The following is a 113,772-nucleotide window of genomic DNA, read 5'->3' as shown; positions in this document are numbered from 1 at the left end:
GCGTGGCCATCGGCCCGTACGTCGCGGACATGGCCAGCCGCATGAGGCCGAGCATCAGGAAGATGAGGACCGTGTTGCGCGTCCCCATCACCGTGAACTGCGGCACCGCGAGCAGGGCCACGGCGACCAGCCCCACGATCACCACGCGGCGCCCGCCGACCCTGTCCCCGAGCCACGAGATGACGAGGGTGGCGACGAGCTCGACGAACGCGGCGAAGCTGAGCCCGTTGAGCACCACCGGCTCCTCGACGCCGACGCCGGCGCCGGTCGCGTACGCGAGCAGGAAGGTCGTCGCGATGTAGTAGCCGCCGATGGCCACGGGAAGCGCCCCGATGCCGAGCAGCACGGGCCGCCACGACGACCGCAGCACGGCCCTGATCGGAAGCTCCGCGGCGGCCGCGGGCGCGCTCTCGCGCCGCTGCCTGACCTGCTCGAAGACCGGCGACTCCTCGACCCGCAACCGGATGAACATGCCGACGAGCACCAGCACCGCCGAGACGAGGAACGGCACCCGCCAGGCCCACTCGCGCAGGGCCTCGTCGCCGAGCGAGGTCATCAGGCTGAACGCCCCGGTCGCGAGCAGGGCGCCCGCGGAGTTGCCGAGCTGGGCGAACGAGCCGTAGAAGGTCTTCTTCCCCTCCGGGGCGTGCTCCACCGCCATCAGCGCGGCCCCGCCCCACTCGCCGCCCACGGCGAGACCCTGGACGAACCGCAGCAGCACCAGCAACGCGGGAGCGGCCGCTCCGACGGAGGCGTAGGTGGGCAGCAGTCCGACGGCGAAGGTGGCCACGCCCATCATCAGCAGCGTGACGACCAGAGCCGACTTGCGGCCCAGCCGGTCGCCGAAGTGACCGAAGACCACGCCGCCCAGAGGACGCGCGAAGAACCCGACGGCGTACGTCGCGAACGCCGCCATGACGCCGACCAGCGGATCGGTGGACGCAGGGAAGAAGACGTTCCCGAAGACGAGGGCGGCGGCGGTCGCGTAGACGTAGAAGTCGTACCACTCGATCGTGGTGCCGATGAAGGCCGCGAACGCGGCCCGGCGGGGAGTTCGTCGGTCCATGAGGTCCTCCGGTGGGTTGGGGGTTGGAGAGACCGTAAGACCAGGTCAGACGCGAGCACTGTGGGCGATGTGCACTATCGTCGGGGCTTTCTCGGGCGAAGCGCACAGGAGAGGTCATGCCGCTCACCGTCGCCGACGTGCTGGCCATGCCCATGCTGGAGATCACCCTGATCGCGGGCCGCGACGGGCTGGGCAACCACGTCAGGTGGGCCCACGTGACCGAACTGGCCGATCCCGTGCCCTGGCTGCGCGGCGGCGAACTGGTCATGACGGTCGGGCTCGGGCTGCCCGCGTCCGCGCGAGGCCGCGCCGAGTACGTCGAGCGGCTGAGCGGGGCACGCTGCGCCGCCCTGGCCTTCGCGCTGGACGAGCACCTGACCGAGATACCGCCCGAGATCGTCGAGGCCGCCGCCCGGCTCGGGCTGCCCCTGCTCGAGGTCACCGGCAGGACGCCGTTCATCGCCGTGGCGGAGGCCGTGGCCCGCTGGCACGCCGACGAGCGGGTCCGCGGCGAGCGGCGGGCGGCGGCGGCGCAGGAGGCGATGGCCCGCGCCGCGCTGCGGCACGGCTCGCTCGGCATCCTCCGCGCGCTCGCCGAGCACACCGACTGCGAGACCCTCCTGCTCGATCCGCGGGGACGGCCCCGGGTGTCCCATCCCGAGGGAGCCCGGCCGTGGCACGCGGAGGCGGCGGAGGCGGTCGGCCAGCTCACCGGGCCCCGCGGCTCCATGGTGATCGACAAGGGCGACCGGGTCCTCCAGGTGCAGAGCCTCGGCTTCACCGGGCCGCCCCGCGGCTGGCTCGCCCTCCACGGCGCGACGACCGAGTGGCACACCAGGATCCTGGCCAACCAGGCGGCGAGCCTGCTGGCGATCGAACTGGTGGGGCTGCACCGGGCCCGCGCCCGCGCGCACGCACAGCGCGCCGCCGTGCTGAGCGCCGTGCTCGACGGTGCCGTCCACCACGGTGCCGTCCACCACGGTGCCGTCCCCAACAGCGCCGCCCATCGTGCCGCCGCCGGCGCGGATCCGGCGGCACCGCTGTTCGCGGCCGACCGGCTCGCCGAGATCTGCCCCATGCCGCCCCCGCCGTACGAGGTGATCGTGGCCGTGGCCCGCGTGGAGGGCGAGGCCCCGGCGCTGGCCGATCCCGCGCTGGACGCGCTGAGCGACATCATGGGAGACCCGGCCGCCGAGGAGACGGTCTTCGTCTGCCCGCGCGCCGGCGGGCTGCTCCTGGTGGTGCCGCAGACCGATCCCCGGCTCGGTCCCGCCCTGGTCGAACGGCTGGGCGCGCTCACCGGCCTGGACATCTCCGCGGGAGCGTGCGGTGCGCGGGACATCGGCGAGATCGCGTCGGCCGTACGGCATGCGACGGCCCTGGCGGGCGGCGAGGGGTACACGCACGTCGACGACCTCGAGCCGTGGGCGCTGCTGCGCGACGCCCTGGACCCCGAGGGCGTGGCCCGCTTCGCCGACGTGGTGCTCAAGCCGCTGCGGGAGCACGATCTGCGGCACGGCGGCGCCCTCGTCTCCTCCGTCCGGGCCTTCCTCGACTGCGGCGCGAGCGTCGAGGCCGCGGCGAGGCGTCTCGGCGTCCACAGGAACACCATGCGGGCCCGCCTGCAGACGGCCGAGCGCGTCTGCGGGCGCGACCTCGGCAAGGCGCGCGACCGCCTGGAGCTGTGGCTCGCCCTGTCCCTGGACGAGTTCGTCCCGCCGGGGCGCAGGAACTGAGCCGGGCGCCCGGCGCGGCGTCCCGGCCCGTCGGGGACGAGCCGGCGAGGCGGCACTAGGCTTGACCCAAACGGACCCCCGAACGGGCGGACCTCCCCGAATCGGCGGGCCCTCATTCGAATTGGAGGAACATCGTGGCGCGCGTCATCGTCGACGTCATGCTCAAGCCGGAGATCCTCGACCCGCAGGGCCAGGCGATCGCCCGGGCGCTGCCGCGACTCGGCTTCTCCGGGGTCTCCGGGGTTCGGCAGGGCAAGCGGTTCGAGTTGGAGCTGGACGGCCCGGCCGACGAGGCCGCGCTTTCGGACGTCCGAAAGATGGCCGAAACCCTGCTCGCGAACACGGTCATCGAGGACTTCACGATCCGCGTCGAGGGGTGAAGTGACGCATTTCACACCACTGTTCCCGCAGCTTGTCCACCCCTAATCAGGCATCGGTCCGTCTCGAACCCACCTATCCAGTGCGTCCTGAATAACGGGGGCGTGATTTTGCGGTTAGCCCTGATTCATCGGGGAAGCCTACCTTGGTGACCTTCGACACCGGGGAGGGGTCCGGTGGATATTGAGTTCTCACTGGCGATGCCGCGGGACGCGATCGGCATTCCGATGGTCCGCAGAGTGGTGGGAGACGCGCTGCGGTCTCTAGGGGTGACCGAAGAGTGCGTGTCCGACATACTCCTGGCCACGTCCGAGGCGTGCGCCAACGCGGTGCGACACGGTGGTCCCGCCAACCGCTACGAGGTCATGGCCACCATAGGCAACGGCCGCTGCGAGTTGCGCGTCGCCGACGAAGGCGAGGGGCTGCACATGATCCCCCGCCAGTATCCGCCGGCGGAGACCGAGAACGGCCGGGGCATCCTGATCATGCGCGCCGTCGTGGACGATCTCTCGTTCGACATCACTCCCGGGCGCGGCACGACCGTGCGCCTGTCCAAGGAACTCGACTGGGACGAGGACGCCATCGCCCACCACCTCACTCTCGACCGTCATCTCGCCGGGGTCTGAGAACCGCGCTCCGCACCGCGCCGGGCTCGGGGAACCCGGCGTGACGGGTGATCGGAAGTGGGCCTCCGCAGGGGGAGCCGATTTGGCGGCTCCGATACCCTGAGGTGTACCGCCACAGACCGCCGTCCGGCCAGATGACGGTGGCGACCGGCTTGGCGGGGATCCTTGGAGGGAAAACTGTCATGAGCGCTGCCCGGGTGGGCGTCGTCACCTTCCCCGGAACACTCGACGACCAGGACGCCGCGCGAGCGGTACGGCTGGCCGGAGCGGAGGCGGTGCCCCTGTGGCACGCCGATCACGACCTCAAGGGAGTCGACGCCGTCTTCCTGCCCGGCGGGTTCTCCTACGGCGACTATCTTCGCTGCGGGGCGATCTCCCGGTTCTCCCCTCTCATGACCGAGCTGATCCCGGCCGCCCAGGCCGGGCTGCCCGTGCTCGGCACCTGCAACGGCTTCCAGATCCTCTGCGAGGCGCACCTGCTGCCGGGCGCGCTGACCCGCAACGAGGGTCTCCACTACATCTGCCGCGACCAGCGCATCCGCGTGGAGAGCACGCGTACGGCGTGGACGGCGGACTTCGCTGACGGCCAGGAGATCGTGCTGCCGATCAAGCACGGCGAGGGCCGTTACGTGGCCGACGCGGACACGCTGGCGGCGCTGGAGAGCGAGGGCCGGGTGGTCTTCCGCTACGCGGGCGGCAACCCGAACGGCTCGCTCAACGACATCGCCGGGATCACCAACGAGGCCGGGAACATCGTCGGCCTCATGCCCCACCCCGAGCACGCGGTCGAGGACCTGACCGGCGCGCCGAGCGTGGACGGCCGCCACTTCTTCACCTCCATCCTGAAGCGGCTGGTGAACGCATGACCGGGAGCGAACCCGACGCAGTGAGCGGAGTGGCGGGTCGAGGAACGAGGGACGCCGCGGAGCGAACGAGGAGCGGTGAGCGACCGATGAACCCCGACAGTGTGCGGCGCGCCCAGGAGACGCCGGACGAGCGCCAGCCGTACGCCGAGCTGGGCATGAAGGAGGACGAGTACCAGCGCGTACGCGACATCCTCGGCCGCCGCCCGACCGGCTCCGAGCTGGCGATCTACTCGGTCATGTGGAGCGAGCACTGCTCCTACAAGTCGTCCAAGGTGCACCTGCGGCAGTTCGGGACCAAGGCGCCCAAGTCGGAGGCCCTGCTCGTCGGCATGGGCGAGAACGCCGGCGTGGTCGACATCGGCGACGGCTGGGCCGCCACCTTCAAGATCGAGTCGCACAACCACCCGTCGTACGTCGAGCCGCACCAGGGCGCCGCGACCGGCGTCGGCGGCATCGTGCGCGACATCATGTCGATGGGCGCCCGGCCGGTCGCGGTCATGGACGCGCTGCGCTTCGGCGGGGCCGACCAGCCCGACACGCGCCGCGTGCTGCCCGGGGTCGTCGAGGGCATCAGCCACTACGGCAACTGCCTCGGCCTGCCCAACATCGGCGGCGAGGTCGTCTTCGACCCCTGCTACATCGGCAACCCGCTGGTCAACGCCCTGTGCGTCGGCCTGCTGCGCAAGGACCAGATCAAGCTCGCCACCGCGCCCGGTCCCGGCAACAAGGTCGTGCTGTTCGGTGCCAGGACCGGCGCGGACGGCATCGGCGGCGCGTCGGTGCTGGCGTCGGCCACCTTCGAGGACGAGTCGCAGGCCAAGCGGCCCGCCGTACAGGTCGGCGACCCGTTCATGGAGAAGCTGCTGATCGAGTGCTGCCTGGAGCTCTACCAGGCGGACGTGGTCGTCGGCATCCAGGACCTCGGCGCGGCCGGGGTGTCCTGCGCCACGACGGAGCTGGCGGCCAAGGGCACCGGCGGCATGGAGGTGAACCTCAACCTCGTCCCGCTGCGCGACCCCACGCTGCGGCCCGAGGAGATCCTCATGAGCGAGTCGCAGGAGCGCATGATGGCGGTCGTCACACCCGACGACATCCCCGCCTTCATGGCGATCTGCGACAAGTGGGACGTGCCGGCGACCGTGATCGGCGAGGTCACCGACACCGGCAGGCTCGTCATGACGTGGGACGGCGAGGTCATCGTCGACATCCCGCCGGGCACGGCCGCCGACGAGGGCCCGGTCTACGAGCGCCCGTTCCACGAGCCCGCCGGGCAGGCGGAGCTCAACGCCGACGGTCCCGAGCGCCTGCCGAGGCCAGAGGACCTGCGGGAGACCCTGCTCACCCTGCTCGGCTCGCCCAACCTCGGGTCCAAGGAATGGGTGACCTCCCAGTACGACCGGTATGTCCGGGGCAACACGGTCCTGGCCCAGCCCGCCGACGCCGGCATGCTGCGCATCTCCGAGGTCATGCCGGGCGCGCAGGAGACCACCCGGGGCATCGCGCTCGCCACCGACGGCAACGGCCGCTACGCGAAGCTCGATCCGTACACGGGGGCCCAGCTCGCGCTGGCGGAGGCGTACCGCAACGTGGCGGTGACCGGCGCGAAGCCGCTCGCCGTCACCAACTGCCTCAACTTCGGCTCGCCGGAGGACCCCGAGGTCATGTGGCAGTTCTCCGAGGCCGTACGCGGGCTCGCCGACGCCTGCCGGACCCTGGGCGTGCCGGTGACCGGCGGCAACGTGTCGTTCTACAACCAGACGGGCTCGACCGCGATCAACCCGACGCCGGTGGTCGGCGTGCTCGGCGTGATCGACGACGTGGCCCAGCGGGTCAGGTCCGGCTTCACGGCTCCGGGCCTGCGGGTCCTCCTGCTGGGCGAGACCCGCGAGGAGTTCGGCGGCTCGGAGTGGGCGCACGTCGTCCACGGCCACCTGGGCGGGCTTCCCCCCCAAGCCGATCTGGAGGCCGAGCGCGGCCTGGCGGCGGTGCTGACCGAGGCGGCGGCCCGCGGGCTGCTGGAGGGCTCCCACGACCTGTCCGACGGCGGCCTCGCCGTCGCGCTGGCGGAGTCGTGCCTGGCCCAGGGCGTCGGCTGCACGGTGACCCTGCCGGGCGAGGACGCCTTCGTCGAGTTGTTCAGCGAGTCGGCCGCGCGGGCGCTGGTGTGCGTGCGGCCCGAGGCGTTCGACGCCTTCGCCGACCTGTGCGCCCGCCACGAGGTCCCCTGCTCAGGGCTCGGCCTCACCGGCGGTGCCGCGCTCACGGTCGAGGGCGTCCTCGACGTCCCGGTCGAGGAGCTTCGCGAGGTGCACGCGTCCGCGCTCCCGCGCGTCTTCGGCTGATTCCGATCGAGTGAAAGGGCCCTTCCGGACGGACCGTCCGGAAGGGCCTCTTGCCTTCTGTATGGCGTCAGACGGCGTTGACGTGGCAGGTGGCGGTCATGGTCGTGGACGGGTCGCTCTCGGAGGTGGCCGTGAGCTTCACCGTGGCGTGACGGCTGCCGCCCGCGGACTGCTGGGCGAAGACGGTGACGGTCTGCTTGCCGCCGAAGTCGACGGCCGCGAGGGCGTTGGGCGTGATCGTGGTCCAGCCGTTCCCTTCGACCTCGGCCTTCAACCGGTAGACGTCACTGTTCAGGTACGCGCTGACGTCCTCGGGGTGCTGCCCCTGAGCTGAGGCGGCCTTGCCGGTGTTGAACAGCGGGAAGCTGCACATCGACACGCCCTTCTGGGCGGCGGGGACGCCGGCGCCCGGCAGCAGCTTCACGCCCCGCTTCTGCGGGCCCGCGCCGTCGAGGGACTTGATCGCCACCGTGTACGACAGGGTCCCCTTGGCGTCGCGCTGCACGTCTGTGACGTAGAAGTGCAGACGGTTGACCTGGTCCACGTACTCGTACTGGCTGCCCGAGTCGGTGCCCGCGTGGAAGAGGGCGTCGGCGAGCTGCCGGTAGTCGCCGATCGTGATCGGGACCTTGGTGCCGTCGGGCAGCACGTAGTCGGTCATGTTGATGTCCTGCGGATTGGCGTCGATCACCCACTCGAACGGCGCCCGGTCCTGGTTCTTGGTCTTGGCCAGGAGCACGCCGGAGTCGGGGGTGAAGGAGTCGCTGCCGATCCGGTCGACGACCTCCACGGTGTAGTTGTCGTAGCTGCCGCCGTCGCAGAGCGGGTCGGTGCGCTGGCTGCACGACCCGGTGGACTTGTCACCGGTGTCGAAGGAGACGTTGACGCCGGTCAGCCGGCCCTTGCCCGGCTGGACCTCGCGTGCGGTCACCTTGGCGACCACCAGGCCGGAGTCGCGGAGCGCCTCGCGCGACAGGCGCAGGACGTTGTCCTCGTCGACCATGCCCAGCTTGATCTTGTTGCGCAGCATGTGCTGGGCGCCCATCGACGCGCCCGCCGTGGGCGGGATCAGCCAGCGGCTGTGCGGGCCGCCGGGGCCGTTGAAGCTGCCGCGGCTGAGCATCTCCCAGATGCCGGTGTAGGCCCGGACCGGCGGGTTGCCGTACGGGTTGTTGTAGTTGTCCAGGACGCCCAGGATGTGGCTGAACTCGTGGGCGAAGACCCCCTGGCCGGAGCTTTCGGCCTGAACGGAGTCGACGCCGATGTTCGCGTTGGGCCAGAACGTCGAGCCGGCGGCCCAGGACGTCCAGTCCACATAGCGGGTCCTGGACCAGTTGGGCAGGTTCGGGTCCGGCGGCCCGAAGTCGTCGGTGACGTCCTCCTTGGTGGGGAACTTCATCATGCCGAACTCCTGCCAGGTCGACGACTCGTCCTGACCGGCGCTCAGATAGAAGACGAAGTCGAACTGGGAGGTGACGTCCTGTCCGACGTCGGCGAGCCAGGCGGCCTTGCCGTCCGCGCGCAGGTTCCTGGTGCAGTTGTCCCCCGCCGGGCAGGCGTCACGCTGGTACTCCATCGCGTACTCGTGCGACTTGCCCGGCATGGTGTAGGGGCCGAAGGCGGTGAGGTCGACGCCGTACCTGCCGCCGGAGTCCTCCATCCAATACTCGTGCAGGGTGTGGCCCTTGTTGAGCTGGTTGGGGGTGTTGAGGAAGTCCTGGTAGAACTTGGCGACCTGGCCACGGGGGATGTCGTGGGCCTGGGAGCTGGGGTTGCCGAAGACGGTCGAGTTCTGCGGCTGGGTGACCACGAACGGCTGGTTGGGATAGTCCACCAGCACCAGCGCGCCCTTGAAGGTGCGCGTCGAACCCTTCACGGCGGGGTTCGCCCAGTCGGTGCCCGGGATCTTCTTGTAGTCCGCCCACGTCATGTGGTCGGGGTTCTTCCAGTTCTGCGGGTCGATCGGCGCGACGACCCGGGACGCGCGGCCGCGCAGTGCCTGAGCCTCGTCCGGCTCGTCGCGCTGCCAGGGCTGGATCTGGGGCCAGTGGTCACGACGCCAGGGGTGATCGGGGTCTCCGCCGGGGGCCGCGGAGGCGGGAGCCGCCGTAAGCGCGAGCGGGGCGAGCGCAATGGCCGCCACTATGCCCGGGAACAGCGTTTTTGAGAGTTTCACGAATTATGACGCTATAGAGACTATTGACGCAGATCATCGGTCACTTGTAGGGAAGACCAACGGGCCCTTCTCCTACAGATGTCGAAGCGTCCAGGTGGAGGCCGAGTGGTGGATCTGCAGCGAATCGTGGACGACCTCGCCCTTCGGCTCGAAAGACCCCTGCTGCTCGAGGACGGCCGCCAGCGCGTCGTCGCCTACAGCGAGCAGGACGGACCGATGGACGACGTCCGCCGCCACTCGATCCTGCGCCGCCACACCACCCCCGACGTGCGCGACTTCCTGCGCGCCGCGGGCATCCACGAGGCGACCAAGCCACTGCGCACACCCGGCGCCCCGGAGCTGGGGCTGCTGCCGCGGGTCTGCGTCCCCGTACGGCACGACGGCCTGCCGCTCGGCTTCCTCTGGTTCATCGACGCGGCCCCGGCCATGACCGAGCCGGAGATCGCGGTCGCGGCGGAGGCCACGCCCGCCCTTGCCCTGACCCTGTTCCACGAGAGCCTGGCCTCCGAGCTCGCCTCGCGCCGCGAACTGGAGGCCGTCACCGGGCTGCTGCTCCGCGAGCCCGACGCCGACAGGACCCTGATCGAGGCGGGCGCGTTCCCTCGTGGCGTGCCCGTGACCGTGGCGGTCGCCAGGCCCGTTCAGGGCGGGGCCGACGAGACCCTGCGGCTGACGATGGAACGCGGGCTGCTGGCCCTGCGGCGGCGCCTGGCCGGGCACCATCCCCTGCACCTGGTGCGCTACGACCACGCCGTACTGCTCACCGCGGGCACCCGCGTCTTTTCCGAGGAGATGCACGCGGCTCTCGGGACGCCGGTCCTGGTCGGGATCGGCTCGCCGCGCCCCTCGCTCTCCCTCGCGGCGGAGTCGTACGAGGAGGCGTTGCACGCCGCCGAGGTCGTCGCGAAGGTGCCGGAGTTCGGGCGCTCGGCGGAGTGGGACCGCCTCGGCGTCTACCGCATGCTGTCCGGAGTGCCGCACGGCAACCTCCATCCGGGGCTGGCACGGCTGCTGGACGAGGCCCAGCACCGGCCGCTGCTGGAGACCCTGGAGATCTACCTCGACCTCGCCGGCAACGCCCAGGCCGTCTCCCGCCGGCTCCGCCTGCACCGTACGTCGCTCTACTATCGCCTCCGCCGGGTCGAGGAGCTGGCGGAGACCGACCTCAGGGACGGCGCGGAGCGGCTGAGCCTGCATCTCAGCCTCAAACTCGCCCGCCTCTCCGGCCGCTACCGCCCATCCCCCCTCCCCGTCGAGACCGAAAGCACCGGCCAATGACGTAAGAGACTCGACACGTTCTGTTCCTGGCCGTCTGGACCCGAGGAGGGTCCCCGCCTCAGCGCCGGGGAGGCACCGGTTTGCGGGCGACGAGATACGCCTGGGCGGTCCGCTCGAACTCGCGGCGCTCGGTCTTCAGCTGCGCGACCACCGGCAGTCCCGCCTCGGCCAGCATCGTCGCCGCACGGTCCGGCGACAGGCGGTGGAAGTCGAGCGCGACCTGCCGGCCGAACACCTCCGCCGCGTGGAAGGGCTCGTCACCGACCTGGAAGGCGAGCAACAGATGTCCTCCCGGAGCGAGCACCCGGTGGAACTCGGCCAGCGCCGCCGGCTGCCCCTCGGGCGGGGTGTGAATGATCGAGTACCACGCGACGACGCCGCCGAGGGCCTCGTCGGCGATGTCCAGGGCAGCCATCGCCCCCTCCTCGAACCGCAGGTCCGGATGCTCGCGCCGGGCCACCGCGATCATGCCCGGCGACAGATCGACGCCGAAGACGTCCAGGCCGAGCGCGTGCAGGTGCGCCGTGATCCGGCCGGGCCCGCAGCCGACGTCGGCCACCGGCCCGGGAACGCCCGACGCCCGCACGATCTCGGCGTACGCGGCGAGCATCGCGCGCTCGAACGGCTTCTCGTCCAGCTGGTGCCGGAGGCGATCGGCGTAGTCCGCGGCGACGGCGTCGTAGGCCGCCCGGGCGACCCGCAGGTAGGAGGGCTCGGTCATGATCGGACACCTTAGGCCCCGGAACCGGCGACGGCCCCCGAAACCGACGAAGGCCCTTCCGGTAACCCCTCCGGAAGGGCCTTCGCAGTGCCGTACGCCAACGCCTCGTCGCGTACGGCAAGCAGGTGCGGTGCGTCCGGCGGAGCCCCCACGGACTCCACCGGCACGCTCCGGCAGACTTACGAGATCTTCGTGCAGACGGCGTAAACGGTTCCGCTACCGCCGTTGCCGTTGCCCGTCAGCTCGACGGTCCAGCCGTTGCCGCTCATGTAGCTGCCCGTGACGGTCTTGCTTGAGCTGATCTTGTAGCCGCCGCCGGTAACCCTCTCGTCCGCAGCGCAGGTGGCGGTCCCGCTGCTTCCGGAGATGAACTGGCTCGACATCCGCGAGCTCAGGGCGGGGGCGTCGCCGCCGCTGCCGCCCTGGCCCTTGAGCCACTTGAGGAAGTCGGCCTCGTCCTTCGAGGAGCAGGCGCTCTTCTTCCAGATCTCGCAGGCGCTCTTGCCGTCCTCGCCGTCCTTGCCCGGCAGGCCGCGATCGCCCTTCTCGCCGGGCAGGCCGCGCGGACCGGTGTCACCCGCGGCGCCGGCGGGACCGCGGTCGCCCTTTTCGCCCTGCGGACCGGCGGGACCACGGTCGCCTTCCTTGCCCTGCGGACCGGCGGGACCGCGGTCGCCCTCCTTGCCCGGAGCGCCGTCCTTGCCGTCCTTGCCCGGGGCGCCGGTGTCGCCCTTCGGGCCCTGCGGACCGGCGGGACCGCGCAGGCCCTGCGGGCCGCGCAGACCGCGGGGGCCCTGCTCCCCGGTGTCGCCCTTCGCACCGGTGCCGCCGATGCCCACCGGACCCTGCGGACCGGTCTTGTTCCACGACACCTTCGTCTCGGTCGGCTTACACGTCGTCGTGGCGTTGACCAGGCGCATATACCGCGTGCTCTTGTTCACACACGCGTAGAAGGCGGCGTCACTCGCCGACGAAGCGGTGGCCGCACCACCCAGAACCAGGACCGATCCAGCCAGAGCACCAGCCGTCATCAGGCCGATCGTGCGTCCGCCCGGCAACTTGATAGCCACGGGACTTCCCTCTCTAAGGCACGCGAAGTGCGCGGAATACAAAAGTTACGCACGTGATTCACGCGCCGAGGGATATGCGGGTTGTCATGCCAAACATCACGTATGCGTATCTCCGCTATCCGTAAGCCCGGACGGTCAAGAACGTTCCAAACGGGTGTCGGCCGATTCGGCACCGCGCCCGGTGAGCGGGTTCCGCGACAATTCAGACGTACGGCGCACGTCAGAATCGACGGCATGGCCGACACCCCCCCCCCCCAGAGCCCGGCTCAGCCGACCATGCGAAGGCCCTCCGGTACGCCTGGAGGGTCTGCTCCGTCACCGGGCTCGGTCTCGTCCTCATCGGGCTCAGCTCCAGCACGCTCAACGTCGCCCTTCCCGCGGTCGTACGGCACTTCGACGCCGGACCGCTGGCGTCGAGCTGGATCCTGCTCGCGCACCTGCTGATCAGCACCGCGACGCTGGTGTTCTTCGGCCGCGTCGCGGACCTGCTCGGCAGGCGGGAGGTCTACCTCGTCGGGTTCGCCCTGTTCACGGGCGCGTCACTGCTCGCCGGGATCGCGCCGGACGTCGGCGTGCTGATCGCCCTGCGGGCGCTTCAGGGGCTCGGCGCGGCCATGATCCTGGCCAACGGCACGGTGATCGTCACCGCCGCCTTCCCGCCCGACCGGCTCAGCCAGGGGATGGGCGTCTACATGGCCACGCTCTCGGTGGCCCAGCTCGCCGGGCCGACGCTCGGCGGCCTGATCGCGGACACGCTCGGCTGGCGGTGGATCTTCTGGATCAACGTCCCGGCGGGGGTGGTCGCGCTCGTCTGGGGCGCGGCCGTGCTGCGGAAGGTCCCGGCAGGCCCCCGGCAGTCCGTGGACGCGCTGGGCAACCTGATCGTGTTCGCCGCGCTGTCGGCCGTTCTGATCGCCATCAGCCAGGGCGAGCCGTTGTCCGGCGTGGCCGCCGCCGCGCTCGTCCCCGCGCTGCTCGCGGTGGAGCGCCGGGCGCGCAACCCGGTGCTGAACCTCACGTTGTTCGGCGGACGCATGCTCCTGTGCGCCAATCTGGCGTCGTTCGCCAACGCGCTCGCGCGCTCGTCGCTGATCCTGCTCGCCGGGCTCTACTTCCAGGCCGCACGCGGGGCCGACGCGCTGGCCGCCGGCGTGGGCGTGCTGCCGGTCCCTGTGGGCATGACCATCGCCTCTCCCCTGTCGGGCGCGCTGGGCCGCAGGATGAGCCCGTACGCGCTGTCGGTGGGCGGGTGCGTGCTCACGGCGTCGGGGCTGCTCGTCCTCACGGTCTCGGCCGGTCAGGCCGCGCCCTACTGGATGATCGGGATCGGGCTCTTCGTGTGCGGCTGCGGCAGCGGCGCCTTCCTGACCGGCAACACGACGCAGGTCATGAGCGCGCTGCCGGAGGAGAGCCGCGGAGTGGTGAACGGCTTCCGCCTGATGGTCATGAACGTCGGCGTCGTGCTCAGCGTGGCGACGACGCTGAGCGTGCTGACCGCCTCGGTCGCGCCCGCGCTGCGCGACCAGGTCTACGCGGGGACGCTGTCACAGCTGTCCCCGGTCGCGCTGCGGCAGCTCATGACCGGGTTTCGCACCACCTATCTCGTATTGTTCTGCGTCGCGCTGCTCGGCGTCCTCTTCGCGGCCATGGCCTCGACCCCGGACATCAGGAGATCCACGCCGAAGGCGTAGTACGCCTCCGCGTCGGGCTCCTCCTCCATCGTCTTGGCGTACTCCAGGATGCGCGGGAACTCGTCAGCCGGAAGCCGCTCCAGGGTCAGCCGCTTCTGCCGGCGCCACTCGGCCGCCTCCTCCGGCGTCATGACGCGTGGGCACCCCGGCTCGTCGTCCACCAGGGCCATCGCGCCGTGCAGCAGGTATGAGGAGATGAAGTAGCCCTCGTCCAGCCGGAACCCGGCCTGAGCCAGCAGGTCCAGCGCGGCGTTGGTCGCCCGGCTGAAGCTCGGCACGTCCTCCTTCAGGACCATCCCGAGCAGACCGGGCATGTACCGGTGCCGCCGCATCACCCGGATCAGCGCCTCGACCATGGCCCGCAGCCGGTCCTGCCACGGCGCGGCGGGGTCGAACTCGGGCGTGACCTCCGCGAGCAGGTGGTCGGCGACGCAGACGAGCAACTGGTCCTTGTTCTTGACGTGCCAGTAGAGAGCCATCGGCGTCACCCCGAGCTCCTGGGCGAGCCGTCGAACCGTGACCGACTCCAGGCTCTCGGCGTCGGCCAGCTCAACGGCCTTCTCGACCAGACTCAGGCGGCTCAGCCGCTCCGCGTTCGCCATGGCCCGCAGCCTCCCTACCTTCTCGGCACTTGACAACTATACGCCGTACAAGGTCTCCTATGCACCGTACATGTACGCCGTACATGTACCTCGTACAAGAGGAGGACGCATGTCCGGACGGTGGTGGGCGCTCGTCGCGGTGTCCCTCGCGACTTTCATGACCTACCTGGACAACAACGTGGTCAACGTGGCACTGCCGACGATCCAGCGGGACCTCGCGCTGACGATCTCCGGCCTGGAGTGGATCGTGAGCGCGTACATCCTGGTGTTCGCGGGCCTGCTGCTCGCGGGCGGTCGCCTGGCTGACGTCTTCGGCCCCAGGACGGCGTTCTTCGGCGGCCTGGCGGTCTTCACGCTCGCGTCGGTGGCGGCGGGCCTCGCCGGGAGCCAGGAGACGCTGATCGCCGCGCGGGCGGTGCAGGGGCTCGGCGCGGCGCTGGTGACACCGTCGACGCTGGCCCTGCTGCCACGGATCTTCCCCGATCCGCGCGAGCGGGCGACGGCCGTCGGCATCTGGAGCGCGGTCGGCGCCCTGGCCCTCGCGATCGGTCCGCTCACCGGCGGGTTCCTCAGCGAGAACGCCGACTGGGGCTGGATCTTCCTGATCAACCTGCCGATCGGCGTGGTCGCGGCCGTGATCGGCCTGCGTTCGATCAGGGTCGAGCGGGCCTCGTCCGGGCGGGCGTCCCTCGACCTGCCGGGTCTGGCCACCTCCGCCGTGGCGCTGTTCGCCCTCACCTACGCGCTCATCGAGGGCGAGTCGCGTGGGTGGACCTCGGCGCCGATCCTCGGGGCGTTCGCGGTCTTCGCGGTGGCCGCCGTCGTGTTCCTGCTCGTCGAGTCCCGTACGGCGCAGCCGATGATCGACCTCACGCTGTTCCGTGAGCGGGTCTTCAGCGGCGGCCTGCTGTCGATGGGCCTGTGGTCGTTCGGCGTCTTCGGCATCTACTTCTTCACCGCGCTCTACCTCCAGAGCGCGCTCGGGTTCTCCCCCACGGCCGCGGGCGCGGGCTTCGTACCCATGGCGCTGCTCATGGCCGTGATCGCGAGCGTCTCACCGCGGATCGCCGAGCGCTTCGGCAGCGCGGGCACGGTCGCCGTCGGTCTCGGCCTGATGGCGGTGGCCATCGGCGGGCTGTCGAGCGCGGGTGAGGGCTCCCACTACGGCGACCTGCTCCCCTGGTTCCTGCTGTACGGCGCGGGTGCCGGCCTGCTCGTCCCGCTGACCAACGTGGTGCTGAACGCGATGCCCCCCGCGAGGGCGGGCGTGGCCTCGGGCGTGCTCAACGTCTCCCGCGAGGTCTTCGGCCTGCTCGGCATCACGATCCTCGGCGCGATCCTCAGCGCCAGGCAGAGCGCGGTCGGCGGCGCTCCGCTGCACTCCTTCCTGGAGGCGTACCGGTTCACGCTGCTGATCGCGGCCGCGATCGTGCTGGTCGGCGTGCCGGTCAGCGTCTACTCCCTGCGCCGCACCCGGGCCACCTCCGCATCCGCCGAGCCCAGCGCACCCGCCGTGGCCGAGCCGGTCGCCTGACTCCCGGGTTCGTTCAGGGCAGCAGGGTGCCCACCCGCTTGACGGTGCGGATCACCGGGGCGGTCTCCACCTCGCGCACTCCGTCCAGCGTCGCCACCCGCTCCGTCAGGTAGTGGTAGAGGGCCTGGGTGTCCCGGCAGGTCACTCCTGCCATGAGGTTGGTCGGGCCGGTGGTGGCGGCCACCACGTCGGCCTCGGCGTGCCCGGCCATGGCCGCGCCGACCGCGGTCAGCGCCCGGGGCTCGACCTTCATCCACAACCATGCCTCCGCGTGATGGCCGAGCGCCCGGGCGGGGATCTCGACGTCGAAGCGCAGCGCGCCGCCCGCGCGCAGCTGCTCCAGCCGGCGGCGGGCCGTGGTCTGCGAGCACCCGGCCGCCGCCGCCAGCTCGCCGAAGCCGGCCCGGCCGTCCCGGGCCAGCACCCGCAGCAGGGCACGGTCCTCTCCGCCGAGGGTGATCTCGTGCTCGTCCATGTGATCCGGGCGCAGGCGCGCGGCCTGCTCGTCCGAGAGCACGGCCGCCCGGCTGCGCCATCCGGCGAACATGTGCAGCGTCGCGTGTGCCGACATCGACACCACGCGCGGAGTCCTGGGGAGCTTCTTCAGCAGCAGGTCGTCCCCATCTCCGCCGGACTGGACCCCGCAGGCGATCTCGGTGCCGCCGGACAGCAGGCGCACCCACACGGTGTCCTCGCGCCGGGCCAGCGCCTCGGCCACCGGCCCGGCGGCGTCCGGCGTGCACACCAGGCGGACCGCCCAGGAGGTCTGCCCGAAGCGGGTGCCGTCGAGCATGCCGACCACCCGCAGGAGCCCTTGAGAGCGCAGCCTGCGGTAGCGGCGGGCGATGGTGTGCTCGGAGGTGCCGACGACCTCGGCGATCTGCCGGAAGGAAGCCCGGCCGTCGATCTGGAGCGCGTGCACGAGAGCACGATCGAGGTCATCCAGGACGCCGCTTTCCGCCATATTTCATAATCCCATGCGATTTTCCGCCACCCCTACGCCTCCGACCTGCGCGAGCTGCCGGTCGCCGGTGATCGTGGGCGCATGAGCACTTACCTGGTTTTCGGCGCCACGGGAAACGTGGTCGCGCGACATCACCGGTGCCCCGGCCACGCCGCTGACGGCGTGGGCCGCCGAGCACGCGGCCGGCTTCGGCGGTGAGCCGCGATGAGAGTGATCGTCATCGGAGCCGGTCTCGGCGGCCTGGCCCTGGCCAACGGACTGCGCGGGACCGGAATCGACGTGGCCGTCTACGAACGCGACGCCTCGCCCGTGATCCGCGGGCAGGGATACCGTCTCCATCTCGGCGACCCGGGCATCGACGCGCTGGCCTCCGTGCTCGCGCCCGAGCGCTGGGCCGCGTTCCTGGCCGCCGCCCACACGCCCACGCCGCGGTTCGTCCGTCTCGATCCGGCACTGCGGGTGCTGGAGGAGCACGATTTCGGCGGCCGGCACCTGTCGGTCGACCGGCAGGAGTTGCGTGACACCCTGCTGGCCGACGTGAAGGGGCTGGTCACCTACGGCAAGCGCCTCACCGCCTTCCACACGGAGGCCGGGCAGGTGACCGCGTGTTTCGACGACGGCACCACGGCCGTCGGTGATGTGCTGGTGGGCGCCGACGGCGTCGGCTCCGCCGTCCGCCGGCAGCACCTGCCGCACGCCCGCGTCGTCGGCACCGGCCTCACCCAGCTCTACGGCAAGATCCCGAGGGAGTCGGCCGAGGACCTGGACCACGTGTTCAGCGCGGTCACCGGGCCCCGCCACCGTGTGGTGGGCATCGCCCTCACCCGCGACTACGCCACCTTCTCCTTCAGCGCCCGCACCGAGGACCTGCCGCCGGAGCCGCACGTGCTCAGATCCCTCGTCACGGAGATGACGTACGGCTGGCATCCCCGCATCCGGCGGATGCTCACCGAGTGGCACGACGTCTTTCCGCTCGCATTGCGCACCAGCGTTCCGATCGCCCCCTGGGACACCACCCGCGTCACGCTGCTCGGCGACGCGGCCCACGCGATGAGCCCGGCGGGGGGAGCCGGGGCCAATCTCGCCCTCCGGGATGCCGCGAGCCTGGCCGCCGCTCTCGCCGGTGGCCGTCCCCTGATCCCGGAACTGCGTTCGTACGAGCGCGAGATGATCGACTCCGGCTTCGCCGCGGTCCGCGCCTCCGCCGCCAACGGCGCCCGGATCCTCGGCCAGGACCCGCTCCCGATCTGAGTCCCTGAAGGTTCTATTCCTTGATCACGTTGTCGCTTTCCCGCGAGTTCGAGCGGAGGCGGCATCCGGGACAATGGGCCGGTGCCGGCACGCAGACTCGGCCCAGGGAAGATCAGAGAGGCGCTCGACGCCCAGCTCGCCGATCTCGGACGGCCGCCGTTCGACGGTCCCGAGAGCGCGGCCGGCGACGCGTGCGCGCTGGCCGTGCTCGACGCCTACGAGGCCGGGCTCACGCCGCTGAGGGCCGCCGCCCGCGCCGCCGTACGGCACCTGCTGGAGGACCTGGCCGCGCGGGCGCCGGGACGGTCGGTGGAGGTGCGGGTCCCCCCGCACGCCGCGGTGCAGTGCGTGGAGGGGCCCCGGCACACGCGGGGCACCCCGCCCAACGTCATCGAGACCGACCCTCGCACCTGGCTCGAACTGGCCACCGGCCGGCTGTCGTGGGCCGACGCCACCGCCGCCGGGAAGATCGCGGCCAGCGGCTCCCGGGCCGACCTGTCCGCGCTGCTGCCGCTCTGGTGAGCCCCGCCCGGGTCACTGGAACCCGGAGAGCTTGTTCTGCACGCAGCGCTGCGCGTCCTCCTGTGTGGGGTAGACCCGGCGGTCGAAGCACTCGCCGACATGCCTGGTCTTGAACCAGTTGTAGAGCGCCACGCTCATGATCAGGGCGAGCAGCAGGGTCAGTGTGCTCAGCACCACTCCTCCGGCCGCCCTGCCCCGGTTGGAGTTCCTGGCGATCGCCACGATGCCGATGACGAGCCCGACGATCGCCACGAGCGTGCCGACGCCGCAGACCAGCAGCAGGACGATCGAGCAGATCCCGAGCACCAGCGCGGCCGTCCCGAGCCCGCCGCCCGGTTGGGGTCCCCAGGGCCCACCGGGAGGTCCGCCAGGTCCCGGGGGCGGCGGCAGCGGCCCTCCGTACGGCGGCTGCCCGTAGGGAGGCTGTCCATAAGGAGGCGGGCCATGGGGCGGGCCTCCGTAGGGGGGCTGACCATAGGGCGGGCCTGCGGGTCCTCCCGCCGGCGGCTCCCGCTCCTCCGGGTTCCCCGGGCCGTACGGCTCCCGCGGGCGCCCGGGGTCGTCGGGTGTCGCCACGTTCATCCCTCCCGTACCGGTTCTGGGCCATTTCCGATTCTTAGGGCCTGTCCGAAAGCCCAGGCTGCCCCGAATTCCGCGTGTGAGCAGGGGCGACACGGCAAAGGGCGGGTGATGGTTCCGGCGCCTGACGGGCATGCCCGGGTTTGAGCAGCGCCAATGCCCAAATAGACTCAAGTACGTGTTGAAGGGCGACGGCCGGCTGGGCCATGACCTCGACCCCCAGGACCGCGCTCCGAAGGACGCCTGTGGCGTCTTCGGCGTATGGGCGCCCGGGGAGGACGTCTCCAAACTCACCTACTACGGCCTCTACGCGCTGCAGCACCGCGGACAGGAGTCCGCGGGCATCGCGGTCAGCGAGGGCAACCGCATCCTCGTCTACAAGGACATGGGCCTGGTGGCCCAGGTCTTCGACGAGTCGATCCTCGGCACCCTTCGGGGGCACCTGTCCATCGGACACTGCCGTTACTCCACCACCGGATCGAGCGTCTGGGAGAACGCGCAGCCCACGCTGAACTCCAGCGACGGCAAGGGGCTGGCGCTCGCCCACAACGGCAACCTGATCAACACCGCCCACCTCGCAGAACGGCTCGCGCCGGGCTCGACCCGGGCGACGACCGACACCGAGGTGCTCACCGCTCTCCTGGCGCAGGACTCCTCGCGCCCGGTCGAGGACGTGGCGGCCGAGCTGCTCCCGGAGGTCAAGGGCGCCTACTCGCTCGTCTGGATGAACGAGACGACGCTGTTCGCCGCCCGCGACCCGCAGGGCATCCGCCCGCTCGTGCTGGGCCGGCTGGAGCGCGGCTGGGTGGTCGCGTCCGAGACCGCCGCCCTCGACATCGTCGGCGCGTCGTTCATCCGCGAGATCGAGCCCGGCGAGCTGCTGACCATCGACGAGCGCGGGGTCCGCTCGCGGCGCTTCGCGTCGGCCGAGCCCAAGGGCTGCCTGTTCGAGTACGTCTACCTCGCCCGCCCCGACACCACGATCGCCGGGCGCGGCGTGCAGTCCACCCGGGTCGAGGTCGGCCGCGTGCTGGCCCGCGAACACCCGGTGGACGCCGACCTCGTGATCCCCACGCCCGAGTCCGGCACCCCCGCCGCCATCGGCTACGCCGAGCAGAGCGGCATCCCGTACGGCCAGGGCCTGGTGAAGAACTCCTACGTCGGCCGGACGTTCATCCAGCCGTCGCAGACCATCCGCCAGCTCGGCATCCGCCTCAAGCTCAACCCGCTGCGCGAGGTCATCGAGGGCAAGCGCCTGGTGGTCGTGGACGACTCGATCGTCCGCGGCAACACCCAGCGGGCCATCGTGAAGATGCTGCGCGAGGCCGGGGCCACCGAGGTCCACGTGCGGATCTCCTCGCCCCCGGTCGCCTGGCCGTGCTTCTACGGCATCGACTTCGCCACCCGCGCGGAGCTGATCGCCGGATCTCTGTCGGTCGAGGAGATCCGCTCCTCGCTCGGCGCCGACTCCCTCGGGTACATCTCCCTGGAGGGGCTCACCCGGGCGACGACGCTGCCGGCCGACCGGCTCTGCCGCGCGTGCTTCACCGGTGAGTACCCCATTCCGATCGAGGACGACAGGGTGGGCAAGTTCGTGCTGGAGGCTCAGCGATGACGAGCTACGCCGACGCCGGCGTCGACATCGAGGCCGGCGACCGCGCGGTCGAGCTGATGAAGTCGCGGGTGGCGCGCTCCCGGCGCCCGGAGGTCGTGGACGACGCCAGCGGCTTCGCCGGGCTCTTCGACGCCTCGGCGTTCCTGCGCTACCGCAGGCCGCTGCTGGCCACGTCAACCGACGGCGTGGGCACCAAGGTGATGCTGGCCCAGCAGCTCGGCAAGCACGACACGATCGGCATCGACCTCGTCGGCATGGTCGTGGACGACCTCGTGGTCTGCGGGGCCGAGCCGCTGTTCATGACCGACTACATCGCGTGCGGCAAGGTCGTGCCCGAGCGGATCGCCGACATCGTGGGCGGCGTGGCCGAGGGGTGCCGGCTCGCGGGCTGCGCGCTGGTCGGCGGGGAGACCGCCGAGCACCCCGGCGCGATGGGCCCCGACGAGTACGACCTCGCGGGCGCCGGCACCGGGGTCGTCGAGGCGGACGAGATGCTCGGCCCCGACCGGGTCGTGCCGGGGGACGTGGTGCTCGGGCTGGCCTCCAGCGGTGTCCACTCCAACGGCTACTCGCTGGTCAGGCACGTGATCAAGACCGCCGGGCTGGGCCTGGAGCAGGAGCTGCCCGAGCTGGGCCGTACGCTCGGCGAGGAACTGCTTGAGCCCACGCGCATCTACTCGCTCGACTGCCTGGCGCTCATCCGGGAGACCGAGGTGCACGCCCTGGCCCACATCACCGGCGGCGGGCTGGCGGCCAACCTGGCCAGGTCACTGCCCGGCACGGTGGACGCCATTCTCGACCGGAACTCCTGGACCCCGCCCGCGATCTTCGAGGTGCTGGCCGGGCGCGGCGGCGTGCCCCAGGAGGAGATGGACAAGACGTTCAACCTCGGCGTGGGCATGTGCGCGATCGTTCCGGCCGCGGAGGCCGACAAGGCGCTCGCGCTGCTGACCGGTCGGGGCCTGCCCGCCTGGGTGCTGGGCGAGGTCGTCGCGGGCGAGGGACGGGCCCGTTTCCGTCAGTGATGTCCCCGGGCCGCCCGGCCCGACGAACGGTCGCCGGATGGAGGTCGTGGCGGGACGGCCGCGACTGATCGGCCGGCGGCCGGCGCACCGGCACCAAGGGTCAGGGGCGGTCACGTCGTTGCGACCCGCGTGTCCGGGCGCTGACGTCCGGAGGATGTCCGCGGCCTCGTGCGATCCGTCACATTCGGGAGGCGCGGCCACGGCGGACTCTTCCGGGTCCGCCGCTGGAAGCAGAGAAGGCACCCGAGCATCGCACCGTGACGGCGACCACGACGGCCCGGTATGGGCGACTCGACGATGAGAAGGCACGCCGATTACGCCGACCGGCCATGACCGTGTCCGGCCACAAATGCGGCCGACCACAACACCGCGCGGCCGGCCGGCTCTCACCCAGCACCCGTCTCCGTAGCGGAGGCGAGGGGCTCGCGGGAGAGCGACTCGCGGACAGAGAGAGAACCCGGCGGGAACATCCCCGCCGGGTCACTCACCTGGCGATCAGAACCGGGTCAACGCCGCCCACGGCGATCGTCGTCGCCGTCGTCGTCGTCGACGGCCGCGTAATCGGCGTAGCGATCAGCCAACTCGTCGTAAGGGTCATGCTCGTCACTGTGGCCGGAATCGTCGGCGTCCACGACTCCGAGCTCCGCGCGCAGGCGCTCAAGATCCGTACCGCCGCTGTTGTACTTCAGCTGACGGGCGACCTTGACCTGCTTGGCCTTGGCTCGGCCGCGCCCCATTGGCTCGACCCCCTCATGCGGGGCCGTGCCCGACCCCTCGTCACTAACGCACCGCGCACCGACGCCACCTGACTTCAGGCGTCAGTCTCTCGTTCGCCTATTACCGTACCTGGTTTGTGCGCCGCTCGGTACGTCGTACGAGCGGCGGCGGTCAGCGCCGGAGCCAAATACCCCTTAGCCGACCGATTTCTGACATTCTCCGCTCTGCCAGCCTATCCGCTGCGACGGCGGGAGGGACGCCTTCCTCCTCGGCCGAGCGGAAGATTCTCAAGGTCGTGTCGAAGATCTTCGCCGCCCGGGCGCGGGCCCGGTCCATGTCGAAGCCCTCGATCTCGTCGGCCACCTGGATGACCCCGCCGGAGTTCACGACGTAGTCCGGGGCGTACAGGATGCCCCGCTCGGCGAGCTGCTTCTCGACACCGGGATGGGCGAGCTGGTTGTTGGCCCCACCACATACGATCTTCGCCTTGAGCCGGGGGACGGTCTCGTCGTCCAGCGCGCCGCCGAGGGCGCAGGGCGCGTACACGTCGATGTCGGAGGCCGCGAGGGTGGCGGCGTCGGGCACGGCCTCGACGGCGGGGTGGCGCCGCCGCACCCGCTCGACGGCCTGCTCGTCGACGTCGCAGATCACGACCTCGGCCCCGTCCTCGATCAGGTGGTCGACGAGTCGGCGGCCGACCTTGCCGACCCCCTCGACCCCGACCCGCCTGCCGCTCAGGGAGGACGCGCCGTACACGTGGTCGGCGGCGGCCCGCATGCCCTGGAACACACCGAAGGCGGTGAGGATGGAGGAGTCTCCGGCGCCGCCGTGCGCCTGGGTGCGGCCGGTGACGTAGGAGCACTCGCGCGCCACGACGTCCATGTCCTCGCTGTAGGTGCCCACGTCGCAGGCCGTGTAGTAGCGGCCGCCGAGCGACTGGACGAACCTGCCGTAGGCCCGCAGCAGCGCCTCGCTCTTGTCGGCCGCGGGGTCGCCGATGATGACGGCCTTGGCGCCGCCGTGGTCGAGGCCGGCCAGCGCGTTCTTGTACGCCATGGCCCGGGAGAGGTTGAGCACGTCGGCGAGTGCGGCCTGCTCGCTCTGGTAGGGGTAGAACCGGGTGCCGCCGAGCCCCGGTCCGAGCGCGGTGCTGTAGATCGCGATGATGGCGTACAGGCCGCTACGCTCGTCGGAGCAGAAGACGACCTGTTCGTGTCGCACCGGCTGGGCGGGGTTCGTGTCGCCGCCGGAGCTGGAATCCTTGTGGGACAGCCCGAAAACGTCGGTCACGGTGGTGACTCCTGATCGTGTACGCCGCCTCGTTGCGGCGATCGGCCTTCAGCTTATCCGATGCACCCGCGAAACGATCATGAAAAGCCGGGACGGTGCTGCACATGCGTCCCGCGACGTGGCACGATTCTGGTGTGCTCCCCTACGCCGCCTATCTCCGTGTGTACGAGCCGCTGACCGCTTTCGCCCCGCAGGATCAGGCTCGGTGGGTCCGGTACGCCGAATCGCGCGACCGGCCGCGCCGGGCGGGCGCGCTCGAGGTCGAACACGGCGAGGCGGTCCGCCGCCTGCTGTCGGTTCCGCCGCTGCCGGCGCCCGAGCGGGAGAGCCCCAACGCCTACCTGCGCCGGGTGGAGGAGACGCTGTACGTCTGCCCCTGGCAGAGCAGGCTGCGGTCGTGGCTGGCGTTCGCGTCGTTCCGCGGGAGCGTCCCCGTCAAGCTCGCCTCCCGGTTCGTGCCCCAGGCCATCGCGGAGCAGACCGCCGACGACTTCGACCGGTTCAAGCGGGGAGAGCAGTCCCTGCGCACCCACATCCGCACGAGCACGTGGCATGTGCCGATCGCGTGGTTCGCGCCGTTCGACTCTGCCGAGCGCTGGCTCGTGCTGGGCTCGGAGCAGCCGGCCGAGGCGGGCGCGCAGACCACCGCCGCGCCGCCCAGGAACATGCTGTACGTCACCTCGATGGCGCAGGCCCGGCGCCGGGTGGCGCGCGCGCTGGTGGTGATCCGCAGGCACGTGGGACAGGTGGCGGCCCTCACCGAGGTCGAGGAGGTGGGCCGCTGGCTGGAGGAGTTCCACCCCCACTCGCTGGTGGAGCTCGACTACGGCGGCCTCGTCCACCTGATGGACGACCGGACCCTCCAGGGCGACCAGTCCGTCGCCGAGGTGGCGACCGCCCTCGCGGGTTTGGACAACGGTCAGGAAGAACTTGCCTTCGCGATGTATCAGCGGGTGATTCTCCGCTGGAGGTCGATCCGGGCCCTGGAATCGGCAAACTGACGGTCATGAACATGTCCTGACCTGCCGATTCAGGTCATGACATAGTCGATCTCACATCTACGAACTGAGTAGTTTGCCGTTTTCACTGCGATACCACGAAACGTGTCGCTAGAATCACCGAGCGTGACATCAACCCGTGGTCGAGACGTTGTGCCCAGAGGGCTCGCCAATCGCACTACGTGGCTGTATGGTCACATCGGGTGATGCCGTAAATGGTCCTAGAAACCGCACGTTTTTGGATCATTGAAGGACATCCGTGACAGTGCCGCGACCGACAAGATTTGCCCGAACGCAGCGGTGTCCAGAGTGGTGCATCGCAAGGCGGAGGAGGAGCCGACACAGTGCTGTCGGCGACGACTCCTGGCGCGCGGAAGGTCCGAGCCTGCGAGGAGCTCTCGCGGGCGAGGCGGACGACGCCGCTCCGGCCGACGCGACGGGGCAGGGCTTGGCGGAAGGGGCACTTGCGCCAGACAAGTCGCAGGATCGCTGCCGGCGGTCCACACGGAGGAGAGGCCGCACAAATGTCAGCTCGTACACCCGAGGCCGAGCCACTGCTCACCCCGGCGGAGGTCGCCACGATGTTCCGCGTCGACCCCAAGACCGTCACCCGGTGGGCGAAGGCGGGCAAGTTGACGTCCATCCGCACCCTCGGCGGTCACCGGCGGTACCGGGAGACCGAGGTCCGGGCACTGCTCGCGGGGATTCCGCAGCAGCGGTCCGAGTAGGACGTGGCCGTCACGCCACGGGGGAACGACGGCGCGCTCGCGTCGGGGATGTGAGCGCGTCCACCACGCTCCCGTGACCGCTACGGGTCATGGGAGGGGATCTGGGGTCGGCGCCGCCCGCCCGGCGCCTCCCCGCGTACACGGTCCGTCCGCCCCCGGCGGTTCCCCTCGTCTTCCCATGCGTACGGCCCTGGCACTCGCGCCTCGGGACGTCTCACGAACGCGGTGAGAGTTCAGGGAACGGCCTCACGGTTCGCGGCCGCCGGGTTCTCAGATGCCCGCTTCTCAGATGCCGGGTTCTCAGACGCCCGGTGCACGGGCAGCAGGGTCTCCAGCAGCACCCGCACCCCGGGATCGTGCTCGCTCGCCGCCCGCAGGAGCGCGACCATCTGGTCCACCAGGAGGCGCTCCAGCTCGGCCCGCTCCATGTCGCGGTGCTCCAGCCAGTCGAGGCCGGCCGTCTCCACCGAGGCGACCCACGACCTCAGCGTGACGCGCAACGCCGGACCGGGCGCGTCGACCCCCATCTGATGAACGATCATGCGCAGCATGCGCTGCCGCACCCCGTCGACGATCTCGCCGATCTCCCCGGCGCGATTGGCCGGGCCTCCCCTGAGCAACGCGGCGAAGCCGGCCGCGTGCTCCTCGACGAAGTCGAAGTAACGCGTCAGGCCCGAAGTGAGCTGCTCCAGCGGCCCGCCCTCGCCCTGCGGCTGTAACCGCGCCCGCAGTTCGGCGGCCGCGCTGCGCAGGGCCGCCACGTAGAGCTCCTGCTTGCCACCGAAGTAGTGGTAGACGAGCGCCCTCGACGCGCCCGCGGAAGCCGCCACGTCGTCGATCGAGACGTCCTCGGCGTCGTGCCTGCTGAACAGCTCGAGCGCGGCGGCGATGAGCTCTTCACGCCGCCGGTCCACGCTGAGCCTGCGGCGCGCCGGCCGTGCCCCGTCTTCCGCTTGGCGTGTGGCACTCACACCCCGCACCCTAGCGAATCGGCCCCCTGGGAGGGGGACCGGCCAGATCAAGGGTTCCCCTTGGAACCCCCTCCCGGCTCCGCCGTCCTCCCCATCGTGCGGCTAACCTTCCCAACGCCCGATTAGAGGAAGGATCCTGTCTTACCGCGATCAACCCGTACCCTCAGGGCAACTCGATCGTTTGGTGTGTCAGGTGCACGTCCACGCATCGTGGGGAGAACCATGTCAGGACCGTCCATGCAGACCACTGCCCGGAAAGACGTCGGGGTCGCGATCCCCACCGGCGGACTGTCCGATGGGTTCAGCCCGCGGCCACGCCCGACGATCCGCAACGTGGCCGAGCGGGCAGGAGTCTCCAAGTCGCTGGTGTCTCTCGTGCTGCGGGGCTCCCCGCACGTGAGCGAGCACCGCAGGGAGGCGGTCCTCCAGGCCGCCAGGGAGCTCGGCTACCGCCCGAACGCGGTCGCCCGAAGCCTGGTCGAGGGGCGCACCCACCTGGTGGGCGCGCTCGTGGCCGACCTGCACAACCCCTTCTACGCGGAGTTCCTCGACGGCCTGCAGGAGAGCCTGCACGGCGACGGGCTGCGGCTGCTGATCGGCAGCGGCCGCTGGGACCCGGCGTTCGAGGACGAGGCCGTCGAGGCGTTCCTCGAACTGCGGGTGGACGGCCTGGTCCTGCTCGGGGTCGCGCCGTCCAGCGACACGCTGGCCGAGGCCGCGGCCTACACGCCCACCGTGGTGGTCGGCGAGCGCGACGTCGAACTCGAGGGCGTGGACATCGTCGTCGACGACGACCAACTCGGCGCCCGCTACGCCGTGGACCACCTCGTGGAGCTGGGCCACCGGCGCATCGCCCACATCGAGGGCGCCCCGTCGTCGGCCGCCCGCTGCCGGTGCGAGGGCTACCTGGTGGCCATGCGCCGCCACGCGCTGGCGCCGTACATCATGGTCGAGCACGGCGACTTCAGCGAGGAGGGCGGCCGGCGCGCGGCGCTGGCGCTGCTGAAGCGCGACCCCCGGCCGACGGCGATCTTCGCGGCGAACGACATCGTGGCCATGGGCGTGCTGACCGCGGCGAGCGAGCTGGGGCTACGGGTGCCCGAGGACCTGTCGGTCGTCGGATATGACAACACCCATCTCGCGGCCGTCACCCACATCTCGCTGACCAGCGTGGACCAGCCCCGGCGGGCCATGGGCCGCTCGGCGGCGGCGCTGCTGAGCGACCGCATCACCGAGCCCGGCAAGACCGCCCGGCTGCGGCAGGTGAGCCCGCAGCTCGTCGTACGGCGCAGCACCGGGCCCGCTCCAAGTGGTGGCCAAAGCTAGGTCAATCACCGACGTGTCCCCTCGCGGCCGGTGTTGACTTCAGCCGTGGCGCCGGCCCCCGGCGGGTCGCGGAAGGGCTGCCCGCAGGCCGGCGCCCGGGAATTCGGGGGGATTCATGCGTGATCCTGAGTTGGTCTCCTGCGCTCAGCGGGCCGCCGGCGAACTGGAGCGGGCCTGGGCGCACTGGAGGGAGAGCCGGGGGCTGGGCAGCGAGGACGTCGCCGAGTCGGTGGCGAGCTACGTCGCCCACTCGATCGACCACCCCTGGGGACGGCCCCGCGTGGTGCTGGGCCTCGACGCCGAGGACGCCCGTGAGCTGGCCGCTCTCCTGCATCGGCAGGAGGTCCCCGAGCCGGCGTGGGTGGGCAGGTTTCCGGCATAACGGTCTGATCACGACTCCGTTCCCTTTAGGTTGGGGAGACCACACCTCCGGGAAGGGATTTCGACCGTGATCAGACGACCACTCGCCGCCGCAGCCCTGGCCCTGTGCGGGGTCGGAGCCGTCGCCTGCGGCGGCGCTGAGGTCTCCGACACGGGGGCCGCCGCCCCCGCCGCCTCGCCCCGGCTCGGACGGCCGGCCGCGACCCAGAACCAGGCGGACGTCTCCGGGACGGCCGCCCCGGCCACGCGTACGGCCGCCTCCGAGACGCAGGCCCTGCCGCTGACCGGGAAGGTCGTGGTGATCGACCCGGGCCACAACGGCGGCAACTTCCGCCACACCAAGGAGATCAACCAGCTGGTCGACATCTCCAACCAGAAGAAGGCCTGCGACACGACCGGCACGTCGACGAACGACGGCTACACCGAGGCGGCCTTCACCTGGGACGTGTCCAACAGGCTCGCCAAGCTGCTGCGGGCCCGGGGGGCCACGGTCAAGCTCACCCGGACGAGCGGCACCGAGTGGGGTCCCTGCATCAACCAGCGGGCCGCCATCGGGAACAAGGCCCACGCGGACGCGGCGATCTCCATCCACGGCGACGGCGCGGCGGCGAACCTCCGCGGGTTCCACGTCATCATGCCGAAGAAGATCGGCGGGCCGGTCGATCGGGTCGTGAAGGACTCGGCGCGTCTCGGCGAGACCGTGCGGGACGCCTTCCACAGCGGCACGGGCCTGCCGTACTCGAACTACATCGGCAGGCAGGCGCTGAACTACCGCAGCGACCTCGGCGGGCTCAACCTGTCGACGGTGCCGAAGATCTTCATCGAGTGCGGCAACATGCGCAACGCCAAGGACGCCGCCAAGTTCAAGGACTCCGCGTTCCGCGCGAAGATGGCGCAGTCGCTGGCGAAGGGCCTGGAGAACTACCTCGCCTCCGCCCGCTGACCGCGCCTCGGGGGCTCTCGGCGGCTCTCAGGGGGCTCTGAAGGGGGTGGCGGGACCGCCGGTGGGGTTTGGCATCATCGGCGGCATGATGCATCTCCTCCCCCTGCCGAGGCTCGTCGAGACGGGCTCGGGATCGGCCGAGATCGCGCCCGGCTCCGCCGTGTCGGGCCCGGCCCCGCTCACCGACGCCGTACGGCTCGCGCTCCCTGTGCTCGACCTCAGGCCCGGCGACGCCGCCACGGCGGCCGTGCGGGTGGAGGAGGACCCCCGGCTCGGGCCGGAGGCGTACACGATGACGATCGCGGGCGACGGCGTGCGCATCGCGGCCGGAGACCGGGCGGGCGCCTTCTACGCCGGGCAGACGCTGCGGCAGCTCCTGCCGGCCGAGGCGTTCCGGTCGGCCCTCGTGCCCGGGACGTCCTGGACCGTCCCCTGCGGGCGGGTGGAGGACGCGCCCGGGTTCTCCTGGCGCGGCGCGCACGTCGACGTGGCCCGCAGCTTCCTGCCGAAGCGGGAGGTGCTGCGCATGATCGACCTGATGGCGCTGCACAAGCTGAACCGGCTGCATCTTCACCTGGCCGACGACCAGGGCTGGCGGGTGGAGAGCAGGGCGTTCCCGCTGCTGCACGAGGTGGGCTCGCACCGGGCGCGGACGATCACCAGCCACAGGGGCGAAGAGCTCGCCTTCGACGGCGTCCCCCATGGCGGCCACTACACGCTCGCCGACCTGACGGAGATCTCGGCGTACGCGCGGGCGCGGGCGGTCACCGTCGTGCCGGAGATCGACGTGCCGGGGCACGCCTCCGCCGTGCTGGCCGCCTATCCCGCGCTGGCGTCCCGGCCGGAGGAGCGCTACGAGGTGCTGGACCGGTGGGGCATCTCGTCGGCGATCCTGTCCCCGCTCCCGGCGACCGTCGACTTCCTGACCACCGTGTTCGCCGAGATCGCCGAGGCCCTGGGCGAGGTGCCCTACTTCCACATCGGCGGCGACGAGTGCGTGCTCGACGACTGGGCGGCGTCGGCCGAGATCTCGGCGTACCAGGCCTCGCTGGGCCTGGAGAGCACCGGTGACCTGCACGCCTGGTTCCTGCGGCGGCTCGCCGACGCGCTGGCCGACCGCGGCAGCCGCACGGTGGTGTGGGACGAGGCGTTCGTCAGCGGCAGGCTGAGGCCGGACACGATCGTGATGCCCTGGCGCGGCGAGCACGTCGCCCGCCGGGCCGCGGCGGCGGGGCACGACGTGGTGGCGACACCGGTCTTCCCGATGTACTTCGACTACGCCGAGGCGGCCTCTCCCGAGGAGCCGGCCGGCCTGGGAGACGCGATCACCGTGGCCGACGTGGCGGCCTTCGCGCCCGCGCCGTCCGAGTGGCCGGAGGAGGAGCGTGAGCGGGTGATCGGCGTCCAGTTCCAGCTGTGGAGCGAGCGCATCCCGGACGGCCGGACGCTCGACTACCGCGCCTGGCCCCGGGGCTGCGCGGCGGCCGAGGTCGCGTGGACCGGCGGCCCGGCCGGGTCCGAGGACTTCCTCCGCCGCCTCGACGCCCACCTGGCGCGGATGGACGCGTTCGGCGTGGAGTACCGCCCGCTGTCCGGGCCCCGGCCGTGGCAGCGGGGCGGCACCGGATGGCGTCGCCACCGCCCGGGCGCCGTCGCCGTGCACGACGTGATGCGCCATCTGCACGAGCTCAGCCTGTCGGCCGACTCCACCCGGCCCAGCCTCTAACGCCGGGCCGCGTCCGCGACGCGCCGCACGCGGGGGCGGTCGCCCAGCGCGTCGGTGCTGTCGACGTACTGGTCCACCGCGCCGGTCAGAGGCAGCCGCCGCACCTCCGGATCGGCGATGGTCTGCAGGAGCGCCTCGGTGAAGCGCTCGGCGTGCAGCACCCGGAAGGGCCGGCTGTGGTAGGGCCGGGTGCGCGGATCGACGGGCGCGGTGAGGCCGAGGGCGTTGTGCAGGGCCGCGAGGGCCTCGTAGGCGGTGGCGAGGTGGCCCTCGCGGTCCCGCCAGTCCGTGGCCGACACGGCCGCCCTGAGCACGGGCGCCAGAGCCGGGCCGCACGGCAGGGCGGCGAAGGCGCTGCCCAGCCACTTGCCGTACGGCGGGTAGCGGCGGTGCATGAGCAGGGCGAGCCGGATGAGGTCGCGCACCAGGCGGGCGCAGGTGACGGCCGAGCCCAGTTCGTCGCCGACCTCGCCGGCGCGGCCCACGAACGCCTCCTCCTGACATATCCGCCGCCACTGGCAGGCCAGGACGTAGCGCCAGACGTCGCCGGGATACCAGGCGAGGCGCCGGCGCACCGGCAGGAGCAGGCCCAGGCCGTCGTGGAAGACCTCTCCCGCCGTGATCTCCGCGAGCGTCTGGGTGGGCGTCGCCAGCCAGTCGGACAGGCCGACGCCCGCGATCGGGTCGAACCCGAGGTGCCCGGTGAGCCATGCGGTCAGCTCTGCCACCACCACTCCGTGCCGGAGCGGCCCGTCCGCCGTCTCCATGTGCCGGGTGCCGCCGACCCCGGTCGAGCCGAAGTTCGTGGGATAGCCGAGGAAGTCCGGCGGCAGGCTCCCGGCGAGCGCGGCGTCCACGGCCTCTCCGTGGGCGGCGGCGTCCTCGGGACTCAGGAACAGCTGCAGCCGTGGACCCCAGTCGTGGTCGGTGGACCGCTCGGTGTCGTACCCGAGCACCTCCGAGCCAGGACCGAGGAGGGCCGCCGTGTGCGTGAGGCCGCCGAAGCGCCGCGCCAGCAGCGGCGCCACCGCCTCCAGGTAGAACCGCCGCGACAGCTCCAGTCCGCGCACGTGCCCGTCTCCCATGGCCGACATCCTCCGCGGGCTCCGGCGCGCGGGGCAACCGGCTTTTCACGGTGCGGCGGGGCGGGCTGTCACGCTCCGTCGAGGACCTCGGCGACGATGGCGGCCGCGATCTTCTCCGCGTCGAGGCCCTGGTAGGTGTCGATCACCTCGCGGATCCTCGCGGTCAGGCGCAGATCGGCCTGTGCGGCGTCGCCGATGTGGCGCCCGGCCACCGCGACGGCGGCGGCGAGTTCGTAGGCCTCGGCCGGCCCGAGACCCTGCGGATCGACCTCGACGAGGACACGAGCGCCGTTCTTCGGCGAGACGCGGACCTTCCACCGCCCGGACGGGCCGGAGACCGACAGCGTGTCCTTCCGCAGGGCCGGCGGGAACAGGACGACGGCCACCCGGCCCGCCGCGGCGAGGACCCGCTCGGCGAGCCTGCGTACGTCCTTCTTGGCGACGACGATCCTCCCGGAGCGGTTGATGATGCTCACGGAATCACCGCTGTCGGCCACGGCGATCCGCTCGCCGTCGGCCTGGTCGTAGATGGCGCTCATGGGGGTCGCTCGCTTAGCTTTGTCGGGGCGGGCTGCGAGACTCCGCCCATGCATGATCTCGTACTTTCGGAGCGCATGATCGTGATTCGCCTCTCCGCGGGCGACGGCCGCGGCGGGCGGTCCGCGTGAGGAGGGCCGAGCCGTTCAGCCTGCGGCCGAGCCGGGAAGAGTGGCGGCACGCCTGGGTCGCCCGCGGCGAGCTGCGCGACCAGCGGTTCGAGCTGCCGCCCGGAGTGTCGAGCGTGATCTTCGAGCGGGCACGGCTGGTGAACGTCGACTTCTCCGGAACCCGGTTCTCCGACGTCATCGTCGAAGGCAGCGAGTTCGACGGCTGCGACTTCTCCGGTGCCGCCTTCGACACCCTGACGATGGGCGCCGGCCTCCGGCGGACGTGGAGGGGCGACGTATGGCCGCGGTCGGTCTTCCGCGACTGCGTGTTCCGGCGTACGCGCTTCGCGCCCCTCACCTCGTTCGGCAACGTCCGATTCGAGAGGTGCGTGTTCGACCGGGCGCGGCTGAGGCAGCAGACGTTCACGACCGAGGCCGAGTTCGTCGGCTGCGTCTTCTCCGGGAGGCTCCACGACATCAACTTCTGGGGCCGTCCCACGAAGAACCAGGCCGCGCTGGGCCGGGAGCGCAACGCGTTCACCGGCAACGACTTCACGGCCGCCGAGCTGGACGACGTCGCCTTCAAGCACATCGACCTGTACGCGCAGCGCTGGCCCGGCCCGCCCGGCTACGCGCTTCTCGACCGCGTGACCGCGCGGATGCGGGCGGTGCTGCCGCTTGTGGAGGCGTGGCCGGACCCGAAACACCGGGAGGAGGCCCGCTTCAGCCTGGAGTTCCTCGCAGGCAGTGCCGTGGAGCACAACGACGACCACGCGGTGGTCAGCCTTCTGGACATGGGCCGCAGGCTGCCGCCCGCCCTCCGCGAGGAGCTGTTCGCGGCGTTCAGGGGCACATCCAGCAATACATCCCCTGGTTGAGCCGTACGGCCGTGCGGGCCAGGTCCCGCAGGGCCGTGACGCGCTCGACCTCGAACTCGTCGAGGAGTTCCTCCTCGGCGTACTCACCCAGCCGCGCGTCGTCCACGGCGGCGAGCGCCTCGACGGTCTCGGACGCCACGCGCTCCACGCCGGCCGCCTCGCCGTCCGTGACGACCGTCTCGGTCTCGCCGAACTCGCTGAGGTCGCGTCCGCTGAGCTCGGCGGCCAGCGTGTCGAGCTCGTCGAGCCATCCCTTGCAGTCCACATACGGCAGGTCGACCGCCCCCGGCCCGGCGGACAGGGCACGCCGGGCGGACCGGTCGGAATCGGCGGTGAAGTAGTCGACCAGGACACCCATGGCGGATCACCCTAGCGCCGGGGCAGGCGGGCGGGAGCGGATGGCGCCGACGTGACCGGTGGGCGCGGCCGAAGTTCACACGAGGGTGTAGCCGGCCTCCTCGACGGCCTTGCGCACGGCGTCGTCGGCGACGTCCCCGGAGACGTCGAGGCGGCCGCTGTCGAGATCAACCTCGACGCCGGTGACGCCGGGGATCTCGCCGACCTCCTCCTTGACCGAGCTCACGCAGTGGCCGCAGGTCATGCCCTGCACGGTGTAGGTCTTGACGCTCATGGCGCTCTCCATTCTCGGGAGAAGGGGATTCATGCGGTGCGGCCGACGATCTCGCGGACCGAGCCGTAGCCGTGCCGCCGCAGCCGGCGGGCGAGCTGCCGGTTGATCCGCGACGGCCACAGGGGGCCCTCGTAGATCAGGCCGGTGTATCCCTGCACGAGGGTGGCGCCGGCCAGCAGCCGCTCCCAGACGTCGTCGACGTCCTCCACGCCGCCGACGGAGACGAGCGTGAGCCGGTCGCCGGCCTTCTGGCGCAGGCGGCGCAGCACCTCAAGCGAGCGGGCCTTGAGCGGCTGCCCGGACAGGCCTCCCGCCTCGGTGCTCGCGACGCCCTCGCGGCTGATCGTGGTGTTGGTCGCGATGACGCCCGCCAGCCCGAGCTCGGCGGCGAGCTCGGCCACGGCGTCCACGTCCTCGTCCGCAAGGTCCGGCGCGATCTTCACGAGCAGCGGGGTGCGCCCGGCCGCCTCCTTGACCGCCGACAGCAGCGGCCGCAGGCGGTCCACGGCCTGCAGGTCGCGCAGACCCGGGGTGTTGGGCGAGCTCACGTTGACCACGAGGTAGTCGGCGAGCGGCGCGAGCCTGCGGGCGCTGTCAACGTAGTCGCGCACGGCCCCGGACTCGGGCACGACCTTGGTCTTGCCGATGTTGACGCCGACCACGGCCGGAATGTGGCGCACCCTGCGCAGCCGCTTCGCGGCGGCCGCCGCCCCGGCGTTGTTGAAGCCCATCCGGTTGATGATCGCCCGGCTCTCCGGCAGGCGGAACAGCCGCGGCCGGGGGTTGCCGGGCTGGGCGTGCGCGGTGATCGTGCCGACCTCGACGTACCCGAATCCGAGCGCCGACAGCGGCTCGGCGCATCCGGCGTCCTTGTCGAACCCGGCGGCGAGCCCGAACGGCGAGGCGAAGTGGACGCCGAACGCCTGGACGCGCAGCGACTCCGCCCTCGGCGCGAGCAGCCGATGCAGCAGCCGCACGAGGGGCGGGAACATCCCGAGCAGGCGGAGCAGCCTGATCGTGAGGTGGTGGACGGCCTCCGCGTCGAGGCGGCTCAGGACCTGCGTGAACACGAGTCGATACATCACGGCAAGACTATCGCCCGGCCATCGCCCACCTCGGGCCGCCGGGCCCACCGGCCGTACGTCCGGTCAGTTGGGCCGGGGGCGGGCCTCGGCCGTGGGCTGGGGCAGCGGCACGTGCGACGCCGTACGGATGGACAGCGCGGAGTCGAAGCCCAGCAGCCGCAGCAGCCGCAGCACCGGCGGGGCGGGGCGGACGAAGGTCACGCCGCCGCCCCACTCCCGCACACGCGCGTCGGCCCACAGGAGGCTCCGCGCGCCCGCGCAGTCGAGGAAGCCGACCCCGGCCAGGTCGACCTCGACGTGTCCGGGCCGGTAGGTCCCCAGCACCTGCCGCAGGCAGGCGTGGAACTCCGGCACCCCCGACACGTCGAGGTCGCCGTTCACGGCCATCCGGATGCCGGCCTCAGACGACGTGGTCTGGATTCGCAACATTCCTCTGGCCCTGCTCGCCCAGCAGCTCCGCCGCGAGCTCGGATACCTTCCGTCTACTGTCCCTGGCCTGCTTGCGCAGCCCGGTGAACGCCTGCGATGCCGTCAGATCGTGCTTGCCCATGAGATAGCCGATGGCCCGCTCGATCACGACCCGGTAGTCCAGGGCGTACTGGAGCTGGTCGGCGAGCACGGCCTTCTCGTCCGCCTCCATCGACGCCACGAGGACCTGCTCGATCACGTGGGCGTACGCGTGGAGGGCCTGGGTGTCGCTCTCCTGCCACTCGTGCGGCGCGTCCTGGTAGACGTTGAGGGTGCCCACGGGCACGCCGCCGAGCCGGATCGGCACGCCCGCCACCGCGCGCACCTCGGGGTGCAGCAGTTCACGCAGGGCCGGCCACCGCCGGTCGGCGCGCACGTCGACCGTCGTCACCGCGGTGTCGCCCACGTACGCCGCCACACACGGGCCCTGGCTCGTCACCGCCTGAGCGCGCTCGAGACTACGGCCACGCTCGTCGGTGGCGAAGAGGTAGCGAAGGGTGCGGTCCTCCTCGGCGAACATCAGGCCGGCGCCGGAGTATCCGAAAAGCCGGTCGACCACTTGGACGATGCGCTCAAGGTGGTGCACGATCCCGGTCGCCGCCCGGTCCTTCTGCAGACGTCGTAGGCTGGCGACAAGAGCCTCAGGATCGATATGGGTCATTCCGTATCCTCTCGTGAACCTCACCTCGCACCGCCGTGGCCTGGGGGAGAGGCGCCGATTCGGCCATCACAACTGCCCGGAGGGGGCTCGATCAGTCCTGATCTCTGCCAGGACCTGAAGAACGATGACCATCAGCTCGCCGAGGCGTGATCCGGCCTCCGCCTCCGTGCGGTCCCAGAGGCGCCCGTCACGGGCGTAGAAGTCCAGGACGCCGATGAGTTCGCGATCCTCGATGAGCGGTACGGAGAGGACGGCCCGGACCGGCGGGGCGTGGACGGCCACGTGCGGGAACCCCATGGGCCTCGCGGCGTGCAGATCGGGGATCGCGACGAGGCCGCCACTGGCGGCGCTCTCGATGGCGGGACCGTCGCCCACGGATTCCTGGGCGGACTCCAGCAGTACGCCGTCGTCGTCGGTCGCCCCGACCGCGCGGAGACGGTCCTGGCCATCGAGCAGCATCAGCGCGGCACCGTCGACCCCGAAGAGGTCGGCCATGCCGGTGAGGACGTTCTCGAGAAGAGACGACGCGTCCGATGCCATCGCGAGCCCACTTTCAAACGATCAAGCGGCCGCGGACACAGGGCGGAGTGCCCCTAAGCCTAGTGGGCTCCGAGCAGTGGTAGCCAGGTGATCCCCAGGGTTGCCGAAAGGGTTGGCCGGCAGGGCTGGAGAGGACACGGGAAATCCGCCCTCCTGCGGGGGGAAGGCGGATCGCGAACGGACCGGGAAACGGGGTCATTCGCCCCAGAATGCGTCTACCTCGTACTGGTCGCGGCTGTGCAGCCACGACTCGGCGATCCTGCCGTCGCGCATGGTGATGACGTGCGCGAGGTTGTTCTCCAGCGGCACCTCACGGTCCGGCCGCGTCGCGGTGTACGTCGCGAGCGCGACGGCCGCCTCGTCGTCGGCCAGGACGCGGTGGACGTGCAGCTTGAGCGTCCCCTGGCTGAGCGTGGCGGCCTTGACCACGAAACCGACGACGGCCTCCCGCCCGGCGTGGTCGCCGGTGTTCGTGCTGCGCCCGGGGACGTGGAGCACCGAGTCGTCGGTCAGGAACGCCCCGGCGGCCTCCAGGTCTCCCCCGCCGCGACCACCAACCGCCTCGACCGTCTCCAGGCGGCGGGGCTGCTGGCCCGCCTGCCCGATCCCGAGGACGGCCGGGGCGTCCGCGTACGGCTCACCGACACGGGCCGGGACCTGCTCGAACGCAGCGTCGAGGACCACGTGCGGGGGCTGGAGTCGCTCCTGGCGCTGCTGTCGCCGGACGAGCGCGAGCAGTTGTCGGCCCTGCTCGCCCGGCTGCTGCACAGCATGGCCGCGCTCCGAGACTAACGCTTGGCCTTCTTGCCCTCGGGGGTGACGGCGTACCACTCGCCGCCGAAGTCCTTCAGGCCCTGGCCGAGCACGTCGCCGGCCTTCTGGTCCTTCACGTAGTAGTAGAGCGGGTGCTTGTTGTAGGTCACCTGCGTGGTGCCGTCCTCCCGGTGGAGGGTCCCGAGCAGGTTCGCGTGCACGCCCGTACCCGCCTGGGGCGCGCCGGCGGTGAGCACGGGCGGCCACGCGGCGGCGCACGCCTGGGTGCAGGCGGAGGCGCCGCCCTTGTCCTTGGTGAACAGGTACACCGTGCGGCCCTCCACGCCGACCAGCACGCTGCCGAGCGAGGTGGGCGCCGCGTCGATGCGTGCGGGCCCCGTGGGGGACGCCTGGACGGGAGAGGTCGGCGACGCGGTGTATCCGGTGGCGGACGGCGTCGTCCCCGAGGGGTTCTCGGAGGGCTCGGGCGTCTGCGACTCGTTGAGCTGGTCGTTGGCGACGCGGCTGGCGTCGTCGCCGGCACCGCCGCATCCGGCGGCCAGCAGGCTGATCGCGACCGCGCCGGCATACAGCAGTTTCCTCATGTTCGGCCTCCTGGGAAGTGAGCGAGTCGGCTCCCAGGAGACACGTGGCGACGGCGGCCCCGCCGCCAGGACGCGAAGATCCGGGACAGGCCTTTGCCGTTTCGTGGGTTCCGCCTCACGGACCTCTCGCCGCCCTCGGGGCGAATCAGCGACCAATATGGATGAACCGCCGGATTCGGGGAAATCGGAGTAAGCCGTACGGGGCGCGGCGGTGCGCCCCGACACGTGGAACCGATCGCGGGGAGGTGCCGAGGTCCCCGGCGCGTGCGATGCGATGCTGAGGCTGCGACGCCCGCCGGCGCGGCCGTCCGGCCCCGCGGGGGCGACGTCCCTGGCGAACCGCCCCCTTCGCCCGATCTCGCGTGACAGACAAGGAGCGTCCGGATGGCCGAGCGCACGCAACCGCCCACCGTGGAATCGACCCAGCTGAGGCGCCGCCTCGGCCGTACGGGAGTGTGGCTGTTCTCACTGTCGAGAACGGCGACCGCGGACGAGGCCAGAACGGCCGCGGCGGAGATCGAGCGGCTCGGATACCCGGCGCTCTGGGTGGGCGAGTCCCCGGACGGGCGGGAGGCGTTCACGAACGCGGCGCTCCTGCTGTCGGCCACCGAGCGGCTGCACGTGGCGACGGGCATCGCGAACATCTACGGCCGGGACGCGGTGGCCGCGGCCAACGGCGCCGCGACCTTGGCCGAGGCGTGGGGGTACCGATTCGTGCTCGGCCTCGGCGTGAGCCACAAGCCGCTGGTCGCCCCTCGCGGCCACGAATACTCCGCGCCGCTCCAGTACATGCGGGACTATCTCGACGGGATGGACCGGGCGTCGTTCGGCGTGCCGCTGGCGGAGAGGCCGCCCCGGGTGCTGGCGGCGCTGCGCCGCCGGATGCTCGAACTGGCGGCGCAGCACGCCCAGGGGGCGCACACGTACTTCGTGCCGCCCGAGCACACCGCGAAGGCGCGCGAGATCCTCGGCCAGGACCCGGTTCTCGTCCCGGAGCAGGCCGTGGTGGTCGAGACCGACGCCGGCCGCGCCCGGGAGATCGCCCGCGAGTACGCCGCCATGTACCTCTCCCTGCCCAATTACGTGAACAATCTCCGCGAGCTGGGCTTCTCCGACGACGACTTCGCGGGCGGGGGCAGCGACCGGCTCATCGACGCGATCGTGGCCTGGGGCGAGCCGGAGGCGATCGCCGAGCGTGTCCGCGCCCACCACGACGCGGGGGCCGACCACGTGTGCGTCCAACCGCTGGCCGACTCGGTCGGCGCGCAGATCGAGCACCTGCGGCTGCTGGCCCCCGCCCTCCTGGGGTGACGGCGTGACCGCGGCGACTCCCGGGCGGGGGCGCGGAGAGCACGGCGGGCAGAGCGGGCAGGGCACGCATGGCGGGCAGGGAACACCGGGCGGGCGGGGCGGGCAGGGAACACACGGCGGGCAGGATCCTCTGACCCCGCCGGACCCGACGGGACTGGAGGCGTGGATACGGCAGGTTCTCGGCCTGGCCGGCGCCCGGGCCTCCGCGTTCGCCCCGCCCCTGCCGCCCACCCCATCGGCCGGCCCGGGCCACCCGGGCCGTCCAGGGGACGCGCACCCCGACGGGAAGGCGGACTAGCCCGAGCGGGCCGGACAGATGGTCAGGCCGCCTGGCGCACCTGCTCGGCCAGCCGTTCGAGGCTGTCGTCCAGCGCCTGCTCCACCGCCTCGGCCGGGGGCGTGTGCCGCTCGTCGAAGAAGGACAGGTGGACCGTCACATCGCTGCTGTCGTCGTCGATGCCGGCGACCTGCAGCCATCCGGCGTACCGGTCCACATCGCGCGTGCCCCACTCCATCCGCAGTTGGTCCTGCTCGGCCCGCAGCAGCGCGCGTTCGTCCTGTCCCGTCTCGTCCTCGTGGACCGTGACCGCCGGCGGCTCCTCCGCATGTACGTGCAGCTCACGGGGCATCCAGAGATCCAGTTTGCCGACGTCGCACGCCTGGCGGAACACCTGGTCGGCCGGCGCGGGCATCCTGCGGGACCGCTCGAACTCGGTCATAATCCGTCACTCCTTCCTCTGACGACGTAGGGAGCCCCTACCCGCCGTGGTCCGGTCCATCCTCCGCACCCCCTCCCCGGGGACGGATGCGCACGGCGGCGTAGGGTCCGGTGCATGACCGATCATTACGATGTCGTGGTCCTCGGCGCCGGGCCCGGCGGCTACACCGCCGCGGTCCGTTCGGCCCAGCTCGGGCTCAGCACGGCGGTCGTCGAGGAGCGCTACTGGGGCGGTGTCTGCCTCAACGTCGGCTGCATCCCCTCCAAGGCGCTGCTGCGCAACGCCGAACTCGCCCACATCCTGACGAACGAGACCAAGACGTTCGGCATCCAGGCGGACGGCCCGATCACGCTCGACTACGGCGCGGCCTTCCGCCGCAGCCGCCAGGTGGCGGACGGGCGCGTCAAGGGCGTCCACTACCTGATGAAGAAGAACGGCATCACCGAGTACGACGGCCGGGGCACCTTCACCGGCCCGGACTCCATGGAGGTGCGCGGCGCGGACGGCTCGGTGCGCACGGTGACGTTCGACCACTGCATCATCGCGGCCGGGGCGACGACCCGCCTGCTGCCGGGGACGTCCCTGTCCGAGCGCGTGGTGACGTACGAGGAGCAGATCCTCAGCGAGGCGCTGCCCGAGAGCGTGATCATCGCGGGCGCCGGGGCGATCGGCGTCGAGTTCGCGTACGTCCTGCACAACTACGGCGTGAAGGTCACGATCGTCGAGTTCCTCGACCGGATGGTCCCGCTGGAGGACCAGGAGGTCTCGGCGGAGCTGGCGCGGCGCTACCGGCGGCTCGGCATCGAGGTGCTGACCTCCACCCGGGTCGAGTCGATCGACGACAGCGGCGACAAGGTGCGGGTCACGGTCTCCAGGAACGGCGAGACCTCCGTGCTGGAGGCCGACAAGGTGCTGCAGGCCATCGGCTTCCAGCCGCGCGTCGAGGGATACGGCCTGGAGCACACCGGCGTACGGCTGACCGAGCGGGGCGCGATCGCCGTCGACGGCCGCTGCCGCACGAACGTGCCGCACATCTTCGCCATCGGGGACGTCACCGCGAAGCTCATGCTGGCGCACGCCGCCGAGTCGATGGGCGTCATCGCCGCCGAGACCATCGCGGGCGCGGAGACGATGGAGCTCGACTACGTGATGATCCCCCGGGCGACCTACTGCCAGCCGCAGATCGCGAGCTTCGGCTACACCGAGGCCCAGGCGCGCGAGCAGGGCTTCGACGTGAAGGTGGTCAAGTTCCCGTTCACGGCCAACGGCAAGGCGCACGGCCTGGGCGACCCCTCCGGGTTCGTCAAGGTCCTCAGCGACGCGAAGTACGGCGAGATCCTCGGCGCCCACCTCATCGGGCCCGAAGTGACCGAGCTGCTGCCCGAGCTGACCCTGGCCCAGCAGTGGGACCTCACCGTGCACGAGGTCGCGCGCAACGTCCACGCCCACCCGACCCTGGGCGAGGCGGTGAAGGAGGCGATCCACGGCCTGGCCGGCCACATGATCAACATGTGACGGTGGCGGGCGGTCAGCCGCCGGTGGGCGATCCGTCAGCGCCGGGGCCGACGCTCTTCCCGTGGCCGCGACACCGCGGCCACGGAATTCAGAGGAGCGCGCATGACGACCCCATCGGTTCTGATCTCCGGCGCGAGCATCGCCGGGCCCGCCGTCGCCTACTGGCTGCGCCGGCACGGTTTCGCCCCCACGGTCGTCGAGCGGGCTCCGGCCCTGCGCGAGGGCGGCCAGGCGGTCGACTTCCGGGGGGCGGTCCACATGAACGTGCTGCGGCGGATGGGCGTCCTCGACGAGATCCGCCGCCTGCGCACCGATCCCGGCCCGTTGCGGGTGGTCGACTGGCGCGGCGAGCAGGTCGTCGCGCTGCCCGCCGAGTTCACCGGCGGCGAGGTGGAGATCCTGCGCGGCGACCTCGCCCGCGTGCTGTACGACCTCACCAGGGACGACGTGGAGTACGTCTTCGGCGACTCCATCGCGTCCATGACCGAGACCCCGGACGGGGTGGAGGTGACCTTCGAGCGCGGGGCGCCCCGGACGTTCGACCTCGTGATCGGCGCGGACGGCCTGCACTCGAACGTCCGGCGGCTGGCCTTCGGCCCGGAGTCGCGGTTCGTGCGGCCGTCCGGCCACCACGTCGCGATCTTCAGCGCGCCCGACCACCTGGGGCTCGGCCGCGACACGCTGCTCTACAACGAGCCCGGCCGCGGAGTGTCGATCGCGGGCGCCAGGGACGGGGTGACCGCCGGGGTGATGTGCGTCTTCCGCGCCCCGGGGCTGGAGTTCGACCACCGCGACGTGGCGCAGCAGAAGAAGATCGTCATGGACCGGTATGTGGGGGCGGGCTGGGAGGTCCCCCGGCTGATCGAGGCCGTCCCGGACGCGTCCGACTTCTACTTCGACTCGATCAGCCTCGTCCACATGGACCACTACACGAGCGGGCGGATCGCGCTGCTCGGCGACGCCGGCTACGGCGCCACCTGCGGCGGCATGGGGGCCGGCATGGCCGTCGTGGCCGCGTACGTGCTCGCGGGCGAGCTGGCCGCCGCCCGCGGCGACCACCGCGCCGCGTTCCCCGAGTACGAGCGGCTGATCAGAGGGTTCGCCAAGGCGTGCCAGCGGGTCGCGGGCAACGCGGGCTCCTTCCTCGCCCCGGCGACGCGGGGCGCGATCCGGCGGCGCGATCTGGTCTACCGGGTGCTCACGGCCGGGCCGCTGATGCGTGTGCTCGACAAGATGAGCACCAAGGCGGCCACCTCGATAACGCTCAAGGACTATGCGGCCTGAAATGCGGAAATGCCGGTTACCGAACAGGCATTCGGCTTGCCCGGCCATTCACGCAGAAAACACTTCCCACGGCGTCGATGAATGGTCGGCTACGCTGGGAATCAGGCCGTGCGCGAAACGCCGTGGCCGCGTACGGGCGAACAATGCGAGGGCGGCCCGATGGCGAGGAACGACGCGGAAAACAACGGCTCCCCGGTCGGCGCGAACACTTTGATGGCCCTCATGCGCGAACTGGTCTTCCCGCCGTGCGTGATCGAACGGTCCTCTGTGGTGCCGCAGGACGTCACCCGGCGGGAGAACGACGCGGAGCACTCCTTCGCCCTGGGCCTGGTCGCGGTCTGCCTCGGACCGCTGATCGACCCGGCCCTGGACCCGGGCAGGATCGCCAGATATGCGCTGGTCCACGACCTGCCGGAGGTCCACGCGGGGGACGTCTCGGTCTACGCCGACCCGGCGGAACGGGAGAAGAAGGCCGTACGCGAGGAGGAGGCGCGGGAGATCATCACCCGCGACTTCGGCGGGACGTTCCCCTGGCTCGTCGAGGACCTGTACGGCTACAAGGCGCAGCGCGACCCGGAGAGCAGGTTCGTCTACGCGCTGGACAAGCTTCTCCCCCACGTCAACGTGCTGCTGGCCGACCACCACCCGCTGCGGCCGACCTGGGCGGCGTACAAGCACACCGAGATCACGGCCAGGCGGAAGATACGGATGAGCTGCCCGGCACTGCTGCCGTTGTTCGACGAGCTGTGCCGGGAGTTCGCACGGCGCCCGCACCTGTTCTCCGGTGGGGTGTCACCTGGCGTGGGAGATGACGATGTTCGCGACGGCGAGCAGGGCCGCTCCGCAGACGGCGCACAGCACCCGCACGGGCAGGCCGACGCCCGGCCCGAGCACGGCGGGCAGGGCGACGAGGACGGCCCCGGCCGCGCTGGCCGACACCCGCGTGAGGAGGCGCGACCGCGAGCGGCGCACGACCACAGGAAACCCGGCGCTCGTCGTCAGTGAGTCGCCTCCCGGCGCCGGGCCCGCCCCGGTGTCGGCCGCCAGCGTGATCCCGACCCGCGCGAGCGCGTCGAAGCCCAGCATCTCGGGCCGCAGCCAGAACTCCACCGTGTCGTATCGCGACGCCACGTCGTAGGAGTCGTCGGACGCGATCTTGAGGAAGGTGCCGTCGGTCGTGCAGACGAGCCGCTTCGCGGTCGGCGTGTAGCCGTCGGAGTAGAAGCTGACCCGCATCTTCACCGAGTCGCCGTCGCTCAGGTGCAGCCGGCCCTCGGCGTCGAGCGTGCCCGTCCTGTCCCTGCCCAGCAGCGGTTCCTCGGTGCGGACGAAGTAGGAGGACCTGTAGGTGGGATGCCGGGCGAGCCGCCGGGCCACCCCGAGCCACGCGACGGGGTCGTCGCCCGGCCGCTCGTGCAGGTGGAGGTCGGGGAAGCGGGTGGTGGCCGGATACCAGTGCCCGCCGTTGGCCTCCGCGAGCCTGTCCACGAACCAGCCGCCCTTGGCCCTGATGTCCGCCTCGGCCAGCGGGAACTCCTCCAGGTTCGCGTAGTCGTCCACCCTGAGCCGGAACACGGCCATGTCGGCCACGCACGCGGTCGCCACCACCGTCGCGAAGCGCACGGGCACGACGAACGGCTCCGTCTCGGGCGACTCCCGGTCCGCGAGGAAGGCCACCAGGCACCGCCGGCCGACGGCGGAGCCGTTCGCGATCGCCTGTTGCAGGGCGCCCGCCACGTAGTCGGTCTCGTACCGGAACTGGATGATCGCCCCTCTGGGCAGGGCCAGCGCCCTCAGGACGTCCTCCGCGTACCGTCGCCTGCTGTCGGACGACAGCAGCAGCACCGAGGGCCGGACCCCGGTCATGTCCGCGGTCATGTCCGCCCCTCTTCCACGCCGCGCAGGCGGTCGTCGAGCGCGAGGAAGCGCGGCCACACCCGGTCCTTCGGCAGTTCGTCGAGGCGCAGGCTCGCCGCGGTCTCGTACCGCAGCCCCCGGTCCGCCAGCGCCCGGTGCTCGCCCAGGATGATCGGCTCGCGTACGCCGTCCGACTGGTCGCCGGTCAGGTCGATGACGAACCGCCGGGGGTCGTGGGCCGGGCCGATCTCGACCCAGCAGTGGTGGCTCACGTCCTCGGCGTCGTCGCGGCCGACCCGCAGCCGCCCGTAGCAGTAGACGGGTTCGAGCAGCAGGTCGGCGCGGAGCCTGCGGGCGAGCCAGACGGAGGTGACCCCGCACTGGCCCCGGGGGTCGCCCGCGGGGACCGGCGACTCCTGATAGCGCGGATGGACCGTGCGGTCCGACCAGCAGGACTCCAGCATCCGGCGGTAGCCGAGCAGGCGGTCCGCCCACTGCGGCGAGGTGAAGTCCGCCTTGACGGGTCTCACGTGGTCGCCGCCCGAGTGGGTGCGGCGCGACACCCTGATCAGGCTCTCGATCCCGCCGACGCTCCGCTTCGCGGCCGAGGTGGCGCCGAGGACCATGAGCACGTTGTCCGGGGTGTCCAGGAGTTGCGGCACCGACGCCCCGGATATCCGGCGCGTCTGGAAAAGGCCTTTGTCGTCGTAGCGATACGCCACGGGTGACAGGGCGATCGGCCTGAATCCCGAGGCGAGGAACGAGGTGCCGCCGAAACCGAGCATGGGGTTGTATGCCGTGATGACATAATCCCCGGCGTTTTCCACCCTGATCTCCCGGACCGCTCGGGCGATCGTCAGGCTCATGAGGTTCGCCGGGATTCCCGCCAGCCCGTGCATTCTTGTCAGGACCATTATCCGGTCCGGATTCACGTCCAGCCCGTGCCCGGTGAGCGCGTCCAGGACGTACTGGCGGTCGCATCGCGAGAAGGCGACGTAGGTGATCGGCATCGTCGCGCCCGGCAGGAAGAGCCCGAACTGGAGGACGGTGTCGGCCCTCTCACTGTGCAGGTAGTGCAGTCTCGACTGGACCAGATGGCCGATGCTCGGCCTGACCTCGGCGAAGCGCAGGCAGGTGCGGTAGCCGTCGCCGAACGACAGGCTCAGGTCCCGGTGCGCCTTGTTCACGTTGAGGAGGACGGAGGCGTGAGCCTGGTACGCCGCGTCCTCCGCGGACTGGCGCACCTGGGCCGCCCTGACGACGGCCTGCAACCGTATCTCCTCGTACACCTTGTCCGGAGACCAGCCGGCGATGGCCGGTCTGCTCAACCGGGGCAGGTGCAGTCTTACCTGGATCTCCAGGGTCCGGAGGTCGACTCCGACCGTCTCGGCGTCCGCGCGGATACGCGTCCCCATCGCGCCGACGAAGGTCTCGACATCCGGATCACGAAGCCCGTCCACTCGCGCGCCCTCGCTTCGCGCTTTCTCCCTTCGCGGCGTACGCGTGGTCTTGGGCACTTCTTCTCCCGCAATCGCGAGAATCTTGTCAGTGACGCCGTCAAGGATAGAACTCGGACCGCACCCTGTCAGGGCGCTCGCCGAGTTGGTATCAGCTTTTATCTGACCCGCCGGAATTGTGGCGCTTTTTCATTCGAGACTCGACGGCGGCGGATAGAGGGCCGCGAGAGCGTGCGCGGCCGCCGCCATCTCGCGCCGCAGCTCGTCCGGCTCCAGGACCTCCACCTCGGCCCCGAGCTTGAGGAACTCCGTCCGCGCGTGCGTCACCGACTCGATGGGCACCGTGGCGGTGACCCGGCCCCGCTCGTCCGGCGGGCCCGCCGTCTCGTCCACGGCCCCGGCGACGGCCGAGCTCATGACCTCCGCGAGCCGCTCCCGGCCCCGCGGCGACAGCCGGATCACCGCGTGCCCCCGCAGCAGCCGTGAGCGGAACCCGGCCAGGTGCTCGCGCCAGTGTCCCGCCAGGTCGAAGCCTTCCGGGCGCTCGAACGTCTCACCGGTCACCGTGAGCGCGAGGATCTGGCCGACCCGGTAGGTGCGCAACGCGCCGTCGCAGCGCGCCACCAGATACCACTTCCCCGCCTTCAGGACCAGCCCGTACGGCTCCAGCCTCCGCTCGACCTCGCAGGGCTCCACCCAGCGCCGGTAGCGGACGTGGACGACCCGGGCGTTCCAGACGGCCTCGGCGACCTCCGGCAGGTGCGGCGACCGGTCGCCGTCGTAGTACCAGCCGGGCGCGTCGAGATGGAAGCGCTCGCGCACCCGCCGCGTCTCCTCCCGCAGACCGGCGGGGAGCGCGGCCTCGATCTTCAGCTCCGCCGCGGCCAGCAGGGCGCCGAGGCCGAGGTCGGCGGCCGGTCCCGGCAGCCCTGCCAGGAACAGCGCCCCTGCCTCCCGCTCGGTCAGGCCGGTGAGCCGGGTGCGGAAGCCGTCCATCAGCCGGTAGCCGCCCTCGTGCCCGGCCTCGCCGTACAGCGGGATGCCGGCGGCGTGCAGCGACTCGACGTCCCGGTAGATCGTGCGAACGCTCACCTCCAGCTCGTCGGCGAGCTGCCGGGCCGTCACCCGGCCGCGCGACTGCAACAGCAGGAGGATCGACAGCAGCCGGGACGCGCGCACAGCCCCAGCATTCCACTGGCGCGATTCCACTGCCAGAAGGTGTCAGCGAAGCGGTCCTACCGTGCCCGTCATGGCTTTCGCGGAGAAACTGCTCTTCGTGCCGCCCCCGATCGAGGTGGGCGGCTACCACGTCAAGCGCTACCACGTCACCGCCGACCCGGCCGGCATCGACCCCGAGGTCGAGAAGGCGGCGTACGCCGTGCTGCCCGAGCTGCTGCCGGAACCGGACGGCACGCCCCCGGCCGCCTTCATCGTCCTCCACAGGGGCGGGGACGACGGGGCCTACATCAACGCCTACACCTGGGCGTGGGACAACGCCCTGCACTACGGCAACGCGGTGGCCGGTCAGCCCGCACTGGGCTGCCCCGACCGGGATTCCACCCACTTCATCCGGCCGGACCGCTCGCTCATCGGCTGCGTCTGGGAGCTGCCGCCGATCCTGCACGAACGCGACGCGTGGGTGCGGCACATCCTCGCCCCCGACCACCCCGACCTCGGCGCCTACCTCGCCGACACGCTGCCCGAAGGCACGACGGGAGGCCGCCGATGAAAGAACCACAAGCGCGACAAGCGCGCTGACCAGGGGCGACGCCCCGCGCACTTGACCAGGAGATCACCGTGTTCCGCCTGAACGGCACGGTCTGCTCGACCCTGTGACCGGCGATTTCTTGGATCGATCATGGAGTCGCCTTGCACCCGGCCGTGAGGACCGGATGAGAGACTCCTGAGCAAGCGCCTGCCATGTCAGGTGCGAACCCCGCGGCCCATCGCCAGAAAAAGCCGCCCGGTGTGGTAACGGCGAAACCGCTGGAAGCCCGCCCTCCTCGCCGCGAAGGCCGAGGAGGGCGGTGCCAGGGGGAGCGCGTCAGGAGGGGCCGCCATCCGGGGGCCCGTATCCCCCGCCGCCGGGCGTCTCGATCTCCAGCACGTCGCCCGGCTCCACCCCGATCGAGTCGCAACCCGCCAGGTGGACGACGCTTCCGTCCGCGCGCCGCACCCGGTTGACGCCCAGCGCGCCCGGAGCGCCTCCGGCCATGCCGTACGGCGGCACCCGGCGGTGGCCGGACAGCACGCTGACCGTCATCGGCGCGCGGAACCGGATGCGGCGCACGGCCCCGTCCCCGCCGCGCCACCGTCCGGCGCCTCCGCTGCCGCGCCGGACGGCGAACTCCTCCAGCAGCACCGGGAACCGCCATTCCAGCACCTCGGGGTCGGTCAGCCGGGAGTTCGTCATGTGGGTCTGCACCGCCGCCGCCCCGTCGAATCCGTCTCCCGCCCCGGACCCCGAGGCGACGGTCTCGTAGTACTGGCGCCGTTCGTCGCCGAAGCTGACGTTGTTCATCGTCCCCGACCCCTCGGCCTGGACGCCGAGCGCGGCGTAGAGCGCGCCGGTGATCGCCTGCGAGGTCTCGACGTTGCCGGCGACCACGGCCGCGGGGTACGCCGGGGCCAGCATCGACCCCTCCGGCACGACGATGCGCAGGGGCCGCAGGCAGCCGTCGTTGAGCGGGATCTCGTCGGCCACCAGGGTGCGGAAGACGTACAGCACGGCGGCGGTGACCACGGCCGACGGCGCGTTGAGGTTGGTGCCGAGCTGGGGCGAGGTGCCGGTGAAGTCGATCGTCGCGGTGCGGCGGGCGCGGTCCGCACAGACGCCCACCGAGATCACGGCGCCGGAGTCCGTCTCGTAGCGGTAGCGGCCCTCGCCGAGCCCGTCGATCACCGCGCGGACCGCGCTCTCGGCGTTGTCCTGCACATGCCGCATGTAGGCCCGCACGACGTCGAGGCCGAAGTGGCCGATCATCGCGCCGACCTCCTCGACGCCCTTGGCGTTCGCGGCGATCTGCGCGCGCAGGTCGGCCAGGTTGGTCGCGGGGTCCCTGGACGGGTACGGCCCCGCGGTGAGCAGCCGCCACGTCTCCTTCTCGCGCAGGCCGTCACGGTCCGCCAGCAGCCGGCAGTCGAACAGCACGCCCTCCTCCCGCACGCTCCGGCTCCCGGCGGGCATCGAGCCGGGCGTCAGCCCGCCGATCTCCGCGTGGTGTCCGCGGGAGGCCACGAAGAACAGGATCTCCCGGCCCGCGTCGTCGAAGACGGGGGTGACGACCGTGATGTCCGGCAGGTGGGTGCCGCCGTGGTAGGGGTCGTTGATCGCGTACACGTCGCCGGGCCGCATCCCGTCGCCCCGGCGGCGGATCACCTCCTTGACGCTCGCGCCCATCGACCCGAGGTGCACCGGGATGTGCGGCGCGTTGGCGACGAGGTCGCCGCCGGAGTCGAACAGCGCGCAGGAGAAGTCGAGCCGCTCTCGGATGTTCACCGACTGCGCGGTGGCCCCCAGCCGGGCGCCCATCTGCTCGGCGACGGACATGAAGAGGTTGTTGAAGACCTCCAGCATCACGGGGTCGGCCTCGGTGGTCACGCCGACAGCCCCGGGGCGCGCCCGCTCCCGCTCCCGCTCCAGGAGCAGGTGCCCGTACGGCGTCACCCCGGCCCGCCAGCCGTCGTCGACGACGGTGGTCGCGTCGGCCTCGGCCACGATCGCCGGGCCGGTGAGCGTGTCGCCGGGGCGCAGCCGTTCCCGCCGATAGAGCGGCACCTCGCGCCACGCGCCGCCGGTGTACATCCGCACGCTGATCGCCGTCCGCGCCTCGGTGGCGGCTCCGGAGGCGAGGTCCGCGAGGTCGGGCTGCTCGGTCAGGCCCACCGCCTCGACGGAGACCGCCTCCGCGACCAGCGGCCGGTCCATGAGGAAGGAGTACGTCCGCAGGTGGGCGGCCTCGAACGCCGTCGCCATCGCGTCCGTCCCGGCCAGGTCCACCTGCAGCGGCGTGTCGGTGCCTTCGTAGCGCAGCCGCACCCGCCTGCTCACCCGGATCCGCCCGTCCGGCACCCCCTCGTCCAGCAGTTCGCGACGGGCCGCCGCCTCCAGGGTGTCGGCGAGGGCGGTCAGGCGCCTCGCCGCGGCGGGCTCCAGCCGGGCCTCGGCCGACTGCTCCCGCATCACGGTCGTGTCGGCCAGCCCGATGCCCAGGGCGGACAGCACGCCCGCCATCGGCGGCACCAGCACGGTGCGGACGCCGAGCGCGTCGGCCACCGCGCAGGCGTGCTGCCCTCCGGCCCCGCCGAACGTGGTGAGGGCGTACTCGGTGACGTCACGGCCCTTCCGCACGGAGATCTGCTTGATCGCGTTGGCGATGTTCTCGACCGCGACCCGCAGGTAGCCCTCGGCGACCTGCTCGGGGTCGCGCTCGTCGCCGGTCCGCCCGCGGATGTCCGCGGCCGTCTCCGCGAACCGCCGCCGCACCTCGTCCGCGTCCAGCGGCAGGTCGCCGTCCGGGCCGAAGACCTCGGGGAAGTGGCCGGGCTGGATGCGGCCGAGCATCACGTTGGCGTCGGTGAGGCACAGCGGGCCGCCGTTGCGGTAGCAGGCCGGGCCGGGGTCGGCCCCCGCGGAGTCCGGTCCGACCCGGTATCGCCCGCCGTCGAAACGCAGGACGGACCCGCCGCCCGCCGCCACCGTGTGGATGGCGATCATCGGCGCGGACAGCCGTACGCCGGCCACCTGGGTCTGGACCACCCGCTCGTACGCGCCCGCGTAGTGGGACACGTCGGTCGAGGTGCCGCCCATGTCGAAGCCGATCACCTTGTCGAGGCCGGCCAGCCGGGACATGCGCGCCATGCCGACGATGCCGCCGGCCGGGCCGGACAGGATCGCGTCCTTGCCGCGGAAGTGCCCGGCCTCCGCCAGCCCGCCGTTCGACTGCATGAACATCAGCCGTACGCCGGGCAGTTGCCGGGCCACCGCCTCGACATACCGGCGCAGGACTGGAGAGAGGTAGGCGTCGACCACGGTGGTGTCCCCGCGCGGCACCAGCTTCATCAGCGGGCTGACCTCGCTGGAGCAGGACACCTGTGCGAAGCCCGTACGCCTGGCCAGGCTCCCGATCGCCCGTTCGTGCGCCGGGTGCAGGTGGCTGTGCAGGCAGACCACCGCGACCGCCCGCACGCCCTCCTCGCGCAGCCGCCGCAGCCGCGGCGCGAGCCCTTCGAGGTCGGGCGGCCGGAGCACCGTGCCGTCGGCGGTGATCCGCTCGTCCACCTCGGCCACGCGCTCGTACAGCATCTCCGGCAGCACGATCCGCCGGTCGAAGATGCGCGGGCGGTTCTGGTAGCCGATGCGCAGCGCGTCGCCGAACCCCTTGGTGATCACCAGCGCCGTGCGCTCGCCCCGGCGTTCCAGCAGTGCGTTCGTGGCGACCGTGGTGCCCATCCGCACCGACTCGATCCGCTCGACCGGGATCGGTTCGCCCACGGGGACGTCCAGCAGGGCGCGGATGCCCGCCACCGCCGCGTCGGGATAGCGGGCGGGGTTCTCCGACAGCAGCTTGCGCGTCACCAGCCGCCCGTCCGGGCGCCTGGCGACGACGTCGGTGAACGTCCCGCCGCGGTCCACCCAGAACTGCCACCGGTCTCCAGGCATCGGACCCCCTCCGCACGCCCGTACATCCCTTGTATCAGGGCGGCGCTTCGGCGCTCGCGGCGAGAGTCATCGACCCACGCCGGACATATCATCAGGTGTCGTTTTCCGGATCACACCGGACCGGGCGTGACGGAAAGGTGGTTCCGGCAGTGCTCTCCGAGCGGAGCGTGAAGCGCAGCGGGGTCAGCAGCGGGGTCATCGGTGCCCTCGTCACCAGCAACCTGCTCGGCGGCGTCGCGGTCGCCTCCGGCATCGCGGTCGGCGGGCTGCTCCTGGAGCGGCTCGGCGGCACGTCCCTCGCGGGGCTCGGGCAGGCCGCGAGCGTGCTCGGCGCGGCGGTCGCCGCGGTGCCGCTGGCCGGCGTCGCGGCCCGGCACGGACGGCGCCGTTCGCTCGCCCTCGGGTACGCGATCGCCGTGCTCGGCGGCGCGCTGATCGTCACGGCCGCCGTCGTCGCACAGCTCGTCGTGCTGCTGGCCGGGCTGGCCTTGTTCGGCGTCGGGCAGGCGGTGAACCTGCAGTCCCGGTACGCCGCCGCGGACGGCGCGGCTCCCGGCGCCCGGGCCAGGGCGATGTCGATCGTCATCTGGGCGACCACGATCGGGTCCGTGGCCGGCCCCAACCTCAGCGACGTGGCCGACCGGTTCGGCCGGTGGCTCGGCCTGCCCGGCCTCGCAGGTCCCTACGTGTTCTCGGTCGTGTCCTTCGCCCTGGCGGGCGCGGTGGTGGCGGTGTTCCTCCGGCCCGCCGCACGCTCGTCCGCGCCGGCCACCAACGAGGCGGACACAAGCGAGGCGGACACAAGCGAGGCGGACACAGGCGAGGCGGGCAAGAGCACCAGGGCAGTGGGAGCGGTGGCGGCGCTGCGCTGGGCGGCGGCCGACCCGGCCGCGCGGTTCGCGGTCGTGCTCATCGCGGTGGCGCACGCGATGATGGTCATGGTCATGGTGATGACGCCGCTGCACATGCAGCACCACGGTATGTCCCTGCAGCTGGTGGGCGTGGTGATCAGCCTGCACGTGCTCGGCATGTACGCCCTCAGCCCGGTCTTCGGCTGGCTGGCCGACCGGCTCGGCGCGGTCCGCATGGCGTGCGCCGGGATGCTGATGCTCGCGACGGCCGTCGTGCTCGGTTTCGTGGCCGCCTCCGCCGCGGAGGGCAGCGCCCTCACCGCGCTCGCGCTGATCGTCCTCGGCGTGGGCTGGTCGGCGTCGCTGATCTCCGCGTCCGCGCTGCTCACCGGCACCGCCGCCGACCACGTCCGGGTGCCGCTGCAGGGCGCCACCGACGCCGGCATGAACTACGCGGGCGCCGCCGCGGCGGCGCTGGCCGGGCCGATCCTCGCCGCAGGCGGCTTCCGCGCGGTCAACATCGCGGCGGCGGTCATCCTGGTGCCCGCCGCCGCGGCGGCGACCGCCGCGCTGCGCCGGGGCCGGGCGGCCGGGACCTCTCCCGTTGATCGACCGCAGGGGACGACCGCATCATCGTGAGGGTGTCCGCGGCTCTCGCATGAGCCGCCGGGCCGATCGGGTCGGAGACGAAGAGGGAGTGACTGCGGGCATGCGGTTCGAGACCAGCGTCGACATCGACGCCACCGCGGAGCGGGTCTGGCGGGTCATGACGGACGTCGCCAGATGGCCCGAGTTCACTCCCACCATGACCACGGTCGAGCCCCTCGGCGACGGCCCGCTCGGCCTCGGCGGCCGGTTCAGGATCAAGCAGCCGGGCCTTCCCCCGATGGTCTGGCAGGTCAGCGAGTTCACCGACGGCAGGTCCTTCGCCTGGCAGGCGACCGGCGGCGGCGTGACCACGATCGGAACGCACGTGCTCACGCCCCGCCAGAGCGGGGTGTCCGTCGTGCTCGGGATCGACCAGTCCGGACCGCTGGCGCCGCTGATGAGCCTGCTGGTCGGCGGCCGCACCCGAAGGTACGTACGCACGGAGGCGGAGAGCCTCAGACGGCGCTGCGAGTCGGGCGACGCCGTGTGAGCGGTTCCGCCGACGGTGGGCCGGAGTCCGGGGACCCCGGCCCACAGGGGTGACTACTGGGCCGGGTAGTCCGCGATGTACTGCGGCGCGCCGACCTTGGTCGTGTCGGCCGCGTCGCCGACGCCGTTGACGACGTGGTCGATCGTCCCGGCGCTGAGGTTGACCGTCATGATGTGGTGCAGCCGCACGCCCGGCGTCTGCGGCACCTCGAAGCCGTTCTCGGTGTGGATCTGCGGGTTGTTCTGGTTGAAGACGTAGACGCCCGCGCCGTAGAGGTTGTGCCTCTTCACGCGGTCGCCGACCTTGTAGCCGGCGTAGCCCTCCACGGAGCCGTTCATCCAGTCGGCCTGCGTCGGCGGGTCGTAGGGCAGCTCGTTCTGGTAGAGGATCGTCGTGCCGTCCTCGCCGTTCCAGACCGTGTTGTAGCGCTGGAAGTGCTCGACGAACAGGCCGGTCGCCGTCACGTGGTCGCCGTTGACGACGACGCCGTAGCGGCCGATGTTGGTGTTCCAGCGCTGCGTGTCGGTGAAGCCCTCGACGCCGTGGTCGGCGCGCCACACCCAGGTGTGGTCGATGAGCACGTTGTCGCTGTCGACCTCGAGGGCGGTCTCGGTCTTGCCGACGTGCGGGCCGCCGACCCGGAAGTACACGTCGGACAGGGTCGTCGGGTTGTCCGCCGAGGTCCGGTGGCCGCCGCCGTGCTCCTTGCCCACCCGCAGCAGGACCGGCGACTTCTGCGTGCCCGCGTCGACGGTGACTCCGGCGACGACCACGCCGGGGACGTCGGCCACGTCGATCGGGATCGCGCCGCGTACGGCGGTGAGGGTGGCGTGCCCGAGGCCGAGGACCACGGTGTCGGGGCGCTTGACCTCGATGCTCCGCGCGATGTCGTACACGCCGGGCGTGAGCAGCAGGTTCTTGCCGCGCGCGAGCTGGCTGTTGATGGCCTGCACCGAGTCGGACGGCTTGGCGACGTAGAAGTCCGACAGCGGCACCGTGCGGCCCGGCGTCATGCCGTTCGCCCACGAGACGCCGCGCGTGTTCTTCCTCGCGGCCGGCACCCGGACGTTGAGCCTGCCCTGCGCGTCGGCGTACAGGTAGGGCTTCTCCCTGCTGACGGGGGTGTTCTCCACCGTGGTGTAGGGCGGGTTCGGGAACCCGGACTCGTCCGGCGCGCCGACGACGCCCGAGAAGACCTGGTTCCACACGCCGTTGGACCACCCGGCGATCTCGGTGTTGCGGGTCAGCCACTGCTGCTGGGAACCGTTGGTGACGGACGGCAGCCGGGAGTCGGCGATGAAGCCCCCGCTGGCGTACTGCGGGCCGGCGGTGCAGTAGTCCATCAGCGACAGGGTGCCGCCGCTGACGTTGAGGCGGCGCATGGAGACCGCCTGGGAGACGGCCCAGAAGTTCGCCGTCTGGCGGCAGCCGTCCTGGCCCGCCGCGTTGATGTTGATCGACAGGTTCGACAGCGTGCGCCAGAAGTTGACGAGCGCGAGGCAGTTGCCGGTGCCGTTGTTCTCCAGGCAGCGGTTGTAGACCTCGACCTTGCCGTTGATGACGACGTCGGTGGGCGAGGCGCCGAGGCCGGCGATCTCGGTGTAGTAGCCGACCTTGATCTGGAGCGGGTGCTCGGCGGTGCCGTACGTGCCGGGCTTGAAGAGGTAGGCGTGGCGCTCGGCGCCCATCTCGTTGTCGACCTGAGCCGTGTGCGCCGCGTCCAGGGTCGCCTGGATCTGGTCGACCGGCATGCCGGGGTCGAAGACGGTGACGTCGGGCCCGAGGTCGGGGGTTCCTCCGTGGTTTCCGGAGGCCGGGGCCGGGGCGGCGGCGATGGCGGCCGTCGTTCCCGCCGTCACGACGGCGGTCGTCAGCACGAGACCGAACGTGAACGCCCGGCCGATCAACCGGCGGCCGGAGCGCCGCTTCCTGGGACTCCCAATGCCAGGAGTCTGCGTCGTCATACGGTTCGTCCTTTCCGCTGCGTACGCAGCCGAGAGAGCGCTCTCTCGCGGGCCCGCCTTGTATCAAGCCCTGAAAAAAATGCGTGGGATGTTTGTACCGCGCGAACCGGCCCCGGCGCTATCCCTTGATTTTTCGGGATACGACTCCCTCAGGGCGCCGAACCGCCCCGGAGCGGTCGGGCTCCGGGGCGGTGCGGCGCTCGGATCAGGCGGTCTCCCTGAGATACCGCGCGTGGGCGGCGGCCAGGCGGCCGCCGACCTCCGCCGTGCTGACGAGCACGGACATGTTCGCCCTGGACGACCGGCCCTCGGTGGCCGCGTCCACGGCGCGCATCAGATACTTGGTGATCGCGTTGCCGCGCACACCGTCCCGCTCGGCGGCGGCCATCGCGCCGGTGATGGCCGCGTCCACCTCGGACGCGTCGATCGCGTCCTCCTCCCGCACCGGCGTGGTGATCAGGAACGAGCTGTTGTTGCCGAGCGCCCAGTGGTTCTCCACCGCCCGTGCGATCACCCGCTCGTCGTCCAGCCGCTGGGGGCTGCGGATGCCGCTGGAGACGCAGTAGAACGCGGGGAAGTCGTCCGACCGGTACGACACCACCGGCACGCAGTGGGTCTCCAGATACTCCATCGTCAGGTTCAGGTCGAGGATGCTCTTGGCCCCGGCGCAGACGACGGCCACCTTCGACCGGGTGAACTGGATCAGGTCGGAGGAGACGTCCATCGTCTTCTCCGCGCCCCGGTGCACCCCGCCGATGCCGGCCGACGAGAAGAACGGGATGCCGGCCAGTTCCGCCGCCACCACCGAGCTGGCCACCGTCAGCGCGCCGAGCCCGCCCTGGGCCAGGATCACCGGCAGGTCCCGGCTGCTGACCTTGGGGATGCCGGGCGTCGAGGCGAACCGCTCGACGTCCTCGTCCGTCATGCCGACCTTGATCTGGCCGCCCTCGACGCAGATCGTGGCCGGGATCGCGCCGCCCGCGCGGACGGCGTCCTCGACCTTCCGCGCGGTCGCGGCGTTGTCCGGATAAGGCAGGCCGTGGGTGATGACGTTCGACTCCAGCGCCACCACCGGCCGCCCCTCGGCGAGTGCGTCCGCGACCTCCTCGCTGTAAACCAGCGGGACGCGCCCATGCTCCCGGGTCATCGTCGCCCCTCAGTTCGCGGCCGGGCCGTAGTTCGGCAGCTTGTTCAGCTTGTGCTTCTGGTTGAGGATCTCCGGGATGTAGACCTTCTCGTCCCACAGCTCCTTCGCGACCGGCTCCAGGATGATCGACACCGAGCCCTCCTCGCAGCCGAAGGCGCTCGTCATCGCCTTGGTCACCGCGGCGACCAGGTCGGAGTGCTGCTGCTCGGTGAGGGGCACCGGGAAGTGCTTGATGCTGACGTGCGGCATGATGATCTCCTTACGGTGGGTCCCGACACGATCCGTGATGGCTGCGACCAGCTCGTCGATCTCCGGTTCCTTGAGCAGGCCGTAGTGATCGGCTTCCAGGTCGACGACGACCGGGGCCGTCGCCGAATAGCCGCTCGCGTTCTCCAGGAACGAGTAGTCGTCGCCCCTGGCCTTGAAGATGGTGATCGGTGCGTCGATCCTTCGCTGGGCCAGCTCGCGGAAGGTGTAGCTGAACTCGAAGGTCTCGCCCACCACCCGCATGATCCGGCGTACGAGGTCGATGTCCAGGTCGGGGAAGCTGCGGTGGATGAAGGCGGCGAAGCTCTCCTCGTCCACGACCTCGGCCAGGCACCGTTCCAGCAGCGGCCCGGTGATCGTGCCGGCGAAGACCGAGAAGAGGATCGTCACGTACGCCTTGTTGCCGAAGCCGGCCTCGCGCCCGTGCTCGGACGTGCCCGCCAGATGGACCTTCGGCGAGCCCGGCGCGATCAGGAAGAGGTGCTCCACCCGCTCACCGGCCTGCTCCAGCTGGTAGGCGGCCTCGAACGCGACGCGCGCGCCGAACGAGTATCCCCACAGCGTGTAGGGACCGGACGGCTGCAGCCGCCGGATCGCCTTGACGTCCTCGGCCGCCATCTCGCCGATGGTCGCGTACGGCACCTCCTCGGGGTTGATCCCGTACGCCTGGATCCCGTAGAAGGGCTGGGCGGCGCCCATCCTGGCGGCCAGCGTGCGCAGGTTCATCGTGTAGCCGCCGAGGCCCGGCCAGCAGTAGATGGGCCGGCCTGTGCCCTCCCGCTGCAGCGGCACGAGCCGGGAGCACGTCTCGGACTCGGTTCCGTCGAGCCGCCGGGCGAGCTTCTCGATCGTGGGGCACTCGAACAGCACCTGAAGGGGCAGCGAGCCGCAGAACTCCCGGTTGATCTTGTTGATCAGCCCGACGGCGATGAGCGAGTTGCCGCCGGAGGCGAAGAAGTCGTCCTCCACCGAGACGGTCTCCCGCTTCATCGCCTTCTTCCACAGCTCGGCGATCCGGCGCTCGGTCATCGTCCGCGGCGCGACGTACGGCCGGTCGGCGTTGTCCACGTTCGTCGCGTCGGACTCGGCCAGCCCTCTGACGTCGATCTTCCCGTTCGCGGTGAACGGGAGCCGGTCCAGCACCACGACCTTGTTCGGGATCATGTAGTCCGGCAGGAAGTTGATCAGGTCGTCCCTGATCATCTCCGCCGGTCCCTTCATGTGGACCGAGTCCTCCTTCATCCCCTCGCTCAGCCGCTGCTCGTCGCTCACGCGGCCGCCGATGAAGAAGTAGGACGGGCCGGTGGGCCGGCCGTTGGAGCGGAGAATGCCGTCGATCCGGCGCGCCGAGGGCAGGTCGTCGCCGGACTTGGAGCTGTATCCGGACGACATGAACCCGATGTTGACGTCGTTCATCGACAGGTGCTGCAGCGTGCGTCCCAGGTCGATGTAGTGCAGCCAGTCCTCGGCGTTCCTGCTGATCACCGAGATCCCGAGGCTCGACCGGTCGTAGACCTGCTGGTTGATCGCGATGACGTGCTTCTTGAGGATGAGCTCGTCGGAGATCAGCCGCAGCCGCCCGTTCTCGTAGGCGTACTGCCCCGCCCGCAGGTCGGCGATCTTCCCGGGATGCGCCTGGACGTAGAGGTCGACCTCGTCCTGGCGCGGACCCGCGTACGGGACCAGCTCGAACGTGCCGAGGTAGTAGTCCTCGGCGGCGCAGTCCAGGTGGTCCTTCGCCGCCGGCGCGTACTCCAGGGGCCTGATGTCCAGGCCGTAGTCGGGCAGCACCTCCTCGAACAGGCCGACCATGTGGCCGGTCTCGATCTCCAGGACCTCGCGGATGTTGTTCTTGTAGACCGGCTCTATCGCCCGTTTCTTGCCGACGAAGTGCAGCCTCACCCGAGGCTCCGCTCCCCCGGCGGCCGGCCCGATCAGCACGAGGCGGTGGTCCACGGGGTGGTGGTAGTAGAAGCCCGGCCGGAGGTCGCCGATCCCGTTGATCTCCAGGTAGAGCTGCGTCGCGTACAACGCCCCCGGCGAGGCGTACGCGTACTTCGGCAGCAGGCGTTCCTCGCTGAGGTGCTGGCCGAAGTAGCGCAGGATCTCGCCGAGATCCTCCAGGCCGACGGTGTCGAGGCCGCGGGAGCGCGCGCCGTCGGCCTTCCTGGCCAGGAGCTTCAGGATGTCGCCCCGGCCGACCTCCCCGCCCTCGTAGAACCGGTAGGTCTTGCGGGCGAACGCCAGCCCGCGTTGCCGCGCGGTCGCCTGCCTGCCGGGCAGGTCGACCACCGGCCTGCCGTCGAGCTCCGCGGCGTCCCGGACCCCGGCGTTGGACAGCTGCGCCTTGACCTGGAGCCGGCTCGCCTTGGACTGGTGGTGGGCGCCGTGGTTGCCCTGGTCCATCAGCGCCGCTTCCTTGGGATTCAGCTCCACGCAGGCGATCAGGTTCTGGAACCCGGTGCGCGGGTCGTTCTTGACGATGACCGCGGCGTGCTTGACCCATTCGTGGGTCTCGATGGCCAGCTTGATCTCGTCCAGCTCGACCCGGAACCCCCGCAGCTTGACCTGGTTGTCCGCGCGGCCGACGAACTGGACGGTGCCGTCGGCGTTCCAGTACGCGAGGTCGCCGGTCTTGAACAGCTTGCCTTCGCCGAGCGGGTCGTCCACGAACCGCTCGGCCGTCAGCTCGGGCTTGTGCAGGTAGCCGCGGGCGACCTGGACGCCTCCGATGAACAGCTCGCCGATCTCGCCGACGGCCACCGGCGCCCCGGCCAGGTCGAGGATGTGGTAGTCGGTGTGGTCGACCGGCGCCCCGATCGAGATCGCGTTCGGGCCCTCGTCGACGGTCGCCGGGTCCACGGTGTACGCCGACGAGTTGATCGTGCACTCGGTGGGGCCGTACAGATTGATCAGCGCGCACCCGGGCATGGTGTCGAAGAAGCTCGTCGCCAGCACCTTGGACAGGACCTCGCCGCCGGTGAAGACCTGCGTGAGCGAGGTGCAGCTCTGCAGTTCCTCGGTGTCGAGCAGCGCCGTCAGCAGCGTCGGAACGCACTGCAGCGTGGTGACGTCGTGCGTCCTGATGACGTCGATGAGCCGCTCGGCGTCCCGGTAGACCCCGGGCGGGCCCACGACGACCACGGAGCCGCAGACCGGCGCGAGGATCTCCCACTGCGCCGCGTCGAAGCTCATCGGCGTCTTCTGCACGATGACCTTGTCCTGGTCGATCCCGTAGCCGGCGTGCAGCCACCGCATCTGGCTGACGATGCTGCGGTGCTCGATCATCACGCCCTTCGGCTTGCCGGTGCTGCCGGAGGTGTAGATGACGTACGCGAGGTGGCGGGGACGCAGGCCCGGGTGACGGCCGGGGTGCCGGTCGCCTCCGGGCGAACCCGCGACCCCCTCCGCGTCCTTCAGGGTGACGATCCGCGTCCCGGCGGGCGCCAGCTCGGTCAGCCTGTCCACGAGCTCGTCCTGCGTGACGACGACCCGCACGCCGGCGTCCTCGATCATGTAGCGGAGGCGCTCTTCCGGGTATTCGGGGGACAGCGGCAGGTAGGCGCCGCCGGCCCTGAGGATCCCCCACACGCCGACCATCAGGTCGATCGACGGCTCTACGAAGAGCCCCACACATTCGTCGAGGTCCACGCCGAGCTCCCGCAGGTGCCCGCCGAGGGCCGCGCCGCCCTCCGCGAGCTCGCGGAAGGTCAGCCGCCGCTCTCCGCAGACGACCGCCGTGGCGTCGGGGCGCAACCGGGCCTGAGCGTCGAGCAGATCGGGAAGACAGGTGTCCTCGGGTGATTCCCGCCTCGCTTCAGCGACTGGAGTGGTGATCATTTCCTCCCCCTGCGATGGACGGACAAGGGTTACTGGGAAGCCGTGGCCCTCGGACGCCGTCACCCGTTTCCCGCGCTCACCCGCGGGGATGACCGGCCTGGGCTGCGCCGCAGGCCGGTCGGGCCTACCGCCGGGCCGACGGGACGTGAAGCCTGTGGAGGCCAGATGAAACCCTGGGGTGGGTTCGTCCCGGGGCTGTCGCCGGTGGAGCAGGAAAGATCTGGCCGGCGACGGTTGGAATCCCCTCCCCTCAGGGAGGGGAGGTGTCAACGGGGGACGTCCGTGCCGAAGTACCGGTCGCCGAAGTCGCCGATGCCGGGGATCATGTAGGCGTTCTCGTTCAGCCGTTCCTCGACGGCCGAGGTCACGATCCGCAGGTTCGGGTGACGCGCGTGGACCGCGTCGATGCCCTCCGGCGCCGACAGCAGGGTGACGAAGACGATGTCGTCCTCCGCGACCCCGTGGGCGAGCAGCACCTCGATGGCGGCCAGCGCGGTCCCGCCGGTGGCCAGCATCGGGTCCAGCAGCAGCACGCTGTGCCGGTCGATGTCCGCGGGCAGCGCGGAGTAGTACAGCCGCGGCAGCTTCGTGACCTTGTCCCGCTGGATCAGGATCTTGCCGATCCGCACTCCCGGCGACATCGCACGCAGCTCGTGCTCCATGCTCTCCCCGGCGCGCAGGACGGACACCCCGCAGATCGGCCTGGCCGGCCGCAGGCCGTGGTAGGTGCGCCCCACCGGGGTCTGCACGTCGGACGGTTCGAACGGCAGGAGATCCAGGGCCGTCTCGACGAGCTGGCGGATGATCCGGCCCGACGTGGTGACGAAGCGCTCCAGGTCGGCGTCGCGGTCTCGGATGATCGTGTGCAGGGCCCGCAGCTGCCTGGTCTGCGGCAGCAGATGCACGGTGTCGTTCGTGGTGTCGTTCGTGGTGCCGGTCGCCTGCGTCATCGTGATGGTCATGCCTTCTCACCCGCCTGCAGTTCGGCGAAGGCCCTGCGGGCCTCCTGGACGAACTTGCGCACCTTGAGCCGGTCCTTGCGGCGGGTCACCGGGTCCTCCAGGCCGGTGTGCGCGTCGACCGCGGCCGGGCGCACCTCGGCGATGGCGGCGGCGACGTTGTCCGGGTTCAGCCCGCCGGCGAGCATCAGCGGCTTGGGCGAGATCCGGACCAGTTCCGCACTGATCGACCAGTCGTGCAGCAGTCCGGTGGCGCCCTTGGCACCGGTGGCCGGGTTGAAGGTGTCGGTGATGAACATGTCGACCCACTCGGCCGCCTCGTCCACGATCGCGGTCAGCTCGTCGAGGTTGTCCTGCTTGACCACGAGGCTCTTGAGCACGTACAGGTCGGGGGCGATGCGCCGCAGCTTCCGCAGTTCCTCGCCCGTCACGTCGCCGTGCAGCTGGATCGCGGTGACGCCCAGCTCCTCGCAGAAGGTCTTGATCTCCTCGGCGTCGGTCAGGTAGGTGATCACGACGCCCCTGTGCTCCGGCTGGATCTCCTTGACGATCGCCGCGGCGTCCTCCTCGGACAGGTCCTCGTTCTTCGCCGGCAGCCGCAAGGCGAAGCCGAGCCAGTCCGCGCCTTCCTCGCGGATCAGGTCCGCCTCGGCCTGGTCGATGACACCGGCCACCTGAATCAGTCCCTGCATGTTGACCCGCCTTTCGAACCGGCCTGAGCGGCCTCGGTCGGAAACGAATTGCAATCGGCCACGAACGATGGCATTGAGCGGCTCGCGAAAGTTCGGCCTTTCGAGATGGAATTCGCAACGGCGCGAATACTCCGGCCTGCGAGGCGTATTCAGAATTCGCGGCGGCGGGCTTTTCCCACAACCCCTAGCGGCCCCACAGCATGTCAGGACGATCCGTGACACCTTTGGACTTTTCGGGTGCCCCCGAGCTGGGCGCGGAAGAGACGGGCCGCAACCCCTTACGACCCCTATCGCGAAACGGCCCGTCCCGAGTCGCGTGCGACTCTCGTTGACCCGGCGGGAAACGCGGAACTAGCCTCCGTTTCGGAGTGCCCCGACGAGCACGCGCGAGAAACGGTGGTGAGAATGCACCACAAGCAATGGCTTTCGCCGGATCGGCCGCCGGCACGGTTCCCCGGCGCCGGGCGCCGCGGTCACCGGATCTCGCGCCCGTCCACGCTGCCCGGGTGCCGCCATCGGCCCGCGCACCTCGAACCCGGACGGCCTCCCGTCTGGCGCAATCGCTTAGCGCTAAGGTAATGTCTCTTAGTGCTAAGCGAACTTGCCTGCCACTGATCCACGGCCGCCGGGGCCATCGGCACGACAGCTCGACCCAACCGACGCACGACGTTCGTTCACGCCTGCCCGGACCGGGCCCACGCGCACAGGAGGAACCAGATGACAGTCATCGAGTCCGTCTCCGCCGGGACCGACAGGCCAGATCGCGTCCCCCTCAAGAACTGGATCGCGGTGATCGCCGTCGCACTGGGGACCTTCCTGGTGGTGACCGTCGAGAACCTGCCCATGGGCCTGCTCACGGCCATCGGCGACGGCCTGCACGTCTCGGACGGCGAGGTCGGCCTGATGGTGACCGTGTCCGGCCTGGTCGCCGCCGCCACCGCGCCGCTGCTCCCCGTGGTGATCCGCGGGCTGGACCGGCGGGTGGTCCTGCTCGGCCTGATCCTGCTGGCACTGGTGGCCAACGTCGTGTCCGCGGTGACCCCCACGTACGCCGTGCTGATGGTGGCCCGGCTGTTCGTGGGCGTGAGCATCGGAGGGTTCTGGTCGCTCGCCGCGGGCCTCGGTGTCCGGCTGGTCCCCCCGGCGCATGTCGCAAGGGCCACCTCGTTGATCTTCTTCGGCGCCATGGCCGCCAACGTCCTCGGTGTCCCCGCCGGCACGCTCGTCGGCGAGCTCACCGGGTGGCGCATCGCGTTCGGCGCGGTCGCCGCGGTCGCGCTCCTGCTCGTGATCGCGCTGTCCGTGCTGCTGCCGAAGATGCCGGCGACCGAGCCCGTCCGGCTGCGCACGCTGGGCGAGCAGCTGCGCACGCCCGCCGTCCGGATCGGTGTCGTCGCCACCTTCCTGCTGGTGTCCGGGCACTACGGCGCCTTCACGTTCGTCAGCCCGATCCTGCAGGACGTCTCCGGGGTCGGCGCGGCGTTCATCGGTCCGCTGCTGCTGGCCTACGGCGTGGCGGGGATGATCGGCAACCTCATCGCCGGCTCGTGGGCGGGCCGCAACGTCCGCGGCACGATCGTCGTGGTCAGCGTCGCGCTCGCGGTCATCCTGGCGGCGTTCCCGTTCCTCGGCGGCAACGCGGTCACCGGGTCGATCCTGTTGATCGCGTGGGGTTTCGCGTTCGGCGGCCTGCCGGTGAGCGTGCAGACCTGGATCATCAAGGCGGCGCCCCAGGGCATCGAGGCCGCCACCGGGCTGAACACCTGCATGTTCAACCTGGCGATCGCGCTGGGAGCGCTGTTCGCCAGCCTCATCGTCGGGGCGGTCGCGGTGACCGGTGTGCTGTGGGTCGCGGCGGGGCTCGTGCTCCTGACGTCGCTCGTGGTGTCCGGCGCCAAGCGGGTCTAGTCAGTCGCCCAGCGACATCAGCAGTTGCCTGAGGGTCTCGGCCAGGTTCTCCCGCTGGGCGGGGGTGAGCCCGGCGAGCAGGCGCCGTTCGGTGTCCACGTGGTCGGGCAGCGCCCGGTCGATGAGTTCGCGACCGGCGTCGGTCAGATCGACGTGGACACCACGGCCGTCGACGTCGCTGGGCGTCCGCGTCACCAGGCCCCGCGCCTCCAGCCGGTCGAGGCGCTGGGTGACCGCCCCTGAAGTAATCATGGCGGAACGCATCAGCTCGGCCGGGGCCTGCCGGCCGCCACGGCGGAGGGTGGCCAGGACGTCGAACGACGAGGGGTCCAGGTCGTGCTCGGCGAACGTGCGGCGCAGCTCGTTGTTGACGAGCTGCGTCAGCCTCGACAGCCGGCCGAAGACCGCCATCGGGGACACGTCCAGGTCAGGCCGGGCGTCGGCCCACTGCTGCAGGACACGGTCCACATGATCCGGCACACGGCAAGGGTACCGCCCGCGGCACCCGCCCAAATCGAGAGGAAACAGCTGCATGCGCATCACAGTGTTCGGGGCGACCGGGAACGTGGGCAGACGCGTCGTCGCCGAGGCCGTGTCCCGCGGACACGAGGTGACCGGCGTGGCCCGCAATCCGGTGCGGCTCGCCGGACTGCCCGGCGAGGCACGTGCCCGGGTCGGCGACGCGACCGACGTGAACGACGTCGTCGCGCTGACCGCCGAACAGGACCTGGTGATCACCGCGACCTGCCCGGCGCCCGGCGACGAGAGCCAACTGGTCACGGTCGCCACCACACTGCTCGCGGCGTGTGCCAAGACCGGCGCACGCCTGCTGCTCGTCGGCGGCGCGGGCAGCCTGACCGTCGAGGGCGGCGGCCGCCTGATGGACCGGGCGGGCTATCCGTCCTTCCTGCAGCCGATCGCGGCGGCGTGCGTCGAGCAGCTGGCGGCCTGCCGGGCCAACACCATCGTGGACTGGGCCTACCTGAGCCCGGCCGACCTGCTCGTCCCCGGCGAGCGGACCGGCCTGTACCGGGTGGGCGGCGACGAGCTGGTGGTCGACGCCGACGGCGAGTCCAGGATCTCGATGGAGGACCTCGCGGTCGCGCTGCTGGACGAGGCCGAACGGCCGCGCCACCACCGGGCCCGCTTCACCGTCGCGTACTGAAGACGCTCCCGGGAACGGCCGGGCAAGCCGCGCCTCTCGGCCGTTCCCGCGTTGCCGGATCCGGTCCCTGTACCCGCCCATGTCAAGATCGCCGAACCGGCTGATCGAGAGCGCGAACGCCGGGTTTCGCGGCCGGTTGGCCTCCGGGAGGTAGTGTCCCCAGTGTGAGGGGGCGGTCGATGCGCGCTACCACGGATGCCGACGTACGCCGGGTGTTCGACCGGCTGGCGGACCGGTACGACAGCCAGATGCTGGCCTGGGAGCGCCGCCTGTTTCCCGGCAGCCGGGAGTGGGCGGTCGGGCAGGCGCGCGGTCACGTGGTAGAGATGGCGGTCGGCACGGGGCTCAACCTTCCGCTGTACGGCGCCGGCACCACGGTCGTCGGGATCGAACTGTCCGAGCGCATGCTGGAACTGGCGCGGCGGCGGGTGGCGCAGGCCGGTCTCGGCGAGCGCGTCGAGCTGCGGCAGGGCGACGTGCAGCGCCTGGACCTCCCCGACGGCGTCGCCGACACGGTGCTGTCCACGTTCACGATGTGCACCATCCCTGATCCGCTGGCGGCGGCACGCGAGGCCCACCGCGTGCTCAGGCCGGGCGGGCGGTTCGTGCTGGCCGAGCACGGGCCGTCGAGCAACCCGGTCATCCGGGCCGGGATGCGGCTGCTGGAACCGCTGTCGGTGCGGTTCGAAGCCGACTACCTCACCCGCGATCCCCGGCCCTACCTTGAGCAGGCCGGTTTCGCGATCGAGTCGGTGACGCGGCTGACCCGCGGGATCAGCTTCCGGGTGCTGGCCGTCCGGCCCTGACCCGATCGGCTCGCGAACCCCTGGCCGTCGCGGATCCTGCCGCAGTGGGCGGGCGTCGCCTGCTAGTCGAGCCAGAGCACGATGCCGGTCATGCCGTTGAGCACGGCCGCGGCACCCGCCCGGACCGCACGCCCGGCGCGCTCGGGAGTGAAGCTGGCGGGATCGTACGCCGAGGACATGCCGAGCCCCTCGCCGCGGAACGACGCACCGGTCCAGTCGGCGGCGGTGACGTTCTCCGTAGGCTCGGCCAGCTCCGCGCCGACCACGAGGAACTGCTGGTCGAGGTGGTTGGGGGTGACCAGGGCCAGGGGGTCGACGAGGTCGTCGCCGGCGCTGACGATGAGGTCGGGCCTCATGTCGATCGCCCTGCTGATGGTGGGCACGAACCGGTCCGGCCGCGTGGCCGTGAGGGTTCTGAGGCTGACGTGCTCCTCCTCGGCCCACGCCGTCACCGCGCTCACCAGCGTCGTGGTCTGGTGGTCCTCCCCCGCGGTGAGCAGCACCACGCGGTAGCCCTCCGGCGGGCGGACCCCGTTCCAGGAGCCGGGCCTGGGCGTGATCGTCGCCTCCGGGGCGGGTGACGCGGCCGGGAAGAAGCCCGGGCCGGGGGTGCCGACGGCGGTGGGCTTCGCGTGCGGCCGGGACCAGTCGTCGCCGGAGCCGCATCCGCCGGCCAGCAGGGCGGTCGCGACTGCCGCGGCCAGGGTGCAGGCAGGCAGAAGCCGAGAGCGCATGGGGATCGTCCTTCGGGGCGCCGGGAAGTGCGCCTATTTCCTACCGCATGATTCGCGGCATTCGGCTCCGAGGCGGTCTCCGCCGGACGTGGTTCCTCGACGGTTCTCGTGCGAGATGCCGCTCGTTCATCTCAATCGAGCAGATTTCGTACGCCAAAGCCGAAAAGGAGTCATATGTCCCCCGCCGCTCGGCGTCGTGTCTGTGCTGTCATCGCCGCCGCAGCCGTGGCCGTCCTGTTCAGTGCCCTCTCCGCTCTGCTGGGTGCCCCGCCCGCCCTCGCTCACGGGTTCACCTCGACGGTTTACGCCGACCTGGTCTCACCCCAGGCCGGGCACGTCCGCACCGAGCTCCAGCTGGAGTACGACCTGCTCGTCGTCTCCGCCGCCGACTACGAGAAGGACGACCCGCTCTTCAGAGCGGGCACCGCGGCGTTCGAGGCCGGTGACGCGGCACAGCAGGCCGCCGCGCTCGACGCCCACGCCGGCTCGGTCGTCGCGTACGTCACAGAACGCTTCGGCGTCACCGCCGGGGGCAAGGCGTGCGCCCCGGTCAAGGACGGCGGCTTCACGATCGGGCGACGCGAGGGCGTCCCGTACGCGCGGCTGACCCTCGACTACCGGTGTCCGGGGTCCGCCGAGGCGCACGAGGTGCGCAGCGCGCTGTTCGCCGGCTCCGAGGGGTACGTGCGCGACAGCAAGACGATCGTCACCTACGACCTCGACCTGAAGTCCGGAAGCACCGCCCTCGACGCCCGGCATCGGTCGTTCTCCACGCAGCAGTCCTGGTTGGAGCGGTTCTGGGAGTTCTTCCGGCTCGGAGCCGAGCACCTGCTCGGCGGGCTCGACCACATCCTGTTCCTGCTGGCGCTCATCGCGGGGTCACGCCGCCTGCGCGAGATCGTGCTGGCGGCGACGACCTTCACGCTGGCCCACTCGGTGACCTTCGTCCTCGCCGCCCTCGGCCTCGTGGAGGTGCCCGCGTCGTTCGTCGAGCCCGTCATCGCCCTCTCGATCGCGGTCGTCGCGGGCTGGCATCTGTGGCGCCTCTGGCGACGCCGGTCGCACGCCGCAGCGCTGGACACGGCCGGTCACGGCCGCCTCGGCCTGGACCGCGCGGGCTGGACGCGGCTCGCGGTGGTCTTCTGCTTCGGCCTCGTGCACGGTCTCGGCTTCGCGGCGGCGCTGGGCATCGATCAGGCCTGGTCGTGGACGCTCCTGTGGTCGCTGCTCGTCTTCAACGTGGGCATCGAGGTCGTCCAGCTGACGATCATCGTCGCCGTCTTCCCGCTGCTCGCCCTGCTCCGCCACCGCCGGCCGATCGCGGGGCTGTGGACGACCGGGGCGATCGCGGCGGGTGTGTCCGCGATGGGCCTGGTGTGGTTCGTGCAACGCGTTCTCGGAATCTGAGATCACGCCACAACTTCCGGCAAGCGCAACGGCCCGCCTGCCCCATGTTCATCTTCGCGACACCGAATCCCGAAATCGTGCAAACCACTCCAATACCCCCAAATGGATGGAAAGCAATGAAGCTCGACAAGGGGACTCAGGGCCCCGGGCTTGTCCTGCGCCGGGTGGCCATGAGCGCCACCGCGGCGGCCCTCAGCGCCGGCGCCGTGTTCGGCGGCGGCCTGGCGACCGCGGCCCACGCCGACAGCGCGACGCTCACCGGCGTCGTCCTCGGCGTGGGCGCCGACGAGACGCAGCGCGTCCTGTCGTGGTACTCCTCGGCCGGCACCGCGCAGGTGGTGCAGGTCGCGCCGGCGTCCAAGGTCGTCGACGGCCGGTTCCCCGCGAACGCCGTCACCTTCCCCGCCACGGTCACCGCGAACGTCGTCAACGGCGGCTACAACGCGCACGCCACGATCGACAGCCTGAAGCAGAACACCGTGTACTCCTACCGGGTCGGCGCCGAGGGCAACTGGTCCCCGACGTACTCCTTCACGACCCAGGACTTCAACGGCAACAACCTCGACTTCCTGTTCTTCGGCGACCCGCAGATCGGCTCGTCGGGCGACGTGGCGAAGGACGGCGCCGGGTGGGAGGACACCCTCAACGTCGCTCTCGCCGCCAACCCGAAGGCCGAGCTGCTGGTCTCCGGCGGCGACCAGGTCGAGTCCGCCAACACCGAGACGCAGTGGAACGCGTTCCTCGCGTCCGACAAGCTGCGCCAGTACCCCTGGGCCGCCACCATCGGCAACCACGACGTCGGCGGCAAGGCGTACGAGCAGCACTTCTGGACGCCGAACACCGACCGTTCCGCGCCGTACTACAACGGCAGCGCGACGACCCGGTCGGGCGGCGACTACTGGTTCACGTACAAGAACATCCTGTTCATCGACATCAACAGCAACGCGTACGCCAGCGGCTCCGACGCCGCGCACATCGCCTACATCACCGATGTCGTCAACAAGCACGGCGCCGGCGCCAAGCACACGGTGCTCATCTACCACCACGCGATCTACTCGCCGGCCAGCCACGCGAACGACGCCGACAACAAGGTGCGCCGCCAGGACTTCCCGACGGCCTTCTCGAAGCTCGGCGTCGACCTGGTCCTGCAGGGTCACGACCACAGCTACTCCCGCAGCTACGTGATCAAGAACGGCCAGAAGGCGAACAAGGACGAGCAGCCCGGCGCCACCGAGGTGTCCAAGGGCCCGGGCGGCGTCATCTACGTGACGGCGAACTCGGCGTCGGGGTCGAAGTACTACGACCTCACCGCTCCCGACACGACCAAGGACCCGAACTACGGTCCCGACCCGCTGAACCCCAAGAGCCACTGGGCCAACTCGGTCGAGAACCAGGAGCACGTCCGCACGTACGTGCGGGTCCAGGTGCGCGGGAACAAGCTCGTCGTCGAGAACCTCCGCAGCGGCACCTGCGCCGCCCCCAACGCCGCGGTGGAGCTTGGCCAGGAGTCCTGGTGCGGCCCCGACAGCGGCGCCACCGCCGCCCAGCCGGTCGGTTCCACCGTCGACAAGGTCGTGATCCACACGAACGAGGGCAAGGCCGGCGAGGACAAGCAGGCCGCGTCCGAGTCCGACTGGCTCCAGTAGACGACCGAGGGTGAGTGGGGTCGCTCACGATCAGCCGAGCCGGCCCCACTCCCCGAAACCACCCGAGGACCATGCAGATGCACCCGCCGAAACCGCGTACGACGACCACAGCACGCTCCCTCGCCCGGGCCGTCGTCGTGGCGCTGCTCGCCGCGTTCGGCCTGATCGGAGCGGGAACGGGCCCCGCCGCAGCGGCGGACGGCGAGGTCACCTGGACGGTCGCGACGGCCTCCGGCGACTTCGGGGACGACCGGCGGAACTACAGCTACACGCTGGACCCGGGCGGGCGGATCGAGGACGGTCTCGTGGTCGCCAACCACGGCACGACGCCGCTCCGCCTCAGCGTGTACGCCGCGGACGCGTTCACCACGAAGCAGGGCCGGCTCGACCTGCTCGGCCGGGACGCGAAGTCGACCGGGGTGGGTGCGTGGGTCCACCCTGACCGGCCCGACGTGACGGTCCGGCCCGGAGAGTCGGCCGAGGTGCCGTTCACGGTCGTGCTTCCGGACGACGCCGCGCCCGGCGAGTACATGGGCGGCATCGTCACCTCGCCGGCCCCGACCGGTGCGGCGGACGGGCGGCGTCTCGGCATCCGGATCCGCCTGCGCGTGGGCGGAGAACTGAAGCCGAGCCTGTCGGTGGAGGACCTGCGGGTGCGCTACTCCGGCACGCCCAATCCGCTCGGGACGGGCGACGCCACCGTCACCTACACGATCCGCAACGACGGCAACAGCGTTCTCGCCGCTCGTCAGGCGGTGTCACTGTCCGGACCCTTCGGACGCTGGGACGCCCGCGCGGGACACATCGACGACTCGCCTCAGCTGCTCCCGGGCGACACCTGGAAGGTCTCCGTACCGGTCCACGGAGTGACTCCCGCGCTGCGACTTACGGGGACGGTCACGCTCGTCCCGCTGCTCACCGACGCGGCGGGCTCGGTCGCCCCGCTCGCCGCCGTCGAGAGCACCACGCACGCGTGGACCCTCCCCTGGGCGCTGCTGCTTCTCCTCGCCGTCCTCTGCGGGCTCGTCGTCGTGGCTCTGGCCTCCCGGCGCCGCCGCCGGAAAACCACGCTCCAGGAGGGGCCGGCGCGCTCCGGCACACCGCTCACGCAGGAGTGACCCGTGGTTCCGCCGCGGTCTCGCGAAGGGGCATGGCTGTCTTCTTCGGCGACAGGCCGGTGTGCTCGGCGGCGAAGGCCAGGATGTCCGCGGTCAGGGCCCGCTCCTTGCTCGCGGGCGAGGCGGCGTGGGCGGTGTCGGGTTCCCTGCGCATGAGGATCGGCCGGTCGCCGGCGGTGGCGTGCTGGAGGGCCGCGCACATCTTGGTGACATGGGCCTCTCCGGTCTGCAGGTCGGTCACCGCGCCGGTGAAGAGGAAGGCGGGATAGGAGGTTCCGGGCGTGACGTTGTGGTAGGGGGAGTACGCCAGGAGCCACCGGAGTTGCTCGGGCTGGGAGGCGCTGCCGAATTCGTCGGTCCATGTGCATCCCAGGCCGAATCGTTCGTAGCGCACCATGTCACACAGCGGGCCTTCGGCGACGACCGCGGCGTACAGGTCCGGCCGCCGCACGGCGGCGGCGACGACCAGGAGACCGCCGGCCGATTGGCCGTGTATCGCCAGTTGGTCGCGGGTGGTCGTGCCGGTCTCGATGAGCCACGCCGCGGCGTCGTTGAAGTCGCTGATCGCGCGGTGTTTGTGTGGTCCGCGGCCGGCGTCGTGCCAGCGTTGGCCCTCTTCTCCGCCTCCGCGCACGCAGGCGACCGCGTAGGTGCCACCGGCGCCGACCCATGCTGCCGCCAGGGGGAGGAACCAGGGGCGCATCGGCATGCCGAAGCTGCCGTAGCCGTACAGGAGGGTGGGGCGCGGCCCCCGGTGGTCCTCGTCCGGAGTGAACAGGAACAGCGTGATCTCGGTGCCGTCACCGGCGCGACAGCGGACGGCGCGGCTGCGGATCTCCGGAGCGTGCCCCGCTGTCGCGGCACCGGCTTCCCGCTCCGTCGTGCCGAGCACCGCGTCGTAGCGATAGATGGTGGGAGGCGTGGTCGCGTCGCAGTAGCTGAACCACGCCCGGTGCCCGTGCGGGACGCTCGTGCGCAGGGAGGACACGACGCCCGCGCCGGGAAGGGGCAGCTCGGTGAGCAACCGGCCGTCGGCCAGGTCGTGCAGGGTCAGGGCGGACGTGCCGTGGCGGGCACGTGCCACCAGTAGAAGGGGCCGCGCGAGCGCCGGGCCGTCCAGGACCAGGCACTCGTCCAGGGGAGCCTCAGGATCTTCGGCCACCAGCGTGCGCCAGGCGGCCGGGCCGGTGTCGTGCCGGTCCGCCACGCAGACGCGTCCGCACGGAGCCTGGTGGTCGGTGACGAGCAGCAGGGCTCCGTCCGCGAGGAAGCGGGGCAGGACGCGGGCGCCGACGGCCGCCCCGTCCACGACCTGGACGAAGCGCGGGGCTTCCGGATCGACGAGTTCCGCCACGTACACGTCGTTCTGCGCGGCGGGCCCGACCACGGCGGTGACGGCAAGATGACGGCCGTCCGCGCCGACGGTGAGCCCGTAATAGTGGTCCGGGGCGTCCTCGCCGCCGAACACCACGGTGTCGGCCTGCCAGGGCGTGCCGATCCGGTGCAACCGCACCCGCCGGTGCAGTCGCATGTCGTCCGGGGCCAGTTCCTCGTCGGGGACCCGGCTGACGTAGTAGAACGCGTCTCCTCCCGGCAGCCAGGCGAGGGAGGTGTTGCGGGCGCGCGGCAACGGTCCGTCCACCACCTCGCCGGTGCGCACGTCGAGCACCGTGATGTCGCTGGCGGGCTGCTCGGCGACCTCCATCTGGACGGCCACCCGATCGCCCTCGCGCGACGGCCACCAGGCGTACAGCCCGGTGTGACCGGACGGATCGATCTCCACCGGATCGACCAGCACCCGCCTGTTCCCCTCGGCGTCGACGACGAGCAGGCGCCGCTGCTCGTCCCCGCGCAGTTGCTCGGCGAGGAACATGAGCGAGCCCCGCACCATCGGGGGCTCCGACACGCCGAAGGAGGACACCTGGTCCACCGAAGACGCCCAGGATTCCTTCTCGCGCCATTGCTCGCGATACGCCAGGAAGAGGCGATCCTGAGCCCTGGCCCAGTCCCGTATGCGTACGTCGTCGCCGTCTTCCAACCACCGATAAGGATCGGACACCGGGAATCCGAACAGATCCTCCACCACATCGCCGCGCCAAGCGGCAGGGTAGAACAATCGCGCCATATAAGCCCCCGATGTACGGCCCCGCTCCAGAAGAGGTGGAGGCACTGCGGCCCATACGCGCCGCAGTACCCCGGTCCACTCGGTTACGACTCGCCGCGGAGAATATCCGCCTGCCAGCCGCGTACGCCGCCAATGCGGGCAGCGGGAGTGGAATCCCTATAGGGCAGGTATCCAGTCATGTCAGCCTCCTGGATTCCGGCGACTCGCCCGGAATGGGCGATTACGACGGCAACCGTCCCCGCGCCCGGGATCGATAAACACGGGCGCCACCTCCGGCCCTCGACCATCGTGAAGCGAACAGCCGTCAATCATGCTCCCGTTAAATCCCCCGAAAGAAACGACGGCATACGGGAATGCCAGTGGAGATCGATTTCACCCGAAGGAAATTCGCGGCCTTTCGAGATAGATCCCAGGGCTGACGGCAGAACGCGGCCGGATCGACGCCACCGGCGTCGCGAACCGCGATCCCCGTCCAAGCCCCCGGCGGGCAGGTGAAAAGCTGTACGGGTCCATCCGCCGGCGGAACGGGGCCATCACCATGGGGGATATCGGTGCGGGTAGCCATCGCAGCGGGACGGATGACCTCGACCAGGCGGCGGCCACCTTCGAGAGCGTGCGGCCACGCCTGTTCGGAATCGCGTACCGGATCCTGAGCAGTTCCACCGAGGCGGAAGACCTGTTACAGGACGTCTGGGTGCGCTGGCAGGCCTACGACCGCAGCACCGTGGCCGACCCGGGGGCGTTCCTGGCGACGGTGACCACGCGCCTCGCCATCAACGCCCTCCAGTCCGCGCGGGTCCGCCGCGAGACGTACGTCGGCCCATGGCTTCCCGAACCCGTCGACACCGGTAACGACCCTCATCTCGGCGCCGAGCGAGGCGAAGCCCTCGGCTTCGCGGTCCTGCTCCTGCTGGAGAAGCTCTCGCCCACAGAACGCGCGGCCTACGTGCTGCGAGAAGCGTTCGACTATCCCTATCGGCAGATCGCCGAGATCATCGAGGCGAGTGAGGTCGCGGTGCGGCAACTCGTCAGCAGGGCACGCAAACACATCGTCTCCGAGCGCCGGGCACCGGTGAACCGAGCCGACCAGCGCAGACTGCTCACCGCCTTCGTCGCCGCCGCCCGCTCAGGCGACCTGGCCGCGTTGGAAGAGCTCCTCGCCGCGGACGTCATCAGTTACTCCGACGGCGGCGGCGCCGTACGGGCCTCGCGCATCCCCGTGATCGGTGCGTTCCGGGTCGCGAAGTACATCAGAGCGTTCGCGGACCGCTTCTGGGCCGGGGTCGAGGTGGAATGGGCCGACGTGAACGGGCAGGCGGCCGCTTTGCTGCGCCACGACGGCGAGCTGTTCACGGTCCTCACCGTCAACGCCTCCGGCGAGGGCATCGACCAGGTGCTGTGGATGATGAACCCCGCCAAGATCGCCGGACTGTCCACCGCGACCTGACCCGTCGCACGCAGGGTGCGGAGTGGGTACGGCCCAGATTCGGGCCGGACGCGTAGAGATTGGTCAGGGTCGTGCCGGGATGCGCGACGGTGCTGACGACGCCCCACCCGCCGGCCTTGCTGCGCCGGTCCAGTTCGAGCCCGAAGAGAAGGTTGGCCAGCTTCGACTGACCGTACGAGCGGATCGGCGAGTACTTCCGTTCGCTCTGCAGGTCGGCCCAGTCGACAGCGGCGGAGCGGGCCGCGCTGCTGGACATCTGGTGACTCGCGCCCCTCTGAGGCGCAGCAGCGGCAGGAGACGTGCCACCAGCGCCACGTGGCCGATGTGGTTGGTGCCGAACTGCAACTCCAGGCCGTCCGCGGTGGTCTGCCGGGTGGCGGGGGCCATCACGCCCGCGTTGTTGATCAGGATGTCGATCGGGCGGGCCTCGCGTCGAAGGGTGGCGGCGAGCGCCGCGATCGATTCCAGCGAGGCCAGGTCGAGGTCACGAGTGGAGACGGCGGCGTCCGGCACAGCCGAATGGATCTTCTGGACAGCGGCGGCGCCCTTGGCGGGATTGCGGAGCGGCAGCACGACCTCGGCCCCGGCCCGGGCCAGGCGTATGGCCAAGCCGAGACCGAGCCCGTCACTACCGCCCGTCACCACGGCCACCTTGCCGGTCAAATCGGGCACACTCACGGCATCCACAGCAAACCTCCTGGTCAACAGAGAGTTCCGGTCTGCCGACAAGACAGGACAGGGTCCCATCTGTGACGCGCGCGAGCCGCGGCGGTGACGCCGACCCTGGGCTATTCCACCAGTGCGCCGAAGACGTAGGTCCCGGGAGCGCTCGGGTTGTCGCCCGCCCAGAACTCTGTCCAGTGGGTGCGGAACTCGTCGCGGGTGAGGTGGCCGTCACCGTCCAGGTCGAGGCGCGGGAAGATCTCGTCGGTCGCCGTCGGCGTCCCGTTCCACGTCTCGACGAGCACGCCGTACTCGGAACGGGAGATGAGGCCGTCGCCGTTGAGGTCGACGGCCTCGAACATCGCGTCGGCGGTGGCGGAGACGGCGTCCGCCCTGTCGCCGAGGCTCTCCACGACGAGGAGCACCTCGTCGAGAGTGACGGCGTTGTCGCCGTCGGGGCCGGAGGCGGCCTGGAGCACCGGCCACCAGCCGGTCATGACGGCGGCGAGTCGCTCCGGATCGACGGATCCGGCGACGTCCGTCCAGCGGCGGGCGAGCGCCTGGAAATCGGCCTCGGTCAGCCGGCCGTCTCCGTCCACGTCCATCGCCTGGAAGACTCCGCTGACCTTTTTCCGCTGGAACTCACTGGCCACATCTGCCTCCGTTCTTCGGGGAGACTCCATGCTGCCAAGACGTCACTTTGGGTGACAATACACACTAGGTGACTAATCCGTTACAGTCATGGCGGCCTGCCGGGGCCGATCCGGAGGCGCGAGCCGTGATCTTCCGTACCAGCCGTGCGGCCGCCGCCCTCGCGGTGGTCATCATGTGCACGACAGCGGCAGGTTCCCGCCGGGCCGGGGTGCTCCTCGTACGGCAGGCGCGTGCGGGAGACCGTCAGCCCTTCCGACCCGGCATCGGAGAGGCCGACGACTGTTCGTGCGGCAGCAGGTATCGCCAGGAGAGCGTGAAGATCGTCCCTGAGCTGGTCCTGAAGAGCGACCGGTCGTATTTCCGCCCGGCGGGAACCGCCTTGGTGATCGCACTCACCGCCGCCCCCTCGACGTCCTTCTGCCAGACCGGATCCACCACGCCCGAAGGCTCCGGAACGCCCTTGGGCCAGGGCGACGGCTTGCCCTCCGCCGACTCGACCCCTTCGGCGACCACCCGGACCCGGGTGGCGGCATAGTCGGCGCCCTCCGCGGCGGCCCGGGTCGCCAGGCCCTCCATCAGCTTCTTCGCGTCCACTAGCTGCTTCGGGTAGAAGGCGGCGAGCTGTTCCAGGGCCGGGACCCGGACCTCCAGCATCTTCCCGTCCTTCCCCCGTACGCCGAGGACGGTGTCCGGCACGTCCGTCACCGACGGTGCGCCCGGCTTCGGCTTCGCAGTCGGCGGTTGCCCACCCAAGTACTTCTCCATCCGCGCGACCACCTCGCCCGTCTCGGCATCGGTGAGCGTCATCTGCTTGCTCGCATCCACGATCACCAGGCCGTCGCCGTACACCACCACCCTCGGCGGGCGCAGCACGTTCATGGTCGCGGTCACGAACCCGCCTTCCGCGCCCCACAAGGCGACCGGCTTCGCCGGCCCGTCGTCGGCCGCGGCCGCCGACGTGTCCGGTTCCACTCCTCCGCAGGCCGCGGTCAGCGCCGTCACCGCCATGAGCAGGATCATTCGTAGTCTCATGCCTCGAACACGTAAGCACCCTGACCTTGGTTCATCCTCTTCAGACGCGGCGTTGCTGACGCTTCGTTGAACGGAATAATGTCGGCGCATGCCAAGGGGAACCTCAGAAGTCAGTGAGCCGATGTACTTCGTGCTCACCGCCCTACGCGTCGGCCCGCTGCACGGCCACGCGATCAGCAAGTCGATCAAGGAACTGTCCGGAGGCCGGGTCCAGCCGTCGGTCGGCACCCTCTACGGCATCCTGGAACGCCTGAACGAGCGAGGCGTCATCGCCGTGGACAGGGAGGAGACGGTCAACGGCCGCAACCGGCGTTACTTCCGGATCACCGACGAGGGCCAGGCGCTGGTGGAGGCCGAGGCCAGGCGCATGCACGAGGCCGCTCAGCTCGTGCTGCGCCCCACCACATGACCCCCGCCTTTTCCCAGTCGACGACCGTCCTTGAACGTCGCTATCGCAGGCTGCTGCTCGCGTACCCACGGAAGTACCGGGAGGCGCACGGCGACGAGCTGCTCGACGTCCTGATGGAGTCGGCCGGCCCCGGCAGGACGGTCCCGGTGCTCAGGGAGGCGTGGGGGCTGCTGGCGGGCGGCGTGCGCAGCCGCATCGCCCACCAGGCGACGGGCAACGCGTGGGCCGACGGCCTCCACCTGGGCGTCACGGCCGTGGCGGCGGCGAATCTGGCGGCGCTGCTCCCCTACCTGGGCGCGATGACGCCATGGACGCTGCTGTCGGCGCTGGCGCTGCTCGCGATCCTGCGCGGACGGCCGCTGTTTGCGTTCCCGTTCACTCTCCTCACCGGCACGAAGGCGGTCGCGGTCGCGGGCGGATGGCAGGCGTTCGACCTGACGCTGGTGCCGGTGGACCCGTCGTTCCTCACCGACCGCCCCCTGTTCGCGGACAGCAGCCCCTTCACCGTGGCCGCACGGTACGCGGTGGTGCTGCTCGGGTTGCTCGTGCTCGCCTCGAGAAGGCAGGAGGCGCCGCGGGTCCGGTCATGGTGGTGGTACGCGGCCGCCCTGGCCGTCGCGTGGGCGGGTCCTCAGTGGATGGAGGAGACCACAGGGTTCCCGCTCAGCCTGAGCAGGCTGGCGGTGGAGACGGCGGCGTTCGGGCTCGCCGCGACGGGCTGCTATCTGACCCGCGACCACCGGTGGGCACTCGGGTCGGGCATCTACCTGCTGGTGACGTCGGTCGAGCTGACCACGCACGCCGAGCAGCTGACCAGGCAGCACCTGGCCTACTGGGGCGTGCTGGCCGTGCTGCTCCTCGGGGCCGCCTGCGCACCTTTCCGACAGCGGCGGCATTGCCTGGATTGACCATACTTCGTTTAACGGAGTATCTTCTTCCGTCATGACGTGGAAGACGCTTCCTACTGCGTTGCTGGCCCTGGCCGTCCTTTGCGGCTGCGGGGGCGCCGCGAAGACCGCCGCCACAGCCGCACCCAGCGCGGCGGCCAAGGACAAGAAGCACCAACTCGAAGCGGCCAAGGCCGACTGCATGAAGCAGAAGGGCTTCAAGTACGTCCCGTACGTGTATCCGGAGCCGAAGGGCACCGATGAGGGGCGCCGTCGAGAGGCGGGCGACTACCAGGCGATGCGGAAGTATCGCGAAAAATACGGGTTCGGCGTCTTCGCCATGCACGTCTACCCCAAAGAGATGGGCAACCCGCAGGTCAAGCCAGACAACCCCGGCGAGGTCGACCCCAACTGGAAGATCCAGTCCTCACTCTCCAAGGCGCAGAATCAGGCGTACCGGAAGGCGATGGAAGCATGTGAGATCACGACGGCCAACCAGCTCTTCGGCCTGAAACTGCGGCCGGGCACGAGCTACTTCCAGCAGGCGGGCGAGGCCTCGAACCGGGCCGTCAGGACCACGGTCAACAGCGACCCCGAGCTGGTGGAGCTGGCCGCCGCCATGGCCACATGCCTGAAGGGCAGGGGCTACGCGATCGCGGACACCTCTCCCGCGGCCATGGAGCGCCGCGGCTGGACAGAGTTCGCCACCCAGGAGGACAAGCTGGGCAGGGCACAGATGGACGACGTGCCCGACGTCGCACCTCCCCCGAAGGAGGACGAGGTGCCGACGATCCACTCACCGACGCTCACCCCCGAGCAGGCCCGGCCGTACCTGACCAAGGAGATCAAGGCGTCCCTCGACGACCTGGAGTGCGACAGGGACTTCTACCCCGCCTACCTCCCGAAGGAGGCGGCGATCAGAGGACGGGTCAACGAGCAGTACGGCATCTGAATGAAGCCACGCAGGCTCCTCGCCGGCGTCATCGCCGGTGTCGTGCTCGTCGCCGGGGCGGGGTGGGCGGTGAGCACGCGGTTACGCTCCCCCGCCGACGAGGCGGCCCGCCGGGCCGCGCCCAAGGCCTCGCTGGTCACCGCCGCCGTCGAGCGCCGCACGCTGGTCAGCACGGTCGTGGTCAGCGGCACCCTGGAGTACGGCTCGCCGCTGCAGGTCAGCCTGGCCGGCGTGGTCGGCGGCACGTCCGAGCTCCAGCGGGCCACCCGGGCACCGCGCCGGGGCAGGCTCAAGGAGGGCGCGGTGCTGATGGAGGTCAACGGGCGCCCGGTGTTCGCGCTGCGCGGTTCCGTGCCGATGCATCGGACCATCGTTCCCGGCGCCAGGGGGGACGACGTCCGGCAGCTCCAGCGGGCGCTGCGCCGGCTGGGGTACGGCGCTCCCGTCACGGGCGTGTTCGACCGGGCCACGATCGCGGCGGTCACCCGGATGTACACGAAGAAGGGATACGAGGCCCAGCAGCCCACGCTGGCCGACCGGCAGCAGTACGACACGTTGCGGAAGGCCGTGCAGACCGCCCGGGAGACCCTGGCGACGGAGCAGCAGAACCTGGACCGGGGACGTGACGTGCGGCCGCTGACGATCAGGCTCGCGAACGCCAAGGCGGACCTGACGTCGGCCGGGCGGGCGCTCGAGGAGGCCGAGTCTCAGGAGCTGACGCCCGAGGACGAGGGCAGGCTGGCGGCGGCGGACGCCGCCGTGCGCGCGGCGGAGGAGAAACTCGCGCAAGCCGAGCAGGAGCTGGACGCGGCCAGGAATCCGCCCACCTCGGCGGCCACCGCCACGCCTCACCCCACGGCCGCACCCTGGCGCACCGCCTCCGCCGACACGAGCCTGCTTGAGCTGCGGGTCGAGAACGCCAGGGCCGATCTGACGGCGGCCCGGGATGCGCGGGGCCGGGTCATGGAGGAGGCGCGGCAGGCCAGGGACAAGCGGATCGAGGAGCTGCGCAAGGCCGTGCGTGCCGCGAAGGAGGCCAGGGCCACGGCCGAGCAGGCGCTGCGCCAGGCCAGGCAGCTCTCCCCCACCAGGCTCAAGGTGGCCGGCGCCCGGAAGGACGTGGCGGCGGCCGAGGAGATGCTGGCCGAGTTCACGCGCACGTACGGGACCTCCATCCCGCCCGGCGAGGTGGTGTTCCTGCCGAAGCTGCCCGCGCGGGTGGAGAAGGTCTCGGTGAAGCCGGGCCAGCAGGTCGAGAAAGAGATCGCCACGGTCACCGGCTCCGCGTTCGCCGTGACCGGGTCGGTCGACGCGACGGAGTCCGACCTGCTGCGTGTGGGCATGCAGGCGCGCATCGAGCTCGATACCGGCAGGACGTACGCGGCGACGCTCACCGCCGTCGGCGACCAGGCCAGGACGCCCGGCGCCGAGGCACCGCCGAACGGGACGCAGCCGGTCCTGCTCACGCCCGCCTCGATGAAGGGGCTCAAGGCGGGGACCGCGGTGACGGCGCGGGTGACGGTGGGCGCGACCAAGGAGCCGGTGCTGGTCGTGCCCGTGGCGGCCGTGGTCACCGCGGCCGACGGCAGGGCGCGGGTGCAGGTGGAGTACGCCACCGACAGGACCAGGGAGGTCGAGGTGCGCACGGGCCTGACCGCCGACGGCAACGTCGAGGTCACCGGCGCGCTCAGGGAAGGCGACCGGGTGGTGGTCAGCGGTGCCTGAGGCGGTGATCTCGCTGGTGGACGTCGTCAGGGAGTTTCCCGCACAACCCCCGGTCCGGGCGCTCGACGGCGTCACGCTCCGGGTCTGCAGGGGCGACTACCTGGCCGTCGTGGGCCCCTCGGGCTCAGGCAAGTCCACGCTCCTGAACGTGCTGGGCCTGCTCGATCGTCCCAGCTCAGGCAGCTACCGGCTGGACGGCACGGAGACCACGACCCTGCGCGACGGCGCCAGGACGAGGTTGCGCGGCGACCGGATCGGCTTCGTGTTCCAGGCATTCCACCTGCTCTCCCACCGCAGCGTGGTGGAGAACGTCATGCTCGCCGAGGTCTACCGGAAGCAGGGACGCGGGGGCAGGCGGGACAGGGCCCTGGCGGCGCTGGAGCGAGTCGGCCTCGGCCATCGGACGGGTTTCCCGCCCGACCGGCTGTCCGGAGGCGAGCGCCAGCGGGCGGCCATCGCCAGGGCCCTCATGGGCGAGCCGTCGCTGCTGCTGTGCGACGAGCCCACGGGCAACCTCGACAGCCGCAACACGCAGGCGGTGCTGGACCTGTTCGACGAGCTGCGGCGGCAGGGTCTGACGATCGTCGTCATCACCCACGAGCAGGAGGTCAGCGAGCGGGCCGGGCGGCGGGTACGGATCACCGACGGCGTGCTGGTGGAGGAGTGACATGCACGTACGCGACCTGATCGAGGAGTCCGTGGCCGGCATGCTCGCCAGGCCGGTGCGCTCGGCGCTCACGACTCTCGGGACGGTGCTCGGCATCACCACGCTGGTCGTCACGCTCGGCGTGGCCGCCACCGCGGGCAACCAGATCGTCGGCCGCTTCGACGAGCTGGTGGCCACGGCCATCACGGTCGAGGTGCCCGAATCGCCGGGCACGCCGCTCGTCGGGTGGGACGCGATCGACCGGCTGACCAGGCTGCGCGGCGTGGAGTCCGCCGCGGCGGTGGCCGAGTCGAAGGACGGCGCGAACGTGCCGGTGCGCTCCAACGACATCGTCGACCCGACGCGGGTCACCACGCAGTCGCTGGCCGTGCTGTCCGCGACGACCGGGCTGCCCGAGGCGGCGCGCGGCAGGATGGTGCGGGGCAGGTTCTACGACATCGGCCACATCCGGCGGCACGACCGGGTGGCGGTGATCGGCGACCAGGCCGCCGAACTGCTCGGCGTCACCCGGCTCGACCGAGCTCCCGCGATCTTCATCGGCACGCACGCGTACACGGTCATCGGGATCCTGGGGGACCTGCGCCGCGAGCGCGATCTGAGCACCGCCGTGCTCGTGCCGCCCACCGTGGGCAGGCAGTTCGGGCTACGGGACGTCACCAGGGTGCTGGTCAACACGAGCCTGGGCGCCGCCGAGCTGATCGCCCGTCAGGCGCCCACCGCGCTCAGCCCCGGGAACGGCGACATGCTGCAGGTGGTCGCCCCGCCCAGCCCGACGAGGGCGCGCGACCAGGCGGAGGACGACGTCAACGCGCTCTTCCTGATCCTCGGCCTGGTCTCGCTCGTCGTCGGCGCGGTCGGCATCGCGAACGTCACGCTCGTCACGGTGATGGAACGCGTACCGGAGATCGGCCTGCGCCGATCGCTCGATGCCGCCAGGCGGCACATCGCGGCCCAGTTCCTGCTCGAGTCGACGCTGATCGGCCTCACGGGCGGCGTGATCGGCGCCGCCGTGGGCATCGTCACCGTCGTCGCGGTGTCGGCCGCCAAGCAGTGGACGCCCCTCCTGGACCTGCGGCTGGCGGTCGCGGCCCCGGTCGCGGGGGCCGCGGTGGGGCTGCTGGCCGGACTTTATCCGGCCCTGCGTGGGGCCGGAATGGAGCCGGTAGAGGCGCTCAGATAGCGCTGTAGACAGATCCCTGTCCGCCGACGACGTGTCAGCTCCGAAGCCGCACCTCTGGCCCAGAAAGGAGAAAACGACCACAGGGCGCTCTTTTCAGAGAGAGCGCCCTGTTCGTCGACGGAGCCGCCTGATGGAATCGAATTCTTGGCCTACGCATCACGAGCAGGATCGGAGATGTCGACAGGCGGCCCGCAGTCGGCACGAGCCCCTGCTCCGGACAGGTCTCCAGCCCTCGGGGATTCCACACCTGCCCATGGACATCACGGGCTGCCGTCAGCGCCCCACGTAACACCTCGCCGGCCGAAACCGGTTCGTCCTCGCCTGGCCCGCCGCGTCATCGAGGACGACTGGAGCATCCGCCGCGCGGCCGGCTTCCGAGTGCCCCATGCCACCCCGGCCCGCCCGCTACCGCACCCATTCCAGCAGGTGCCGATACGGCTTCGTGTCGCGTATACCCCGATCCCGCGCGCCGGCGCCTGATTCCCATACGAAGCGCGGTGGTTGACCCTTGAATAGTTCACGATCGAGCTGTTAGCGTCACCAACCAACCTTAAAGGCTGGATTCAGGACGATTTCGGGCTTTCGGAATCGGGGCCAGCCAGACCGCGGCAATGGTGCCGCGGTCTCACCATTCAAGGAGCAACGCATGCAGCATGCCCTGCCCAAGCGACGCCTCGCGGCCACCGCCGCGGCGTTCGCCATGGTGGGTGCCGCCTTCCTTGGAGGCGCGACCGACTCGGCCAGCGCGGCCACCACCGACGAGCCGACGTCGACACCGGTCAACGTGGACATCCCCGACGGGATGCTCATGAGCTACGTCGTCAACGCCCGGATCGCCAACCCCGGCCAGACTCGTCTCGTCGAGCGCGCGGTCGAGGCCGCCGGAGGCGTCGTCATCCAGTCCTGGCCCGAGATCGGCGTGGTCGTCGCCCACTCCGACCGCGCGGCCTTCCGCACGAACGTCACCGCCAAGGGCGGCAACGCGGTCGCCTCCGTCGGCGCCACGCGCACGGCCGGGGTCTCCGAGGGAACGCCGACCGACCTGGCCCCGCCGTGGGGCCCCGGCGCCAACGGGTACAAGAAGGGCGCCAAGAAGCCGGACAACGGCGACATCCCCTCCGACCCGCAGCCTGGCGCGAGCCTCGACCCCAACGAGGGCGTCCAGTGGGACATGCAGATGATCAAGGCCCCGCAGGCGCAGGCGATCTCCGACGGCAACCGCAACGTCCTCGTCGGGGTGCTCGACAGCGGCATCTCGCCGACGCACCCGGACCTCAAGGCCAACATCGACGTCGCGAACTCGGTCAACTGCAGTAACGTCGGCCGTCCGGACCAGACGCCGTTGGCGTGGCGCCCCACGACGAGCGACCACGGTACGCACGTCGCCGGCACCATCGCCGCCGCCCGCAACAACGTCGGCATCGTCGGTGTCGCGCCGAACGTGCGCCTGGCGTCCGTCAAGGTCGTCAACGACGACGGCTTCATCTACCCCGAGTACGCCGTCTGCGGCTTCATGTGGGCGGGCCTGAAGCACATGGACGTCACGAACAACTCCTACTACGTCGACCCGTTCGAGTTCTGGTGCGACGACCAGCCCGACCAGGCCGCCAGCAAGGAGGCCGTCCGGCGCGCCGTGGAGTGGGCCACGAAGCAGGGCGTCGTCAACGTCGCCGCGGCGGGCAACTCCAACTACGACATGGCCAACAAGACCGTGGACACGGGCAGCCCCAACGACGCGCCGAAGCCGACCGTGCGCACGATCAACAGCGGCTGCAACGACATCCCGGCCGAGCTCGACGGCGTCGTGACGGTCGCGTCCCTGCAGCGCGTGGGCACCACGCTGGACAGCGTCCGGTCGTCCTTCTCCAACTACGGCCTCGGCAAGATCGACGTCGCGGCTCCCGGCTCGTCGATCTACTCGACGACGTGGAACACCCGGACGGGGGCCGACGGCTACGGCACCAAGAGCGGTACGTCGATGGCGAGCCCGCACGTCGCCGGTGTCATGGCGCAGATGAAGTCGGCGCACCCGTCCTGGTCGCCGGCCACGATGCTCAGCGAGCTCAAGGCGCGGGCCGTGTCCAAGCCGTGCCCGCAGAACACCGCGGCCTGCACCGGCACGGACGACGACAACAGCTTCTTCGGCGCCGGTGTCGTCGACGCCCTCGCAGTCGTCAAGTGAACTGACCCCGGTCTTGAGTGACTGACATCACCGCGATGGGCCTGCACCGTCATGACGGTGCAGGCCCATCGCCATACGGCGAGCAGCACCCTCCACGCCGGTCGGTTGACGGGGATGGGTCTTCGGGGGGCGCGTACGGGGTTTTGCGAGAGAGTGGCGCGGGAACCGCGTTGCGGCGTGTAGTGTCGGAGTAGAGGTTGTGTCGAAGTCCCAGTATGCGTTAAAGCGCTTGCTGAGTTTATGACAGCGGGCGTTACCGTACGGAGCCGAGGCTTTCCCAAGGCGGTCGGTCGCAGCAGCCCGAGGACCACGTCCGTGGCTCTCGAGATCGTCTCATCAAGGAGAAAGCAGCATGGCTCAGGGAACCGTCAAGTGGTTCAACGCCGAAAAGGGCTTCGGCTTCATCGCCCCCGACGACGGCACCCCGGACGTCTTCGTCCACTACTCGGCCATCGACGCCGGCGGCTACCGTTCGCTGGAGGAGAACCAGCGGGTTGAGTACACCGCGGGCCAGGGCGCCAAGGGCCCGCAGGCCGAGCAGGTCCGCCCGCTCTAAGCGACGCTTCACCGCCGATGCCGGGCACACTGAGACGTGGCCCGTCATCCGACGGCATCCGAGGCCCCGGGCTCCTTACGGAGTCCGGGGCCTCGTCATGCGGACGCACGTCTTCGGCGGCCGAGGTCGCCGTCCGCGTCCGCGGGGAGAGACAACGCCGCCGGTGCCGGGCTAGGCCGCCCCGCCCGGCTGTCGGCGGTCTTGCATGTGCCTGCCGTCCCGTCGGCTCAGCGGTTGGTCCACAGGTGCCAGAACCAGTCGCCCTCGGAGCAGGTGTAGTGCTCCCAGTGGCCTCGGTCGATCCCTCCCTGGCCGGCCGCCACACAATTGGAGTGGCTCGTGTACCAGTCGCGGTACACATCGTCTCCGGCGGGCCGCTGAGCAGCGCCGGCTTCCTGGAGCGCGACCACGCCCGGCGGCAGTTGCGCCGGCAGGGTGGCCGCCGTGGCAGGCAGGGCGACGGTGCCGACCGCCACTATCAGAGCGGCGGCGCCGGCCAGGCGGCGGGCGAGAGCGGGAACGCGGGACAGCGTCAAGGAAGCCTCCTCGGCAGTTGTGGTGTACTCCCAGATCTTGATGCCACTGTCAGTTACATCGCAACTACCGTAAGTGACACAGTCGGCTGTCGGCCGGATAGCCCCGTTCGCGGTCAACTCGCCTCCCTCCGCACGTTCGGCCCCCTGTCCCGTTCGGATCACGGCTCGTCGACCTTCTCGGACCCGGCTCCCGATCAGCGGGCGGAGCGGGGCAGCGCCTGGACCAGGGCGGCGACGGCGGCGGCCAGGCCGACCAGGAGAGCCAGGCCGAGAGCGAAAGCGTGCGGGTAGTGGACCGGGGCGGGAGCGCCCAGGGCGCCGTAGAAGACCATCCCGACCAGGGCCACCCCGATCGCGCCGCCCGCCTGCTGGGCCGTGTTCAGGACGCCCGAGGCCGCTGCGGCGTGCCGGGGATCGGTCCCCGCCAGGACGATCGCGGGCAGCGGGGCCATGATCAAGCCCATTCCCGCGCCGGCGACGAGCAGGCTCGGGATGATCCACGCGACGGGACGCCCGGCGCCCAGGGCCGAGGCCGTCTCGGCCAGAGCCGCGTACCCGAGTGCGACGACCAGGGCTCCCACGGTGACGACCTGGCGGCCGAGCCGGGCCGCGACGCGTCCGGACAGGGCCGAGGAGACGAAGTAGCCGAGGCCCAGGGGAAGGAAGATCAGGCCGGAGCCGAGAGCGTCCAGACCGCGCCCCTCCTGGAGGTAGAGCGCCAGGATCAGGAAGAACGAACCAGTCGTCATCGCATAGATCAGGCTGACGACCACGCCCGTGGAGAACGAGCGGTGCCGGAACAGCGCCGGGTCGATCAGGGGCGCGGCCGTCCGGCGCTGGTGCAGGACGAAGGCGGCCAGGAGGGCGACGGCGGCGGCCAGGCAGAGCCACGTCCATGCCGGCCAGTTCTGCTGCTGGCCCTGTACGAGCGGGTACACGATGGCCACCAGGCCCAGGCCGGCCAACGTGGCACCGGTCAGGTCCAGACGGGCCCCGTTGGCCCGTGATTCGGGGATCAGCCGCCGGGTCAGCAGCAGAGTGACCGCGCCCACCGGGACGTTGATCAGGAAGATGCTGCGCCAGCCGAGGCCGGCGATGTCGGCCCTGATGAGCGCACCGCCGATGAGCTGCCCGAACACGCCGCCGAAGCCGAGGGCCATGCCGTAGGCGTTGAACGCCTTGGTGCGGTGCGCGCCGGTGTAGAGGGTGTTGATGATGGCGAGAACCTGCGGCATCAGCAGGGCCGCCCCGACGCCCTGGGCGACCCGAGCGCCGATGAGGAACCCGGCGGTCGGGGCCTCGCCGCAGGCCGCCGAGGCCAGGGTGAAGACGGCCAGGCCGATCGAGAAGAGCCGCCGGCGCCCGTACAGGTCGCCCAACCGTCCGCCGAGGACGAGCCCGGAGGCCAGGGCGATGCCGAATCCGGCGACGATGAACTGGATCGCCGACGGGCTCGCGTTCAGCTCGTGCTGTGTCGCGGGGATCGCGACGTTGACGATGAAGAAGTCGAGGGTGGTGATGAAGACACCGGTGAGGAGCACCAGCAGGCTTCCCCAGCCGGCGCTGCTGCCGCTCGCCGCAACCCGTGTCGACCGCGGTGACGTGATGGTCGTCAATGTTCTCCTCCTGCTCGCGCCGTTCCACGCTCAGCTTCGCGGGGGTACGGCATCGCGGCGATTACGCACGAGGTAACGAGACCTGCGCGGATGCGCTGGGCAGGGCCCGCCGAGGTGTACGGCCCGCGCGCCCTCCACAAGCTCCAACCGGTCACAGGCGAGGAGCGGGCCAGATTCGGCATGGGCATTCGAGCCCATATTCACGTGCCACGGGAGTCGTCCGCGCGTGTCATCGGGCTCAGGAGGCCCTTGCCATGGCGAGGGTGTCGCGGCGTTCCTGGAGATGGGCCCATCCCATGAGGCCGAACAGGACCGCGAGGAGGACGGCGGAGGAGCCGGCGGTTCCGAGGTCGAGACCACCCTTGGTGGTCGGCTTGGTGAGGAGATCACCTGCGGTGGCGCCGAAGGGCCGGGTCAGGACGAAGGCGAGCCAGAACAGCAGCACGTTGGGCACGGCAGGGACGTACTTCAGGGCGAGGAGCAGCGCGAGCAGGGCGGTGATGAACACCACGCCTCCGCTGTAGCCGAGACCTGAGCTGTCGGAGAGGAAGTCGCCCAGGGAGGTGCCGAGCGTGTTGGAGACGAGGATCGCCGACCAGAAGAGGGCTTCGCCACGGAAGGTGTCGATGTCGCGGATCGCGAAGGTCAGTCCGGTGAACTTCCAGATGACGAAGATGGCGATGAGGATCGAGATCAGGATCGCGGCGCCGGCGGGGTAGCCCAGGCCGAGGCCCTGTGGCCCCCAACCCAGCGACGTCGCTCCTTTGGGCAGGTATTCGGCGCTGGCGTCGCGGTTCATGAAGTCCGACATCGTCGTGCCGGCCATGCTGGTGGACAGGATGACCGTCCAGTAGAAGAAGGGGTTGTACCGCTTGGAGGCGAGCTGGATCACCAGGGTGACAAGGAAGATCAGGAACAGCGCGACCGTGGTGAGGAAATAGCCGATCTTCAGTGTCTGGGAGAACAGGTCGCCGGCGGTCTCACCGAGTGTGGTGGCGGCGACCTTCATGATCCAGAAGGTCAGCGTGACCTCGGGCAGTTTCTTCATCACATATTCGCCGGGACGCTGTATCCCGTGCGTGTCCACGCGGGGTGTCTGGTCATCGTTTCGCACGGTCTGGTCCTCTCACTTCCCGTGACAGATGCCTGCGGGGATGCGGTACGACGCTCCGGAGCGGCTGACTCCGCAGTCGGCGGCGCGACGGCGAGAGGGTGAGGCGGCCAGATGCTCCGGGTCCGTGGGAATGCGAGTGCGAGGCCCCCGGAATGCGGCGAGCAAGACGACTCCCCCTGCCCCGCCCCGCGGACTCTCGGGATGAGATGCAGAAAATGATCTACTGATATCTGCTCACACTCGCTTCCCCTGCACACAAGCGCAGTCGCCAGCGAATCGGCGCTCGTCCAAGCGCCAAGCAAGGGCGTCTCCAACGGCGGATACCCGCCGGGCGGAGTCAACCGAAGCCGCGCTGAGCACTATCAGTAACCATCACACCACGCAAGGCTACCGACGCAGGGCGGGCGACGCGGGAGGATCGGGTAAGTGAAGACGTAACTTCGCCCCAAGGGCTCGACCTACGGCACCCGCTTCAGGAGAGCGGTGGTCCTTCTGCTTGAGCTATGGCCTCGACCTGACCAAACGCCCTGGTCGGCCGTTGGGGCCCACCTGATCATTTCGCGTACAGCTCGCGCGTCATCACGTCGCTGTCGGGGGCGGCGTGTGTCACCCGTTCCTCGCATGGCACGTGTTCTGCGCACGATGGCAGAGGACGGGGAGTCCACTCATTTCGTCCAGTACCACGCGATCGCCCAGCGGCTCGTTGAGCCTGATGACGTCCTGGCCGAACGCGCCGACGCCTGCGCAGGGCCCGTAGCCCCGATAGGGCATCTCGAGTCCCAGCACCACCACATCTGGCTTCTCGCTGGCCCGTAGGGTGACATCGAACGGTTCTTCACCGGCGCAGAAGCCGTAGCCGTACTTCACCAGCAGCGTGTGTTCGTCGAACACCTCGAGGTCTGTGATCCCGTCACCCCACAGACGTTCACCGACCGCGTCTTCAATGGTATCGATCGCCTCCTGATCGACCGCGACGCGGTCAATCGGGTCGGGGAGATTCGAGAAGTGCAGTCGCCAGGCGGGTACGGTCGCCATGCCGCGTGAGGTCTTCAGCCGCATGGTCGTGAACGTGGCGCGGGTGAGCTTGTACTGCTTGTCGTCGGGGAAGGTGTACTCCTCGGGCCAGGGGGACAGGGCCATTAGCGCCTCTCGCGGTCCAACCACGGGGACCTGCATCGCGGATCCGTCGTCCCACTGGATCTGCGCCCTGGCCGGGGGAGCGGGCAGCGGTCCGGCCACGACCCAGCCGTGCTCTTCATAATCGATCTGCTCGCTCACCTCCTGAGGTATCTTGCTCAGGTCCTCAAGTGGGACGAAACCCTTGCGCCGGATCTTCTCGGCACCGCTGGTCCGCCAGGTTGAGGCGGCTTGTGCGGCCTTCTCCTCAAACGTCGGTCTCAACAAACCAGAGCTGTCGCTGAGGAGCAGCGCCACCGTCAGAAGCATCGCGGCTAATCGCACCATGTGCCGATCTTGGCAAAGTGCCGCCGCTGACGTCGGTGGCGCCGACCGACCTTGCCGGGAGAATCCGAGGTTGTCTTTCCTTCTCCGCACGGCACACGAATGGAGTCGGACGACCTCGGGCGAAGCTGTGAGCGATCCGAAAGGCGACCGGACTCGGCGACATGCGCCGCGCCCTCGGCAAGCTCGGCGAGGCCCTCGGGTAGGCCGTACCTCTCTCCTGAAACAACGTCCCGGAGTTCAGCTTCGGGACGTCTTCAGTAGTGAGGGTCCTTACCTCCACACGCCTCGATCAGCCAGTACAAGGAGCCGGTGCCGAACGGCCATCCCGTCGTGGCCACGTCAATCCAGCCCCGCTCCGGCTCATCGTTTCCGGCGTTCCACCACCACCAGCTACGGTCATCGCCTTCGCCCTCGATCGGATCGAAGTAGTAAAGCCAACCTGACAGAGTCCAGGGCCCCTGTGCTGCCACAACCTTCTCCTGCGGTGCCAAGCTCTGCCACCACGCCAGCCATTCAGCCGCATCCTGTGTCGGATCAGCCGGTGATTCCGGTGCGCAATTTTCAACGAACCACGACGGCAGCAGATCCGGCCAGTCATCCTCCGGCGGCCACGACGGCACCCGCTCGACAACGCGGGTGAGGACCTCCCCCGCACGCGCGACAACGTCCACGGGGTTCTCCGCCGCGAAGAACACGCGCACGATGAAGGCCGGCTCATCATCGCCTGGCGGCCCGAACTCGATACGGTGTAACTCATCCTCCGCGATCCTCATGATGCGAGAGTCTGAGGCACGGCCTTCTCGTCCGCACCTCCGTATCGCCGGCCCGTGCTGAGATCCGGCTCAGTTGAGCACGTGAATCCGCGGCGCTTCGGCGCTGACAGCCAGCGTCTGGTCACAGTGTTCGCAGACCAGCCCCGCCGGACGCACCAGGTTGGTCTGGATCGAGTTCTGCCCGGCCTGCCCAGCTTCAGGACAATAGGAGCCCAGATGCAGGCGTACCCACGGGATCGTGCTCGGCGCCATCGCCCTCTGATCCCGCTTCGCATCGTGAAAGGGTGCCCACCAGAAATCGACGAGAACCCTGAGTGAGAGGCTCTGCGATCCCTGAGCGTGACCGAACGCCGTGATCTGGACGGCGGAATAGTGCTCCCCATGCTCGTCGTCCGCGGTGCATACGGCTCGCTCGGCACCGCGCTGGAGAATGGTCGTACGGCGAGTCCGTTCGCAAATGAAACAGTCCAAGCTCAGCTCAACCTTGTCGTTCCAATACAGGTTGTGAGCGATCGACCGATGGACGGGCTCGATCAACAGAGCGGCGCTGATCTCCACACGTCGCAACATCGCACTCCCCCATGGCATCCACGAGACCGTTGCTGTTCAGCGTTGCTGTCACTGGAAGTCAGCTATCGCCACGGTCTGCCCCGAACACTTCACTACGAGAACTCGGCGATCTTGGGCGCTACGGTGTATGAATCGCTTCGGGCCCTTGCTCATCCCGGGACGATTGCGTAAGGGGATGTCGCTGTGCAGGACCGGGCCAGCGCCCGCACGCCACTGTCGGCCCCGGGCTTGTCGATCATCACACACACCCGGGGAAACGCACCTCTTTCAGGTCTTCCGGGACCAGAGCAGGCAGAGGCTCGGCTTCCCCGGTCTCGATGTCGATCCGGTAGTAGTTGCTGGGCCCGTAGCCGTAGGTACTGATCACGAAGGTGTCCGCACTGGTCCAACACTCGACCTTTCGGGGCCTCGCGGTCGTGGGCAGCCGCATGCTCCGGCGACCTGTGCGCCGACCGTACCGCGTGAAGCGATTCTCGTCATCGTCGACGTCGATCCACGTCCTCCCGTCGGGCAACGGGCCCACGTGGTCCAAGTCCCCCGTGCTGAACAAGACGGTGCCACTGAGATCGACCGCCCGGACACCCTCCCAGTCATCAACCAGCAGGGCCTGCCCGCCGGCTAACCAGCCGTACAGTGTCGACTCCGGCCCAAACCCCGGGACACGCCGCCGCTTGCCGTCCCAGACATACAGTTTGTCCTCGGAAGTGAACGCGAGGCGGCGACCGTCTGGAGAAAAAAACAGGCCGTAATCCGACACATCTGCCTTCGAGATCCTGCTGATCTGTCCCGACGGAAGGTCATACACGACGACCTCGCGCTTGCTCCGGCTGTGGTAGGCCAGCCTACGGCCGTCCGGGCTGATCTCGAGGTCGCTTGGGGTGGCGTCCTCGACAAGCAGCCGTTGGTTCGACTCGGTGATGACGACCCAGTAGCTTCCATCGGTGAGCACGGTTACCGGCGCATCGACGCGGTAGGCGTACCGGATCGTGGCCCGCATAGGACCGCGCAATGGATTGAGCTCCGAAAAGGCAAGGGCGACGAAGGGAGCGCGGCCTGCGTGCTGTCCAAGCGAAGCATCCAGGACCGAGCAATAGGCCACCATGAGGACAAAGGCGACAAGGCAGACAATCAAGGCACCGCACCCGGCGTGATTCCGCCCGGGCTCCCGCTCGGCGACCGCAGGAAGATCCTCCGTCATTGCCCGTAGCGTGCCGGCGAGAGCCATGCCATCGGTGCCCAGAGCACGAAGCCCTTTCTCGCCCGCCCGCCGCACGGCTCTTCTACTTCGCCCACACAAATAGGCGGTCTCCTGCTCGGTCCAGCCGTCATGGTGCAACGCGACCAGGACGGCACGCTGCAAATTGGAGAGTTCCTTCCCCCAGCCCGGATCGGGCCAGACGCGGAAGAGGCTGAGATAAGACCGATAGAGCGAGAAGAAGGCGTCCTTCGTGCCTTCCCTGTCGCGCAGTGCCTTCTCCGCCATGCGCCGGGCATACGGCGTGCGTCCGCCCAACAGCGACGCCGTACGGCGGACCTGCTCGTACCAGTCCGACATCAACGGACCTTCCCGAAGACGATTGAGTCGGAGTATGGGATGCCAATCGAGATGAGCTCGCCCGTTCTGGCGTCGATGGCTGTGTAGTCGTCCCCGTCCTCGATATCCGCGTCTCGTGCGACCAGGGTGTCGGCGCCCGCCCACTGGAATTCGCTGAGTTCAGAGGGCAGGACCCGCACCCGCCGCCCGGTTGCGGTCTCGTACACCGAAGTCGGCTCCCCGAAGTCGATGTACCACCGCAGATCTGCGGACATATCAAGGGGACGCTCCTCCTCCGACCGGAAGCGAGTCGCCGTGCCGTCGAAGCGGATGGCATCGATCGAGACGCCGACACCATCGCAGCCCGCGCTGCCCATCAGACTGTCGCCGGTCAGCCCGTAGGCCCAGCACACCTGGTTGAGTGTCCTTGTCCGGCCCGTCTCGAAGTCCGTGACGAATGTCCGACGGTTCTCCCTGGTGGACACGGCAAAGTGGCGGCTGTCGGCGGAACTGGCCACCGAGGTGATTGCGAGGATCTCCTCAGTGGTGAGGCGTGGTGTGATCGGCCGGGTGAAGCCGGAGCGGAGATCCTTGGCGAGGTAGCGGAGCTCCCTCACGTCCAAGTAGGCGACGCGGTGTCCGTCCGGGGTGATCTCGATGGGGATGGGGTCGGTGTCGTAAATCGACATAGAGCGAGCGTGGCTGGCGGCCGTTCTGAGTTCGATATCCATGCCGAATGGCACGTGCAGTGTCCACCCCACGCAATCAATCACCGTCCCGGCCGCGGGCCTGGGCTCGGACTCGGACTCGAATAGGTCGCTGGGGCACGATGTGGGCTCGCCGTACGTGACCGCCTGGATATTGCGCCCGAACGCCCCCTGACAGGCGGCCAGACCCACGAAGACCGCGGCGATGCCCGTCCATCTACGGATGCGTCTCCAACGCGAGAGCCTCACCCACGAATGTGCCACAGCAAACAGTGATACACAGACGCGATCACAAACGAATCAACGTCTAACCTCGGACGTCTGCGGACAGGCGTCGACGCCGGATCTGGCGCTCATCCGCCATCAAGGCTTTTGAACGACGATCCCTTGCTGGAAGAGGACGATGCTTGTTGCTGTTCAGCGTTGCTGTCACTGGAAATCGAAAACGCCCCGGAGCGTGATCGCTCGGGGCGTTTGGGCCGTTCAATGAAGGTGGTCAGGGGCAGGGTCGAACTGCCGACCTTCCGCTTTTCAGGCAGACCGACCGCTCTGCTCCGCTCAGCCGACACGAGGCCAGAAGGCTGTGGACGGCTGCCGCGGTGTGCTCGTGGTGGCCGACGTTGTCGTCACTGTTGTCGTCACCGTTGTCGTCAGCCCCCTGTCCTGTAGTCGGCGGCACAGGCTCGAAGCGTTCCGAGAATCCTCGGCAGCTCACCCTTCGCCTTCATCCCCGGAGGGAGCTTTTAGTCATCCGTGGTTGCGGCGTCTCGATAGAAGGAGCAGGCGGGACCGGCGTCGGCGGGTGCGGGCGGGACTGCGCCGGCGGGCCAGGGGCGGGCGTTCAGGGCCTCGAGGGCCTGGCGGGCCATGGCCAGCTTCTCGTAGACGAACAGGACCGGGTGGCCGGCGGCCATCGTGACCGCGATTCGCAGGGCGGCCTGCGGTCCTTCGGCGGTGGCGAGGCCGATGCCGGGCCGGGCCCGGCGCATGGCCGCCATGATCAGGCCGGTCATCTCACCGGGGCGGCGGCCGCGCTTGTCGGCGTCCTCGTAGACGACGACCCGGCCGAACCACGCGGCGACGGCCTCGGCCGAGCGGGCCACCAGATCGTCGCGGCGGTCGCCGGGCAGCGTGATCGCGGCCACGGGCTCGCCGCCCCAGACGTCGCTGATCATGCGGCCGGTCGCGTCGAGCGCGGCGGCGTTGTGGCCGTAGTCCAATATCACCGGGCCGCCGCCGGCCAGGTAGACGTTGCCGCGCCCCGGGTTCGACTCGCCCGGCGTGAACGTACCCAGCGCGCGCCGGATGTCCTTGGCGCTGACCCCGAGCCCGCGGCAGGCCGCCACCGCGGCCAGCGCGTTCGCGACCACGTGCGCGGCGAGCCCGCCGAACGCGCCCGGCAGCTCGGCCACGCTGAGCAGCGCCCGATCCCGGTCCGCATCGAACTCGACCAGCTCGCCGTTGCGAAGCTCGTACGCCAGGCCGCCCGCCTGCCGGTGCCGTTCGATGACCGGGTTGCCGTTCACCAGGCTGAAATACCTGATCACGGACGCGTGCCTGCGCACCCGCGGCCGGTCGGCGAGCGCGGCGACCAATGGGTCGTCGGCGTTCAGCACCACGGTCCCGCCCTCGCGAACCTCCTCGGCGACCAGCGCCTTCACCTCGACCAGCTCGTCGAGATCCTCCACGCCGTCCGCGCCCAGGTGGTCGGCGGTGATGTTGGTGACCACGGCCACGTCGGCCTGGTCGTAGCCGAGCCCACCGCGGATGATCCCGCCGCGCGCCGTCTCCAGCACCGCGGCCTCGATGCTGGTGTCGTCGAGCACCATGTCCGCGGACCGCGGGCCCGAGGCGTCGGCGTCGTAGACCAGCCGGCCGCCGGAGTAGACCCCGTCCGTGGTGGACATCCCCACCCGCATCCCGGCCTTGCTCAGGATGTGGCCGATCATGCGGACCGTCGTGGTCTTCCCGTTGGTCCCGGTGACCGCGACGACCGGGACCCGAGATGGGGCGCCGGGCGGGTACAGGCTGTCGATCACCGCGCCGGCCACGTCCCGCGGCGCCCCCTCGGCCGGGGACAGGTGCATCCGCAGCCCCGGGCACGCGTTGACCTCGATCACGGCGCCAGGCTCGGCCCCGCCGTGACCGGCCCCGCCGCACCACATCGGTGCCGCGATGTCGGCCAGCCGCACGTCGATGCCGCAGACGTCCAGGCCGACCACGGCCGCGGCCCGGCGGCACATGTCGGCCACGTCCTCGTGCACCAGGTCGGTCACGTCGCGGCTGGTTCCGCCGGTGGACAGGTTCGCGTTCCGGCGCAGGGTCACGAGCTGGCCGCGGGCCGGGACCGACGCCGGGCCCAGGCCCTGGGCCTCCAGGTGCGCGAGCGCGCACTCGTCCAGTTTGATCTTGGTCAGCTCTCGGGAGTGGCCCTCGCCCCGGCGCGGGTCGGCATTCACCACGTCGACGAGTTGGGTGATGTCGGAGGCACCATCGCCGGTCACCGAGGCAGGCCGCAGCTCGGCCGCGGCCACCACCTGGCCGTCGACCACCAGCACCCGGTAGTCGGTGCCGGGCACGAACCTCTCCACGATCGCGCCCTCGCCGTCGGCCGCCGCCTGAGCGTATGCGGCGGCCGCGGCCGCGGCGGTGGTCACGCCGACGGTCACGTTGGCACCGTGGTTGCCGTGGAGCGGTTTGATCACGACCGGCCCGCCGAGCCGGCCCAGCGCCCCGGCGGCGTCGGCCGCGCTCCAGGCCACCACCCCATCGGGCACCGGGATGCCCGCGTCGGTCAGCAGCTGCTTGGCCAGCATCTTGTCGGCCGCGATGTCCACACCGATCACCGACGTCTGCTCGGTCAGCGCGGCGCACACCAGCCGGCGATAGCGCCCGTAGCCGAGCCGCAGCATGCTCAGCCGGCCGACCCGGCGGACCGGTATCCCCCGGCGGCGGGCCGCGCCCGCGAGCGCGGCCGTGCTCACGCCGAGGCGCTCCCGCTCCACGATCCGGGCGATCCTGGTCAGTTCGCGCGGCAGGTCGGGGATGCGTTCAAGGAGAATGTGCTTGACCGTGGTGATGGCCAGTTCCAGCAGCTCGGCCGGCACCGAGGACTGCGCGGGCTCGTCCTGCGGGCACTCGGTCATCACGTCGTAGCGGCCGTCGGCGCCGGCCCACATGGTCCGGCCCAGGTACACGTCGCGGCCCACCAGGCTGGACAGCTCCAGCGTCACGTGCTCGGTGACGTGGCCGAAGTAGGTGCCCCGGGCCATCGCCTCCAGGAACCCGCCCGGACGCCCGGCCGCGCAGTGGTGCTCGGCCAGCCCGGGCAGGGCCGCGGTCAGCCGCCCGGCGAAGCCCGGGTATTCGGTGGTGCTCCGGCCGGTCAGCTCCTCGAGCTCGAGCCGCGCGACGGTGACCGGCCGGGTGCTGAATGAGTTGGGTCCGCTCAGGTGACGCAGGTCGTCGAGACGCACGTGACACTCCCCAAGGGTTGGGCGGATGATCGGGCCGGCGGTGATCAGTACCAGTCGTGCGCGGGCCCGATGGTGGCCTCGCGGGTCGCGATGTCGAAGACGCACCCGGCGGGCAGCAGGTGCAGCCGGACGCCGAACAGGGTGATCGGGTCTTCGTCCCCGGCGGCGTGGATGACCGTGGCGTTCCGCCCGTCGGCCACCGTGGCCACGCCGGCGCCGAGCACCTCGAAGCGGGTGCCGTCGACCAGGATCCCGGTGTTCTCGCCGATGCCGACGCCCAGGTGCTCCAGGTCGAGCGCCATGGCGCTGAGCAGCCGGGGGAGCCGGCCGCGCTCGCTGAAGTGCATGTCGATGATGAGCGCCCTCGGGAGCAGGCCGAGCCCCGGGCCGGTGCGGACCGTGGCGACGGACACGCCGGGGCCCTCGCCGCCGAGGATCATCGTGCGGCCCATGGCGGTGGCGCCGGCGCTGGTCCCGGCGATGACCGCGCCGCCTGCGCGCAGCCGCTCGCGCAGGATCTCGTTGGCCCGCGAGCCGACCAGGGCGCGCAGCCGCGACTGGTCGCCGCCGGAGAAGAACACGCCCGTGGCGTCGTCGAGGAGCTCGGCCGCGTTGTCGCCGTCGGCGTCGGAGCGCCCGCGCAGCCGCAGTTCCCTGGTGTGGTCCACGCCGAGCTTGCGGAACACCCGCTCGTAGTCGGCGTGCACCTCCTCGGGCGCCCCGGTGGCCGTAGTGACCAGCACGATCCGGGCCGCCTCGCCGCCGGACAGCTCCACAAACCGCTCGAGCAGGCCGGAACCGCGGCACTCGGCGCCCCCGATGATAAGCAGGCGACCCGGATCAGCAGGCTTATCCCCCTCGTCCGCGTCCATGCTCCCTCCTCGACCAGTTGTTACCCTTAGGAATCGAATATCATCCGAGAGTAACTTCATCCCGTATGGACCGGTTTGGGAGCCCGGGTGCTCGCGTGACTCGGAGCGCAAGGCGCCACGGACGTGCCGGCCGTGCCCCGGGCCCCGAGCGCTGCCTGGACAGCTCCTCGGGCGGCTACAGCGCACCCCGCCCGCACCATCACCAACCTCAGCCGCCATACGCGCCCCGGTTGACGTTGCGGCACTTCTACGCGGTCCGGAAGCGCGCCGGGCTGGAGACGTACCGATTTCACGACATTCGGCACACCGCCGTCTCGTTCCTCCTCGATCTGGGCGTGCCTCCGCACGTGGCCCGCGAGATCGTCGGACACAGCTGAAGACGCCATAAGGTCTGCTGAAGAGAGGTCAGCAGCTGAGATCGCAGAAGTGATGGGCCGGCGGGACCACCCGACTGTCTACCTCAGGGACTATGGCCGGCCTCGGGTCTACCATGGCTCCCGGCTGTGTGGACTCATCGGCGACTCGACCGAAGAACTGACTTTGGGTGCCGCCAGCAAGCGCGGGCCGAGGCCATGCGATCGGTGCGGGTACAGAGCAAAGCTGCCAAGCGACGCCAGTAGGAGCCGCACGCCCTAGCCAGAAGACGTTGTCGTCAGCGTTGTCGTCAAACCCATACAAGAACGCCCCGGCCGTGATCGGCTCGGGGCGTTTGGGCTGTTCAAGGGTGGTGGTCAGGGGCAGGGTCGAACTGCCGACCTTCCGCTTTTCAGGCGGACGCTCGTACCAACTGAGCTACCTGACCTCGGCGGCTGCCGCCGTACGCGGTCCTGACGGGACTTGAACCCGCGACCTCCACCTTGACAGGGTGGCGAGCACTCCAAACTGCTCTACAGGACCTTTATGTCCGGGGGGCTTTCGCTTCCCCGTGTTGTTCGGCTCGCCTAGCTTACCAGCTTCCGGGAGGTCTTCGACCTTCCGTCATCCGGTGCGCTCGACGCGCTCCACGTGCCCCCAACGGGATTCGAACCCGTGCCGCCGCCTTGAAAGGGCGGTGTCCTAGGCCGCTAGACGATGGGGGCTCAAGGCTTTCGCCCTGTTCCGTGACGCCTTCCGTCGGAGACCTCTGAAGCATAGGGGACGTTTGCCCCTGATGCCAAAGCGACCGGCGACGGCGAGCCGCTGCCGGTTGCCGTCGGCGACGGCGCCTGCGGCGACTCGGGAGAAATTGTACGGCCAGGGTCCGGCTCGATATGACGCTCACACTGGATCCACTGCTCGCCGAGGCCGCCGACGGTGATGTCGTCCCATGCCTCCAGGCGGTGGCTGCTCTTGCCGAAGTAGAGCACCGAGGCGGTCAGCGGGGTCGGCTCGTCGTGTTCCAGGCCGCGCAGGCCCGCGCCGCCGGTGGACCCCTGGATCATCAGGCGGGTGCCCGAGGGCAGCAGCTGGGTGGACCGCGCGTGGACGTGCCCGCTCAGTACGAGCGGCACATACCCGGACAGGCCCCGGCCCACGGTCGGGTCGTGGACGGCCACGACGTCGGCGGCGATCTTGTCCGGGGCCGAGGTGGAGGCGGACCTGGGCCACTCGCGTGGCGCCAGCTTGGCCGCGTTGGCCCGGCCGAGGTCGAGGAGGCTCTTGCTCTCGTCGCCCGCCGCCTGTACGGACTTGTCGGGGGTGAACCTCGGGTCGCCGATGCCGTAGATGCTCAGCCCCTTGACCGTGGCGGCGGTGCCGTCCAGCACGACCGCGTTCTTCTGCTTCTCGACCGCCCGCTGGGTCGTCATGGAGTCGTGGTTGCCGCGCACGAAGACGTACGGCACGTCGAGCGAGCCGATCTCCTTGACGAACTCGTTCTCGGCCTTGGTCCCGTGGTCGCTGATGTCGCCGGTGTCGATGATCAGGTCGACCTTGAACTGGTCCTTCAGCGACTTGATCACGTTCCAGCCCAGCGGGTTGATGTGCAGGTCGGAGACGTGCAGCACGCGGATGGTCCCCGGATCCGGGTCGAAGATCGGCAGGTTCGACCCCGCCTCGTACAGCTGGGACACGTTGGTCACCAGCTTGGCGAGCTGGCCGCGATATTCGGTGAACTTGGTCACGATCGACTGGGCGCTGCCGACCAGGGACGGCACGCCCGTGAGCAGCCCGGTGTACCGGGGCTCGGCGATCGAACGGGGGTTGAACGTCAGCGCGGAGACGCCGCCGAGGACGACGACCATCGCCAGCGAGCCCGCCGCGGTCCAGGCCGCCCGCGACAGCCGCCGGAAGGCGAGCAGGCCGGTGAGGAACCCGGCGACGACGGCGAACAACGCCGCGCGCAGGGCGAGATTCCGCAGCCCGGAGATGACGTCGGCCTCAATGGTCGTCGGCAGCCGATCGGCCCACCGGGGGTTCTTGAGAATCTCCTCCGCGACCTCCGGATGGACCGCCTCGATCGTCAGGTCGAGCCGCAGCGGTCCGTTGTGGCTGTCGAAGCTGAGCGTCCCGAGGGGCCGTACGTCGATGACGGTCTCCCCGCTCCAGGACGGGGCCAGGGACATCCCGATGTCGGCGGGCCCGACCGGTGTGTCCACCTTGGCGCCGAACGTCATTCCGAGCCAACCGCCGACCACCGCCGCCAGCACGACCGCGAGCACACGGGCGGACACACGGGCGGGCCGACTGCCGACCGTCCTATGGGCGAACGCCCTCAACCGCGAGTTCTCCATCCCTTCCTGACTACCCGAAGATGCGGCCCTTTTGGTTACCAGAACACGGTGTTCCGGTTACCGACCGTCGGTCCGGGCCTCCAGACGTGCTCGCATTCCGGTCAAAATCAGCGCAATACCGTGCTCGAAGGACGCGTCCGTCTGCGGGCCCTTGGTCTCGGCCATGACCGCGCGCACGTTCGGGTACGGCGCGAGGCTCTCCAGCGCCTCCTCGAACAGGGCCGGGTCGTTCGTTCCCCGCTCCTGGTCGGACTGCTCCTCGAGGACGAATCCACCGAGGAAGCTCGCGAGCGTGCTGAGACCCCACATCGCGTCCGTACGCGTGAATCCGGCCCGCAGCAGCGATTCCAGGATGGTCTCGACGGTCTGCAGCGTAGCCGTGCCGGGGTGGGTGCCGGCGGTGAGGCGCGCGGTGTCGCGGTGCGACTTGAACGCGCGGCGCTGGCCCCTGCACCACTCCGCCAGCCACTCCTCCCACGACTCCCCCTCGGCGAGCGGCCGCAACGGCTCCTGTGCGGAGATCGCCTCGGCCATCTCGTCCAGCAGTTCCTGCTTGTTCCTGAAATGCCAGTAGAGGGCGGGGGCCTGCACGCCCAGCTCGGTCGCGAGTCTGCGCAGGGTCAGCTTCTCCAGCCCCACCTCGTCCAGGAGTCGGATGGCGGTCCTGACGATCGTGTCGCGTTCGAGTGCCACGGTTGACAGCTTAACGGCGTTCAATGCATCCTTAACGTTGTTAAATTTAACCGCGTTAAGGAGATGCCGTGATCCATGCGGAAGGAGTGCGCAAGCGGTTCGGCACGACCGAGGCGCTGCGGGGCGTCGACCTCGACGTGCCGCGCGGCTCGGTGTGCGGCCTGCTCGGGCCCAACGGCGCCGGCAAGACGACGATGGTGCGCGTCCTGACGACGCTGCTGCGTCCCGACGGCGGCTCGGCCCGGGTGGCCGGCTGCGACGTGGTCAAAGACGCGGAACGGCTCCGCTACCGCATCGGCCTCGCCGGCCAGCACGCGGCGCTGGACGAGCTGCTGACCGGACGCCGCAACCTGGAGCTGTTCGGCCGGCTCTACCACCTGCCCCGTCGTACGGCCCGCCGCAGGGCCGAGGAACTGCTGGAGCGGTTCGGACTGACCGAGGCGGCCAACCGTCCGGTGCGGACCTATTCGGGTGGCATGCGCCGCAGGCTCGACCTGGCCGCCAGCCTGATCGTCTCCCCACCGGTGCTGTTCATGGACGAGCCGACCACCGGCCTCGACCCTCGCAGCCGCCTCGCGTTGTGGGACGTGCTGCGCCGGCTCGTCGCCGAGGGGACGACCCTGCTGCTCACCACGCAGTACCTCGACGAGGCCGACCACCTGGCCGACCGGATCGCCGTCATGGACGCCGGGCGGGTGGTCGCGGCCGGGTCGCCGTCCGCGCTCAAGGCGAAGGTGGGCGGCGACCGGGTGAGCGTCGCCTTCCGCGACGCCGCGGACCTCGCGCCCGGCGTCGAGGCCGTGCGCGGCGTGCTCCCCGGTGAGCCCGAGATCGACGCCGCCGAACGGCGGCTCGTCGTCCCCGTCTCGGACGGCGCCGCCTCCCTGGTCAGGGTCGCCGCGGCCCTCGACGCCGCCGGGGTCGGCGTGCAGGACCTGGGGCTGCGCCGGCCGACGCTGGACGAGGTGTTCCTGGCGCTCACGGACGCGCCCGTCAGAGAGAAGGAGGCCGCGTGATCACCGTGATCACCGTGGAACCCCCCGCGACCAGGGCCCAACGGCTGCGCTGGGCCCTGAGCGACACGTTCGTCATCGCGGGCCGCAGCTACTCCCAACTGCGCACTCAGCCCGGCCAGATCGCCGCCGAGCTGGTCACCCCGGTCATCATGACCATCCTGTTCGGGTACGTCTTCGGCAGCGCGATCAGCCTGCCCGGCGGGGGCGACTACCGGAACTACCTGATGCCCGGAATCTTCATGCAGGTCATGGCGCTGTCCGCGGTCGCCGCCGCCACGTCGGTCGCCGAGGACATGGCGCGCGGCATCATCGACCGCTTCCGCGCCCAGCCCATCGCGCGCGCCGCCGTACTGGCCGGGCGGAGCTTGGCGGACATGTCCAAGGACTGGCTGTCGCTCGCCACCATGAGCGTGTGCGGCCTGCTGATCGCGGGATGGCGTCCGCACGGCACCCCTCTGGAGACGCTCGCCGGCTTCGCGCTGCTCGCCCTGTTCGGGTACGCGATGATCTGGCTGGGCACGTACATCGGGCTGTTCGTGAAGAACGGCGCGCAGGCGGACGCCGCGACGTTCGGCTGGCTGTTCCCGATGACCTTCCTGGCCAACGCGTTCGTGCCGCTGGAGGGGCTGCCCAGGTGGCTGCGGGCGATCGCGGACTGGAACCCGATGAGCGCAGTCGTCTCGGCCGCCCGGGAGCTGTTCGGCAACCCCGGCTCGGCCGCCGCCTCCTGGCCTCTCCAGCACTCGGTGACGGCGTCGCTGTGCTGGTCGCTGCTGATCATCGCGGTGTTCGCACCACTCGCCGTACGGCGCTACCGCAGGGCCGCCTCGCGATGACACGATGAGACGGTGATCGACGTCCCGCTGAAGAGGTTCGAGGAGCTCGTGGCCGAGGCGCTCGACACGATCCCCCCGGATCTGGCCAAGGTCATGGACAACGTCGTGGTCGTGGTGGTGGACGACCCGCCCGAGCCCGGCCTGCTGGGGCTCTACACGGGCATTCCGCTGACCGAGCGGGGCGACTGGTACTCGGGGGTCCTCCCGGACCGCATCGAGATCTACCGGAATCCGACGCTGCAGATCTGCGAGACAGAGGACGACGTGGTCGAGGAGGTCCGCGTCACCGTCGTCCACGAGATCGCCCATCATTTCGGCATCGACGACGAACGGCTGCACGAGCTCGGCTGGTGACAGCCCTCTTTCCCGGCGTTACCTCTCGTCGATGTTTCCCCTCGTCAGGGCGGTCATCGGCGTTCGCGCGCCGCGAAATGGGACCGTCAGCGGGTTGCAAAAGTCGCATCCGACGGGCACTGTAAGTGACATGTTGACCACGGATTGTAAGATCCAGTCGCCGCGGCGGACACCGGCGGACACGGCCGGCGGAGCGACCTCTGCGGAGTGAGATGGCGGCCACCAAGCCCGGCAGGCTGTCCGGCCGGCACCGCCGTTCCCCAGAGGTGCGGACCACCTATCGGGAGGTCACCGCGATCCCCGAGTTCCGGGCCCTGTGGCTCGGACAGGGCATGTCCCTGCTCGGCGACCAGCTCGCCCAGGTGGCCCTCGCGGTGCTGGTCTACAGCCGGACGGCTTCGCCGCTGGCCACGGCCGCCGTCTACGCGCTGACCTATCTGCCGCCCATCCTCGGCGGGCCCCTCCTGGCCGGGCTCGCCGACCGGTACCCGCGCAGGCGGGTCATGCTCTGGTGCGACGTGCTGCGCGCCCTGATGCTCGCCGCGATGGCCCTGCCCGCCACACCGTTTCCCGTGCTGTGCGCGCTGGTCTTCTGTGTGGTGCTGCTCGGCGCGCCGTTCTCGGCCGCCCGCGCGGCGCTGCTGCCCGAAGTTCTGGAAGGCGACCGGTACGTCGTGGGGTCGGCCCTGCAGAACGTCACCAACCAGGCCGTACAGATGCTCGGGTTCGCCGCCGGGGGCGCGGCGATCGCGGTGCTCGGGCCCTATCGGGCGCTGGCGCTGGACTGTGCGACGTTCCTCGGATCGGCTCTGGTGATCGTCGCGGGGGTGCGGCACCGTCCGGCGCCGCTGCGGGAGGACGGCGAGCGGCCGTCCATCTGGCGGATGACGCTGTCCGGCGCCCGCCTGGTGTTCGGCGAACGGCGGCTGCGCACGCTCGTGCTGTTCGCCTGGCTGTGCGGGTTCTACGTGATCCCCGAGGGCATCGCGGTGCCGTACGCCGCGGCGCTCGCCGACGGGAGGCTGCCCGTCCCGGTGATCACGGGCCTGCTGATGGCGGCGATGCCGACGGGAACGGTCGTCGGCGCGTTCTTCTTCGGGCGGTTCGTCACGCCGTCGGGACGGCTGCGGGGCATGGGCTGGCTGGCCATGCTGACCTGCGCGCCGCTCGTGCTGTGCGTGATCCGGCCGCCGCTGGAGGGCGTGCTCGCCCTGTGGGTGCTGTCCGGCGTCGGCGGGGCCTACCAGCTCGCGGCCAACGCGGCCTTCGTCCAGTGCGTCCCGGCGTCGGGGCGGGCCGCGGCGTTCGGGCTGGTGCAGTCGGGCCTGCTGGCCGCCCAGGGCGTCGGCATCCTCGTCGGAGGCGCAGCCGCCCAGCGGCTCGGCCCAGAGGCTGTCGTGACGCTGGCGGGCGTGGCCGGGCTGTGCACCGCGGCCGTGCTCGCCATGCTCTGGACCGAGTCGCGCAGGGAGATCATCGCCAAGGTCCGGGCCGCCGCTACCTGAGTCAGGCCTGCGGACCCTGGTTCTGCTGGGGGCCGTCGGTGGAGGACCGGCCGTACGGGTGCTGCTCGTAGCTGGGGGCCTGCGGGGGGTACGGGGTGCTGTTGGAGCGGCCCTGGTTCCAGCCCTGCTGGACGTTGTCCCACTTGGCCTTGGCGTCCTGCCAGACGTGGCCGTCCTTGTTCTTGTCGATGAGGTCCTGGACGATGGAGGAGTTCTTGCCCTCCTCGGGGAGGAGCAGCCAGGCGACGGCGTAGACGCCGACGCCGAGGCCGCCGAAGAAGCTCGCGACGGCGAGCCCGAGGCGCAGGATGTTGGCGTCGATCCCGGTGTACTCGGAGACGCCCGAGCACACCCCGGCGACGATCCTGCCGTTCCGAGTGCGGTGGAGCTGCTTGACCGAACCGTTGGTGTTCATCTCGTTCATACCTCCACAGTGCCTCTCAGGGGGGTGGGCGCACATCGGGATTCCCCCTGGCCCTACCCCGAGGAGGCCCGGATACCCTGACGCCATGGACGACCTCCTCGAACTCGACGACCAGCTCGACCCCGAGCACCGCATGATCAGGGACTCCGTAAGGGAACTCGTCTCCGGCGAGGTCCTCCCCCACGTCGGCGAGTGGTTCGAGCAGGGCACGTTCCCCGCCCGGGAACTCGCCCCGGCCCTGGGCTCGCTCGGCCTCCTCGGGATGCATCTGGAGGGGTACGGCTGCGCCGGGCTCGACGCCGTCTCGTACGGCGTGGCCTGCCGGGAGCTCGAGGCGGGCGACTCGGGCCTGCGGTCGTTCGTGTCCGTGCAGGGGTCGCTGGCGATGTTCCCCATCTGGAAGTACGGCTCGGACGAGCAGAAGGAGGAGTGGCTACCCCGGCTGGCGTCAGGGGAGGCCATCGGCTGCTTCGGCCTGACCGAGCCCGACCACGGGTCCGACCCGGCCGGCATGCGTACCACCGCAAAGCAGGACCCGTCTGGCGACTGGATCCTGAACGGCGCCAAGATGTGGATCACGAACGGCTCGATCGCCGACGTGGCCGTCGTGTGGGCGCGGACCGACGAGGGCATCCGCGGTTTCGTCGTCCCCACCTCGACCCCCGGCTTCTCGTCCGCCGAGATCCACCGCAAGCTGTCGCTGCGGGCCTCGGTCACGGCCTCCCTGTACTTCGACGACGTACGGCTGCCCGCCTCCGCGGTGCTGCCTGGCGTCGCGGGGCTGAAGGGCCCGCTGTCGTGCCTCACGGAGGCGCGGTACGGCATCCTGTGGGGCGTGGTCGGGGCGGGCCGGGCCTGCCTGGAGGCGGCGGTCGACTACGCGACGACCCGGGTGCAGTTCGGCAAGCCGATCGGCGGGTTCCAGCTCACGCAGGAGAAGCTGGCCTGGATGGCGGTCGCGCTCGGCCAGGCCGGGCTCACCGCCCTCCACCTCGGCCGGCTCAAGGACGCCGGGAAGCTGAAGCCCACCCAGGTCAGCTTCGGCAAACTGGCCAACGTCCGGGCCGCGCTCGACATCGCCCGTGAGGCGCGTACGGTGCTCGGGGCCAACGGGGTCACGTTGGAGTATCCGGTCATCAGGCACATGACCAACCTGGAGTCCGTGCTCACGTACGAGGGCACTCAGGAAGTGCACCTGCTGACTCTGGGCAAGGCGCTCACGGGCCTTGACGCCTTCCGCTGACGACCTCCGTCACGGCCCCTCGCCGGGGCCTGCCGAGACCGATGACGGGGCGATCAGGGACAATGGCGTCGCCGAAGACGCGGTACTCTCTGTACCCTGCATCATGGGAGTGTTCCACGGATCACACCGCGACGCGGGCGAGGTCCGCGGGGCACGACCAAGGGGTGCTAGCTCAATGGCAGAGCTGCGGACTTTTAATCCGTCGGTTCAGGGTTCGAGTCCCTGGCGCCCCACCACTCCACACCCCATCTGACCTGGGGTTTCTCGGTTGAAATGGGTCTCGCGGCGAGAAGTCGATCTCGTTTGGTTGCTCCTTGTTAGCTGGCGGGCACGCACCGGGCACCCGGTAGATCGTTTAGACACCCTTCACCAGGCCAGACCCCAAAGACGATCAACAGAAGATCGCAGCCGAAGACCTCTCGGGCCTCCCACGCCCAGCTATGGCATGCCAGCCGTCAAGGATCGTCGCTCCGGACTCTGCTGGATTGACGGCCTTCAGAACCTGCGGACGAATAATCCGCAGCGGCAGCTGCTCGATCTGTGTTTCCCCACGTAACGCAGCAAAAGACCCGTCCGTTCAGGATGAACGGGCTGATCACCTCACCTGACCGGCCGCCCGTTCATCACGGGCGCAAGCGCCTGGATCGCGATGACGGCGGGCGCCAGCGCCGAGGGCGCCTGCCCGAACAGCGCTCCCTAAAGGGGCCCCGCAAACCAGCCACGCTACCCCCGTAGCTCCCGCGAAGATTCCGGTACGCGGCGGCTCTGCGGGTGGAGGGAACCATGTCGGCGAACGCGGCACGCATGGTGGACTGCTACACGCCCAGGGCCGCTCCCGACAACGCGGCGCCCGCAAGGACCGCCAGCAGCGTGGTGTGAGATCACCGTGTTGCACAACGACCGCAAGGTCACGCGCGGCCGGCGCAGCGCCAACGGCGTCGTCAGCCCAAGGTGCCGGCGTCGGTGATCAAGGCCATGAAGGCCCCCTACCTGTCTCGCGGCATACCCGAGGGCAGGCCCCGTCTGATCAACGAAGACGACCACACCATCGTCACGGGCTGGGGGCCGCAGGAAAAGGACCCGTGCTCCGCGCGGGCACCTCGCCAGCGACCCACCAGTGCTCTGTGGCACGGCCTGGCCGCCGCGGTGGAAAAGACCGTGGTCGCGGCACACCGCCGCCGCACCGGTGCGCTCGCCGAGCGGACCCGCCGCAAGCATGCCCAGGTCCACACGGTCAAACGCTACGCCCGCGCCGCGTCGGCGTGCTCGGCGAACCAGCGCCCCACCGCCTCGTAGGCGGCCCGCTGCTCCAGTTCGCCCATCGCCTCCAGCTCCCGCGCGAACTGCTCGGTCTCGACGAACATCAGCACGTACTTCAGTGATGCCCCCTTTCCCGGGTCAGTGTGCCGGGAGCGGGGCGTACAGGTCGACGCCGTTGCCGTCGGGGTCGGCCACGGTCGCGTAGCGCATGCCCCAGAACGCGTCGAACGGCTCGGCGATGGCGCGGTGGCCCGCCCCGGTCAGCTCGGCGTACTTCGCGTCCACCTCGCCCGGGGCGTCGAACTCGAAGCACAGCAGCGTACGCGGCCCGCCGACCGGCGCGCTCCGGCCCGGCAGGAACGGCGTGCGGAACGCCTCGGTGTCCAGCATCACATGCAACCCGTTGGGCAGGTCGCAGCCCGCGTGCTCCGGCGAGTGGGGGTCGATCTTGAAGTGCAGCCCGAGGCGGGCGTAGAAGGCGATCGCCGTGTCCATGTCGGACACCACGATGTCGATCGTGTTCAGCCGTGGGGTCATCGTGCGCTCCTTGGGGCCGGGTGAGGTTCCTGGACACGGCCGACGGCAGGCCCCTTTCCGCGGAGCCTGCCGTCGGCCGTCATCCCGAAGACGATCAGCGGAAGCGCCGATACGACATCGGCGGCCACGACTTGCCTCAGACGACCAGCCCGAGGCCCGGATTCGCCCGTACCAGTCGGCGAGGCGCGGGTTGCTCGAATGACGCCCGTGTGGTCGCGAGATCAGGCGGACTGGCCGCGGGCGATGTAGAGGCTCATGTCGGTGAAGTCGAGGGTGATGGTGCAGGGCTTGTGGAAGCTGTGGAAGAAGGAGACCGGCACGTCGAACCCGTTGGGGGCGAGCGGCCCGTTGGGGGTCGTGAAGCAGTAGATGCCGTTGGCGGCGACGTCGCCGAGGCGCATCTCATTCGGGTAGCAGGGGTAGGCGACGGTCGGGTGGCTGCCGGCGAAGGTCTCGACCGGGCGGTCGCGGTCGATGCGGACCTGCAACTGCTTGGCCGTTTCCGCATTGACGATCCCGGCGACCTCGCTCTCTCCGCCGAAGAGCACGCCCACCACCCCTGTGCCGGAGCCGGCACCGCCGGCGATGCTGCCCCTGCTGTGCAGAACGTGCTCGCGGGCCAGCCACATCGGCAGAGGCTTGGTGCCCGCCTGTGCGGCGGCCGCGCGCGCCTTCCTGGCCGTTTCGGGGGTCCGGCGGCGCAGGATCAGCTGCCGGCCCGCGTAGTCGAAGGTGGTCAGTAAGTGGTAGAAGACCCACATGCCGATCATGCCGTCGCTGTCGGTGTCGACATCTTCGCCCGAATCCGTCGTCGACCAGCTCACGGGGACGTTACGCAGCTCGATGCCGCCCAGCCTGAACGACTCCAGCGCCCCATAGTGCACCCACACGGTGCCGTTCAAGAAATCGATTTTCTCACTGACGACGGGGCTCAGCCCGGCCTCCTTGGCCACCGACCCCGTCACCTGCAGATTGGGAGCGCCGGTGTAGAACGTGAAGGTCTTCGCCGGCCCGCCGTTGACCGAGACTCCCTCTACCAGCGGTATCGGGTCCATCTGCTTCCACTTCAGCTGCGCGGTGTCACCGTGGACCTGATACGCCTCGCCAGAGAATGACGCGAACCATTTGGCGTAGCCGTCCTCTTCGGCGGCTTGCCAGTGGGGTGCGGAGAGGGAGAGTTTGTCCTGCCGGATGTAGCAGTCGGCCAGCAGCCGGTTGGCATCCCTGTCGTCGGGCGCCAGCGTGACAGCCAGCTTGAGATATCTCTCGGCATCGGTGAACTGGTTGGACAGTAGCCCGACGTAGCCGCGCCGGCGGGCCGCGTGCAGGTTCTTGGGGTCTCTTTTCAGGATCTCCTCGTACGCGCGGCCGGCCTGCTCGAACTTGCCGGCCTTGAACAGCGCGTCAGCATCATCGCTACCGGCTAACGCCGTGGCGGTCCCGCTCAGCGACGGCGCGGCCGTGGCAGTCCCGGCCAGCAGCGGCGCGGCCGTGGCGGCACCGGCCAGCACGGCGGCGCCCCGCAGCAGCGAACGCCGGTCCCATTGTCTGTCATCAGCCATGGCCTTCTCCCTTTCGTGGTCGCCTTCACCGGACCTTTCTGTCCGGCGGGCCGGTCACGGCCGGGCTTCGCCGTACGCTCGGCACCTCGGCCGCCGACCCCCATTCACTGTCGGCCAGCCGTGTCCCCGCCCCGTCCGTCCAGTGTCATGACCGTGTCACGGCCGCAACCGACGTCGGCAGCCGTCGACAAGCCGCGGCATGCGGCAGACAACGCGCTTGAGCTGCTTCTTGCCGAGCCCAGGGGTCGGGTACAGCCGCACGTACGTCTCGTAACTCCGGTAGGTGGACGGCCGGGCCTTCGGCTTGGCGACCTGTTCGAGCCGGTACGTCAGGTAGACGCCGAGGCGTCCTGGGCCCCTTGACGGTGTCGATCCGGTCCATTGGGTTGGCCTGCAGAAGGTCGTGGCGGACCGCGCATCGGCAGGAGGCGAGGGCGGCAGGAACGAGGTCCGGCGTTGGCGGCGTTCCCGCTCGTCAACGACGCCGCTGGAAGTCTGCCGCGCCCGACATCGAAAATCTATACTCGCCACAGTAGACAATCGTGGCCACTGGGGCTACTGTTTCTCGCATCGTAAGGAACGGTTCGGCCGGGCAGCGGAAGTACTGGCACCACGATGAACTGCCCGGAACAAGATGAAGTTGGAAGTTTTGGCAGAAGGTCGGACGTGACGGGCCAGCGCAGTGATTAGGGCCCTGATCGTGGACGCGCTGCCGCAGGTGAAGCCGGACAGTGGTCCGGAAAGAGAGATGAAGGGAGTGTTGACGCCATCAGGATCGCCCGTAGCCGGCTGAGTCTCGCCGCTCGGGTACCGCAGTTCCACAGATTGGAAGGTGGTCTACGGTCACGCATCCGCGATCCCCGCATCACCGCCGCTCAGTACGGCGGATGCGGAAAACAACGAGCCGGCCAGATGGCCGGTAGATGGTGTTGAACTCTTCGGGGCCCCGGCGCGACAGGTGCCGGGGCCCCCTGTGCGCGTGATGGAAAGGAATGTATGGATCAACCTCGCTCGGCTGCCAAGGGTGACACGCTCGCTCACGGCGCGAATGCGGACACGGCCGGGTCCAGGGCTGGATTCAGGGCCGAAGACCGGTTCGAGGATGAGGACTACCCCGCCTACAGCATGGGCGCGGCCGCGGAGATGCTCGGTGTCAGCCCCGCGTTCCTGCGGGCTCTGGGCGCCGCGAAACTGATCGAGCCGAAACGCTCCAGCGGCGGCCATCGCCGCTACTCCCGCTACCAGCTGCGGCTGGCCGCGCGCGCCCGGGAACTCGTCGATCAGGGCACTCCTGTGGAAGCCGCCTGCCGGATCATCATCTTGGAAGACCAGCTCGCCGAGGCGCTGCGCATCAACAACGCGCGCGACCGCCCGGCCGGACACTAGCACCGGCGGTGAGAAGACCCGGCAGCGTGAAGCTGACCGGGTCTTGGTGTGCAGCTTGGCAACGTGGTCGCGCTTTTTGTCGCCGGCCTCGCATTTCCTGGAATCCTGCTCCTACCAGGCGTGATGACGTTTCATACGCTGTGGATTACTGGTATTGAGGAGCTGTGCGGCTTTGGTTGACAGCCCCTGCCGCCGATTCTCGTGCGGCAGCGATGCAACAGCCGGAAACAAATCAGGGCTCGCACCCGTGACGGTGTGAGCCCTGATACGTGGCGCTACTTTGTCAGGCGGGAACGATGTTTTCGGCCTGAGGGCCCTTCTGGCCCTGGGTAACATCGAAGGCCACCCTCTGACCATCACGCAGCTCGCGGTAGCCGCCCTGAGAGATGATGTTGGAGTAGTGCGCGAAGACGTCGGCGCCGCCGCCGTCCTGCTCGATGAAGCCGAAGCCCTTTTCCGCGTTGAACCACTTCACGGTGCCAGAAGCCATGTTGATCTCCTCTTGATAGGTGTGCCGAAATCCGCGCTGTCACGAATTCCGCGTTGCCGCGATAGGCCCACACCCGGGAGAGAACCGGCAAACAAAAATGCACCTGAGGCCACATACCGTCAGGTGCACACAAGTTCATTATGGGTACCACAACTGCAACTACGTCCAACCTAGCACACGTAAGGCGTGATACGCATGCCCCGCCGCCATTCGCCTGGACGAGTCGCATTCCGCGCGGCGCCGCACCCCCGCCCCCATATCTCAGGCAGCGTCCCCCGGCCGTCACCCGCGCTTGCCGCGGGTCCGCCTGCGCGGAGGCCGCCCAGGCGCTCGAGGATGGCGTGCGCTCCCCGCCGATCCGGCCCTCTGGCCATCCGCCGCCGCGCAGCTTGCAGATTCCCCGCAGGATGGCGATCCGCACCACGACGCGTCAGGACGATGGGCTCACCCTCTCCCTGACCGCAGTCCGCCCGCACCTGTCTTGGGTATGGAACCGGCCTGGACCGCACGTCCCGATGCTGGCGTAGCCGAAGGCCCGGAGCCGCGGCGCAGGCGGCAAGCCCCCCGCCGTAGGGGAGGCGGGGCCGGAGCCCGTGGACCCAGAAGACGAAGGCGAAGCGTCGTCGTAACCGCACATTTCCCTACGCGACGACTCAGAAGCTGCTGATCCGTGTCCTCGCGTAGGGAGCGAA

The 113,772-nt window shown here is 70.4% G+C and carries 103 protein-coding genes and 5 tRNA genes (2 of these 108 cut by a window edge); 51 read left to right on the top strand and 57 right to left on the bottom strand.

Annotated elements, in window-relative coordinates:
* Positions 1-1,066: the 5' portion of an MFS transporter gene (locus FLW16_RS17200; protein WP_142561097.1), read on the bottom strand. Its footprint begins 251 nt before the window's first position; the window shows 1,066 of its 1,317 coding nt (coding positions 1-1,066); its start codon is at positions 1,064-1,066; its stop codon lies off the left edge, out of view.
* A gap of 116 nt (positions 1,067-1,182) precedes the next feature.
* Between FLW16_RS17200 and FLW16_RS17195 the strand changes: the two genes are divergently transcribed.
* The 5 genes from FLW16_RS17195 to purL all read left to right on the top strand — a co-directional run bounded on the left by FLW16_RS17195 (position 1,183) and on the right by purL (position 7,014).
* The gene (locus tag FLW16_RS17195; RefSeq protein WP_142561096.1) at positions 1,183-2,802 is read left to right on the top strand and encodes a PucR family transcriptional regulator; all 1,620 of its coding nucleotides are present in this window, start codon (positions 1,183-1,185) and stop codon (positions 2,800-2,802) included.
* A 134-nt stretch (positions 2,803-2,936) separates the two neighbouring features.
* The gene (gene purS / locus FLW16_RS17190; protein ID WP_142561095.1) at positions 2,937-3,182 is read left to right on the top strand and encodes a phosphoribosylformylglycinamidine synthase subunit PurS; all 246 of its coding nucleotides are present in this window, start codon (positions 2,937-2,939) and stop codon (positions 3,180-3,182) included.
* 174 nt (positions 3,183-3,356) lie between these two features.
* Positions 3,357-3,806: an ATP-binding protein gene (locus FLW16_RS17185; protein WP_079315171.1), complete on the top strand. Its 450-nt coding sequence runs from the start codon at positions 3,357-3,359 to the stop codon at positions 3,804-3,806.
* Positions 3,807-3,988: 182 nt separating this feature from the next.
* Positions 3,989-4,672 carry a phosphoribosylformylglycinamidine synthase subunit PurQ gene (gene purQ / locus FLW16_RS17180; RefSeq protein WP_142561094.1) on the top strand — a complete coding sequence of 228 codons (684 nt, stop codon included), beginning with the start codon at positions 3,989-3,991 and terminating at the stop codon, positions 4,670-4,672.
* An 86-nt stretch (positions 4,673-4,758) separates the two neighbouring features.
* Positions 4,759-7,014 (top strand): phosphoribosylformylglycinamidine synthase subunit PurL, encoded by a 2,256-nt coding sequence (purL, locus tag FLW16_RS17175; RefSeq protein ID WP_142561093.1) that lies wholly within the window; start codon positions 4,759-4,761, stop codon positions 7,012-7,014.
* A 67-nt stretch (positions 7,015-7,081) separates the two neighbouring features.
* Here purL and FLW16_RS17170 read toward each other — a convergent pair whose 3' ends face one another.
* A complete protein-coding gene (locus FLW16_RS17170; RefSeq protein WP_260615337.1) occupies positions 7,082-9,190 on the bottom strand; it encodes a M6 family metalloprotease domain-containing protein in 2,109 nt (702 codons plus the stop codon).
* Between the two features lie 108 nt (positions 9,191-9,298).
* Between FLW16_RS17170 and FLW16_RS17165 the strand changes: the two genes are divergently transcribed.
* Complete coding sequence (locus FLW16_RS17165) at positions 9,299-10,468, top strand: CdaR family transcriptional regulator (RefSeq protein WP_185949460.1); 1,170 nt, start codon at positions 9,299-9,301, stop codon at positions 10,466-10,468.
* A 58-nt stretch (positions 10,469-10,526) separates the two neighbouring features.
* On the opposite strand, the gene FLW16_RS17160 is transcribed toward FLW16_RS17165, so the two are convergent.
* Positions 10,527-11,189 carry a class I SAM-dependent methyltransferase gene (locus tag FLW16_RS17160; RefSeq protein WP_142561091.1) on the bottom strand — a complete coding sequence of 221 codons (663 nt, stop codon included), beginning with the start codon at positions 11,187-11,189 and terminating at the stop codon, positions 10,527-10,529.
* Between the two features lie 179 nt (positions 11,190-11,368).
* On the bottom strand, positions 11,369-12,220 hold the full coding sequence (locus FLW16_RS17155) for a collagen-like protein (RefSeq protein WP_142561090.1): 852 nt from the start codon (positions 12,218-12,220) through the stop codon (positions 11,369-11,371).
* Between the two features lie 239 nt (positions 12,221-12,459).
* Here FLW16_RS17155 and FLW16_RS17150 point away from each other — a divergent pair, with 239 nt between their 5' ends.
* Positions 12,460-13,950 (top strand): MFS transporter, encoded by a 1,491-nt coding sequence (locus FLW16_RS17150; protein ID WP_142561089.1) that lies wholly within the window; start codon positions 12,460-12,462, stop codon positions 13,948-13,950.
* On the opposite strand, the gene FLW16_RS17145 is transcribed toward FLW16_RS17150, so the two are convergent.
* A complete protein-coding gene (locus tag FLW16_RS17145) occupies positions 13,857-14,552 on the bottom strand; it encodes a TetR family transcriptional regulator (protein ID WP_142561088.1) in 696 nt (231 codons plus the stop codon). The two genes, FLW16_RS17150 and FLW16_RS17145, sit on opposite strands and share 94 nt — an antisense overlap.
* 109 nt (positions 14,553-14,661) lie before the next feature.
* Here FLW16_RS17145 and FLW16_RS17140 point away from each other — a divergent pair, with 109 nt between their 5' ends.
* The gene (locus tag FLW16_RS17140) at positions 14,662-16,086 is read left to right on the top strand and encodes an MFS transporter (RefSeq protein WP_142561087.1); all 1,425 of its coding nucleotides are present in this window, start codon (positions 14,662-14,664) and stop codon (positions 16,084-16,086) included.
* A 13-nt stretch (positions 16,087-16,099) separates the two neighbouring features.
* On the opposite strand, the gene FLW16_RS17135 is transcribed toward FLW16_RS17140, so the two are convergent.
* Positions 16,100-17,050, bottom strand: a complete 951-nt coding sequence (locus FLW16_RS17135) for an Lrp/AsnC family transcriptional regulator (RefSeq protein ID WP_142561086.1) — start codon at positions 17,048-17,050, stop codon at positions 16,100-16,102.
* A 204-nt stretch (positions 17,051-17,254) separates the two neighbouring features.
* On the opposite strand from FLW16_RS17135, the gene FLW16_RS17130 reads away from it, so the two are divergent.
* Together FLW16_RS17130 and FLW16_RS17125 are read left to right on the top strand one after the other, a co-directional pair.
* Complete coding sequence (locus FLW16_RS17130) at positions 17,255-18,301, top strand: NAD(P)/FAD-dependent oxidoreductase (protein WP_142561085.1); 1,047 nt, start codon at positions 17,255-17,257, stop codon at positions 18,299-18,301.
* A gap of 81 nt (positions 18,302-18,382) precedes the next feature.
* Positions 18,383-18,823 (top strand): sterol carrier family protein, encoded by a 441-nt coding sequence (locus FLW16_RS17125; protein ID WP_142561084.1) that lies wholly within the window; start codon positions 18,383-18,385, stop codon positions 18,821-18,823.
* 12 nt (positions 18,824-18,835) lie between these two features.
* Here FLW16_RS17125 and FLW16_RS17120 read toward each other — a convergent pair whose 3' ends face one another.
* Positions 18,836-19,129: a hypothetical protein gene (locus FLW16_RS17120; protein WP_142561083.1), complete on the bottom strand. Its 294-nt coding sequence runs from the start codon at positions 19,127-19,129 to the stop codon at positions 18,836-18,838.
* A gap of 451 nt (positions 19,130-19,580) precedes the next feature.
* On the opposite strand from FLW16_RS17120, the gene purF reads away from it, so the two are divergent.
* A complete protein-coding gene (purF, locus tag FLW16_RS17115) occupies positions 19,581-21,017 on the top strand; it encodes an amidophosphoribosyltransferase (RefSeq protein WP_142561082.1) in 1,437 nt (478 codons plus the stop codon).
* A complete protein-coding gene (gene purM, locus FLW16_RS17110) occupies positions 21,014-22,042 on the top strand; it encodes a phosphoribosylformylglycinamidine cyclo-ligase (RefSeq protein ID WP_142561081.1) in 1,029 nt (342 codons plus the stop codon). The genes purF and purM overlap by 4 nt, the downstream gene beginning before the upstream one ends.
* A gap of 506 nt (positions 22,043-22,548) precedes the next feature.
* Here the strand turns inward: purM and FLW16_RS17105 are convergent.
* Together FLW16_RS17105 and FLW16_RS17100 are read right to left on the bottom strand one after the other, a co-directional pair.
* Entirely contained in the window at positions 22,549-22,779 is a 231-nt protein-coding gene (locus tag FLW16_RS17105; protein ID WP_079315184.1) for a DUF3073 domain-containing protein, read from the bottom strand.
* Between the two features lie 151 nt (positions 22,780-22,930).
* Positions 22,931-24,049 carry a Glu/Leu/Phe/Val dehydrogenase dimerization domain-containing protein gene (locus FLW16_RS17100; protein WP_142561080.1) on the bottom strand — a complete coding sequence of 373 codons (1,119 nt, stop codon included), beginning with the start codon at positions 24,047-24,049 and terminating at the stop codon, positions 22,931-22,933.
* Between the two features lie 134 nt (positions 24,050-24,183).
* On the opposite strand from FLW16_RS17100, the gene FLW16_RS17095 reads away from it, so the two are divergent.
* Both FLW16_RS17095 and bldC read left to right on the top strand, forming a co-directional pair.
* On the top strand, positions 24,184-25,050 hold the full coding sequence (locus FLW16_RS17095; RefSeq protein ID WP_142561079.1) for a hypothetical protein: 867 nt from the start codon (positions 24,184-24,186) through the stop codon (positions 25,048-25,050).
* Positions 25,051-25,571: 521 nt separating this feature from the next.
* The gene (gene bldC, locus FLW16_RS17090; RefSeq protein ID WP_013133571.1) at positions 25,572-25,775 is read left to right on the top strand and encodes a developmental transcriptional regulator BldC; all 204 of its coding nucleotides are present in this window, start codon (positions 25,572-25,574) and stop codon (positions 25,773-25,775) included.
* 233 nt (positions 25,776-26,008) lie between these two features.
* Here bldC and FLW16_RS17085 read toward each other — a convergent pair whose 3' ends face one another.
* On the bottom strand, positions 26,009-26,746 hold the full coding sequence (locus FLW16_RS17085) for a TetR/AcrR family transcriptional regulator (RefSeq protein WP_260615336.1): 738 nt from the start codon (positions 26,744-26,746) through the stop codon (positions 26,009-26,011).
* A 222-nt stretch (positions 26,747-26,968) separates the two neighbouring features.
* Between FLW16_RS17085 and FLW16_RS17080 the strand changes: the two genes are divergently transcribed.
* The 4 genes from FLW16_RS17080 (at position 26,969) to FLW16_RS17065 (ending at position 31,122) form a co-directional block, all read left to right on the top strand.
* Positions 26,969-28,072, top strand: a complete 1,104-nt coding sequence (locus tag FLW16_RS17080) for a LacI family DNA-binding transcriptional regulator (RefSeq protein ID WP_142561078.1) — start codon at positions 26,969-26,971, stop codon at positions 28,070-28,072.
* 115 nt (positions 28,073-28,187) lie between these two features.
* Complete coding sequence (locus FLW16_RS17075) at positions 28,188-28,454, top strand: hypothetical protein (RefSeq protein ID WP_079315186.1); 267 nt, start codon at positions 28,188-28,190, stop codon at positions 28,452-28,454.
* A 66-nt stretch (positions 28,455-28,520) separates the two neighbouring features.
* The gene (locus FLW16_RS17070; RefSeq protein WP_142561077.1) at positions 28,521-29,396 is read left to right on the top strand and encodes an N-acetylmuramoyl-L-alanine amidase; all 876 of its coding nucleotides are present in this window, start codon (positions 28,521-28,523) and stop codon (positions 29,394-29,396) included.
* Positions 29,397-29,481: 85 nt separating this feature from the next.
* A complete protein-coding gene (locus tag FLW16_RS17065) occupies positions 29,482-31,122 on the top strand; it encodes a beta-N-acetylhexosaminidase (protein WP_142561076.1) in 1,641 nt (546 codons plus the stop codon).
* On the opposite strand, the gene FLW16_RS17060 is transcribed toward FLW16_RS17065, so the two are convergent.
* Together FLW16_RS17060 and FLW16_RS17055 are read right to left on the bottom strand one after the other, a co-directional pair.
* Entirely contained in the window at positions 31,119-32,207 is a 1,089-nt protein-coding gene (locus tag FLW16_RS17060; protein ID WP_142561075.1) for a DUF4037 domain-containing protein, read from the bottom strand. The genes FLW16_RS17065 and FLW16_RS17060 overlap by 4 nt on opposite strands.
* 68 nt (positions 32,208-32,275) lie before the next feature.
* On the bottom strand, positions 32,276-32,746 hold the full coding sequence (locus FLW16_RS17055; protein ID WP_142561074.1) for a hypothetical protein: 471 nt from the start codon (positions 32,744-32,746) through the stop codon (positions 32,276-32,278).
* A 125-nt stretch (positions 32,747-32,871) separates the two neighbouring features.
* Between FLW16_RS17055 and FLW16_RS17050 the strand changes: the two genes are divergently transcribed.
* Positions 32,872-33,732, top strand: a complete 861-nt coding sequence (locus FLW16_RS17050; protein ID WP_142561073.1) for a pentapeptide repeat-containing protein — start codon at positions 32,872-32,874, stop codon at positions 33,730-33,732.
* On the opposite strand, the gene FLW16_RS17045 is transcribed toward FLW16_RS17050, so the two are convergent.
* From FLW16_RS17045 to FLW16_RS43735, 7 genes are all read right to left on the bottom strand, one after another.
* A complete protein-coding gene (locus FLW16_RS17045) occupies positions 33,698-34,090 on the bottom strand; it encodes a hypothetical protein (protein WP_142561072.1) in 393 nt (130 codons plus the stop codon). The two genes, FLW16_RS17050 and FLW16_RS17045, sit on opposite strands and share 35 nt — an antisense overlap.
* 75 nt (positions 34,091-34,165) lie before the next feature.
* Positions 34,166-34,363 carry a heavy-metal-associated domain-containing protein gene (locus FLW16_RS17040; RefSeq protein WP_142561071.1) on the bottom strand — a complete coding sequence of 66 codons (198 nt, stop codon included), beginning with the start codon at positions 34,361-34,363 and terminating at the stop codon, positions 34,166-34,168.
* Between the two features lie 29 nt (positions 34,364-34,392).
* Entirely contained in the window at positions 34,393-35,445 is a 1,053-nt protein-coding gene (locus FLW16_RS17035; protein ID WP_142561070.1) for a quinone-dependent dihydroorotate dehydrogenase, read from the bottom strand.
* 66 nt (positions 35,446-35,511) lie between these two features.
* Positions 35,512-35,877 carry an STAS domain-containing protein gene (locus FLW16_RS17030; protein ID WP_139579725.1) on the bottom strand — a complete coding sequence of 122 codons (366 nt, stop codon included), beginning with the start codon at positions 35,875-35,877 and terminating at the stop codon, positions 35,512-35,514.
* On the bottom strand, positions 35,849-36,577 hold the full coding sequence (locus FLW16_RS17025) for a GAF and ANTAR domain-containing protein (protein WP_142561069.1): 729 nt from the start codon (positions 36,575-36,577) through the stop codon (positions 35,849-35,851). The genes FLW16_RS17030 and FLW16_RS17025 overlap by 29 nt, the downstream gene beginning before the upstream one ends.
* A gap of 66 nt (positions 36,578-36,643) precedes the next feature.
* Positions 36,644-37,117 carry a GAF domain-containing protein gene (locus FLW16_RS17020; protein WP_142561068.1) on the bottom strand — a complete coding sequence of 158 codons (474 nt, stop codon included), beginning with the start codon at positions 37,115-37,117 and terminating at the stop codon, positions 36,644-36,646.
* A gap of 195 nt (positions 37,118-37,312) precedes the next feature.
* Complete coding sequence (locus tag FLW16_RS43735) at positions 37,313-37,615, bottom strand: nuclear transport factor 2 family protein (protein ID WP_185949459.1); 303 nt, start codon at positions 37,613-37,615, stop codon at positions 37,313-37,315.
* On the opposite strand from FLW16_RS43735, the gene FLW16_RS43730 reads away from it, so the two are divergent.
* Positions 37,607-37,909 carry a MarR family winged helix-turn-helix transcriptional regulator gene (locus FLW16_RS43730; protein ID WP_185949458.1) on the top strand — a complete coding sequence of 101 codons (303 nt, stop codon included), beginning with the start codon at positions 37,607-37,609 and terminating at the stop codon, positions 37,907-37,909. The two genes, FLW16_RS43735 and FLW16_RS43730, sit on opposite strands and share 9 nt — an antisense overlap.
* Here FLW16_RS43730 and FLW16_RS44525 read toward each other — a convergent pair.
* Entirely contained in the window at positions 37,906-38,475 is a 570-nt protein-coding gene (locus FLW16_RS44525; protein WP_142561066.1) for a hypothetical protein, read from the bottom strand. The genes FLW16_RS43730 and FLW16_RS44525 overlap by 4 nt on opposite strands.
* Positions 38,476-38,859: 384 nt before the next feature.
* On the opposite strand from FLW16_RS44525, the gene FLW16_RS17005 reads away from it, so the two are divergent.
* The gene (locus FLW16_RS17005; RefSeq protein ID WP_142561065.1) at positions 38,860-39,786 is read left to right on the top strand and encodes a TIGR03620 family F420-dependent LLM class oxidoreductase; all 927 of its coding nucleotides are present in this window, start codon (positions 38,860-38,862) and stop codon (positions 39,784-39,786) included.
* 4 nt (positions 39,787-39,790) lie between these two features.
* Positions 39,791-40,084 carry a hypothetical protein gene (locus FLW16_RS17000; RefSeq protein ID WP_142561064.1) on the top strand — a complete coding sequence of 98 codons (294 nt, stop codon included), beginning with the start codon at positions 39,791-39,793 and terminating at the stop codon, positions 40,082-40,084.
* A 22-nt stretch (positions 40,085-40,106) separates the two neighbouring features.
* Here the strand turns inward: FLW16_RS17000 and FLW16_RS16995 are convergent, their stop codons facing one another.
* Positions 40,107-40,505: an SRPBCC family protein gene (locus tag FLW16_RS16995; RefSeq protein WP_142561063.1), complete on the bottom strand. Its 399-nt coding sequence runs from the start codon at positions 40,503-40,505 to the stop codon at positions 40,107-40,109.
* 114 nt (positions 40,506-40,619) lie between these two features.
* Here FLW16_RS16995 and lpdA point away from each other — a divergent pair, with 114 nt between their 5' ends.
* From lpdA to FLW16_RS16980, 3 genes are all read left to right on the top strand, one after another.
* Entirely contained in the window at positions 40,620-42,020 is a 1,401-nt protein-coding gene (gene lpdA / locus FLW16_RS16990) for a dihydrolipoyl dehydrogenase (RefSeq protein WP_142561062.1), read from the top strand.
* Positions 42,021-42,122: 102 nt separating this feature from the next.
* Entirely contained in the window at positions 42,123-43,304 is a 1,182-nt protein-coding gene (locus FLW16_RS16985; RefSeq protein ID WP_142561061.1) for an FAD-dependent monooxygenase, read from the top strand.
* 159 nt (positions 43,305-43,463) lie between these two features.
* A complete protein-coding gene (locus FLW16_RS16980; RefSeq protein ID WP_185949457.1) occupies positions 43,464-44,309 on the top strand; it encodes an HD family hydrolase in 846 nt (281 codons plus the stop codon).
* 869 nt (positions 44,310-45,178) lie between these two features.
* Here FLW16_RS16980 and FLW16_RS16975 read toward each other — a convergent pair.
* Both FLW16_RS16975 and FLW16_RS16970 read right to left on the bottom strand, forming a co-directional pair.
* Complete coding sequence (locus FLW16_RS16975) at positions 45,179-46,621, bottom strand: hypothetical protein (protein WP_142561059.1); 1,443 nt, start codon at positions 46,619-46,621, stop codon at positions 45,179-45,181.
* Between the two features lie 186 nt (positions 46,622-46,807).
* On the bottom strand, positions 46,808-47,797 hold the full coding sequence (locus FLW16_RS16970; protein ID WP_142561058.1) for a YafY family protein: 990 nt from the start codon (positions 47,795-47,797) through the stop codon (positions 46,808-46,810).
* Between the two features lie 70 nt (positions 47,798-47,867).
* Between FLW16_RS16970 and FLW16_RS16965 the strand changes: the two genes are divergently transcribed.
* Positions 47,868-48,347 carry a hypothetical protein gene (locus FLW16_RS16965; protein ID WP_142561057.1) on the top strand — a complete coding sequence of 160 codons (480 nt, stop codon included), beginning with the start codon at positions 47,868-47,870 and terminating at the stop codon, positions 48,345-48,347.
* Between the two features lie 315 nt (positions 48,348-48,662).
* On the opposite strand, the gene FLW16_RS16960 is transcribed toward FLW16_RS16965, so the two are convergent.
* Complete coding sequence (locus FLW16_RS16960) at positions 48,663-52,280, bottom strand: hydantoinase B/oxoprolinase family protein (RefSeq protein WP_142561056.1); 3,618 nt, start codon at positions 52,278-52,280, stop codon at positions 48,663-48,665.
* Positions 52,281-52,429: 149 nt separating this feature from the next.
* On the opposite strand from FLW16_RS16960, the gene FLW16_RS16955 reads away from it, so the two are divergent.
* Together FLW16_RS16955 and FLW16_RS16950 are read left to right on the top strand one after the other, a co-directional pair.
* Positions 52,430-53,770: an MFS transporter gene (locus FLW16_RS16955; RefSeq protein WP_221891128.1), complete on the top strand. Its 1,341-nt coding sequence runs from the start codon at positions 52,430-52,432 to the stop codon at positions 53,768-53,770.
* A gap of 70 nt (positions 53,771-53,840) precedes the next feature.
* Positions 53,841-54,269: an SRPBCC family protein gene (locus FLW16_RS16950; protein ID WP_142561055.1), complete on the top strand. Its 429-nt coding sequence runs from the start codon at positions 53,841-53,843 to the stop codon at positions 54,267-54,269.
* 53 nt (positions 54,270-54,322) lie between these two features.
* On the opposite strand, the gene FLW16_RS16945 is transcribed toward FLW16_RS16950, so the two are convergent.
* The 5 genes from FLW16_RS16945 to FLW16_RS16925 form a co-directional block, all read right to left on the bottom strand.
* On the bottom strand, positions 54,323-56,233 hold the full coding sequence (locus FLW16_RS16945; protein ID WP_260615335.1) for an adenylyl cyclase: 1,911 nt from the start codon (positions 56,231-56,233) through the stop codon (positions 54,323-54,325).
* A 205-nt stretch (positions 56,234-56,438) separates the two neighbouring features.
* Positions 56,439-57,380: a pseudouridine-5'-phosphate glycosidase gene (locus tag FLW16_RS16940; RefSeq protein ID WP_142561054.1), complete on the bottom strand. Its 942-nt coding sequence runs from the start codon at positions 57,378-57,380 to the stop codon at positions 56,439-56,441.
* Between the two features lie 9 nt (positions 57,381-57,389).
* Complete coding sequence (locus tag FLW16_RS16935) at positions 57,390-61,487, bottom strand: amino acid adenylation domain-containing protein (protein WP_142561053.1); 4,098 nt, start codon at positions 61,485-61,487, stop codon at positions 57,390-57,392.
* Positions 61,488-61,753: 266 nt separating this feature from the next.
* Positions 61,754-62,449 carry a uracil phosphoribosyltransferase gene (gene upp / locus FLW16_RS16930; RefSeq protein ID WP_221891127.1) on the bottom strand — a complete coding sequence of 232 codons (696 nt, stop codon included), beginning with the start codon at positions 62,447-62,449 and terminating at the stop codon, positions 61,754-61,756.
* Entirely contained in the window at positions 62,446-63,138 is a 693-nt protein-coding gene (locus FLW16_RS16925) for a phosphoribosylanthranilate isomerase (protein WP_142561052.1), read from the bottom strand. Before FLW16_RS16925 ends, upp begins: the two co-directional genes overlap by 4 nt.
* Before the next feature lie 717 nt (positions 63,139-63,855).
* Here FLW16_RS16925 and FLW16_RS16920 point away from each other — a divergent pair.
* Entirely contained in the window at positions 63,856-65,046 is a 1,191-nt protein-coding gene (locus FLW16_RS16920; RefSeq protein ID WP_142561051.1) for an MFS transporter, read from the top strand.
* Here the strand turns inward: FLW16_RS16920 and FLW16_RS16915 are convergent, their stop codons facing one another.
* On the bottom strand, positions 65,047-65,526 hold the full coding sequence (locus FLW16_RS16915; protein ID WP_142561050.1) for a MarR family winged helix-turn-helix transcriptional regulator: 480 nt from the start codon (positions 65,524-65,526) through the stop codon (positions 65,047-65,049).
* Positions 65,527-65,578: 52 nt separating this feature from the next.
* Here FLW16_RS16915 and FLW16_RS16910 point away from each other — a divergent pair, with 52 nt between their 5' ends.
* Together FLW16_RS16910 and FLW16_RS16905 are read left to right on the top strand one after the other, a co-directional pair.
* Entirely contained in the window at positions 65,579-66,211 is a 633-nt protein-coding gene (locus FLW16_RS16910; RefSeq protein ID WP_142561049.1) for an NAD(P)-dependent oxidoreductase, read from the top strand.
* Positions 66,212-66,390: 179 nt separating this feature from the next.
* Positions 66,391-67,017: a class I SAM-dependent methyltransferase gene (locus FLW16_RS16905; protein WP_142561048.1), complete on the top strand. Its 627-nt coding sequence runs from the start codon at positions 66,391-66,393 to the stop codon at positions 67,015-67,017.
* 62 nt (positions 67,018-67,079) lie between these two features.
* Here the strand turns inward: FLW16_RS16905 and FLW16_RS16900 are convergent, their stop codons facing one another.
* The gene (locus tag FLW16_RS16900; RefSeq protein WP_185949456.1) at positions 67,080-67,751 is read right to left on the bottom strand and encodes a hypothetical protein; all 672 of its coding nucleotides are present in this window, start codon (positions 67,749-67,751) and stop codon (positions 67,080-67,082) included.
* A gap of 174 nt (positions 67,752-67,925) precedes the next feature.
* Here FLW16_RS16900 and FLW16_RS16895 point away from each other — a divergent pair, with 174 nt between their 5' ends.
* From FLW16_RS16895 to FLW16_RS16885, 3 genes are all read left to right on the top strand, one after another.
* Positions 67,926-69,158 (top strand): HupE/UreJ family protein, encoded by a 1,233-nt coding sequence (locus tag FLW16_RS16895; RefSeq protein WP_142561047.1) that lies wholly within the window; start codon positions 67,926-67,928, stop codon positions 69,156-69,158.
* A 116-nt stretch (positions 69,159-69,274) separates the two neighbouring features.
* The gene (locus tag FLW16_RS16890; protein ID WP_142561046.1) at positions 69,275-70,804 is read left to right on the top strand and encodes a metallophosphoesterase family protein; all 1,530 of its coding nucleotides are present in this window, start codon (positions 69,275-69,277) and stop codon (positions 70,802-70,804) included.
* Between the two features lie 77 nt (positions 70,805-70,881).
* Positions 70,882-71,922: a WxL protein peptidoglycan domain-containing protein gene (locus FLW16_RS16885; protein WP_142561045.1), complete on the top strand. Its 1,041-nt coding sequence runs from the start codon at positions 70,882-70,884 to the stop codon at positions 71,920-71,922.
* Here the strand turns inward: FLW16_RS16885 and FLW16_RS16880 are convergent.
* On the bottom strand, positions 71,909-74,047 hold the full coding sequence (locus FLW16_RS16880) for a prolyl oligopeptidase family serine peptidase (RefSeq protein ID WP_142561044.1): 2,139 nt from the start codon (positions 74,045-74,047) through the stop codon (positions 71,909-71,911). The two genes, FLW16_RS16885 and FLW16_RS16880, sit on opposite strands and share 14 nt — an antisense overlap.
* A gap of 538 nt (positions 74,048-74,585) precedes the next feature.
* Here FLW16_RS16880 and FLW16_RS16875 point away from each other — a divergent pair.
* Complete coding sequence (locus FLW16_RS16875) at positions 74,586-75,494, top strand: RNA polymerase sigma-70 factor (RefSeq protein ID WP_142561043.1); 909 nt, start codon at positions 74,586-74,588, stop codon at positions 75,492-75,494.
* A 63-nt stretch (positions 75,495-75,557) separates the two neighbouring features.
* Here FLW16_RS16875 and FLW16_RS16870 read toward each other — a convergent pair whose 3' ends face one another.
* The 3 genes from FLW16_RS16870 to FLW16_RS16860 all read right to left on the bottom strand — a co-directional run bounded on the left by FLW16_RS16870 (position 75,558) and on the right by FLW16_RS16860 (position 77,843).
* On the bottom strand, positions 75,558-76,181 hold the full coding sequence (locus FLW16_RS16870; RefSeq protein WP_312847138.1) for an SDR family NAD(P)-dependent oxidoreductase: 624 nt from the start codon (positions 76,179-76,181) through the stop codon (positions 75,558-75,560).
* A gap of 101 nt (positions 76,182-76,282) precedes the next feature.
* Positions 76,283-76,810, bottom strand: a complete 528-nt coding sequence (locus FLW16_RS16865; protein ID WP_185949453.1) for an EF-hand domain-containing protein — start codon at positions 76,808-76,810, stop codon at positions 76,283-76,285.
* Positions 76,811-77,054: 244 nt separating this feature from the next.
* Positions 77,055-77,843 (bottom strand): hypothetical protein, encoded by a 789-nt coding sequence (locus tag FLW16_RS16860; protein WP_142561041.1) that lies wholly within the window; start codon positions 77,841-77,843, stop codon positions 77,055-77,057.
* An 88-nt stretch (positions 77,844-77,931) separates the two neighbouring features.
* Between FLW16_RS16860 and FLW16_RS16855 the strand changes: the two genes are divergently transcribed.
* The 8 genes from FLW16_RS16855 to FLW16_RS16820 all read left to right on the top strand — a co-directional run bounded on the left by FLW16_RS16855 (position 77,932) and on the right by FLW16_RS16820 (position 86,401).
* The gene (locus FLW16_RS16855; RefSeq protein WP_142561040.1) at positions 77,932-78,252 is read left to right on the top strand and encodes a PadR family transcriptional regulator; all 321 of its coding nucleotides are present in this window, start codon (positions 77,932-77,934) and stop codon (positions 78,250-78,252) included.
* Complete coding sequence (locus FLW16_RS16850; protein WP_142561039.1) at positions 78,249-79,160, top strand: hypothetical protein; 912 nt, start codon at positions 78,249-78,251, stop codon at positions 79,158-79,160. Before FLW16_RS16855 ends, FLW16_RS16850 begins: the two co-directional genes overlap by 4 nt.
* Positions 79,161-79,194: 34 nt before the next feature.
* Positions 79,195-80,091, top strand: coding sequence for a hypothetical protein (locus tag FLW16_RS16845; protein WP_142561038.1), 897 nt, complete (start codon positions 79,195-79,197; stop codon positions 80,089-80,091).
* A complete protein-coding gene (locus FLW16_RS16840; protein ID WP_142561036.1) occupies positions 80,092-81,816 on the top strand; it encodes a peptidoglycan-binding protein in 1,725 nt (574 codons plus the stop codon). It begins immediately after the preceding gene.
* On the top strand, positions 81,809-82,483 hold the full coding sequence (locus FLW16_RS16835) for an ABC transporter ATP-binding protein (RefSeq protein ID WP_142561035.1): 675 nt from the start codon (positions 81,809-81,811) through the stop codon (positions 82,481-82,483). Before FLW16_RS16840 ends, FLW16_RS16835 begins: the two co-directional genes overlap by 8 nt.
* Before the next feature lies 1 nt (position 82,484).
* Complete coding sequence (locus FLW16_RS16830; RefSeq protein WP_142561033.1) at positions 82,485-83,663, top strand: ABC transporter permease; 1,179 nt, start codon at positions 82,485-82,487, stop codon at positions 83,661-83,663.
* A gap of 646 nt (positions 83,664-84,309) precedes the next feature.
* Positions 84,310-85,845 carry a S8 family serine peptidase gene (locus FLW16_RS16825; RefSeq protein ID WP_142561031.1) on the top strand — a complete coding sequence of 512 codons (1,536 nt, stop codon included), beginning with the start codon at positions 84,310-84,312 and terminating at the stop codon, positions 85,843-85,845.
* Between the two features lie 352 nt (positions 85,846-86,197).
* Positions 86,198-86,401: a cold-shock protein gene (locus FLW16_RS16820; RefSeq protein ID WP_139577431.1), complete on the top strand. Its 204-nt coding sequence runs from the start codon at positions 86,198-86,200 to the stop codon at positions 86,399-86,401.
* 227 nt (positions 86,402-86,628) lie between these two features.
* Here the strand turns inward: FLW16_RS16820 and FLW16_RS16815 are convergent, their stop codons facing one another.
* The 11 genes from FLW16_RS16815 to FLW16_RS16770 form a co-directional block, all read right to left on the bottom strand.
* Positions 86,629-86,937, bottom strand: a complete 309-nt coding sequence (locus FLW16_RS16815) for a hypothetical protein (protein ID WP_142561029.1) — start codon at positions 86,935-86,937, stop codon at positions 86,629-86,631.
* A 194-nt stretch (positions 86,938-87,131) separates the two neighbouring features.
* Complete coding sequence (locus FLW16_RS16810) at positions 87,132-88,553, bottom strand: MFS transporter (protein ID WP_221891126.1); 1,422 nt, start codon at positions 88,551-88,553, stop codon at positions 87,132-87,134.
* 238 nt (positions 88,554-88,791) lie between these two features.
* Positions 88,792-89,667: a hypothetical protein gene (locus FLW16_RS16805; protein WP_221891125.1), complete on the bottom strand. Its 876-nt coding sequence runs from the start codon at positions 89,665-89,667 to the stop codon at positions 88,792-88,794.
* 606 nt (positions 89,668-90,273) lie between these two features.
* The gene (locus tag FLW16_RS16800) at positions 90,274-91,131 is read right to left on the bottom strand and encodes a hypothetical protein (RefSeq protein WP_142561028.1); all 858 of its coding nucleotides are present in this window, start codon (positions 91,129-91,131) and stop codon (positions 90,274-90,276) included.
* Between the two features lie 254 nt (positions 91,132-91,385).
* Positions 91,386-91,904, bottom strand: a complete 519-nt coding sequence (locus tag FLW16_RS16795) for a hypothetical protein (protein ID WP_142561026.1) — start codon at positions 91,902-91,904, stop codon at positions 91,386-91,388.
* Between the two features lie 69 nt (positions 91,905-91,973).
* On the bottom strand, positions 91,974-92,462 hold the full coding sequence (locus FLW16_RS16790) for a hypothetical protein (protein ID WP_221891124.1): 489 nt from the start codon (positions 92,460-92,462) through the stop codon (positions 91,974-91,976).
* Positions 92,463-92,712: 250 nt separating this feature from the next.
* Complete coding sequence (locus FLW16_RS16785) at positions 92,713-94,029, bottom strand: PD40 domain-containing protein (protein ID WP_142561023.1); 1,317 nt, start codon at positions 94,027-94,029, stop codon at positions 92,713-92,715.
* On the bottom strand, positions 94,029-94,697 hold the full coding sequence (locus FLW16_RS16780; protein WP_142561021.1) for a hypothetical protein: 669 nt from the start codon (positions 94,695-94,697) through the stop codon (positions 94,029-94,031). The genes FLW16_RS16785 and FLW16_RS16780 overlap by 1 nt, the downstream gene beginning before the upstream one ends.
* 511 nt (positions 94,698-95,208) lie before the next feature.
* Positions 95,209-95,279: transfer RNA gene (locus tag FLW16_RS43720), tRNA-Phe, on the bottom strand.
* Between the two features lie 179 nt (positions 95,280-95,458).
* Positions 95,459-98,191, bottom strand: coding sequence for a cyanophycin synthetase (gene cphA, locus FLW16_RS16775; protein ID WP_185949452.1), 2,733 nt, complete (start codon positions 98,189-98,191; stop codon positions 95,459-95,461).
* A 44-nt stretch (positions 98,192-98,235) separates the two neighbouring features.
* Complete coding sequence (locus tag FLW16_RS16770) at positions 98,236-99,063, bottom strand: cyanophycinase (RefSeq protein ID WP_142561018.1); 828 nt, start codon at positions 99,061-99,063, stop codon at positions 98,236-98,238.
* Positions 99,064-99,293: 230 nt separating this feature from the next.
* Here FLW16_RS16770 and FLW16_RS43715 point away from each other — a divergent pair, with 230 nt between their 5' ends.
* Positions 99,294-99,440 (top strand): tyrosine-type recombinase/integrase, encoded by a 147-nt coding sequence (locus tag FLW16_RS43715; protein ID WP_221891123.1) that lies wholly within the window; start codon positions 99,294-99,296, stop codon positions 99,438-99,440.
* A 348-nt stretch (positions 99,441-99,788) separates the two neighbouring features.
* Here FLW16_RS43715 and FLW16_RS16760 read toward each other — a convergent pair.
* From FLW16_RS16760 to FLW16_RS16740, 5 genes are all read right to left on the bottom strand, one after another.
* Positions 99,789-99,865 (bottom strand) — tRNA-Phe (locus tag FLW16_RS16760).
* Positions 99,866-99,885: 20 nt separating this feature from the next.
* Positions 99,886-99,960 (bottom strand) — tRNA-Asp (locus tag FLW16_RS16755).
* Between the two features lie 109 nt (positions 99,961-100,069).
* Positions 100,070-100,142 (bottom strand) — tRNA-Glu (locus FLW16_RS16750).
* Positions 100,143-101,714: a metallophosphoesterase gene (locus tag FLW16_RS16745; RefSeq protein ID WP_260615333.1), complete on the bottom strand. Its 1,572-nt coding sequence runs from the start codon at positions 101,712-101,714 to the stop codon at positions 100,143-100,145.
* A 117-nt stretch (positions 101,715-101,831) separates the two neighbouring features.
* A complete protein-coding gene (locus FLW16_RS16740) occupies positions 101,832-102,467 on the bottom strand; it encodes a TetR/AcrR family transcriptional regulator C-terminal domain-containing protein (RefSeq protein ID WP_185949451.1) in 636 nt (211 codons plus the stop codon).
* A gap of 68 nt (positions 102,468-102,535) precedes the next feature.
* On the opposite strand from FLW16_RS16740, the gene FLW16_RS16735 reads away from it, so the two are divergent.
* From FLW16_RS16735 to FLW16_RS16720, 4 genes are all read left to right on the top strand, one after another.
* A complete protein-coding gene (locus FLW16_RS16735; protein WP_142561011.1) occupies positions 102,536-103,483 on the top strand; it encodes an ATP-binding cassette domain-containing protein in 948 nt (315 codons plus the stop codon).
* Positions 103,480-104,319 (top strand): ABC transporter permease, encoded by an 840-nt coding sequence (locus tag FLW16_RS16730; protein ID WP_260615331.1) that lies wholly within the window; start codon positions 103,480-103,482, stop codon positions 104,317-104,319. Before FLW16_RS16735 ends, FLW16_RS16730 begins: the two co-directional genes overlap by 4 nt.
* A 12-nt stretch (positions 104,320-104,331) precedes the next feature.
* Positions 104,332-104,673, top strand: coding sequence for a metallopeptidase family protein (locus FLW16_RS16725; RefSeq protein ID WP_142561009.1), 342 nt, complete (start codon positions 104,332-104,334; stop codon positions 104,671-104,673).
* A gap of 212 nt (positions 104,674-104,885) precedes the next feature.
* Positions 104,886-106,178, top strand: a complete 1,293-nt coding sequence (locus FLW16_RS16720) for an MFS transporter (protein WP_142561007.1) — start codon at positions 104,886-104,888, stop codon at positions 106,176-106,178.
* A 1-nt stretch (position 106,179) separates the two neighbouring features.
* On the opposite strand, the gene FLW16_RS16715 is transcribed toward FLW16_RS16720, so the two are convergent.
* Positions 106,180-106,602 carry a PspC domain-containing protein gene (locus FLW16_RS16715; protein ID WP_142561005.1) on the bottom strand — a complete coding sequence of 141 codons (423 nt, stop codon included), beginning with the start codon at positions 106,600-106,602 and terminating at the stop codon, positions 106,180-106,182.
* Between the two features lie 85 nt (positions 106,603-106,687).
* Between FLW16_RS16715 and FLW16_RS16710 the strand changes: the two genes are divergently transcribed.
* Positions 106,688-107,845: an acyl-CoA dehydrogenase family protein gene (locus FLW16_RS16710; RefSeq protein WP_142561003.1), complete on the top strand. Its 1,158-nt coding sequence runs from the start codon at positions 106,688-106,690 to the stop codon at positions 107,843-107,845.
* A gap of 161 nt (positions 107,846-108,006) precedes the next feature.
* Positions 108,007-108,081, top strand: a tRNA-Lys gene (locus FLW16_RS16705).
* 1,005 nt (positions 108,082-109,086) lie between these two features.
* On the opposite strand, the gene FLW16_RS45220 is transcribed toward FLW16_RS16705, so the two are convergent.
* From FLW16_RS45220 to FLW16_RS16695, 3 genes are all read right to left on the bottom strand, one after another.
* Complete coding sequence (locus tag FLW16_RS45220; protein ID WP_260615329.1) at positions 109,087-109,215, bottom strand: hypothetical protein; 129 nt, start codon at positions 109,213-109,215, stop codon at positions 109,087-109,089.
* Positions 109,216-109,243: 28 nt separating this feature from the next.
* Entirely contained in the window at positions 109,244-109,642 is a 399-nt protein-coding gene (locus tag FLW16_RS16700; protein WP_142561002.1) for a VOC family protein, read from the bottom strand.
* A gap of 221 nt (positions 109,643-109,863) precedes the next feature.
* Positions 109,864-111,204, bottom strand: coding sequence for an aspartyl protease family protein (locus FLW16_RS16695; RefSeq protein ID WP_142561000.1), 1,341 nt, complete (start codon positions 111,202-111,204; stop codon positions 109,864-109,866).
* Positions 111,205-112,329: 1,125 nt separating this feature from the next.
* Between FLW16_RS16695 and FLW16_RS16685 the strand changes: the two genes are divergently transcribed.
* Positions 112,330-112,590 carry a MerR family transcriptional regulator gene (locus FLW16_RS16685; protein WP_066950496.1) on the top strand — a complete coding sequence of 87 codons (261 nt, stop codon included), beginning with the start codon at positions 112,330-112,332 and terminating at the stop codon, positions 112,588-112,590.
* Between the two features lie 283 nt (positions 112,591-112,873).
* Here FLW16_RS16685 and FLW16_RS16680 read toward each other — a convergent pair whose 3' ends face one another.
* Positions 112,874-113,080: a cold-shock protein gene (locus FLW16_RS16680; protein ID WP_036324202.1), complete on the bottom strand. Its 207-nt coding sequence runs from the start codon at positions 113,078-113,080 to the stop codon at positions 112,874-112,876.
* A 653-nt stretch (positions 113,081-113,733) separates the two neighbouring features.
* Positions 113,734-113,772, bottom strand: the 3' end of a protein-coding gene (locus tag FLW16_RS16675) for a hypothetical protein (protein WP_142560999.1). 213 nt of this gene lie beyond the right edge of the window; 39 of the gene's 252 nt are visible here — the last part of the coding sequence; its start codon lies beyond the right edge, outside the window; the stop codon is at positions 113,734-113,736.

The organism is Microbispora sp. KK1-11, assembly GCF_006874435.1.
Lineage (GTDB): Bacteria > Actinomycetota > Actinomycetes > Streptosporangiales > Streptosporangiaceae > Microbispora > Microbispora catharanthi.
Note: the sequence above shows the minus strand (reverse complement) of the source record. Positions and strands in the feature narration are given on the sequence as shown.

Coding starts and splice junctions, on each gene's coding strand:
- FLW16_RS16920 (WP_142561051.1), top strand. CDS start 63,856: ATGACAGTCATCGAGTCCGTCTCCGCCGGGACCGACAGGCCAGATCGC.
- FLW16_RS16785 (WP_142561023.1), bottom strand. CDS start 94,029: ATGTCGGACTGGTACGAGCAGGTCCGCCGTACGGCGTCGCTGTTGGGC.
- FLW16_RS17145 (WP_142561088.1), bottom strand. CDS start 14,552: ATGGCGAACGCGGAGCGGCTGAGCCGCCTGAGTCTGGTCGAGAAGGCC.
- FLW16_RS17035 (WP_142561070.1), bottom strand. CDS start 35,445: ATGTATCGACTCGTGTTCACGCAGGTCCTGAGCCGCCTCGACGCGGAG.
- FLW16_RS16900 (WP_185949456.1), bottom strand. CDS start 67,751: ATGCGCTCTCGGCTTCTGCCTGCCTGCACCCTGGCCGCGGCAGTCGCG.
- FLW16_RS16780 (WP_142561021.1), bottom strand. CDS start 94,697: ATGTCGATTTACGACACCGACCCCATCCCCATCGAGATCACCCCGGAC.
- FLW16_RS16905 (WP_142561048.1), top strand. CDS start 66,391: ATGCGCGCTACCACGGATGCCGACGTACGCCGGGTGTTCGACCGGCTG.
- FLW16_RS16770 (WP_142561018.1), bottom strand. CDS start 99,063: ATGGACGCGGACGAGGGGGATAAGCCTGCTGATCCGGGTCGCCTGCTT.
- FLW16_RS16885 (WP_142561045.1), top strand. CDS start 70,882: ATGCACCCGCCGAAACCGCGTACGACGACCACAGCACGCTCCCTCGCC.
- FLW16_RS16950 (WP_142561055.1), top strand. CDS start 53,841: ATGCGGTTCGAGACCAGCGTCGACATCGACGCCACCGCGGAGCGGGTC.
- FLW16_RS16840 (WP_142561036.1), top strand. CDS start 80,092: ATGAAGCCACGCAGGCTCCTCGCCGGCGTCATCGCCGGTGTCGTGCTC.
- FLW16_RS17045 (WP_142561072.1), bottom strand. CDS start 34,090: ATGGGTGTCCTGGTCGACTACTTCACCGCCGATTCCGACCGGTCCGCC.
- FLW16_RS16845 (WP_142561038.1), top strand. CDS start 79,195: ATGACGTGGAAGACGCTTCCTACTGCGTTGCTGGCCCTGGCCGTCCTT.
- FLW16_RS17025 (WP_142561069.1), bottom strand. CDS start 36,577: ATGACCCATATCGATCCTGAGGCTCTTGTCGCCAGCCTACGACGTCTG.
- purM (WP_142561081.1), top strand. CDS start 21,014: ATGACGAGCTACGCCGACGCCGGCGTCGACATCGAGGCCGGCGACCGC.
- FLW16_RS17130 (WP_142561085.1), top strand. CDS start 17,255: ATGAGAGTGATCGTCATCGGAGCCGGTCTCGGCGGCCTGGCCCTGGCC.
- FLW16_RS17105 (WP_079315184.1), bottom strand. CDS start 22,779: ATGGGGCGCGGCCGAGCCAAGGCCAAGCAGGTCAAGGTCGCCCGTCAG.
- FLW16_RS16995 (WP_142561063.1), bottom strand. CDS start 40,505: ATGACCGAGTTCGAGCGGTCCCGCAGGATGCCCGCGCCGGCCGACCAG.
- FLW16_RS17140 (WP_142561087.1), top strand. CDS start 14,662: ATGTCCGGACGGTGGTGGGCGCTCGTCGCGGTGTCCCTCGCGACTTTC.
- upp (WP_221891127.1), bottom strand. CDS start 62,449: ATGACCATCACGATGACGCAGGCGACCGGCACCACGAACGACACCACG.
- FLW16_RS16830 (WP_142561033.1), top strand. CDS start 82,485: ATGCACGTACGCGACCTGATCGAGGAGTCCGTGGCCGGCATGCTCGCC.
- FLW16_RS16890 (WP_142561046.1), top strand. CDS start 69,275: ATGAAGCTCGACAAGGGGACTCAGGGCCCCGGGCTTGTCCTGCGCCGG.
- FLW16_RS44525 (WP_142561066.1), bottom strand. CDS start 38,475: ATGAGGAAACTGCTGTATGCCGGCGCGGTCGCGATCAGCCTGCTGGCC.
- FLW16_RS17005 (WP_142561065.1), top strand. CDS start 38,860: ATGGCCGAGCGCACGCAACCGCCCACCGTGGAATCGACCCAGCTGAGG.
- FLW16_RS16700 (WP_142561002.1), bottom strand. CDS start 109,642: ATGACCCCACGGCTGAACACGATCGACATCGTGGTGTCCGACATGGAC.
- FLW16_RS17065 (WP_142561076.1), top strand. CDS start 29,482: ATGATGCATCTCCTCCCCCTGCCGAGGCTCGTCGAGACGGGCTCGGGA.
- FLW16_RS16850 (WP_142561039.1), top strand. CDS start 78,249: ATGACCCCCGCCTTTTCCCAGTCGACGACCGTCCTTGAACGTCGCTAT.
- FLW16_RS16935 (WP_142561053.1), bottom strand. CDS start 61,487: ATGATCACCACTCCAGTCGCTGAAGCGAGGCGGGAATCACCCGAGGAC.
- purQ (WP_142561094.1), top strand. CDS start 3,989: ATGAGCGCTGCCCGGGTGGGCGTCGTCACCTTCCCCGGAACACTCGAC.
- FLW16_RS17135 (WP_142561086.1), bottom strand. CDS start 17,050: ATGGCGGAAAGCGGCGTCCTGGATGACCTCGATCGTGCTCTCGTGCAC.
- FLW16_RS16895 (WP_142561047.1), top strand. CDS start 67,926: ATGTCCCCCGCCGCTCGGCGTCGTGTCTGTGCTGTCATCGCCGCCGCA.
- FLW16_RS16875 (WP_142561043.1), top strand. CDS start 74,586: ATGGGGGATATCGGTGCGGGTAGCCATCGCAGCGGGACGGATGACCTC.
- bldC (WP_013133571.1), top strand. CDS start 25,572: ATGTCAGCTCGTACACCCGAGGCCGAGCCACTGCTCACCCCGGCGGAG.
- FLW16_RS16820 (WP_139577431.1), top strand. CDS start 86,198: ATGGCTCAGGGAACCGTCAAGTGGTTCAACGCCGAAAAGGGCTTCGGC.
- FLW16_RS16685 (WP_066950496.1), top strand. CDS start 112,330: ATGGGCGCGGCCGCGGAGATGCTCGGTGTCAGCCCCGCGTTCCTGCGG.
- FLW16_RS16980 (WP_185949457.1), top strand. CDS start 43,464: ATGGCGAGGAACGACGCGGAAAACAACGGCTCCCCGGTCGGCGCGAAC.
- FLW16_RS16945 (WP_260615335.1), bottom strand. CDS start 56,233: ATGACGACGCAGACTCCTGGCATTGGGAGTCCCAGGAAGCGGCGCTCC.
- FLW16_RS16925 (WP_142561052.1), bottom strand. CDS start 63,138: ATGCAGGGACTGATTCAGGTGGCCGGTGTCATCGACCAGGCCGAGGCG.
- FLW16_RS17030 (WP_139579725.1), bottom strand. CDS start 35,877: ATGTTGCGAATCCAGACCACGTCGTCTGAGGCCGGCATCCGGATGGCC.
- FLW16_RS17055 (WP_142561074.1), bottom strand. CDS start 32,746: ATGAGCGCCATCTACGACCAGGCCGACGGCGAGCGGATCGCCGTGGCC.
- FLW16_RS16940 (WP_142561054.1), bottom strand. CDS start 57,380: ATGACCCGGGAGCATGGGCGCGTCCCGCTGGTTTACAGCGAGGAGGTC.
- FLW16_RS17195 (WP_142561096.1), top strand. CDS start 1,183: ATGCCGCTCACCGTCGCCGACGTGCTGGCCATGCCCATGCTGGAGATC.
- purL (WP_142561093.1), top strand. CDS start 4,759: ATGAACCCCGACAGTGTGCGGCGCGCCCAGGAGACGCCGGACGAGCGC.
- FLW16_RS16680 (WP_036324202.1), bottom strand. CDS start 113,080: ATGGCTTCTGGCACCGTGAAGTGGTTCAACGCGGAAAAGGGCTTCGGC.
- FLW16_RS16880 (WP_142561044.1), bottom strand. CDS start 74,047: ATGGCGCGATTGTTCTACCCTGCCGCTTGGCGCGGCGATGTGGTGGAG.
- FLW16_RS16710 (WP_142561003.1), top strand. CDS start 106,688: ATGGACGACCTCCTCGAACTCGACGACCAGCTCGACCCCGAGCACCGC.
- FLW16_RS17040 (WP_142561071.1), bottom strand. CDS start 34,363: ATGAGCGTCAAGACCTACACCGTGCAGGGCATGACCTGCGGCCACTGC.
- FLW16_RS17080 (WP_142561078.1), top strand. CDS start 26,969: ATGTCAGGACCGTCCATGCAGACCACTGCCCGGAAAGACGTCGGGGTC.
- FLW16_RS16695 (WP_142561000.1), bottom strand. CDS start 111,204: ATGGCTGATGACAGACAATGGGACCGGCGTTCGCTGCTGCGGGGCGCC.
- FLW16_RS16965 (WP_142561057.1), top strand. CDS start 47,868: ATGGCTTTCGCGGAGAAACTGCTCTTCGTGCCGCCCCCGATCGAGGTG.
- FLW16_RS16985 (WP_142561061.1), top strand. CDS start 42,123: ATGACGACCCCATCGGTTCTGATCTCCGGCGCGAGCATCGCCGGGCCC.
- FLW16_RS17075 (WP_079315186.1), top strand. CDS start 28,188: ATGCGTGATCCTGAGTTGGTCTCCTGCGCTCAGCGGGCCGCCGGCGAA.
- FLW16_RS16910 (WP_142561049.1), top strand. CDS start 65,579: ATGCGCATCACAGTGTTCGGGGCGACCGGGAACGTGGGCAGACGCGTC.
- FLW16_RS16720 (WP_142561007.1), top strand. CDS start 104,886: ATGGCGGCCACCAAGCCCGGCAGGCTGTCCGGCCGGCACCGCCGTTCC.
- FLW16_RS17020 (WP_142561068.1), bottom strand. CDS start 37,117: ATGGCATCGGACGCGTCGTCTCTTCTCGAGAACGTCCTCACCGGCATG.
- FLW16_RS16960 (WP_142561056.1), bottom strand. CDS start 52,280: ATGCCTGGAGACCGGTGGCAGTTCTGGGTGGACCGCGGCGGGACGTTC.
- FLW16_RS16860 (WP_142561041.1), bottom strand. CDS start 77,843: ATGAGACTACGAATGATCCTGCTCATGGCGGTGACGGCGCTGACCGCG.
- FLW16_RS16715 (WP_142561005.1), bottom strand. CDS start 106,602: ATGAACGAGATGAACACCAACGGTTCGGTCAAGCAGCTCCACCGCACT.
- FLW16_RS16855 (WP_142561040.1), top strand. CDS start 77,932: ATGCCAAGGGGAACCTCAGAAGTCAGTGAGCCGATGTACTTCGTGCTC.
- FLW16_RS16825 (WP_142561031.1), top strand. CDS start 84,310: ATGCAGCATGCCCTGCCCAAGCGACGCCTCGCGGCCACCGCCGCGGCG.
- FLW16_RS17160 (WP_142561091.1), bottom strand. CDS start 11,189: ATGACCGAGCCCTCCTACCTGCGGGTCGCCCGGGCGGCCTACGACGCC.
- FLW16_RS16800 (WP_142561028.1), bottom strand. CDS start 91,131: ATGGTGCGATTAGCCGCGATGCTTCTGACGGTGGCGCTGCTCCTCAGC.
- FLW16_RS16795 (WP_142561026.1), bottom strand. CDS start 91,904: ATGAGGATCGCGGAGGATGAGTTACACCGTATCGAGTTCGGGCCGCCA.
- FLW16_RS17155 (WP_142561090.1), bottom strand. CDS start 12,220: ATGACGGCTGGTGCTCTGGCTGGATCGGTCCTGGTTCTGGGTGGTGCG.
- lpdA (WP_142561062.1), top strand. CDS start 40,620: ATGACCGATCATTACGATGTCGTGGTCCTCGGCGCCGGGCCCGGCGGC.
- FLW16_RS17060 (WP_142561075.1), bottom strand. CDS start 32,207: ATGGGAGACGGGCACGTGCGCGGACTGGAGCTGTCGCGGCGGTTCTAC.